The following is a 113269-nucleotide window of genomic DNA, read 5'->3' on the forward strand; positions in this document are numbered from 1 at the left end:
TGTTGAGTTCTCAAGGATCGGATGCTCCCACGACCCAGTCATCACAACCAGGCCCGAAGGGCAACTTCTCTATCTTAGCCACCCTGTCTCGCTTGTCAAATCGGCGCGCGATGCGAATCTTGGATCCGCTGCGCAGCCTGTGACAGCCGCAGATGGGGTGGATCTCCCATCCTAGACGCACGCGTCGTGTCTCACAAGTGAGAGGAGGGAGGTGGTTCTCCGCTTGAGGGGGGTGAAGCTCTCGGCCTCTCCGCTTCCCTGTGGGGCGAACAAGTAATAAGTTACGTGGGTTCCGGGGTTCTGGCAAATCGAGGCGCTCCCCCCGGGCGTGTCGGCGCGGCCGCCGCGGAAGCTTTTTCCTGTCCAGACGCGGGAAACGCCCGGGATGACCGCGCGGAGTACGATCGCACCGTGCTCGACCACTCGAATTCCGCGCCCTCGGGCGCCGTGCTCCGCCGGGTGTTCGCGGAGCTCGCACTGACGCCCGACGCCGCCGACCCCGATGCCGTCCCCACGCACGCCGTGCCGCTCCCCTCCCGGCTCGCGACCGCCGATCTGGCGTGGGCGAGCGTGCGGGCGGTCGGCGAGGCGGCGGGTATCCGCACACTCCCGGATCCCGACCGGGTCTCTCTCGCCTATCGCAGCGACACCGTCTTCGCCGTCGACGGGAGGCGGCCCGACGTGTGGTCTCCCTACTCGGGGTTCTGGCGCTCCCGTGACGGCTGGATCCGAACCCACGGCAACTATCCGCACCACGCCAGACGGCTTCTGGATGCTCTGGGTCTCCCCCACGATGCGGACCCCGATGCCGTGCGGGCCGCGGTCGGCGAGAGGAGCAGTGCGGAATCCGTCGACGCGATCGCACACGCCCGAGGGCTCGCCGTCACCGTCGCTCCCGAGAACCGGGAGTCCGACACGACGTTTCGAACTCGCCCCCTGCTGGAGATCGACGGTCCAGACCTCCTCGGCGCCGCGCTCTCCCCCGCGGTACCCGACCGTCGACCGCTCGCCGGCGTCCGCGTGCTCGATCTCACTCGTGTGATCGCCGGCCCTGTCTGCACGCGAACGCTCGCTCTGCTCGGCGCCGACGTGCTGCGCATAGATCCTCCCCTCCTGCGTGAGCCGGAGTGGCAGCACCTGGACACGGGACACGGCAAGCGCTCGGCCGTGCTCGATGCGAGAAGCGCCGTCTTCCGGGACCTGCTCGACGAGGCCGACGTCATCGTCCTCGGCTACCGACCCGCTTCACTCGCGCGCCTGGGTCTCTCGGCAGAGGCGCTTCGAGAGCGGTATCCGCGCCTGCTCATCGCCGAGCTCAGCGCGTGGGGTGCCGAACACCCCGATCGCGCGGGTTTCGACAGTCTCGTCCAGGCGGAATCCGGCATCGCGCTGATCGAGTCGCAGGACGGCACGACGCCCGGCGCCCTCCCCGCGCAGGCGCTCGACCACAGCACCGGATACCTGCTCGCCGCCGGGATCACCGCCTTGCTGAGACGCCGTGCTGCCGCGACCGGATCGTGGCACATCAGGACGTCGCTGCGGCGGATCGCCGCGGAGCTGCTCGGGATGCCCCGTGGGTCGGCGCCCGCTCAGCTTCCGGTCATCGACATCGCACCGCATACCCGTTCGTTCGCCGTCTCAGGGCACCGGGTCACCACCGTGGCCCCGGCGATCTCGGGAGTCGAGTTCAGCGCGCCCGGATCGTGGGGGACGGATCGCCCGGCCTGGTGAAGCGCCGGAACAGCGGCACCGCGAGACAGAGCACCAGCGTCAGCACTCCCCACAGCGCGCAGGCGGGCGGCAGCACTCGGTACGCCAGATGCTGGACGGTGAATTCGTCGGTGAGGGGTCCGTAGGCGATGACCCCGATGATCCACGCGCTGATCAGCACCGCCGGCAGTGAGAGCCACCAGGCGATGCGGACTCCGGCGGGAACGACCTGCACGACGTCACGCGCCTCCGCCCGACGAAGCCGGAGAAGCGCCCAGACGCCGAGGATGACGAGGCCGATCACGCTGGATCCGTGCTGGAGCCATTTGTATCCGGTGAGCGGTCCCCACATCTCGTCGAGCGCGGGCAGGACTTCGACCCCCCACCTCTTCTCGTGGGTGAAGAGATCCCACAGGATGTGCGACACGACGCCGACCATCAGCGAGACAGCGAGCAGCAGAGGGGCGAACGGCGTGCCGGAGCCGACACCGACCGCGGCGCCCGCCGCCACGCGCCCGGTCTGCGACCAGTCCCTCGGCAGCCTCCGCGCCAGTGCCGACGGCGCCAGTTCGCCGACCGCGGGACGCAGGACGACTCGCCACACGAGGAAGAGCACGAACGCGATGGTGCTCGTCCACACGACGTTCGCGAGCGTGTGCGTGAACGGGTAGTCGACGCCGGCTCCCCGCAGGAACAGCGGGAGGTCGGGGGTCATCGCGCCGATCGCGATCGCCGCGGGCACCAGAGGCGTGCGGATGAACGGTAGCGCGATCACCGCGTGGCTCGGAGTGAACGGCATCAGGAACTCCCGTCGCGGAGGGATCCGGGTGACGATCCGGGCTCGAGCCCGGATCGCCACCGATGGACGATCGGCCGGCGCGATCAGGCCAGGAAGAGTCCGGCGAGGGTCTTCTTGCCTCGGCGGAGCACGGACACACCACCGGGGAGAGAGCCGACGACCGTCGCCGCGTCATCTTCCACGCGTTCGCCGTCGAGCGAGACGCCGCCCTGGGCTATCGCGCGGCGCGCCTCGGACAGGCTCGAGACCAGTCCCGTGGCGACGAGCGCATCGACGACCGTCGATCCCGCAGAGACCGTGGCGTTCGGCAGCTCGTCCAGCGCCGTGCGCAGCGTCGACGCGTCGAGGGTGGTCAGGTCACCCTGACCGAACAGCGCTTCGGATGCCGCGATCACGGCGGCCGCGGCGTCGATGCCGTGCACCGTGGCGACGACCTCGAGCGCCAGTCGCTTCTGCGCGGCACGGCGGAAGGGTTCGGTCTCGACCAGCGCGGCGTACTCCTCGATCTCGGCCCGAGTGAGGAACGTGAACACCTTGAGCCGGTCGATCACATCGACATCTGCCGTGCTGAGCCAGAACTGGTACATCCGGTACGGGCTGCACATCTCGGCATCCAGCCAGATCGCGTTGCCCTCGCTCTTGCCGAACTTGGTGCCGTCGCTGTTCGTGATCAGCGGTGTGCCGATCGCGTGCGCGGCGACGCCTTCGGCTCGACGGATGAGATCGGTGCCGCTGGTGAGGTTGCCCCATTGATCCGAACCGCCGGTCTGCAGCACGCAGTCGTACTGGCGGTACAGCTCGAGGAAGTCCAGGCCCTGCAGGATCTGGTAGCTGAACTCCGTGTAGCTGATGCCCTCATCGGAGTTCAGGCGCGCAGCGACAGCATCCTTCTTCAGCATCGTGCCGACGCGGTAGTACTTGCCGACCTCGCGCAGGAAGTCGATCGCCGACAACGGCGCGGTCCAGTCGAGGTTGTTGACGATGCGCGCGGCGTTGTCGCCCTCGAAGCTCAGGTAGCGCTCGACCTGCGTCCGCAGCCGTTCGACCCACTCCTCGACGGTCTCTCGCGTGTTCAGCGTGCGCTCCGCCGTGGGCCGCGGATCGCCGATGAGTCCGGTCGACCCGCCGACGAGGCCGAGCGGCTTGTGTCCGGCGAGCTGGATGCGACGCAGCGTCAGCAGCTGCACCAGGTTTCCGAGGTGCAGGCTGGCAGCGGTCGGGTCGAAGCCGCAGTAATACGTGATCGGGTCTCCGGCGAGAAGGGCGCGCAGCGCCTCCTGGTCAGTGGACACGTGGACGAGGCCGCGCCACAGCAGTTCGTCCCACACGTTCTCGAACGTGGGGTCGATCGCCGGCGGGGCGGTCGTCAGAGCGGTATTCGACACGCGCTCCAGGCTATCAGCGGCGAGCGGTCGCTCCAGGCCGTTCGCGGGAGCGGGTCGCGGTCCCCTCAGCTGTGCGCGGCCCACCACACGAGGAAGGCGGCTCCCAACCCGATCACCCAGCTCACCAGGCTTCCGACCAGAAAGTACTCGGCGCGGGCGCCCGTCTCACCGTCGCGCGAGATCTCGGGGAATCTGACGATGCCCTTGGCGGCGAGCATCGCCGCCAGGATCGGGTAGGCGGCCGCGAGGGTGAGGATCATGACCAGGATGCGCTCCAGCGGACCGATTAGGCGACCGCCCTTGAAGCCGGCGCGCGGATCACGGGCGGGGACGGCATCGGCCTCGGGCGCGGCATCGGCATCGGCATCGGCGGACTCGACCGGCGCGGCGGGGATCGTCTCCGCCTCGACGGCGTCCGGCCTGGGGATGCGTGCGAGTTCGGCCGGCCGCCACGTGTGCTCGCCGTCGAGCGCGGCGCGCACGACGAGATTCGCCGACTCGAGCAGGAACACCCCTGCGCCCACCGTCAGCATCGCGAGATCGAAGGGGACCTCGCCGAACGGCGAGCGGATGCTCCACACCGCACCGATCAGACCGGCATCCGCGCGGGCGCCGAGAGCGACCACGGATCCGACGCTCAGGACTCCGAGCAGCACTGCGGGCCAGAATCCGAGAGGGGCCCGCCGCTCGGACGGCATGCACCACACCCAGAGCGCGCCGACGACGAGTCCCGCGAGCATCGGCAGCAGGGCGTCGCTCACGCTGCCCAGGAGCAGCAGGATCACGGCGACAGTGAGGTAGCCGACCCACCGACGTGGAGCGAACTGGCGGACGAGATCGGCGGCGCCGACTGCGAGGAGGATGAACCCGGCGACGATCATGCGAGGGATCCTCTCAGCGCGACGAGTCCTTCGAGGAGCGCGGCGCTTCCGGCGTTGCGCAGTGATTTCGAGACGCTCGGCTGCGAGATCCCCTCTTCTGCTGCGAGCTCATGCTGCGACCTGCCGACCAGACGTCCGTAGGTGAGCCGACGCTCGCGTTCGTTCATGACCCCGACGAGCTCGTCCCGGACGAGGAGGTAGGCGTTCGAGGCGGCGATCGTGCTCTCCATGACCTCATCCTGCCCGGGGGCTCCGACAATCCAGGTCCGCGTGCGGGGCACCGCACGACCCTCTCGCGCGTGCACGGTCTCGATCGCGGCGCGCGCCGCATACCAGCCCGGCCCGTCCGCCAGTTCGCCATGCACCGAGTCGACCGCACTCACGTCTCCGATGCCGATGCCGAATCGGAACGCGATGCCGTCGGGAAGGCCGAGCTGGATCATCAGCAGCGAGACCATCGCGTCCTCGAGCGAGCGGTAGACGCCCTGCTGCTCGTCTCCGACCGTGGGGGTCAGCGGATGCTGGGCGAGAGGAAGATCCTTCTCGACGCGGACGATGGTGTCGTCGAGGATCCGCTGCGCCGCCGTGCGATCGTCGAGCTTGCGAGAGCCCACGATGTCGGCGAGTACGGCGATGACCATGGCATAACCGTATCACGAATAACTTGGCTTTATGCCCTATTTGGCTATACGCTCGGAATATGCCTGAATCAGACATCATCTCCTGGGCCGACGGCTCCTGGACACACGCACCCGCCGATCTCGTCACCGATGCCGAGCACCTCGACGTCACCGCCGTCGAAGGCAGCGACGCCTGGCGTCACACCGCCTACGGCTTCGTGCACGACACCGAGCACGCACTGCTCGCTCCCCTGCGAGTCGGGGAGGCGATGGACGTCTCCTTCCGCGCCCCGTGGGACGGGCAGTTCGACCAGGCCGGACTCTTCGTGCGCATCGACGACGAACACTGGATCAAGGCGGGCGTCGAGTTCGCCGACGGCCACCTCGGGCTCGGTGCGGTCGTCACCGACATCCGCTCGGACTGGTCCGTCGGATACGTCGACAACTGGCACGGCAGCGAGATCACGGTGCGGGTGAGCCGCTGGTCGGATGCCGTGATCGTGCGCGCACGCGCGGCAGGCGGCGAATGGCGTCTGGTGAGGGTCGCGCCGTTCGACGGCGATGCCGACGCATCCGCCGGACCGTTCCTCGCCGCCCCCACCCGCTCCGGCCTCGTCGTGCGATTCACCCGCTGGACGCGGTCGGCCGCCGACGTCGCCCTGCACTGAGCCGAGCCACGGACGACCGACCGCGAGCAGAACGGCCCGGGGAGATTCTCACAAGAGAGTCTCCCCGGGCCGTTCTGCGTCGGGGGTGCGGCCGTGTCAGAGTCCCAGGGCGTGAGCGGCCGCCTGCGCACGAGCCACGAGCTCGGCGCGCTGCTCGGCCACCCGCACCGGGGCGGTGCCGCCCGCGCCGGTGCGCGATGCCACAGACCCTTCGATCGTGAGGACCTCGCGCACCTCGGGAACCAGATGCGGGGATACCGACAGCAGCAGCGCGTCGGAGGCGTCCTCGAGACCGATCCCCTGCTCTTCGCAGGCGCGGACGAGCGCACCCGAGATCTCGTGAGCATCGCGGAAGGGCACCCTCCGCTTCACGAGCCACTCCGCGACATCCGTCGCCAGCGAGAATCCCTCCGGCGCGAGCGAGGCCATGCGCTCGGTGTCGAAGCGCAGCGTCGCGATCATCCCGGCGAACGCGGGAAGGACGACCTCGAGGGTCTGCACGGAGTCGAAGACCGGCTCCTTGTCCTCCTGCAGATCGCGGTTGTAGGCGAGCGGGAGCCCCTTGAGCGTCGCCATGAGCCCCGACAGGTTCCCGATGAGACGCCCGGACTTGCCGCGGGCGAGCTCCGCGATGTCGGGGTTCTTCTTCTGCGGCATGATGCTCGAACCGGTCGAGTAGCTGTCGTGCAGCGTGACGAAGCCGAACTCGCGCGTGTTCCAGAGGATGATCTCCTCGCTCAGACGAGACAGGTCGACTCCGGTCATCGCAGCGATGAAGGCGAACTCCGCCACCACATCGCGAGCGGCCGTGCCGTCGAGCGAGTTCTCGGCCGGACGGTCGAGACCGAGCTCGGAGGCGACGAGCGCAGGATCGAGACCCAGCGTCGATCCCGCGAGCGCTCCCCCGCCGTACGGCGATGCGCCCGCGCGTCGCCGCCAGTCGACGAGGCGCTCGAGCTCGCGCACGAGCGGCCATCCGTGCGCCTGCAGGTGGTGCGCAAGCAGCACCGGCTGCGCATGCTGCAGGTGCGTGCGCCCCGGCAGGATCGCATCGGGGTGGGCTTCGGCCTGCGCGACGAGCGCGTCGATCACCCGAAGCAGGTCTCGGGCGATCACACGGGCGTGATCGATCAGGTACATGCGCACGAGGGTGGCGATCTGATCGTTGCGGCTGCGACCGGCACGAAGACGCCCGCCCAGCTCCGGGCCGAGCTCGGCGATCAGCGCCTGCTCGAGGGCCCCGTGCACGTCCTCATCGGACGGGACGGGACGCAGTGTGCCGTCTGCGACCTTGCGGGCCACAGCGTCCAGCCCCTCGTGCATCCGCTCGGCCTCATCCGGCTCGAGGTATCCCGCGGCGGCCAGCGCCGTCGCGTGAGCATGCGAGCCGGCGATGTCGTAGGGGGCGAGCACCCAGTCGAAGTGCGTCGACCGACTGAGCTCGACGAGCTCGGGCGAGGGCCCGCTCGCGAACCGAGCCCCCCACAGTGCGCCCTCGTTGGTGCCGTCGTTCTTCGAGTCGCTCATCACGCGTCCTTCTTGCCGAGCAGCCAGACGAGCAGCGCCTTCTGCGCGTGCAGGCGGTTCTCCGCCTCGTCCCACACGACGCTCTGCGGTCCGTCGATCACCTCGGAGTCCACCTCGTACCCGCGGTCGGCGGGCAGGCAGTGGATGAAGATCGCCTCGGGGTCGGCGATCTGCATCGTCTCGGGGGTCACCTTGTAGCCGCCGAGATCGCGGATGCGCGCGAGCTTCTCCTCCTCCTTGCCCATCGACACCCAGGTGTCGGTGACCACGACGTCGGCGCCGGCTGCGGCCTCGACCGCGTCGGTGTAGAGCGTGATGGACCCACCGGTCTCGGCCGCGCGACGGTCGGCCGCCTCGACGACGTCCGCCCGCGGCGCGTAGTCGGCGGGCGAGGCGATGCGCACATGCATGCCCGCGGTGACGCCTGCCAGCGCATAGGAGTGCGCCATGTTGCTCTGACCGTCACCGAAGAACGTCAGGGTCAGTCCCGCGAGGTCGCCCTTGTGCTCGCGGATCGTGAGCAGGTCGGCGAGCAGCTGGCACGGGTGGAAGTCGTCGGAGAGCGCGTTGACGACCGGCACCGTGGTGCCGGCGGCCATCTCTTCGAGGCCCGCCTGCGCGTAGGTGCGCCACACGATGGCCGAGACCTGGCGCTCGAGCACTCGAGCCGTGTCGGACGGGGTCTCCTTACCGCCGAGCTGGCTGCTCGCGGTCGTGATGATCAGCGGAGAGCCACCGAGGTCGGCGATGCCGACGGCGAACGAGACGCGCGTGCGCGTCGACGACTTGTCGAAGATCACCGCGACCGTCTGCGGCCCCGCGAGCGCCTTGTTCGCCCACCGGTCCTTCTTCAGCTCGATGGCGAGATCGAGGATCTCCGCCTGCTCTGCGGGGGTCAGATCGTCGTCACGCAGCAGGTGGCGGGTCATGCGAGGGCCTTTCCGGATTCGGTGAGGGATGTCTGGACATCGGCGAGCGAGGCCGCGAAGAGTTCGCGGAACTCGGCGAGCTCGGCGTCTCCGATGGTGAGCGCCGGCGCGATGCGCACGGTCTCGGGGTTCGCGGCGTTCACGATGAGACCGCGCTCCTGCGCGGCGGCGACGACCTCGTTCGCGACCGGAGCACTGAGCCCCACGCCGATCAGGAGTCCGCGGCCACGCACTCCGGTGACGAGCGGCGACTCGAGCCCGGTGATGATCTCGCGCAGCTCCTCGCCGCGGCGGGCCGCGTTCTCGACGAGTCCGGCGTTCTCGATCTCGGTGAGAACCGCATCCGCGACGGCGGTGGCCAGCGGGTTGCCTCCGAACGTGGAGCCGTGCGAGCCGGGGGTGAACAGCGAGCTCGCCGCACCGTAGGTCACGAGGGCGCCGATCGGGAAGCCTCCTCCGATGCCCTTCGCGAGCGTGATGGCATCGGGGGTGATGCCCTCGTGACTGAATCCGAACCACGCTCCCGTGCGCCCGGCCCCGGTCTGGATCTCATCGACGATGAGCAGCGCTCCGTGTGCCAGGGTCAGCGACCGTGCCGCCTGCAGGTATCCGTCGGGAAGCTCGACCACGCCGGCCTCGCCCTGGATGGGCTCGACGATGACGGCCGCGACCCGATCGTCGATCGCGGCCTCCAGCGCCTCGATGGTCGCGGGGATGTGCTCGACTCCCCCGGGCATCGGCTCGAACGGCGCACGCATCGCCGCTTTGGCGGTCAGCGCGAGCGAGCCCATGGTGCGTCCGTGGAAGCCGTTCTCGAGGGCGATGATGCGCGGCTTCTCGGTGCCGCCGTGCAGACGGGCGAGCTTGAAGGCCGCCTCGTTCGCCTCGGCACCGGAGTTCGAGAAGAACACCCGGCCGTCGATCCCGGCGCCCGCGAGACGCTTCAGCCGTGCTGCGAGCGCGAGCTGCGAAGGGGTCGCGAAGTAGTTGGACACGTGCGCGAGGGTCGCGGCCTGGCGCGACACGGCCTCGACGAACACCGGGTGCGCGTGCCCGAGCGAGGTCACCGCGATGCCGGCGAGGAAGTCGAGGTGGCGCCTCCCCTCGGAGTCCCAGAGATAGGAGCCCTCACCGCGGGTGAGCATCGCCAGGCGGGGCCCGGCGTTGAGGACCAGATCGCTCGCTGCGTCATCCTGCCAGTTGCTCATGCGTTCGTCCCTGCGCTTCCCAAGACCACTTCTGTTCCGATTCCCTTGCTGGTGAAGAGTTCGACGAGCACCGAGTGCGGCACCCGTCCGTCGATGATGGCGGCGGCGTCGACGCCGCCCTCGATCGCATCCAGACACGCCTTCATCTTCGGGATCATCCCGGATTCGAGGGTCGGGAGCATCTCGATGAGAGCCTCCGAGGTGAGGTGCGAGACGAGCGAGTCACGGTTGGGCCAGTCAGCGTAGAGACCCGGCACATCCGTGAGGATGACGAGCTTGCGCGCCTTCAACGACACTGCGAGCGCTGCTGCCGCGGCATCCGCGTTCACGTTCAGCGACTGGCCGGGGTGATCGAGGTCGGGGGCGATGCTCGAGACCACGGGGACGCGACCGGCCGCGAGGTGGTCGAGTACGGGTGTCGGGTCGACCTCGACGACGTCGCCGACGCGTCCGAGATCGATCTCCTCGCCGTCGATCACGACGCCGCGTCGGCGACCGCCGAAGAGCCCCGCGTCCTCGCCGCTGAGTCCGGTCGCGATCGGCCCGTGCGAGTTGATCTTCGAGACCAGCTGCGGATTGACCTGACCCGTGAGCACCATGCGCACGACGCTGATCGCCTCGGTGTTGGTGACGCGGTAGCCGCCCTTGAACTCGCTCGGGATCTCGAGCCGCTGCAGCATGTCGGAGATCTGGGGCCCGCCGCCGTGCACGACGACCGGCTGCACCCCCACATAGCGCAGATACGCGATGTCCTGGGCGAAGGCCTCCTGCAGCTCGTCCGAGACCATCGCGTTGCCGCCGTACTTGACGACGACGATCTGATCGCGGAACTTCTTCAGCCACGGGAGCGACTCGATGAGCGTCGCGGCCTTGACGGCGGCGACGTCGGGCGTGGTGTCCTGGATGTCGGTCGTCATGAGGCGTAGGCGCTGTTCTCGTGCACGTAGTCGTGGGTGAGGTCGTTGGTGAGGATCGTCGCCGTCGCGTCTCCGACCTTGAGATCGATCACCAGATGCGTCGCCCGAGGAGTCAGGTCGACGTCGTCACGCGGGCGGTCGGGACCCCCCTCGCTGCAGACTCGCACGCCGTTCATCCAGACGTCGACGTCATAGGGGTCGAACTGCGCGGTGGTGGTGCCGATGGCGGCGAGCACCCGGCCCCAGTTGGGATCGTTGCCGAAGATCGCGGCCTTGAAGAGGTTGTTCCTCGCGACCGAGCGGCCGACCTCCACCGCCTCCCCCTCGGAGGCGGCGTGCCGGACCTCGATCGTGATGTCGTGGCTCGCCCCCTCGGCGTCGCCCTGCAGCTTGATCGCGAGCTCCTGACAGAGCTCGCGGAGAGCAGCCGAGAAGTCGTCGAGGGCGGGCGCGACGCCTGATGCGCCGTTGGCCAGCAGCGTGACCTGGTCGTTGGTCGACATGCAGCCGTCGGAGTCGAGACGATCGAACGTGGTTCCGGTCGCGGCGCGCAGCGCGGCATCGGCTTCGAGCGGCTCGAGAACGGCATCCGTCGTGATCACGACCAGCATGGTGGCCAGGCCCGGCGCGAGCATGCCCGCTCCCTTCGCCATGCCGCCGATGGTCCAGCCGTCACGGCTGACGACCGCGGTCTTCGACACGCTATCGGTGGTCATGATGGCCTCGGCCGCCACGTCACCGCCGTCGCTCGAGAGCGCGGCGATCGCCTGCTCGGTGCCCGAGATCACCTTGCCGCGGAAGACCTCGTCGCCGACGCCGATGAGCCCGGTCGAGCAGACGAGGACGTCGCCGGCGCTGATGCCGAGCAGCTCTGCCGCCTTCTCGGCGGTCTGGTGCGTGGTCTGGAACCCGAAGCTCCCCGTGAAGCAGTTCGCGCCACCCGAGTTGAGCACGACGGCTTCGACCACGCGGTCGGCGACGGCCTGCTGCGACCAGATGATCGGATTGGCCTTGGCCCGGTTGCTCGTGAAGACGGCAGCGCCGACCTTCCGGGGGCCCCGGTTGACGACCACGGCGACATCGGGCTTGCCGGTCGACTTGAGGCCGGCGGCGACTCCGGCCGCCTCGAATCCTGCGGGGGCGGTGACGCTCACGGCGCGACTCCGTTCACTGAGAGGGCGCGGGACTCGGGCAGTCCCAGCGCGAGGTTCATGGACTGGATGGCAGCGCCTGCGGTGCCCTTGACGAGGTTGTCGACCGCGGTGACCACGGTCACCCGGTTCGCGGCACGATCGATAGCGAGGCCGATCAGCGCGGTGTTCGCCCCGAGGACGTCGGCCGTCCGCGGGAAGTGGCCGGCCGGCAGCAGCTGCACGAACGTCTCGTCGCCGTACGCGTCCTCCCACGCGGCCCGGATCTCGGCGTCACTCGCATCGCCGACGATCGGCGCGGTCGAGGTGGCGAGGATGCCGCGCGACATCGGGACGATGACCGGGGTGAACGAGATGCGGATGCCGTCCGGCGCCGCCCCGGATGCCGCGGCGAGCGCCTGGCGGATCTCGGGGATGTGCCGGTGGGTGCCGCCGACCGCATAGGGGTTGGCGGTGCCGAGGATCTCGCTGCCGAGCAGATTCGTCTTGAGGCTCTTACCTGCCCCCGAGGGGCCGACGGCGAGCACCGACACGATGTCGCCGGGATCGATCACCCCGGCCGCGACACCGGGCGCCAGGCTGAGGCTGACGGTCGAGGCGTTGCATCCGGGAGCCGCGATCCGCGTGGCACCGCGCAGCGTCTCCCGCTGTTTGGCGCCGCCCACGAGCAGCTCGGGCACGCCGTACGCCCACGGCTCGTGGAAGTCGCCTCCGTAGAAAGCATCCCAGGACTCCCGCGAGGTGAGCCGGTGGTCGGCGCCCGCGTCGATCACGAGAGGGGTGTCGCCGAGAGCATCCGTGTACTGCCCCGACTGTCCGTGCGGCAGCGCGAGGAAGACGACGTCGTGCCCGGCGAGGATCTCGGGCGTCGTGTCCTGCAGCGTCAGATGGGCGAGCGACCGCAGGTGCGGCTGGTGCTGCACGAGCGGCTGGCCGGCATTCGAGTGCGCTGTGACGGTGCGGATCTCGATGTCGGGATGGGACGCGAGGAGGCGCAGGATCTCGCCGCCCGCGTAGCCGGATGCGCCGGAGACGGCGACGGAGTACGTCATGCTTCTACCTTAACGGTCGGACCCCTCGTCGAACTCGGGGTGCAGTGTCGGGAACCGGGGCGGCGACACCGGCACTCGACCGCCGTGCGTGAGCAGGCAGAAGCGCAGGGTCGCCTAGAGTCGGCGGCCGCCGCGGCGTCGGCGCACAGCGATGACGCTCGGAACGAGCGTCAGAGAGGCGGTGGCGGCCGAAGGCATGCCGCGACGATAGCGCGCTCGTCGCGGCATGCGCAAATCCGCTCCGTCACGCACGGCCCGCCGAGACGAGGGGGGCAGCGAAGAACGCGCGCTCATGCGCGCTCGACGCCTCGAACGCCCGGAGCATGCGCGCCCTGCAGTCGGGCGACGAGGCGGCCGCCGTCGTGGTGACGTACGCGATCGCCTGCTCGGTCGCCTCGGCGAACGCCGTGTCGGCGTAGGTGGCCAGCCAGGTGGCATAGGGATGCCGTGGATCGCGCGCGAAGTCGCCGAACTCACCCGCGTGCAGACGCTGCCCCAGATCCGTGTAGAGCCAGAAGCACGGCAGGACGGCGGCGATGAGCTCGGCGTAGTCGCCGCCGAATGCGACGGAGCGCAGGTGATCGAGGTACGCGACCGTCGCCGGTGCGGGTTCGGCAGCGAAAGTCGAGGCGTCCATGCCCTCGCCCGGGGTCAGCCACGACGCATGGAGCTCGAGCTCGCCGATGATCGCGCCGTCAGCCGAATGCGCCCAGAACGCCTGCTCGTGCGGAGTCGGAGCGAGACGCGAGGCCTCGGCGAGCACGCGGGCGTAGTCCCGCAGGTACAGCGCGTCCTGAGCGAGGTAGAACAGGAACGGCTCCCTCGCGAGGGTGCCGTCGGCCATGCCGCGGACGAACGGGAGCCCGTCGATCTCCGCCCGCACGGTGGCGATGCGCTCCCACCAGTCGGCGCGGACCTCGGTCGGCGGCGGGGTCGGATCGAATCCGGCGCGCTCCCACAGACCCGCGAAGTGACTGATCGGTCCGTGACCACGCCCCACGCGGAGACCCTCGCTCTCGCGCAGGGACTCGCGCAGCCAGGAGCGAGCTGAGGCGACCGCATCCGTGGGCCCCTCGCCGCGGGCGAGACGCGTGGCGAGCGCAGACGACAGCGAGCACCCGGTGCCGTGCGTGTTGGCGGTGCGGATGCGGGTGCCCGGGAACTCCGCGCGCGTTCCGCGTGCGACGTCGACGAGCGCATCCGGGACGTCGTCGCCGTCGAGGTGACCTCCCTTGACGAGCACCGCCGCGCTGATCTCCGTCGACAGATCCTCCGCTGCGGCGAGCGCGTCGTCCCACCCCGAGATCGGCCGCCCGGCCAACACGGCGAGCTCTGCGAGGTTGGGCGTCACGACGTGTGCACGCCCCAGGAGCTCGCGCAGCGCTGCCTCGGCATCCTGATCGAGCAGGCGGTCACCGCTCGTGGCCACCATGACGGGGTCGAGCACGACGATCGGCGGTCGCACCGCGTCGAGCCAGTGTGCGACGGCGCGGATCACGTCGGCGTTCGCGAGCATGCCGATCTTCACGGCATCGATGACGATGTCGTCGGAGAGCGCGTCGAGCTGGTCGCGCAGGAACACCGCCGACGGCACGTGCACTCCCCGCACCCCTGTGGTGTTCTGGGCGGTGAGCGCCGTGATGGCCGCCATCCCGTAGCCTCCGTTCGCGGCGATCGACTTGAGGTCGGCCTGGATCCCGGCGCCGCCGGACGGATCGCTCCCGGCGATGCTGAGCACCCGCGGAGCTCCTGCGGCACGCCAGCGGCTCACGAACGCCTCCGCCGTCCGGGTCGGATCGGGCGCCGCGCACAGGGCGGAGACGACGGCGAGTCCCGCTGCACCGGCGGAGCGAAGCCTCTCGGTGTCGTCGATGCCGACTCCGCCGATGGCCACGCACGGCAGCTCGGTCATCGCCGCGAGCCGGCGGAACCCGTCGACGCCGAGAGCAGGCGGGTGGTCGGGCTTCGTGCGGGTGGGGCGGATGACGCCGACGCCGAGGTAGTCGACGGTTCCGGCGGGGAGTGCTCGCACGGCCTCGATGTGCGCCGCGGTGTTCGCCGTGAGTCCGATGAGCGCCTCCGGTCCGAGTGCCTCGCGCGCCCGCAGCACCGACGCGTCGCCCTGGCCGAGGTGCACGCCGTCGACTCTCGCCCCCTGCTCCCGCGCGGCGAGAGCGGCGTCGAGGCGGTCGTTGACCACGAGCAGAGCGCGCCCGTCGATCACCCGCGAGAGCTCGATCAGCTGTGCGGCGGTCTCTGCATCCGTCGCCGTCTTGTCGCGCAGCTGGACGATGCGGACGCCGCCGTCGACCGCCCGACGCACCGTCTCGACGACGCCGCGATCACCGCAGAGCGCCGGATCCGTGACGAGATACAGGGACAGGTCGGCGATCACAGTGCACGCTCCTCGACGCGGGCGGAGGCGGCGAGCTCGTGCGGCTGCACGGCGGCGAGCGCGTCGAGCAGCGCGACCGCGAAGCTGCCGGGTCCGGATGCGCGCGCGGCGGCGTGCTCGGCGGCGATCGTGTACACCAGGCTCGCCGAGGCGACCGCGCTGAGCGCATCGATGTCGGATGATCGCGCCGCGCCCAGGAAGGCCGCCATGACCGCGCCCAGTGCGCAGCCTCCCCCGGTGACGCGGGTCAGCAGCTCGTCGCCGTTCGCGATGCGCACGATGCGGTGGCCGTCGGTGAGGAGGTCGACGGCTCCCGACACCGCCACGACCGAACCGTGACGAGAGGCGAGCGCCACGGCGGCGTCGGCGGCGGCATCCGGGGTGTCTGTCGCGTCGACTCCCCGGCCGCCGCCGCTGAGGCCCGCGAGCGCGAGGATCTCAGAGGCGTTGCCGCGGATCGCGGTCGGACGATGCTCGACGAGCCGGTGCGCGAGCTCGGTGCGCACAGGCAGTGCGCCGATGGCCACGGGGTCGAGAACCCACGGCGTACCCGCGGCTCGGGCACCCTCCACCGCTTCGAGGCTCGCCGCACGCTGCTCGGGCGTCGGAGTGCCGAGGTTGATCAGCACTCCCCCGGCCACTCCCGCGAACGGGCCCGACTCCGTGACGATGTCGACCATCGCCGGGGCGGCACCCACCGCGAGCAGCACGTTGGCCGTGAACCCCGTCACCACCGTGTTGGTGATGCAGTGGGTCAGCGGTGGCGCCTCGCGCAGCGCGGACAGGAGCTCCGCGGCCGTGGCCACGATGGTCGATTCGGATTCCGGACGCAGACGATCGCTCATTGCGACATCCCTTCGCTAGTACGAACTAGATCAGGTTCGACGGGTCTGTTCTCAGCCGCGGATGCGGCACCCCGTGTCACTCGATCGAAGTCTAGCGATCCGTCCGGCTCAGCCGAGGCGCTGCAGCAGCTCCAGCTCGTCGTCGCGACGCAGACCCGCACGGCGTTCACGGTCGACCCCCCGCTCGCGCTCGTCGGCGACGACCGTCGCGATCGTCTCGTCGAGCGGTCGCAGCGATCCCCCCGCGGCGCGATATCGCGCGTGGGACCGGGTCATGAATCCGGTCATCTCGGCGGGCAGCCACAGGGGCAGGGATCTCTCGCCCGCCCAGTGCTGCACGCCGTTCGCGACCAGCCAGTCGTCGTCGGCGACCACCGTCTCACCCCCGTGCCCCGTGCTGTGTTGCATGGACGAGAGGACCTCCGCGAGGGGATGCCGGTCACCGACCGCGTTGATCACCCCGGTGGCCGACGCGGTGGCGATGAACTCCGACAGGTCGTCGACGTCGATGACCTGCACGCTGCGCCCTTCGGCCCTCGGGACCAGCACCGGCCCGTCCACCGCCCTGAGAAACGCCGCGGCCCAATAGCCGAAGCGGTCGCTGGGATCGCCACTGCCGACGATCAGCCCCGGGCGCACGATCAGGGCACGGTCGCCGAGGGTGCGGACGACGTTCTCGGCGGCCACCTTCTCGGCACCGTAGTCGTACTCGTCGCCCGGCTCCGCGGGCGGATGCACCGCCGCTGTCTCGTCAGCGTCCGTCGCCTCGTCGTCGGAGTACACCGACACCGACGACACGTACGTCCAGCGCCCCGCCCTGTCGCCCAGAGCCGCGACCGCGGCCGCGACATGTCCGGCGTGCGACGAAACGTCGATCACGTGATCCCAGTCCCGCCCGGCCACCGCGCTGTACGCCTCAGGATCGTCCCGATCGGCGAGCACCAGGCTCGCTCCGTCTGGCGAGGGCCGCCCGCCTCGCGCGAGGCACATCACCGTGGCGCCGTCCAGCAGCATCCTGCGGGCGATGCGCCCCGACAGCCAGCCCGTTCCGCCGAGGATCAGCACATCAGTCATGCGCCCATGCCATCAGCATCCGCCGAGAAGCGGAAGGGTCTTCCGCTCAGGGCGGAGAGATCCTCACCCGGCGCGCAGGTCGTCCAGTCCCGCCAGCGACGGGCGCGTCCACGACGGATCCGGGCGCCACCGCACCCACTCCGGGTCGAAGGGCCACTCGCCCGCGCGGAACGACTCGATCGCCGCTCCCGCGTGCCTCTCGATCTGCGCGGCCTGCGAGCCCGTGAGTCGTCCCTGCTCGATGGCCGCGATCACCTCGTCCTCGTCCTTGAGCGACACCGAGCCGTCGGGCTCGATCTCGACGTCGAGGATGTGGTCCGACGAGTACGTGTCGCGGTCCGTGCGCAGATGCGCGTTCTCGAGGTTCACGTACCATCCGGCGAACGTCCATTCGGGGCCGGTGGCATCGCTCCAGAACAGCCACACCGACCAGGGCGCACCGGCGGGCGCGATGCGCAGGATGCCGTTGCCCCACCACTCCTCGACGATGCGGATGCGGGGTTCGAGCCAGCGCCGTTCGAGTGGCACCGTGCGAACCCTCCGGCCGTCGGGAGCACCCTGCGATTCCTGCAGCGTGCCGGGTGCGAGCCAGGCGACGAGCCCGCGCTCATCGTCACGCACCACGCGCATCGGGGTGATCGTGGATGCATCCCCGGGCTGCCACCCCGGCTTGCGGTAGTGCCAGTCGATCTGCTCGCCGGACGGGAGGAACGGCCCCTCGCCCAACGGCCGAGCGCCGTCGGGCACCGCAGCGGGGGTGCTGTGCGGAAGGATGCTCATCCCGACACCGTACCCCGGGTGCGGACGGTCCATGACGCATGCGTGAACCGCATCCCGGATCGGGATGCGGTTCGTGCATGCACGCGTCAGTCGCGGATCGTCGCGCCGAAGCGCTCGGCCGCGACAGCGACACCGGCGAGCTTGGCCTCGGTGGCCTCGGCCGCCGTGAGCGTGCGGTCGTCGGCGCGGAAGCGCAGCGCGAAGGTCAGGCTCTTCGAGCCCTCAGGCACGCCGTCACCGCGGTAGTCGTCGACGAGGCGCACCGACTCGAGCAGGGCCCCCGCACCGTCGGTCAGAGCGGCGCGAACCGCTCCGGCAGGCACGTCTGCGCCCACGACGAGCGAGACGTCCTGCGTGGCCGCCGGGAAGGTCGACAGCGACGCCGCGACGGCCCGCTGGCCCGCGAGGGCGAGGATGCCGTCGAGGTCGAGTTCGAGAACCGTCGCACGGCCGGGAAGGTCCGCCTCTGCGGAGACGTCGGGGTGGAGTTCGCCGAGGTAGCCGACCTCGACGTCGCCCACGGTCAGCACACCGGTGCGCCCCGGGTGCAGCGCAGCGCGCGTCGACTGGGAGATCACGATGTCGACTCCGGCCGCCTCGCCGATCACCCGCACGGCGTCGAGAGCCTCCGACAGCCCGGCGGGCTCCGCGGCGCGACCGGGCTGCCGGGCGATGACGTTGCCCGTCAGCAGCACCGCGACGTGGCGGTGCTGCGGCGGGATCGACGCGTTCAGCTCCGCGAGGGTCTCGTCGCTCGGACGCACCCCGAGCGGCGGAACCTCCGCCGTGCCGTACTCGACACCGGGCTCGGGCAGGAACACCACACCCGTCTCGAACAGCGCCAGATCCGTGAGGCCGCGCGAGATGTTGCGGTGCGCGATCTGCAGGAGACCCGGGATGAGCGAGCGGCGCAGGAACGGCGCCGATCCGTCGAGAGGGTTGGCGAGGCGGATGCTCGGCAGGTGCTCTCCCGACGCCGAGCCGTGGCGGTCGTTCTCGGCCTCCGTCGTGAACGGGAACGAGGGGGTCTCGACGAGACCCGCCGCCGCGAGTGCGTTCGCGACACGCCGGCGTCCCTGCTGATGCGCCGTCAGGCCGCGGCCGGACGGAGGGGTCGGCAGCACCGAGGGGATGCGGTCGAGCCCGTGGATGCGGGCGACCTCCTCGGCGAGAGACCACTTGTCGGTGAGGTCGGGGCGCCAGGTCGGCGGGATGACCGTCCAGCCCTCCGGAGCCTCCGACCCTGTCGACGCCGTGACCTCGGCCCCGATCATCGTCAGGGCGCTCTCGATCTCGGCGTCCGTGTAGTCGACGCCGATGAGCCCCTGCACGAAGCCCGTCGGCAGCTCGATGTCCGCGACGAACACCTCGGCGAACAGGGCGCCGCCCTCGTCGGTGAGCGTCCCTCCGGCGAGCTCGACCATCAGGTCGGCCGCGCGACGAGCCGCGACGAACGGGATGAGCGGATCGACACCGCGCTCGAAGCGCTTGGACGCCTCGCTCGGCAGCTTGTGACGGCGGGCGGTGCGGGCGATCGTGACGGGATCGAAGGTCGCCGCCTCGATGAGCACGTTCTGCGTGGTCTCGCTCATCTCGGTGGTGCCGCCGCCCATGACGCCGGCGAGGCCGATGGGTCCCGAGTCGTCGGTGATGAGCAGGTCCTCGACGTGGAGCGTGCGCTCCTGTCCGTCGAGCGTCGTCATCTTCTCGCCCGGAGTCGCACGACGCACGGTGATGCCGCCGCTGAGCCGGTCGAGGTCGTACCCGTGCAGAGGCTGCCCGAGTTCGAGCATGACGTAGTTGGTGATGTCGATCAGGATGCCGAGCGACCGCATCCCCGCGAGCGACAGACGCGCGATCATCCACGGCGGCGTCGGGCGCGCCGGGTCGACCCCGCGCACGACGCGGGTCACGAACTCGCTCGCACCCACGCGACCGCGCACGGGTGCCGTGTCGTCGACGATCGCCGTGTGACCGGATCCGGGCTGCAGGTCGGCGAAGTCGCGCTCGGCGGGGTCGCGGAAGACCGCACCCGTGGCATGCGAGTACTCGCGTGCCACACCCCGCAACGAGAACGCGTAGCCGCGGTCGGGCGTGACGTTGATCTCGACGGCCACATCGTCGAGCCCGAGCAGCGCGATCGCGTCGGTGCCGACGGGTGCGTCGAGACCCAGGTCCGACAGCACGAGGATGCCGTTGTGCTCGTCGCCCAGACCGAGCTCGCGCGCCGAGGCGATCATGCCGTCGGAGACGTGACCGTAGGTCTTGCGCGCGGCGATCGGGAAGGGACCGGGCAGCACGGCACCGGGCAGGGTGACGATGACCTTGTCTCCGACGACGAAGTTGTGCGCGCCGCAGACGATGCCGCGGATGCCGCCGTGCTCCTCCCCGACATCGACCTGGCACCAGTTGATGGTCTTGCCGTTCGACTGGGGCTCCGGCTCGAGCGAGACGACCTGGCCGACGACCACAGGGCCGGAGACCTCGAAGCCGTGGACGTCCTCCTCTTCGAAGCCGACGGACACCATCGCCGCGAAGACGTCCTCGGGCGACGCATCGGCTGCCAGATCGACGTACTCACGCAGCCACGACAGAGGGACGCGCATCACACCACCATCCCGTACTGCTCGCTGAAACGGACATCGCCCTCGGCCATGTCCCTCATGTCCTGCACGTCGCTGCGGAACATGAGCGCCCGCTCGACGCCCATCCCGAACGCGAAGCCGCTGTAGACGTCGGGGTCGATCCCTGCCGCCCGCAGGACGTTCGGGTTGACCATCCCGCATCCGCCCCACTCGATCCATCGCGCGCCGCCCTTGAAGGTCGGGTGCCACAGGTCGAGCTCGGCCGACGGCTCGGTGAAGGGGAAGTAGTTCGTGCGGAAGCGCGTCTTGGCCTCCGGACCGAAGAGCTGGCGCGCGACGTGGTCGAGCGTGCCCTTGAGGTGGGCCATCGAGATGCCCTTGTCGATGACGAGACCCTCGAACTGCGTGAACACCGGCAGGTGCGTCGCGTCGAACTCGTCGGTGCGGTACACGCGGCCGGGGCACAGCACGTAGATCGGCACGTCGCGGTCGAGCATCGAGCGCACCTGCACGGGGCTCGTGTGCGTGCGCATCACGAGGTGACGCGAGGCGGGGTCGACGTAGAAGGTGTCCTGCTCCTGACGAGCGGGGTGATCGACGTCGAAGTTCAGGGCATCGAAGTTGAACCATTCGTGCTCGAGCTCGGGACCTTCGGCGATCTCCCACCCCATGCCGACGAAGATGTCGGAGATCTGCTCGCTGAGCAGGGTGAGCGGATGCCGGGCGCCGACGCGCGTGCGCGAGGGCACCGCGGTGATGTCGACGCGCTCGGACTCGAGGCGCGCGGCGACCTCGGCCGCGGCGAGTTCGGCCTCCTTGGCCGCCAGAGCCTTGGTCACCTGACCGCGCCCCTGACCGACGAGCTTGCCGAACGCCGCCTTGTTCTCGGGGGCCACCTGACGCATCGACGCGTTGAGGACCGCCAACGGCGATCCCTCGGCGACGTGAGCTGCGCGGGCCGTCTTCAGCTCGGCGGTGTCGCCTGCCGCGGCGATGGCGTCGAGCGCCGCCGCGACAGCGGCTTCGACCGCTTCCGGGGTGATTTCGAGTGACTCAGACACGAGATAGGAGTCTACCGGCGCGCGGCCATCGCCCCGCGCCGGTCAGACCTCAGTTCGTGCCGGATCCGTTCCCGCCGGCGCCGTCGCCGCCCGGTGCGCCCGAGCCGTCGACTCCGCTCGCACTACCCATGCCGCCGCCGAATCCGCTGCCCCCGCGCTGCAGGGTGATGAGCTCGGTGTCGGTGCCGTCCTCGTGCTGGCGAGGGTCCTCGCCACCGCGGATCGCCTGGACCTTCGGCGAGCGCCGCGTGCGGATCTCGACGTAGCGGGCGATGCCCGAGAGGATCAGGCACATGATGATGTAGATGCCGCCGATCACGAACGCCGACTGCAGCACGGGGCGTCCCTGCTGCGAGGTGAGCTGCTTCGCGAAGTACAACAGCTCCGGGTACGTGATGATGAAGCCGAGAGCGGTGTCCTTGAGCGTCACGACGAGCTGGGCCACGATCACGGGGAGCATCGCCCTGATCGCCTGCGGCAGGAGGATGAGGCTCATCACTCCGCTCTTGCGGAGTCCGATCGCGTAGCCCGCTTCCTTCTGGCCACGGGGCAGCGATTCCACGCCGGCGCGCAGGACCTCGGCGAGGACCGATCCGTTGTACGCCATGAGCGCGAGGACCACGGCCCAGTACGGGTCCATCTTGACCCCGACCACCGGCAGACCGTAGTAGAGCAGCATCATCAGCACGAGCACCGGGACGGCACGGAAGACCTCGGTGATGACGGTCACCGGGACGCGCGCCCACGCATGGTCCGACAGGCGACCGATCGCGAGCACGAAGCCGACGATCAGGCTGAGCAGACCCGCGACCGCGAAGGCCGCGAGCGTGCGCCCGAGCGCCTCGAAGATCTGCGTCCACACCGCGCTGAAGGTGAAGACGTACCAGCGGGAGGCGTCGAACTGGCCGCTCTCGTAGAACCGGTAGCCGATGAATCCGAGCAGGAGGAGCACCACGACGACCGTCGCGACACCGAGGAGACGGTTGCGCAGGATCGCCTTGGGGCCGGGGACGTCGTACAGGACGGAAGTCATCGCGCGATCCTCCACTTGTTCTCGAGATAGCGCTGGAGCCAGCTGAGCAGCAGCACGAGGGCGACGAAGATGGCGGCCACCCACAGGAGGACCACGAGGGCGTTCTCGCCTCGCTCGCTGAGGTACGAGCGGATCGCCCCGAGCTCGAGCACCGAGAAGCCCGCCGCGACCGTCGTGTTCTTGAGCAGGGCGATGAAGACGCTCATCATCGGCGGGACGACCGAGCGGAAGGCCTGCGGCAGCACGACGAGGGTCATCACCTGCCCGAAGGGAAGGCCGATCGCCCGAGCCGCCTCGGCCTGGCCGACGGGCACCGTGTTGATTCCGGCCCGGAGCACCTCGGCGACGTACGTGGCGGTGTAGATGCCGATCGCGAGGATGCCGAGCACCGTGGTGCTCAGCTTCGGCAGCCCCAGCTGGGGGTAGCCGAAGATGAAGAAGAAGAAGACGAGGGTCAGAGGGGTGTTGCGGATCAGGTTGACGTAGACCGTGCCGACGCCGCGGGCGATCGGGATGGGCGAGACGCGCATGGCCCCGACGATGATCCCGATGACGAGCGCGAGCACCGCGCCGCCGGCGAAGATCATCAGGGTGTTGCCGAGCGCTCGTCCCCAGAGATCGGTGTTGCCGAAGATGACGTCCACGCCGCCCTCCCCTTCATGAGTGTGAGGAGGGGGCGGCTCGGATGGGCCGCCCCCTCGGGTAGATCAGTCGACTGCGGGCTGGCTGACTTCGATGCCGGACGAGCCGAGGTTCTTGTCGAAGATCGCCTGCCAGATGTCGCCGCCGTCGGTGAACAGCGTGTTGATGTGCTCCTGCAGAGCAGTGTCATCCTTCGCGAGGCCGACACCGTAGCGCTCCTCGGTGAAGGGCTCGCCGACGACCTTGAGGTTGTCGGGGTCCTGCGCCGCGTAGCCGATCAGGATCGCCTGGTCGGTGGTGACCGCCTGGACCTCACCCGAGAGCAGCGCCTCGACACAGGCCGAATAGAGGTCGAACTCCTTGGTGGGGACCTCCGGGTAGTTGGTCCGGATGTTCTGGATCGGGGTCGATCCCGTGGCCGAGCACACCGTGGTGTCGGGGCCGAGGTCGGCCTCGCTCTCGATGTCGCTGTCGGTGCCGACGAGCAGGCCCTGACCGGTGATGAAGTACGGACCGGCGAAGGCGATCTGCTCCTTGCGCTTGTCGGTGATCGAGTAGGTGCCGACGTAGTAGTCGATGTCGCCGTTCACGATCGCCTGCTCGCGGTTCGCCGAGGCGATCGCCTTGAACTCGATCTTGTCCTCGTCGTAGCCGAGCGAGGCCGCGATCCAGCGCGCGATGTCGACGTCGAAGCCGGTGCGCTCGTCCGTGGTGACGTCGAGGTAGCCGAGTCCGGGCTGGTCCTCCTTGACGCCGATGACGACCTTGTCACGGTCCTGGATGGTGTCGAACGTCGGGCTGCCCTCGAGCTGCACGTCGCTGGCGACCTCGAACCACGTCGAGTCCTCGCCGCCTTCGTCGCCGCCGGTGCCTCCGCCGGGGTTGGACGGGCTGCCGCTGTTGCAGGCGGTCAGGGCGAGCAGCGCTGCCGCCGCGATCCCGATTCCTGCCAGTGTCCGTGTGCGTCGCATGTGCGTCTCCTTCGTGTGCTGTGTGTGCAGGGTCTGTGTGGGTCCTGGTGCGCGGACCGGAGCCTCGGTCAGTGCGTGAGGAGCTTGGAGAGGAAGTCCTTGGCGCGGTCGCTCTTCGGGTTCGTGAAGAACTCCTCCGGCGTCGCTTCCTCGACGATGCGCCCGTCCGCCATGAAGACGACTCGGTTCGCCGCCTTGCGGGCGAAGCCCATCTCGTGCGTCACGACGATCATCGTCATGCCGTCGTGGGCGAGTTCGACCATGACGTCGAGGACCTCGTTGATCATCTCGGGGTCGAGCGCGCTGGTGGGCTCATCGAAGAGCATGACCTTCGGATGCATGGCGAGCGCGCGGGCGATCGCCACGCGCTGCTGCTGTCCACCGGAGAGCTGGGCGGGCAGCTTCGAGGCCTGCTGGGCGACGCCGACGCGCTCGAGGAGGGTCATCGCCTCCTTCTCGGCATCCGCCTTCTTCATGCCGCGCACCTTGATCGGGCCGAGCGTGATGTTCTCGAGGATGGTCAGGTGGGCGAAGAGGTTGAACGACTGGAAGACCATTCCGACGTCGGCGCGAAGGTGCGCGAGGCCCTTGCCCTCTGCGGGGAGCGCCTTGCCGTCGATGCTGATCGTGCCGCTCGTGATCGTCTCGAGCCTGTTGATCGTGCGACAGAGAGTCGACTTGCCCGAACCGGACGGGCCGATCACGACCACCACCTCGCCGGCGTTGACCGTCAGGTCGATATCCGTCAGCGCCTGGAAGTCGCCATAGTGCTTCTGCACGTTGTCCACCACGACGAGGGGTTCACCAGAGGTCATCATTGCTCCAAACTACCCAGGCGATCGGATCGCCTCCAGGCAGACTCTTCGAGATTTACACGTTCGTAATGGCGGGTACAAGAGGGTGGCGTCCGAGCGAGGGAGTGCCCCACGGTCCGCCCCCGCGAACCGTGGGGGCGTTGCTGTCGTCCCGCTCCTCCCCCGAGGGATACGAGGCGACAGGCCTCCGATCGGATGCGATCGCCGTGGGAGCCGAGCGGAGAGCCGAACGCGCGCCTGCATGAAGGGCACGAGCTCTGTGGCATCTGAATTCTCCGTCGAATCTTCTGCGATCGATCCCCACATTGTCAGAGCTCACCACCGGGGCGAGAGCTTCTTGAGGATTTCTTGAGGGCTCAGTCGCGCTGGGTCCGGTAGTACTCGACGGCTCCCGGATGCAGCGGCACGGGTCCGGTGAAGATCGCCTGTGTCCGGTCGAGCAGTGCGGCGGTCGGCACGTGCTGAGCGATGCGCGTCCGCGCGTCGAACAGGCCGGCCACCACATCGCGCACCACGCCAGGCGGGGTGCTCGCGGAGGTCACGAGGTAGTTCGGCACCGCCAGCGTGGTCGCGGACTCCTCCAGTCCGTACAGGCCGATCGGCAGGTCGGACGATCGATACGCGTCGGAATGGCGGCGGTTCACCTCGTCGACCCAGCTCTGCTCGATGGGCAGCAGCCGCACAGGCACCTCCTCCGAGAGCGCGGCGATGCCGGGAGTCGGGATTCCTCCGACCCAGAAGAACGCGTCGATCTCCGATCGCTCCAGGGCGTCGATCGACTCCGCGAGATCCAGCCGACGGTCGTGCAGCGAGGCGGCGTCGACGCCGGCGGCGTCGAGCACTCGACCGGCGATCACATTGACGCCCGAGTTCTCCGCACCGAGGGACACGCTGCGACCCGCGAGATCGGCGAGCTCGTGGATGTCGGATCCGCCGCGTACGACCACGTGCAGGTACTCGTCGTACAGGCGCGCGACGGCCTGGATCGGAAGCGGCTCGGCGAAGGCGCCCGCACCGGCGACGGCATCCGCCGCCGCATCTCCCTGGGCGAAGCCGACGAGCGCCTCACCCGAATCCACCCTCAGCAGGTTGTCGACCGATCCCGCCGTCTCCTCGGCGACGACCGAGACGCCGAGCGATGCGGACAGCTCTGCGGCGAGGCTCGTCCCGTACGCGAAGTAGACGCCGTCTGCGCCTCCGCCGGCGACCGCATGGTCGCCGTCCGTCCACTCCGCCGCGCGACTCGCGCAGGCGCTCATCGAGACGGCGAGCCCCACGGTGACGATCACCGCCAGCAGTCTTCCGACACGCGTCGCCCCTCGGCCTCGGATCCTGCCGCCGCTCGGTCTCGTGCCACCGCCCGGGCTCATGCCACCGCCCCGTCTCGTGCCGCCGCCCCGTCGGGCAGGATCAGCGAGACGCGCAGTCCCCCGCGTGCACGCGACTCGACGCGCAGCCCTCCGCCGATCACGTCGAGCAGATCCGTCGCGATCGCGAGGCCCAGCCCCGACCCCGGCTTGTCGGCGACCTCGTCACTGCGCCAGAACCTGCCCGTCGCCGCGGCCACCTCGTCGTCGGCGAGTCCGGGGCCCTGATCTCTCACGGTCACGAGGCACAGCGCATCGTCACGTGCCGCCTCGACCTCGATCGTCGAATCGGCGGGAGAGTACTTCACCGCGTTGTCGATCACCGCGTCCAGAGCGCTCTCCACGATCGTCCGGTCGGTCACGCTCATCACCGCGGCACTCCCCCTCATCGTAATCGTGATCCCCTGCTGCGCCGCCACCTCGCGCCAGGCCTCCACCCGCCGCGCGGCGAGCGTGGTGAGGTCGACGGCCGAGATGGTCGTGTCGGCGCGACCTCCGCGGGCGAGACCGAGCAGCGTCTCGAGGATGCGCGTCATGCGCCGCCCCTCTTCGCGGGTCTCCTCGACGTCGTGCTGCCACTCGCGGCCGAGTCCCGTCGCGAGATGCTCGACGCGCAGCAGCAGCGCGTTCAGCGGGTTGCGCAGCTCATGCGAGGCGTTGACCGCGAACTCCTGCTGGCGGGTCATGACGCGTTCGATCTCGTCGGCCATCCCGTTGAACACGCGCGTCATGCGGCGTAGCTCGGGCGGACCCGTGTCCTCCGCCACGCGCGTGTCCATCGCGCCGCGCTCGATCGCCACCATCGCCTCATCGAGACGCCGCACGGGTGCGAGCACCCACCGCGCGAGCCGGAAGACCAGCATGACGCCGACGACGACGGAGAACACGGCCACCGCCGAGAGGAGGACGATCTGCTGGATGATCTCCGTTCGCGGCGCGCCGACGTCGGCCGAGACCATGACGGCTCCGATCACGTCGCCGTCGTCGAAGACCGGTTCGACGACGGTCGACTGCGTCGCGCTCCAGGGCAGCACCGGTGCGGGCGGCTCGGCACGTCGCCCCGAGAGCGCAAGCCCGACGCGCGCGGCCTGATCGTCGGGCAGCACTCCCGCCTCGTCCCCGCCCGCGGCCCACACCGTGCCGGAGGGGTCGAACACGACCACGTCGATGTCGTACACCTCTCGGAAGCGCCGCACCTCGGCGTCGATGACGGTGGCGCTCCCCGACCGCAGTGCCTGACGCGCACTGGTGACGAAATAGCCGAGATCGCCCAGCTGCTGGGTGTAGAACGCCTGCTGGGTGCTGCGTGTGGCGCTCCACGCCGCAGCCCCGCCGAGCGACACCAGGATCGCCACGAGAGGCACGAGGAACACGACGATCAGGCGCCTGCGCACGACCGCATCACCCCGCCAGGCGATAGCCGACGCCGCGCACGGTCTCGATGACCCTGCGCTCGCCGGTCTTCTTGCGGATCGCGCCGACATGCACTTCGAGCGAGTGTCCGAATCCGCGCCAATCGGTGTTCCACACCTCGCGGATGAGGCGCTCCTTCGGCACGGCGACGCCCGGATACCGTGCGAGCACCGCCACGATGTCGAACTCCTTGCGAGTCAGCTCGATCGGCGAGCGATCGACCAGCACCTGACGGCCCACCAGGTCGATCTCGACGGCTCCCTCCTGCAGGAGCACGTTCGCCTCGGACTCCGGCCGCACCGGACGCGACCGCCGCGTGACCGCCTCGATGCGGGCGAGGAGCTCGTGCACGTCGTACGGCTTGACGACGAAGTCGTCCGCCCCGGCGCGAAGCCCCTTGATCCGCTCGGTCACCTGGTTGCGCGCGGTCACGATCACGATCGGCACATCGCTGCGGCCACGGATGCGACGACAGAGATCGATGCCGTCGACATCGGGAAGACCCAGATCGAGAAGAACCACCTCGGTGTCCGCGCCGATCATCTGCAGCGCGGCCGCCCCGTCGGAGGCACGCCCGGTGGCGTATCCGGAGCGGACGAGGAAAGCGTCGAGTGCGGCGGCGACACGCTCGTCGTCCTCCACGATCAGAATCCGCATCGACTCCGGTCCCCTTCTCCTGCTGGTGCAGGGGACAAACCTACCAGCGCAGGAGCACGGGTCCCGACGCCTCAGGCGGCGCGACTCACTGAGACGCGGCCGCGCGCTGGGCGAACGCGCTCTCGTACAGGCACACGCTCGCGGCCGTGGCGAGGTTCAGCGACTCCGCACGACCGAAGATCGGAAGCCGCAGCACCCGGTCAGCGAGCACGAGAGCCTCATCCTCGAGACCGCGGGCCTCGTTGCCGAACAGCCACCCGGTCGGTTCCGCGAGCACGCCTTCGGCGCGCGCCTGCAGCAGGTCATCGCCCTTCACATCGGCAGCGAGGATCCGGAGCCCGGCGGCGTGCGCCTTCTCGATCACGTCCGGCAGCTCGGCCCCGACGGACACGGGCAGGTGGAAGAGCGATCCTGTCGTCGCCCGCACGACCTTGGGGTTGTACGGGTCGACGGTGCGTCCGGTGAGGATCACCGCATCCGCTCCCGCCGCGTCCGCGGCACGGATGATCGTGCCGAGGTTGCCGGGGTCCCTGATCTCCTCGCAGATCGCCACCAGGCGCGGCGAGGCGGCGAAGATGTCGCGCACCGACGTCGGCGTCTGTCGGACCACGGCGACCAGCCCCTGTGGCGTCACCGTGTCGGCCATCGCGTTGAGCACGTATTCCGTGACGTACTCGACGTCGACATCGGCATCCGTCGCCTTCGCTCGGATGTCAGGATGCTTCTCCCAGCCGGTCGGCGTCGCGAAGAGCTCGACGATCGCCTCAGGACTGTAGGTCAGCGCCTCGCGCACGGCCTGCGGACCTTCGAGAAGATACAGGCCTGTCTCTGTTCGCGCGCTGCGCTTCGTCAGCTTGGCGACAGCACGGACTCGGGGGGAGCGGGGGTTCTCCAGCACGTTCACAGTCTAGGCACCCGAGCGGCCCCTCCCGCGCACACACCGGGAGAACGACAGAGGACGCTCTCCCGAAGGAGAGCGTCCTCTGTGTGAACAGCTGCTTACGCGGCCGACTTCGATGCGTTGACGTCAGAGGGCAGAGCCTTCTTGGCCGTCTCGACCAGAGTCGTGAACGTGGCTGCGTCGTTGACCGCGAGGTCAGCGAGCATACGACGGTCGACGGTCACGCCCGCGAGGCCGAGGCCCTGGATGAAGCGGTTGTACGTGATGCCGTTCTGGCGTGCAGCGGCGTTGATGCGCTGGATCCAGAGACGACGGAAGTCGCCCTTGCGCTTGCGACGGTCCCGGTACGAGTAGACCAGGGAGTGGATGACCTGCTCCTTGGCCTTGCGGTAGAGGCGCGAACGCTGACCGCGGTAGCCGGAGGCGCGCTCGAGGATGACGCGACGCTTCTTGTGGGCGTTTACCGCCCGCTTGACTCTTGCCATTTTCCTGTATTCCTATTCTGCGTTCGGGCGCTCAGCGACCGAGAAGCTTCTTCGCGACCTTGAAGTCGGCCTTCGACAGCACCTGGTCCTGGTTCAGACGACGGGTGCGACGGCTCGACTTGTGCTCGAGGTTGTGGCGCATGCCGGCCTGCTGCTTCTTCAGCTTGCCGCTGCCGGTGATCTTGAAGCGCTTCTTAGCACCCGAGTGGGTCTTCTGCTTCGGCATCTTCTCTTCCTTCGTATGGCGCCTTCTCAGGCGACGGTGTCAACCCGCGGTGCGGGAGTCTGTGGGGCGGGTGTTACTCCGCCGTGGCCTCTGCGGGAGCATCCGCGTCCGTCTTCGCGCTGCGAGCCGCCTGCTTGTTGGCCGCACGCACCGCGTTCTGCTCCTGCTTCGCCTCGGACTTGCTCTTCAGCGGAGCCACGATCATGACCATGTTGCGACCGTCGATCGTCGGGTTCGACTCGACCGTTCCGAGCTCCGCGACGTCCTCCGCGAACTTGCGGAGCAGACGGACACCCTGCTCGGGGCGCGACTGCTCGCGACCGCGGAACAGGATCATGGCCTTCACCTTGTCGCCGGCCTTGAGGAAGCCCTCGGCGCGCTTGAGCTTCGTCGTGTAGTCGTGCGCCTCGATCTTCAGACGGAAGCGGACCTCTTTGAGGATGGTGTTCGCCTGGTTGCGGCGAGCTTCCTTCTCCTTCTGGGCGGCTTCGTACTTGAACTTGCCGTAGTCCATGATCTTGACCACGGGCGGCTTCGAGTTGGGTGCGACCTCGACGAGGTCGAGGTCGGCTTCCTGCGCAAGGCGCAGCGCCGCCTCGATGCGGACGACGCCGATCTGCTCACCCGCGGGGCCGACGAGGCGGACCTCGGGGACGCGGATGCGCTCATTGGTGCGGGGATCGCTGATGCGGAACTCCTTAGACGATGGGATTCGGCCACCAGGATGCTGTCAGCACCCCGGGCGAAATCAGAATCGTCCCCACCCACCGGCATTCAGACGCCGGCTCTGCACCCTGCCTGCCGGATGCATCTGACGACGCGATCCGGTGGAGTGCAAGACCCGGTAGCCTGGAACGGCAAGCGCGGGTGGGAAGTGAATCCTCTTTCGTGCCGGAGCATGACGCTCCGGAGCCCGACACAGTCTAACAGAAGGCAAGGCGAAGTGACGAACCAGGCATCGGACGAGGCAGCACGCGAGCGCGAAGAGCGCTGGGCGCGGCAGGAGGAGGCGGCGTCCTCCGCCACTCGGGACATCGCGGACGTCCCCGCCGTCGAGGTGATCACGACAGCCGCCGTGCACCTGATGAGCGCTGCAGCCGTGAAGCTCGGCCTCGCGGACGACCCGAAGGCCGCCGAGCAGCTCGATCTCGACGAGGCGCGCAAGCTCATCAACGCGCTGGCGGGACTCATCACCGCCGGGGCACCCGAGATCAGCGACATGCACGCCCGCTCGCTGCGCGACGGTCTCCGTTCGCTGCAGCTCGCCTTCCGCGAGGCGTCCACGATCCCCGACCCGATCGGCAAGGGACCGGGCGAGAAGTGGACGGGGCCGGTCAACTAGCCTCTCGTCCGGACCCTCACGGGTCCGGACGCTGCGGTCCACGGGGACGGTCAGGCGGAGCGACGGAGCTTGACCGTGAGGGAGTCGGCGAGCACCGCGATGCGGTCGTCCGCCGCCCAGCGCTGAGCCAGACGAGCGAGAACGGCATCGAGAACCTCGCGCTCCAGACCGTCGACGAGCTCGAGGATCACGATCAGCTCTGGTCCACGCAGCCGCGCATCCGGGTCTCCCGCGGCCACGGAGACATCGATCACCGCGAGCTCGTGGGCCACGCTCTCCTGCAGAGCGGCGAAGACCTCGGGCGACAGGAAGCTCGGCTCCCAGGCGTGCCCCTGCGCGACCGCCCACACCGCGGGGCGACGGAACACGAACTCCGTGTCCGACGTCGGATCGAGCACGATCAGGTCGGTGTCCTCCGCCGACGCTGCGAGCGCGGCACGGAGCGCCTCCACCGGGATCGGGCGCGCGGTCGGATCCCAGCGCCGCATGGCCTCGACGGACGAGAACACCGGCTGCACACGACGTCCGTCGGGAGCGGCCACCGTCACGATGGAGAGCTCCTGGGTCTTGTCGACGGCGAGTCCGCTGGGCGCGACGCCCTCCTCGCCCTTCTCGGCGATGAGCGGAATCAGCACCCGTGCGGTGCGGAACGCGTCGACGACCTCGGCCTGGGCACCGTCTCCTGCACGGAAACGGAGGAGAGCATCGAGGAGCGCGGGATCCGCGGAGCCGTCGTCGGCCGCATGCGGGTTCGACTCGAAGCTGCGCCCCTCCCAGGGCACCCCCGCGGAATCGCCGTGGTTGCCCGAGGCGTGACCGTGCGCCCCCGATTGCCCCGGGCTCGCGGGCTCAGAGCTCATCGGCTCCGCGCCGTGGCCGCAGGCGTCGTCAGTCCCCTGCGACATCCAGGGCCTCAGCCAGCGTGAAGGCGCCGGCGTAGAGCGCCTTGCCGACGATCGCTCCCTCGACGCCGAGGGGGACGAGGTCGCGCAGGGCGGCGATGTCATCGAGGCTCGAGATGCCGCCGGAGGCGACCACGGGCTTCGGGGTGCGCGACGTCATCTCGCGCAGGAGTTCGAGGTTCGGACCCTTGAGGGTGCCGTCCTTCGTGACGTCGGTCACGACGTAGCGGCTGCACCCGGCATCCTCCAGACGATCGAGCACCTCCCAGAGGTCGCCGCCGTCCTTCGTCCACCCGCGAGCCGCGAGCGTCGTGCCGCGGACGTCGAGGCCGACAGCGATCGCCTCGCCGTAACGACCGATGACGTCGGCCGCCCACTCGGGGTTCTCCAGTGCGGCGGTGCCGAGGTTGATGCGCGTCGCGCCGCTCTCGAGTGCGGCCTCGAGCGTCGCGTCGTCGCGGATGCCGCCGGACAGCTCGATGTTCACGTTCTTGAACTGCTTGATGACCTTGCGGAGGATGGGCGCATTACTGCCACGGCCGAACGCCGCGTCGAGATCGACGAGGTGGATCCACTTCGCGCCCTGCGCGACCCACTCCCCTGCCGCGTCCAGCGGGTCGCCGTAGCTGGTCTCGGTACCCGCCTCCCCCTGGGTGAGCCGGACCGCCTTGCCACCGGCGACATCGACGGCGGGGAGCAGAGTGAGCGAGGGGGACTGCGCGAAGTCGTTCATGACGTCCTCAGGTGAGATGGGAGGGCCGATTCGTCGGCACGAGAGTCGACATTAGCCCGCGTATCCGTCCGCTCCAAAATGATGACCGCAGAGAACACCGGGTGCCACGCGGTAGCCTCGAAGACACACCTGTCCCGTCGGTGAGGAGATGTTCCATGGTGCGCGATGCGGATCCCCGAGGCGGTGGCCCCCTTCGACGGGGCAATCCTCTGCCTCCCGAGGCTCCGGAGACCGTCGTGCCCACGCCGCCGATTCCGGATGAGACAGCCCGCCCGTCGGTGATCGCGCCGCCTCCCGGCAACGCCACGGCGTCGCCCGCCCCCGCGACCCGGGCTGCCGCCTCGGCGGCCCGTGCCGTTCCCGCAGCCCCCGTCATCCCGCCGGTGCCGCCGCGGCCCCACCCGCAGCCGGTTCCCGACGAGGCAGCACGTCCCGCACCTGCGGCGCCGACCCCGCCGGCATCCTCGAACCCGCCGGTGCCGCAGACGATGCCCACACCGCCGAACCCGTCGGTTCCGCAGACGATGCCCACCGCCATCGCTCGGGTTCCGAGCCCCACCGCCGCACCGAACCCCGCCGCACCGAGCCCCACCACTGCACCGAACCCCACCAGTGCACAGGGTGCGTCGACTGCGGCGCAGCCGGCGGTCCACCCCGCCTCCGCCTCGGCGCCGTTCGCCGGTGCGCCCGCGAACCCGACTCCGGCACCGCCTGCATCGTCCCCCTCGTCGCGCCGACTGCAGCGCGAACAGGGCGTGGAGCGGCCGTCGTTCCTCCAGCAGGAGCGGCGCGAGGAACCCGCGCGTCGCGGCGGGCGTGGATTCCTGAACCGCGTGGGCTTCTCCCTCGGCCCGAACGCCCGAGAACGAGCCATCCGCGAAGACGAGCACGCGGTGAGCATGCACTGGCCGGGACCGCGCACGGTCGCCGTCGTCAACGGCAAGGGCGGTGCGGGGAAGACGCCCGCCACCGTGCTGCTCTCGGCGGTCTTCGCACAGTACGGCGGCGCGGGCGTTCTCGCGTGGGACAACAACCAGACCCGAGGCACGCTCGGCTGGCGCACCGAGACCGGCGCGCACGATCGGACTCTGCTCGAGCTGCTGCCGCAGACCCAGCGCCTGCTCGGCGCACAGGGGCAGTCCGCCGACCTCGCCCACTTCGTGCACCACCAGCCGCAGGAGAAGTACGACGTCCTCCGCTCGAAGCCCATCAGACTGGCTCACGAGAATCGTCTCAGCCCTGCCGACGTGGATTCGATCCACGCGGTCGCCGCCAAGTTCTACCGCCTGATCATCATCGACTCGGGCAACGACGAGTCCGACCCCATGTGGCTGCGCATGATCGACCTCGCCGACCAGATCGTCGTCGCCACCACGACGCGCGACGACCACGCCGAGGCCGGCGCACTGCTGCTGGAGGCGCTCGAAGACCGCGACGAGCGCTCAGCCAGGCTTGCGCAGGAGTCGGTGGTGGTCGTCAGCCAGGCGGACCCGAAGGCGTCGCCCGGCGACGTGGCCGACGTCATCGACGGGTACAGGTCGCTGGCGCGTGAAGTCGTGCCCATCCCGTTCGACCGCGAGATGGTCGACGGACACCTGCGTCTCCGCGCGCTCGCAGAGCCCACGCAGCAGGCATGGCTCTCGGCCGCGGCGGCAGTCGCCCGCGGCTTCTGACCCGCAGCGCGTGAGCGGGGTCGACGCCGCGGCGTCGACCCTCAGATCACGCGCGCAGGCTGTCGACCCAGTTGCGCAGCAGCTGGATGCCTGCGTCGCCGGACTTCTCGGGGTGGAACTGCGTCGCCGACAGCGGTCCGTTCTCGACGGCCGCGAGGAACGGGTCCCCGTACGTCGCCCAGGTCAGCACCGGCTGCGGGAACGGCGGGATGACGTCGAGCTCCCACGACTGCGCGGCGTAGGAGTGCACGAAGTAGAAGCGCTCGTTCTCGATGCCCTTGAACAGCACTGAGTCGGCGCCGGGCTCGACCGTGTTCCAGCCCATGTGGGGCAGGACCGGCGCGTTGAGCTCCGTCACGGCACCGGGCCATTCGCCGAGCCCCTCGGTGTCGTGCCCGCGCTCCACGCCGTGAGTGAAGAGAACCTGCATGCCGACGCAGATGCCGAGCACCGGCCGGCCGCCCGCGAGGCGTCGGTCGATGATCTCGTCTCCGCCGTGCGCGCGGAGGGCATCGCGAACGGCCTGGAACGCACCGACGCCCGGAACCACGAGCCCGTCGGCGTCGAGCGCCTCGGCACGGTCGCGAGTGAGAACGGCATCCGCTCCCGCGGCGATGAGCGCCTTCACTGCGGAGTGGACATTGCCCGACTCATAGTCGAAGACGGCGACCCGGGGAGCGCGGCTCACAGCGCCCCCTTCGTCGACGGGATGCCGTCGACGAGCGGATCGAGCGCCTTGGCCTGACGGAAGGCGCGGGCGAAGGCCTTGTACTCCGCCTCGGCGATGTGGTGCGGGTCGCGCCCACCCAGCACCCGCACGTGCACGGTGAGTCCGGCGTTGAATGTGATCGCCTCGAACGAGTGACGCACGAGCGAACCGGTGAAGTGACCACCGATGAGGTGGTGCTCGAAACCCGCGGGCTCACCCGTGTGCACGAGGTAGGGACGACCCGAGATGTCGACCACCGCCTGCGCGAGCGCCTCGTCGAGAGGAACCAGCGCGTCGCCGTAGCGCGAGATGCCGGACTTGTCGCCCAGGGCCTCGCGGATCGCCTGACCGAGCACGATCGAGATGTCCTCCACCGTGTGGTGCGCGTCGATCTGGGTGTCGCCGGAAGCACGGACGGTGAGGTCGGTCAGCGAGTGCTTCGCGAACGCCGTCAGCATGTGATCGAAGAACGGCACCGATGTGTCGATGTGGCTCGCGCCGGTGCCGTCGAGGTTCACCTCGAGCTCGACGGTGGACTCCGACGTGCTGCGCACGCGGGAGGCGGTGCGCGGGGTCTGGGTGGTGCTGCTCATGAAGCTGATCCTATCGAGGCGAGGGCGTCGAGGAACGCGGTGGTCTCGGCCTCGGTTCCCGCCGTCACGCGCAGGTGGCCGGGGATTCCGACGTCACGGACCAGCACGCCGCGGTCGTACAGCTGCTGCCACACGGCCTTCGGGTCGGAGACCCCGCCGAAGAGCACGAAGTTCGACCACGACTCGTGCGGCGTGTAGCCGAGCGCCTCGAGCGTCGCCGTGATGCGATCACGCTGCTCGACGATCTCCTCGACCATTCCGAGCATGACTTCGGAGTTGCGCAGCGCGGCGACGGCTGCCGCCTGCGTGAGCGCACTGAGGTGATAGGGCAGGCGCACGAGTCGCAGCGCGTCGATGAATGCGGGGTCTGCGGCCAGGTAGCCGACCCGCGCGCCCGCGAATGCGAAGGCCTTGCTCATGGTGCGCGACACCGCGAGACGGGGACGTCCCTCGAGCAGCGAGAGCGCCGATGCGGCGTCACGCGGGGCGAACTCCTGATACGCCTCGTCGACGATCACGATTCCCCGGGAGGCCTCGTAGACCGCGTCGATGACATCGAGACCGAGGGGGGTGCCGGTGGGGTTGTTCGGCGAGCAGAGCAGGATGACGTCCGGATCGGCGGCGGCGACCTGCGCCGCAGCCTCGTCAGGCGTGATCGTGTAGTCGGGCTGACGTGTTCCCGCGACCCAGCGCGCCCCGGTCCCCTGCGCGATGAGCGGGTACATCGAGTACGTGGGCGCGAACCCGAACGCGGTACGTCCGGGACCCCCGAAAGCCTGCATGATGTGCTGCAGCACCTCGTTCGAGCCGTTGCCCGCCCAGATCTGCTCGGGCGCGAGCCCGTGGCCGAGATACCGGGCGAATCCCTCCCGCAGGGTCGTGAACTCCCGGTCGGGATAGCGATTCACGTCGCGCAGCGCCACCGCGATGTCATCGAGGATGTCACTCGCCACGGCGTCAGGCACGGGATGCGTGTTCTCGTTGACGTTCAGCGCGATGGGGAGCGGAGCCTGCGGTGCGCCGTACGGAGTGAGTCCACGGAGGTCGTCACGAAGGGGGAGGTCAGCGAGTGAGACAGTCACCCTTCCCATGGTAGGCCGCGTACGGACGACCATCACCCCGCATGACGGAGAGCGACCCGACCGCGCGTGTCTCGGAGGCTCACTCCGAGAACTGAGCCGGGATCCCGAGCTGCTCGCCGATCTGCAGCGCTCCGCCCTCGAGGGCGTTGAGCCGGGTGATCTCGCCGATCACCTCTCGCGGGTCGGCCTGCGGGGCGATCCCCTCAGCGATCGACCACAGGGTGTCGCCCGGCATCACGGTGACCGTCTCGAAGGATGCCGTCGCGACCTGGTCGTTCGACGCCATCGCGCTGCCGCCGCTGAGCGCTCCGAACGCGATGCCCGCCGCGAGCGGAACCGCCGCGAGGGCGAGCACGACCCGGCGACCCCGCGCCGTCAGCCGAAGGCGGGTCGCCGGGACTGCCGGGACGATCGCTGCGGTGCTGAAGGTGATGGTGCTCATGTCGTGCTCCTCTGCTACTTCCGCTGTGGGCGGTGAAGTTGGCGTAGCGTTCGCATTCGCGACTCGGCCGGGAGCCGAGAATGCGAAGCTACGTTCCGAAGGTATCTTCGAATTCGAACATCTGTCAAGATGTCTTCGAAACCTGCTCCGCGGATCAACCGACACGCTCGAACAGATATTCCCCATCGGCGCTTTTCTCGGATACGGTTTCGATAGGAACACCCCACCACGGGCCACCGACATTCGAACCGAGACGCCGGGTCCACACCTGAGGAGCATCATGAGCGACAACGCCGCCACCGAGTCCGAGGTCCCGCGCACCCGTCGACGGAAGAGCCTGAGCCCCAAGCAGATGGCGATCCTCGAGGTCATCCAGACGTCGATCAGCCGATACGGATATCCGCCGAGCATGCGCGAGATCGGCGACGCCGTCGGACTCAAGTCCCTCTCGAGCGTCACCCATCAGCTGGGCCAGCTCGAGTTGAGCGGCTATCTGCGCCGCGACCCGGGCAAGACGCGCGCGATGGAGGTGCTGATCGACCTGCCCGGTTCCAGCGGCGAGAACCCCGCAGACATCGCCACGCCGGTCGGCGATGCCGCGCTCGTCCCTCTCGTCGGCAGGATCGCCGCCGGAGTGCCGATCACCGCCGACCAGCAGGTCGAGGAGATCTTCCCGCTCCCCCGACAGCTCGTGGGCAAGGGCGACCTCTTCATGCTTAAGGTCTCGGGCGAGTCGATGATCGACGCCGCGATCTGCGACGGCGACTGGGTCGTCGTGCGCTCACAGGGCAGCGCGGAGAACGGTGAGATCGTGGCCGCCATGCTCGACGGCGAGGCGACGGTCAAAGTCCTTCGGCGACGCGACGGTCACACCTGGCTGCTGCCCCGGAACTCGGCCTTCGAGCCGATCCTGGGCGACGAGGCCGTGATCCTCGGCAAGATCGTCGCGGTGCTGCGCGCCGTCTGAACTGCGCTCCGGAGGCCTGCCCGCACGGCCTCGCCCGTGACGGTCTCGCTCTCCCGGCCCGGGCTCTCCCCGGTGCAGCGGCGCCCTCACCGTAGGCTCGAAGCATGTCGTCGCCCTTCGGTTCCTGGTCCTCGCCGTTCTCTCCGGCATCCGTCGCCGCCGCATCACCGCGGATCGACGGCGCGGCCTTCGTCGGCGATGAGATCTGGTGGGGCGAATCCGTTCCCGCCGAGGGCGGCCGCGTCACCGTCCGCAGTTCGACGGGATCCGAGGTGCTCCCCCACCCGTGGAGCGCGCGATCGCGCGTGCACGAGTACGGGGGTGGCGCCTGGACCGCAGACACCGAGGGCACGCTGTACTTCGTCGACGCGGGAGACCAGCGGGTCAGGCGGATGCCCCGCGGGGGCCTCCCCCTGCCGCTGACTCCGGCAGGCCCTGCCTACGGCGGACTCCGCCTCGCCGACGGGCGGCTGTTCGCGGTGCGGGAGGATCTCCGGTCCGCTCCGCACACGCGGGCGATCGTCGAGATCCCGCTCGACGGATCGGGCGCGGATGATCCCGAGCGTCTTCACACGGTCGTGGAGGGCCCGGACTTCTACGCCCACCCCGCGCTGTCCCCGGACGGCAGCCGCCTGGCATGGGTGCAGTGGACGCGCGATCGGATGCCGTGGCAGCACGCGTCCCTGGCGATCTCCGACGGCGCCGGCACGACCGTCCTGCCCACGCGCGCCGCGTTGCAGCCCGAATGGGCGAGTGACGCCGAGCTGCTCTACGCCGACGACCCCACAGGACGCTGGACGCTGTACCGCCAGACGCTGCGGGGCACCTCGGCCGTCGGGTCCCCCGAGCCGCTCATCGCCGATGATGCCGCCGACACCGGGTACGGGCTCTGGGTGCTCGGCAATCGCTGGTATCGCCCGCTCCCCGACGGCAGGATCGTCGCGGTCCGCACCGAGGGGCGCGACGAGGTCGTGGTGATCGACGCCGACGGCCGCTCGCGCAGGATCCCTCTCGCGGCTGACGGACACGTGAGCGTCGACGATGTGTCGGGCACCCGCGTGCTGCTGTCGGGCAGCAGCTCGACCGGCGCTCCGGGCGTGTGGTGCGTCGATGCGGACACGCACGACGTGACGGTCGTGGCCGGGGGCGACGCCGCCGACCCCGCGTGGATGCCGCCGGCGTCGACGCTCGTGGTCGACGGCGCACACGGGCCTGTGCACGCGTTCGTCTACCCGCCGACGAACCCCGACGCGACGCCTCCGGACGACGAGCTGCCCCCGTACATCGTCTTCGTGCACGGAGGCCCGACGGCCCACGTGACCGGAGCCACCTCGTCGGCCATCGCGTTCTACACGAGCCGGGGAATCGGCGTCCTCGACGTGAACTACGGAGGGTCGACCGGCTATGGACGCGCGTACCGCGAACGCCTCGACGGCGGGTGGGGTCTGGTCGACGTCGACGACGTGATCGCCGCGGCCCGCGGGCTCGGCGACGTCGGACTCGCCGACCCCGCGCGCATCGCGATCCGGGGCGGCTCCGCCGGCGGGTGGACTGTGCTGTCCGCACTCGTCCGGGGCGGAACGTTCGCCGCGGGGATCAGCCGCTACGGGGTCGCCGATCTTCGGATGCTCGCCGCGCACTCACACGACTTCGAGGCCTCGTACATCGACGGCCTCGTCGGCCCACTCCCCGAGGCCGAGGCCCTGTACATCGAGCGCTCGCCACTCACGCACGTCGATCGCATCGGCGTGCCCGTGCTGCTGATGCAGGGCGGGGCCGACCGGGTGGTGCCCGCATCCCAGTCGGAGGCGATCCGCGATGCTCTCGCCGCTCGCGGGGTGGACCACGAATACGTGCTCTACCCGGACGAGGGGCATGGCTTCCGCTCGGCGGAGACGATCGTCGATGCCCTCGAGCGCGAGCTGGCCTTCCTCGGCCGCGCCTTCGGGTTCACGCCCGCGAGCTGATCACTCTCCGACGCGGTTGCGCAGTCGCATGGCGCGCTCGGCCTCACGCGTGTCCTGACGCTCACGCAGGGTCTGCCGCTTGTCGAACTCGCGCTTTCCCTTCGCGAGAGCGATCTCGACCTTGGCGCGCCCGTCGGAGAAGTACAGCTTGAGAGGGATCAGCGTGTAGCCGCCCGCCGACACGGCATGCTGCAGCTTCGCGATCTCCTCGCGGTGCAGCAGCAGTTTGCGGATCCTCTTCGCCGAGTGGTTCGTCCAGTGCCCCTGCGAGTACTCCGGGATGTGCACGGAATCGAGGAACACCTCGTTCCCCTTGACGAACGCGTACCCGTCGCTGAGGTTCGCGCGCCCCTGGCGCAGCGACTTCACCTCGGTGCCGGTGAGCACCATCCCCGCCTCGTACGACTTCTCGATGTTGTAGTCGTGACGTGCGCGACGATTGGTCGCGATGACCTTCTCCCCGCGTTCCCTGGGCATGATTCTCTCCTGATCCGTGTCGCGCAGTGGTTCCGGCGCCGGATGGCGCGCGCACGACAGCCTGTCAGTCTATACCGACGGCGCGTCGCGAGTGGCGGAGTGTCAGGTGCGAAGCCAGCGGCGGATGGCGAAACCGGCCGAGAGCGCCGCCAGCACGACGCCGATGCCGATCAGCACAGGCACCACCAGAGCGGCGTCGTTCATCGAGATCCACGTGGTGATGAACGGAACCCGACCGCGCAGGTAGCCGTCGACGCCGAAGTGCACTCCCGCGACGACCGCCGCGCTGGCGAGCACCGATCCGAGGAACGCGGCGAAGACGCCCTCGAGCACGAACGGCGTCTGGATGAAGCGGTTGGACGCACCCACCAGCCGCATGATCCCGATCTCCTTGCGGCGCGCGTAGGCGGACAGGCGGATGGTCGTGCCGATCAGCAGGATCGCGGCGATCAGCATCAGGACGGCGATGCCGACGGCGATGTATGTCGCGACCGTCAACGCCGAGAACAGCGGCTCGAGGTACTGCAGCTGATCCTGCACCTGCTCCACACCGGCGACGCCGTTGAACGCCTCGGAGATCACCTGGGACTGACCGGGATCCTTCATCGTGACGAAGAACACCTCGAATGCCTGGTCCGCGCTGATCAGGTTCGCCTGGTCCTCTCCGAGCTGATCGACGAGCTTGGCGTAGGTGTCCTCCTTGGAGTCGAAGGTCACCTCGCTGATGAGCGGCGCGAGCGCCTCACCCTCCAACTGGCCGCGGACGGCATTCACCTGATCTTCCGATGCACCCCCGTCGATGCATGTCGGCGACTCGGAGATGTCGGAGCACATGTAGACGGCGACCTGCGCGCGCTCGGTCCAATAGCCGCGCATCGTGCCGATCTGGGCCTGCATCAGGATCGCGGCGCCGACGAACGTCAGCGACACGAACGTCACCAGCACGACCGAGATGACCATGGAGATGTTGCGCCGAAGCCCGACCAGGGCTTCGGTGAGGATCAGACCGATTCTCATGACGTCGGCCCCACTTCCTCTGTGCCGTCGTCTGAGAGTCCGAGACGATCGGCGACTCCCAGCTCTGCGACATCGACCTGCGGGAGCGCGATCGGATGCGTTCGCGGAGCGACCGGTGCCTCCTCGACCTGCGGCTCGATGGGAGCCGCCTGGGCCTCGGGCGTCTCCGAGGCGGTCGGCACCGCGTCGGCCGCGGTCGACTCGGCCTTGCGCTGGGCCGAGAGCTCTTCGGCGAGAGCGGCACGCACCACCGAGAGGTCGGCGGTCTGTCGCTGCACCTCCTGCACGGCGGTGAGCGCGGCGGCCGCTGCCGCACCACGCACCTCCTCCGGTGCCAGGCGCGGGATGTTCGAGGTGTCGCCGTAGCCTCCGTGCACCTCGTCGCGCACCATCTCACCGTCGCGCAGTTCGATCACGCGACGCTGCATCTGGTCGACGAAACCCGCCTCGTGGGTGGCCATGAGCACCGTCGTGCCGCCGGCGTTGATACGGGCGAGCAGCTGCATGATGTCGACCGACGTCGCGGGGTCGAGGTTTCCCGTCGGCTCATCGGCGAGGAGGACCTGCGGTCGGTTCACGAGCGCGCGAGCGATCGCGACGCGCTGCTGCTCACCGCCCGAGAGCTCGTGCGGCATGCGCTTCTGCTTGCCGTCGAGTCCGACGAGCGCGAGGGCCTCGGGAACGGCCTGCTGGATGAAGCCGCGCGACGAGCCGGTCACCTGCAGCGTGAATGCGACGTTCTGGTACACGGTCTTCGACGGCAGAAGGCGGAAGTCCTGGAACACGGATCCGATGTGGCGCCGGAAGTACGGCACCTTGCGGTTCGCCAGAGACCTGAGGTCACGGCCGAGCACGGCGACGCGCCCGGTCGTCGGCACGTCCTCACGGAGGATGAGTCGCAGACATGATGACTTCCCCGACCCCGATGCTCCGACGAGGAAGACGAACTCCCCGCGCTGGACCTCGAAGTCGACGCCGGACAGTGCGGGCCTGGAGGTCCCGCGATAGCGTTTCGTGACGTTCTCGAACCGAATCATGGCCTTACGAGCCTAAGCGCGTCGAATCCCCTGGTTGCGAGCGACACCCCCGCCGTCCGCTTCCGCGTCGTACCCCACTGCTATACATGGAGGTGCGGATCCACGCCCCAGCGTGGACCACGACTCCGAGGGGGATGCGATGACCACGCCTGCAGGTTGGTACGACGATGGATCCGGCCGGCAGCGCTGGTGGGACGGCGCGCAGTGGACGGAGCACTTCGCCCCCGTCGTCGAGTCCGGCGACGCGCCGGGATCCACGGATGCGGGAACGGCCGATGCGGGAGCGGCCGATGTCGCCGATGACGTGTCGGTCGCCGCGGAAGCCTCCTCTGCCGACGCAGGAGCATCATCTCCTGCCGGATCCGCCGCCGCGGTCGAGACCGACGACGCGATCCAGTCCGTCGCCGCCGCGGAAGCCGGAGCGACGTGGAAAGCCCCGGCAGATGAATCGGCTTCGGCGACGCCCACGGCCTCGCCGGAGGATCCTCGCAGTGCGGACGCGCCCACGGACGCCGACCAGCCTGCCCCGGCCGGCGACCTCCCGCCATACGCGAACCCCGCCCCCGAGGCACCCGGCTACTCGGCCCCCGAAGCACCCGGCTACTCGGCCCCCGAGGCACCCGGCTACGCAGCGCCCACGTACGCCGCCCCCGGATACCCGGGCGCGGCACCGACCTACCCCGGTGACGCGCCGAGCTACCCCGGCGCGGCACCGAGCTACCCGGGCGGTCAGGACTCTCCCTATCCGGGCTCCCCGTACCCCGGTGCGGCGCCTGCCTACGGAGCACCCGGCGGGTACCCCGTCGCCGCGCCCTCCGCTCCGTCGGGCCCCGCTCGCCTGTCGGTCCTCGGTCTCGTCGGGCTCGGCCTGGCGGCCCTCGGCACGGTTCTCGCCTGCATCCCCCTCAGCTGGATCGCCCTGATCGGATGGTTCATGCTGGTGGCCGGGTTCATCACTTCGGTGATCTCGCTCTTCCTCAAGGGCCGGAAGTGGCCGGGCATCACAGGCCTCATCGTCTCGATCGTCGGCGGCATCCTCGCGCTCATCCTCGGCTTCTTCTTCGCGATCGCGGCGGTCTCAGAGGCGATCCGCGACCTTCCGACTCCTCCTCCGACGAGCGAGACCGACACGACTCCTCCTCCGTCGACCGAACCCGGCGATGACACCTCGACCGGGCAGGTCGAGGAGGGCACGATCGGCGACACGGTGACACTGCGCTGGCTCGGGGGAAGCGGCGAGGTGACCGTCACCGACGCGACCTGGTCGACGTCCGACGGATCCAGCGTCCCCTCCACGAACGGCGGGTACGTGACTCTCGAGACGACCTGGACCGGGATCGACGGCGTGACCCCCGCGAACCCGCTCTTCACGGCCCTCGAGACGACGGACGGCGCCGCGGGCGAGCTCGACTTCTTCGTCACCGGCGCACCCAACGAGCTGCTCGAACCAGGGCAGACCGCCAGCGGTCCCATCACCTTCGACATCGCGCAGAGCGAGTCGTACGTGTTCGTGATCACCGACGAGGCGGCCCGAGAGATCGCACGGATCTCGGTGACGGTGGCCGCCGGCTGAGCCGGGCGGGTCGCACGATAAGCACGGAACGGAGTCGATGATGACGACGCCCGCAGGCTGGTACGACGACGGCTCCGGCCGACTGAGGTGGTGGGACGGGGGCGCCTGGACCGAGCACACGATGGACGCGGCAGCGCCTCCGCCGCCGACGACGCCCGAGCCGGTCCCGAATCCCAGTCCCGGCCCTGGCCCTGGCCCCGGCCCCGAGAACCCGACCTTCGCTCCGCCGTACGTCGCAGCGGATTCGACCTCGTGGGCGACGCCCGCCCCCGCCGCCGGTCAGGCTGCCGGCCCGACGGCTGCGGCGTATCCTGCGACTGCCGCCTACCCCGGCGCTCCGAGTGGCGCGCCTGCGCCCGTCCCGAGCGGTCCGTCTGCGCTCCCACCCGCCCCCGCGTCGCAGCGCATCTCGATCCTCGGCCTCATCGGGCTGTCGGTGACGGTGGTCGGCGTCGTCCTGTCGTGCATCCCGGCGATCGCCGTCATCGGCTGGGTCCTGCTCGGACTCGGCTTCGTCATCTCTCTCGTGTCGGTCTTCCTGCCCGGCGCGAAATGGCCCGGAATCACCGGTCTGGCGGTCGGTGCGCTCGGCGCCGTCCTGGCCCTCGCGGTATCGCTCCTGGCGCTGGGAGCGACAGAGTCGGGACCCGTCGGTGATCCGGCACCCGCGGCGACCGAGAAGCCGGCGCCATCCGACGAGCCGACGCGTGAACCCTCGCCGTCAGCCTCGCCGACGCCGCCTCCCGGCGCCGAGACCGTCACCTTCGATGAGCTCACGGTCGGTCGGTGCATCCCGTTCATGGAATGGGGCGAGGAGGTCTACGAGCTCCCGATCGTGCCGTGCGACCAGCCGCACACCGACGAGGTGTACTACATCTTCGACGCCGAGGACGGCGACTTCCCCGGCGATGATGCGCTGCAGACGATCGCTACCGAACGGTGCGACACGGCGTTCGCCGACTACGTGGGAGTCCCCTACGCGCAGTCGGAGCTCGACAACTACTGGTTCGTGCCGACCGAAGCGTCGTGGAACCGCCTCGACGATCGCACCATCCAGTGCATCGTCTACAGCAACGACGAGGTCACGGAATCGTTCCGGGGTTCCGCTCGCTGAGAGCGGTGAGGCTCAGTCCTCTTCTTTGCGCTTGCGCCAGCGGATGCCGGCGGAGATGAATCCGTCGAGATCGCCGTCGAAGACCGCTGCGGGGTTGCCGGACTCATGTCCGGTGCGCAGGTCCTTGACGAGCTGCTGGCCGTAGAGGAAGTACGAGCGCATCTGGTCGCCCCAGCTCGCGGTGATGTTGCCGGCGAGTTCCTTCTTCTTCGCCGCCTCCTCCTCTTTCTGGAGCAGGAGGAGTCGGGTCTGGAGCACCCGCATCGCCGCGGCACGGTTCTGGATCTGCGACTTCTCGTTCTGCATCGACACGACGATGCCGGTCGGGAGGTGCGTGAGGCGCACGGCGGAGTCGGTCGTGTTGACAGACTGACCGCCGGGCCCCGACGAGCGGAAGACATCGACGCGGATGTCGCTCTCGGGGATGTCGACCTCGGTCGCCTCCTCCATGAGCGGGATGACCTCGACGGCCGCGAACGACGTCTGACGCTTGTCGGCCGACCCGAACGGGCTGATGCGTGCGAGGCGGTGCGTGCCGGCCTCGACCGAGACCGTGCCGAACGCGTACGGCGCGTCGATCTCGAACGTCGCGGACTTGATTCCCGCACCCTCGGCGTACGAGGTGTCCATGACCTTGACCGGGTACTTGTGGCGCTCGGCCCAGCGCAGGTACATGCGCATGAGCATCTCGGCGAAGTCGGTGGCGTCGTCGCCGCCGGCACCCGAGCGGATCGTGATGATGGCCGAGCGCTCGTCGTACTCGCCGTCCATCAGCGTCTGCACTTCGAGCTGGTTGATGATCTCGGTCAGGGCGGAGAGCTCGTTCCGCGCCTCGACGGCGGACTCCTCATCCCCCATCTCATTCGCCAGTCCGACGAGCACCTCGAGGTCGTCGAGTCGCTGGCCGATGCCTTCGACCCGGGCGAGCGCCGACTGCCGGTGGCTCAGCGCGCTGGTCACCTTCTGCGCATGATCGGTGTCATCCCAGAGGTCGGGCGCACCGGCCTCTTCGCTGAGTCGGGCGATGTCGGAACGGAGCGCATCGACGTCGAGGACCTCGCGGATGTCACCGTAGGTGACTCGGAGGGCCTGGATGTCGGCGGAGAGATCGAGTTCGAGCATGTCGCGTCCAGCCTAACGTGCCGCCTGTGCCGGCGGGGACCCTTCGCGGGGTCGAAGCACCCGCATGACGGAGTACCGTGAAACGAGTGAGCAACGCATCCACGGTCCTGAGGCGATTCGGGCCGATGGTGTACCTCCCCACGGTGCTGTTCTCGCTCGGTGAGGGAGCGGTCATCCCGCTGATCCCCGTGATCGCCGCCGAGATGGGTGCCGACGTCGCCTTCGCGGCCCTCGTCGCCTCGGCCCTCGTGGTCGGCCAGCTGTGCGGCAACGTCCCTGCGGGCTGGGCGGTGTCGCGAATCGGCGAACGCTTCACCATGGTGATCGCCGGCACCGTCGCGATCGCGGCCGGAGTCGGCATGGTCTTCGCCCCCTCGCTCGCCGTGCTCGCAGCATCCGTCTTCCTTCTCGGATTCTGCGCGGCCGCCTTCGGCCTCGCCCGTCACGCGTTCATGACGACCCGGGTCCCCCTCGCCTTCCGCGCCCGGGCTCTGTCGCTGCTGGGCGGCAGCTTCCGCCTCGGTGTCTTCATCGGCCCCTTCGTCGCGGCGGGGCTGCTGCAGCTGTTCGGCTCGGAGACGGCCGCGATCTGGTTCTTCCTCGGCTGCCTGATCGTCATGGTGCTGCTGGTGCTGTTCGGCCCCGACCCCGAGAAGACCATCCCTCCCGCGACGGCGATCCGCACGGCTCCGCTGTCCGACGATTCCGGCGAGGTCGTCACGGGATCGATCCCGATCGTGGAGCGCGTCGGGGTCTTCCGCACCATGTGGTTGCAGCGCAGCGTGCTCGGTCGGCTGGGACTCGCCGCCGCGTCGCTCTCGGCGGTTCGGTCGGCCCGACAGGTCGTGCTGCCGCTGTGGGGACTCTCGCTCGGCCTCGACTCCTCGACGATCGCGCTCGTGGTCGGCGTCTCGGGGGCGATCGACTTCGCCCTGTTCTATGCGAGCGGCCAGGTGATGGACCGGTTCGGTCGCCTGTGGGCGGCGATGCCCGCGATGCTGCTCATGGGCGCCGGCTTCCTCGCGCTGTCCCTCACGCACGATCTCGATGCCGCGGTGCTCTGGTTCGGTATGTTCGCTGCGGTGCTCGGGGTCGGCAACGGCCTGTCGAGCGGCATCCTCCTGACCCTCGGCGCCGACGTGGCGCCGAAGAAGGATCCGGCGGCGTTCCTCGGGTCCTGGCGCACGCTCACGGATGCCGGTGGCGCCATCGCTCCGCTGCTCGTCTCCGGCATCATCGCCATCGCCTCCCTCCCGATCGCGGCTGCCGCGATGGGCGTGATCGGGCTCGTCGGTGCGGGCGGCTTCCTGCGATGGATCCCTCGATTCGTCCCTCGCACGAAGGAGGAGGAATGACGGCGCTGGGCGCGGACATGCGCGAGCTGGTGGCGGGGTACTCGCCACGCTCCCCGCGCGATCGACTGACGCGGGCGGACTTCGCACTGTTCTTCACCGACGACGAGGGTCCTGTGGCGCGCGGAGACGGTCCGAGTCATGCCACGGCGTCGGCGTTCGTGTTCGATCCCTCGCTCACGCAGATCGCGCTGGTGTTCCACGGCAAGGGCCGCTTCTGGGTGCAGCCGGGAGGCCATCTCGAAGACGACGCCTCGATCGTCGCCGCGGCGCTGCGCGAGCTCGAGGAGGAGACCGGGATCGCGGCGGGGCTTCCGAGCGCCCCGCTCGTCTACGACCTCGACCACCACGCACTGTCGGCGGCGTTCGGGCGCTGTGCGTCGCACCTCGATGTCGGAGTGGCTCTGGTCGTTCCGGCGAACTCGCCGCTCACCCTCAGCGACGAGTCGGGCGATGTGCGGTGGTGGCCCGTCGACGCGCTTCCCCACGATGTCCCCGAGGGCTTCGAGATGCGTGTGCGCGCGATCCTCGAACGCCTGAACGCCTGAACGCCTGAGCGCCTGAGCGCCTGACCGCCTGACCGCCTGGATCGGAGTCACGGTGCCGGCGCGCGGCGTCGACCGGGTGAAGGGTGGAAGTCACCGCACGGCCGTGCGGCTGGTGGCGGTCGCCCGCAGCTCGACCCCGTCAGGCACGAAGAGCGACAGCAGAGGCGGATGCCACGGTGCGGTGATCGTGACCCGAGCCGTGAGGTTCTCCGACGCAGTGGCGGACACCAGCGTCACCGTCTCCGAAGCCACCTCGATCACCGCTGCGGCCTGCTCCTGCACTTGCGGATCCGAGAGTTCGGCGAGGGCGTGGGACCCGTCGACGACGAGGGTGAATCCGTCGGCCCCGGCGAGCGCCGCGGCGTCTGCGAGCGAATCGAGCCGCTTCTGCGCGAGGTAGAGATCGGTCGCGCACACACAGACGAAGGTGAGCGCGAGCAGCGCGTACCCGAGCGTGAGCAGCAGCACGCTCCCGTCATCGTCGTACCGCCCCCGACCGCTCATCCCATACCCCAGGTGCGCGACACCTTCTGCACGGCCGACCCCTGAACCGTGATCGATGTCGCGTCTTGCAGACCGAAGACGGCAGGGACCAGCGGAAGCGAGACGCGCGCGGTGATCGTCAGCACGATCGTCGATCCCGCCCGCGGGCACTCGCCGCCCTCCCGTGGGCACTCCATCGACACCTCGAGCGTGCCCTCGTCGATCCCGTACTCCTCGACCACGCTCGCGAGCACACGGTCACTGCGCGCTGCGGCTGTCTCCGCGTCCGGAGCGAGCGCGACCACTCGTGCCGTATGCCGAGCCGCCGCCTCGACCCCGAGGGTCTGCTCCTGGATGCTGCCCAGCACGATGATCAGGTACACAAGGGGAACGAGCAGGATGACCCCCACGGCGATGAACTCGAGCGCAGCGGACCCCTCGTCATCCATCTCCGAACGACTCCTCCGGCGCGTCCGCTTCGACCGTCAGAGAACGGGGCACTCCCAGCAGGCCGATCACAGGCAGAGGCGCGATGACCGTGACCCGCACCGTCGCCTCTCCCCCCGTCGAGTCACCGGTCACGCGGATGTCCTCGGCGTAGGCGGCCCCGACCGCGCCGGTGATCACCTCTCTCGCCCGGTCGGCGCCGTCGGCCAGGGTCGTGTCCGCGAGTGCGGCGACGTACGCCCCTTCGACAGCGGCATCGTGCACGACGTTGCGGACGTAGACCGCGAGGGCGAGCTGCATCACCGCGAGGGTCAGCACGGTGAGCAGCGTGCCGACCAGGACGAACTCGACGGGGCTCGACCCGCGATCATCGGCGATCCGCCACGGGGCGTCACGGCCGGCCATCACCTCTCCGCTCGCGCCCGTCATCGGTCAGATCCCCGACACGCGGGCGATCGCCTGCTGGAACAGATCACTGAGCGCGGGCCCCGCCACCGCCCAGATCAGCACGACGAGTCCTGCCGTCATCAGTGTGACGAGCACCCACCCGGGAACATCGCCGGCATCGTCATCCGCGAGATCGCGCAGCCATTCGGCAACAGCGGCCCGCTGGTGTCGCAGCATGTTCATAGGGGTCGTCCTTTCGTTGAGCGCTCAGCCGATTCCGAGGCGCAGGATGAACAGTCCGGGATAGATCGCGAAGAGCACGGAGAGCGGGAGGATGAGGAAGACGAGGGGCAGGAGCATCAGGATCTCCTTGCGCCCCGCCTGCTCGATCAGCACCCGTTTCGCATCTTCCCTGGCGTCCCCGGCCTGCGCATGCAGAACGGCGGCGAGCGGTGCGCCGTGTTCGAGTGCCGCGATCACCTGGTCGACCGCTCGGGTCAGTCCCGGGAGCTGAAGGCGAGCCGAGAGTTCGGAGAGGGCGTCGGCGAGTGATGACCCGGTGCCCACCGCGACGACCACCGCGCGGAGTTCGATCGTGAGCGCACCGGACCCCACAGCCGCGACGCGACGGAGCGAGTCGAGGAATCCCTCGCCCGCCGCGAGGCAGAGAGCGAGAAACTCGAGCGTCGTCGGCAGCTCATCGGTCAGACGACCCCGCCGCACCCCGACTCGCGCGCTCAGCTGCATCTCGTAGACGACGGCCGCACCCGCGCCCGCCAGAAGAGGCAGCACCGAGACGGGCGCGGTCATCCGTCCCGTGAGTACGAGGACGATCACCGCGATCGCGCCTGCCCCGATGCCGACCACGATCCAGCCGAGCTGGCGCCCGCGAAACGTCACGGCGTCCATGTCGCTGCCCGCCTGCGCCAGCCGTCGCTGCAGCGCCTCGCGTCCCCCGACAGCCCGCTCGAACATCGTCCGCGCGCGGATTCTGAGTGATGTGCCGTCCGACGGGAGGACTCGTGCCGCAGGCAGCACGCTCGCCGGCAGATCGGCGTCGGAGACGACATCGCGCACATAAGGAGCGATCCGCCGCGTGAGAGTAACCGCCGCCCACCGCGGAAGCGCGGCGATGATGCACAGCACTCCGCCTCCCAGGACTCCACCGATGAGCACCGAGAAGGAGAAGGCGGAGAACGCGTTCACCCGAACCACCGCCCCGGTTCAGGCAGGCGCCCGATCCGGATCATGATGCGATAGGCGACGAGCGAGACGAGCGCTCCGCCGCCGATGACGACCATGCCCTCCGGAGTTCCATAGGCTTCGGCGCCCTCGGGCCTCATCACCAACAACCCGAGGATCGCCCAGGGAGCGACCGCCCCGAGCACCGCGGCGCCGCGGATCCATGACTGGCGCGCTTCGACCTCGCCGCGCAGTGCCGCGTCCGCGCGCACCGATGCGGACAGCGCGCGCAGCACTCCGCTGAGTTCGGTGCCGCCGACCTGTCGTGCCATCCGCAGGGTCTCGATGATCCGGTCCGCGATCGGGTCGGCCAATGCGACCTTCAGACGGTCGAGGCTCGACTCGAAGCGCCCCGTGGCGCGGAGATCGCGAGCGAACGCCGAGAAGGCCGGCCGCATCATAGCCGGAGCCGACTCGGCGAGGCTGGCGACGGCGTCGGGCAGCGAGAGTCCCACTCGGATGGACGCGATGAGCAGGTCGCACACATCCGGCCAGACCTGACGGCGTGTCTTGCGCAGTCGCAGTCGACGCGCGCGAAGGGCGACGATCGGCGCAGCGCCGCCTGCTGCGCCCGCGATCACTGCGAGCACTGGGATCACGGTCAGCAGCCATGCCGCGGATGCGGCGCCGAGAGCCACGGCGAACATCACGAGGACGAGCGATCGGGGCCGCGCCGATCCGAGACCCGCCTCCTCGAGCATCCGAGCGAGCAGACCGCGACGAGCGGCCGGGGCCGACTCGAGGCCTGCCGGCCACATCCACGGCGACGCCGAGAGCAGGAGGCCCGCGGCGAGCATCGCTCCCAGCAGCACGGTCATGCGTCCGCACCGCCTCGTCGCCACTCGGCCGCCGTCCCCGGCGCAGGATCGCCGTGCACGTAGACCGGCCGAGTGACGATGCGTCCGTCGACGACATCCCCCGTCGGGGCGAGCACTTCGCCGACCCGCCGCACGCCGTCGGGATCGCGCACGCAGTGGACAACCAGGTCGACCGACCGGGCGAGCGCCGGTGCGACGAACGAGCGGTCGATGTTTCGGCCCGCGAGCAGCGGGAGGAGCGCGAGCTTCTCGAGGGCCTCTGACGCCGAGTTCGCGTGAACTGTCGCCGCCCCGGGGACGCCCGTGTTGAGCGCCAGCACCAGGTCGAGCGCCTCCGCCTCGCGCACCTCCCCCACGACGAGGCGATCGGGACGCATTCGCAGCGCCTCCTTCACGAGTCTGCGGAGCGTGATCTCTCCCGACCCCTCGAGACTCGCCTGCCGTCCCTGCAGCGCGACCACGTCAGGGCCGTCCACCGCGAGCTCGAACGTCTCCTCGACCGTGACGATGCGCTGGGCGTCCGAGCACGAGTCGAGCAGCGCACCGAGAAATGTGGTCTTGCCCGTGTGCGTGGCACCCGAGACGATGACGCTCCGCCCCTCTCGCATGGCGGTGCGCAGCATCTGTGCGACGTGATGCGGCACCGTCTCCGTGGCGACGAGAGCGTCGAGAGACCGAAAGCGAGGGAGGAACTTGCGGATGTTCACGGCCCAGGACCCCCACACGACGTCGGCGATGGCCACATGCAGACGCGACCCGTCCGGCAGAGAGGCATCGACGAAGGGCTGGCTGATGTCGACGCGACGCCCGGTCGACTGCAGCATGCGTTCGACGAGGTCGCGGAGCATCGTCTCGGTGAGGCGCAGATCGACCCGGCGCGCGACCCCGTTCTGTGCGATGTGGATGCTCTCGGGGCCGTTGAGCCAGATCTCCTCGATCTCCGGGTCGTCCAGCAGGGGCTGCAGCACGCCGAACCCGCTGACGGCTGCGAGCACATCGCGCACGCAGGCAGCCTCGTCGTCGATCATCGCCTCTCCCCGCGCGAGGGCGACGTCGTTGAATCGGCGGACCTCGGCGAGCGCGAGTGCCCGCGTCGCGCCGGATTCGAGTGTCGGATCCGTGCCGTCGCTGCGCAGACGCTGCCGCACGCGTTCGGAGACGAGGACGACGGGGAGGATCACCCGAGCATCCTCGCAACAATCCGTTCCGCGCCGCCCGAGTTATCCACAGGCCGCGATCACGCTGCGGGCGGATCCTCAGCAACGCGTGATCCCCCGGTCAGTAGACTTATCCCACCGCGCGGGAGTGGTGAAATTGGCAGACACGCAGGATTTAGGTTCCTGTGCCCCAGGGCGTGTGGGTTCAAGTCCCACCTTCCGCACCGATCAGTCGCATCCCTCGCGACCGACGTCTGTACCGCCGCACAGCTCACTACGACGGGAAGTCCATGCATCACGCCGCCCTCATCCCCTGGCTCGACCCCGCCACCATCATCGGCTCGGCCGGCCCGTGGGCACTGCTCGTGGTCTGCTTCATCGTCTTCGCCGAGACCGGCCTGCTGGTCGGCTTCCTGCTGCCTGGCGACACGCTGCTGGTGATCTCCGGCCTGCTGTCACATCCGATCGCCGGCTCCGAGCACGGCGTCTTCGGCATCAACGTCTGGATCGTCGCTCTGCTCATCGGGCTCGCGGCGTTCGTCGGCGGTGAGGTGGGCTACCTGATCGGACACAAGGGCGGACCTGCGGTCTTCGAACGCAAGGAATCGGGTCTCTTCAGCAAGAAGAACGTCGAGCGCACGAACGCGTTCTTCGAGCGCTTCGGCGGCATCACCGTCATCCTCGCCCGCTTCGTTCCGATCGTGCGCACGTTCGCGCCGGTCGCCGCGGGTGTCGGTCACATGCCGTGGCGCCGCTACACGCTGTACAACCTGATCGGCGCGATCCTCTGGGGCTTCGGTCTCACGATGTTCGGCTACGCGATCGGGTTCATCCCGCCGGTCGCGCACTTCGTCGAGAGCTACATCGATCTGATCCTGCTCGCCGCGGTGGGCGGCACCGCCCTCATCACCCTGTGGCACTACCTCTCCGAGCGCCACAAGGCGAAGAAGGAGGCCGCGGCCGGCGAGGGCGAGACCGATGCCGCCGAGGCTCAGGAACTCGCGCTCGACCCCGAGGTCTTCGACCGCGCTCCCGACTTCGACGGCGACGGCAAGCACTGACGCCTGCTCTGAAGAAGGCGGGCTGAGCCTCAGCCCGCCTTCTTCTTGCCTGCGGACTTCTTGGCACCCGTCGTGGTGCTCTTCGTGGTCGCGGACGATTCCGAGCGAGCCGCCTTCGTGCGAGCGACGCTGGCGCGCAGCGCCTCCATCAGGTCGATGACCTCGCCGCTCTTCGCATCCGACTCGTCGTCGCCGAACGTCTCCGAGACGTCGAAGGTGTCCCCCGCCTCGATCTTCGCGTCGATCAGGGTGCGCAGCTCCTTCTGGTACTCGTCGACGAACGACTCTGGGTCGAAGTCGGCCGAGTAGCTGTCGACGAGAGAGGACGACAGCTCGAGCTCCTTCTTCGAGATCCGCACGTCCTCGTCGAGCACCGGGAACTCCGCCTCGCGCACCTCGTCCGCCCACAGCAGCGTCTGCAGTACCAGGACCTTGCCGCGCACGCGCAGGGCGGCGAGGCGGGTCTTCTGACGCAGGGTGAAGCGCACGATCGCCGTGCGGTCCGTCTGCTCGAGTGTCTTGCGCAGCAGCACGTACGCCTTGGGCGACTTCGAGTCGGGCTCGAGGTAGTACGGCTTGTCGAGCGTCAGCAGATCGACCTGATCCGACGGCACGAACTCGACGACGTCGATCTCACGACTCTTCTCGGCGGGCAGCGCCGCCAGGTCGTCCTTCGTGAGCACGACGGTCTGGCCCTCCTCGACATACGCGCGGTCGATGTCGGCGTAGGCCACGGTCTCACCGCACACCTCGCAGGTGCGCTGATAGCGGATGCGTCCGCCGTCCTTCTCGTGCACCTGATGCAGGGGCACGTCGTGATCCTCCGTGGCGGAGTACACCTTGACCGGCACGTTCACGAGGCCGAAGGTCAGCGCGCCCTTCCAGATCGTTCTCATGCCCCCAGTGAACACCAGCCGCCGGGGTCGCGGCCAGTACCTTGACTACGCTGGCGTCATGGCTCCCGAGGCGCAGACCGTGCAGATCGACGGTCGCCGACTGCGCATCACCAACCTCGACAAGGTCGTCTACCCCGAGACGGGGACGACGAAGGGCGAGATCGTCGCCTACTACACGGCTATCGCCCCTCACCTGCTCCCCCTGCTCGAGGGCCGACCGGTCACCCGCAAGCGCTGGGTCGACGGGGTCGGCACCGCGGAGCATCCTGCCGACGCGTTCTTCACGAAGCAGCTCGAGCCCGGCGCGCCCGGCTGGATCCCCCGGCACGAGATCCGCCACTCCGACGGACCGAAGGAGTATCCGCTCGTCGACGACGTGCCGACGCTCGTCTGGCTCGCACAGGTCGCGGCGATCGAGTTGCACGTGCCGCAGTGGCGCTTCGCCGCGGACGGGCTGCCGGGCGCACCCGACCGTCTGGTGCTCGATCTGGACCCCGGCCCCGGCGTCGGTCTCGCCCAGTGCGCCGAGGTCGCGCGCATCGCCCGTGGCCTGCTCGCCGATATCGGTCTCGAGCCGGTGCCGGTGACGAGTGGCAGCAAGGGCATCCACCTGTACGCGGGTCTTCCCGGCCAGCAGACCAGCGACGAGATCTCCGCCGTCGTGAAGGAGATCGCGCGGCTGATCGAGACCGAGCACCCCGACCTCGCCACCAGCACCATGGCGAAGGCGGCTCGGGGCGGCAAAGTCTTCCTCGACTGGAGCCAGAACAACGGCAAGAAGACCACCATCTCGCCCTATTCGATGCGCGGCCGGGCCCAGCCGTGGGTGGCGGCGCCCCGCACCTGGGACGAACTGGACGATCCCGATCTGACGCAGCTCGACTTCGCGAGCGTGCTGGAGCGCGCCGCGTCCGGACTCGACCCCCTGGCGCCGATGGTCGCCGAGTCCCCCTCACGGAATCAGGCGACTCGACCGGCGTCGGCGACGGCGATGCCCACGGAGCGCGCGGAAGCCTCCAGGCACCGTCCCCGCATCTCGGCGGCGCCGGCAGCACCGGCGCTCGCCTCCCCTGCATCCGTCGCCCCCATGCTGGCCGAGAACGGTACGCCTGCCATCGCACGCGGTCTCAGCACTCCCTCGTGGGTCGAGGTGAAGTGGGACGGCATCCGGGCGATCGGCACCTGGGCCGACGGACGGATGCTGCTGCATGCGCGCAGCGGCACCGATATCACCGGGCGGTATCCCGAGCTCACCGCAGACGGGTCGCCCTTCCTGCCCGTCGGCGACGCGATCGTCGACGGGGAGATCGTCGCCTTCGACAGACAGGGCCGGCCGAGCTTCTCACTCCTGCAGAACCGGATGCACTTGACGCGACCGCGCGAGATCGAGCGGGAGGTCGTGCGGACCCCGATCGTCTACATGGTCTTCGACCTGCTGCGCCTCGATGGACACGACCTCCGCTCGATGCCCCTCTCGCAGCGGCGCACGCTGCTCGAGGAGGTCGTCTCGGATCTCGACGCCCCGATGCAGGTGCCGCCCGTGTTCGACGACGTCGACGCCGCCCTGGCCGCGAGCGACGAGTTCGGGCTGGAGGGCGTGGTCGTCAAGGATCCGTCGTCGCGCTACCGTGACGGCCAGCGCTCCCCCGCCTGGCTCAAGCTCAAGCACACGCGGATGCAGGAGGTCGTGATCGTCGGCATCCGTCCCGGCAAGGGCGACCGCGAGGGCACGTTCGGCTCGCTGCTGCTCGCGGTGCCTGACGATGACGGTCTGCGGTATGTCGGACGGGTGGGCACCGGTTTCACCGATCGGATGCTGCGCGACCTGCTCGCTCGCCTCGCGCCGCTGCGTGTCGACGGTGCACCCCTCGACGGCGTACCGGCGCTCGACGCCTCGGACGCTCTCTGGGTGGCGCCCGAGCTGGTCGGCGAGGTCGAGTTCGCGAACTGGACCCCCGACGGTGTGCTCCGGCATTCGCGGTGGCGGGGCCTGCGGCCCGACAAAACCCCCGACGAGGTGGTCGTCGAGGGCTGAGGCGTCAGGCGTGATGCGGTTCGCAGTCCGACTGCTCGGCGGGTTCGATCTGGAAGGTCGAGTGCTCCACGTCGAAGTGATGGGCCAGACACGACTGCAGATCGCTCAGCAGCTTCGCCGAGCGCCCGCCGGCGAGCAGATCGGGCTCCACGGTGACGTGCGCGCTGAAGACGGGGGCCCCGCGGGTCAGCTGCCACACGTGCACGTCGTGCACTCCGACGACCCCGTCGTAGTCGAGAAGATGCTGGCGGATGTCGCTCACGGCGGTGCCCTTCGGCGCCGACTCCGACAGCACGGAGAAAACCTCGCGCAGCAGTGAGATCGCACGCGGGATGATCAGCACCGCGATCATGATCGACGCGATCGCGTCGGCGGGCATCCATCCGGTCGTCACGATCACGATCGCGGCGATGATCACCATCGCGGAGCCGATCAGGTCGCCCATGACCTCGAGGTACGCACCTCGCACATTGATGCTCGTGCGCTGCGCACGACTGAGCAGCCACATCGAGATCGCGTTCGCCACGAGGCCCACGATCGCGACGACGAGCATCAGCCCTCCGACGACCTCGGTCTCCCCGGGGTCGAGCAGACGTCCGATCGCCTCGATCCCGACCCATCCGGCGAGGAGGATGAGGATGATGGCGTTGATCAGCGCACCGAACACCTCGGCCCGCTGGTATCCGAAGGTCCGGCGATCATCGGCCGGGCGTGCGGCGACGGCGGCCGCGATGAGCGCGATGACCAGGGCCGACGCATCGGTGAACATGTGGGCGGCGTCAGCCAGCAGCGCGAGCGAGCCGGTGAGGAGAGCGCCCACGACCTGCACGACCATGATCGTCGCGGTCAGGCTCAGCGAGATCGCCAGGAGACGACGATGGCCGGCCGAGCGGATGCCGCCGGGGGCAGGCGCGTGATGGTGCATGCCCCCAGGCTAGACCGACCTCGGGCACCACCAGGCCTGTTCGGCCCAGTCGGGAATGGTGATGATTCTCAGTTTGACCAACGGGCTCTAGGGCTACCTCGCCACGATGGACACGCGTGTCCAAAGTTGCGCAGCTCCGAAGGTGTTTCAACCGTCCTCCTCGGTCGTATCACTCATAGGAGGACACATCATGGAGAAGGCCAAGCAGCTACCCAGTGGACAGTGGCGTCAGCGGTTCACGGGACCTGATGGCAAACGACACAGCACGACCGACACGAGCGCGCGCAAGGTACAGAAGAAGGCCGCGCTGGCGCTGTCCGACATGATCAAGAGCTACGAGGCGTCGAAGGCCGAGGAGCAGCATCCGACGCGCTTCGACACGTTCGCCGAGGACTGGCTACAGACGCGGCGTCCGGGGTCTCCGGGAGGCTACGCGGTGTCGAGCTACCGGAAGCGGCTCCACCACCTCGCTGAGCTGAACAAGACGTTCGGGCACCGCATGATCGAGGACATCACGCCCGCCGAGATCCGGCAGTGGTGGAACCGCAGGTCCACCACTCCGACGCAGCGCTCCACCCTGTACTGGTTCATCCACGCCATCTTCGAGGTGGCCTTGGATGACGAGCTGATCCATCGGAATCCGTGCCGGGTGAAAGACGCATCCAAGAAGGCGAGCAAGAAGCGCCCGACGTTCACCGACGACGACATGCAGAAAATCCACGATGCTGCCGAGGGCGACATGAAGACAATGATCCTCGTTCTGATGGGCACGGCTCTGCGCATCGGGGAGCTGCTGGCGCTGGACTGGGCCGACATCGAGCTGCTGGATGCCCGGCTGCATGTCACCAAGCACTCCACGCCCTACGGCATCCAGCCGGGCACCAAGACAGGCGAAGACCACACCCGGACCATCGACCTGCCCGCATGGGTGCTGGAGGCCCTGGAGGGCTTGTACGCGGGCTCCGAGGGCGACGGCCCGGTCTTCCGTAACGCCCATGGAGGGCGACTCAGCATCGACAGCGCAGAACGTCGATTCCGAGTCATCCGATCCAGGGCGGGGCTGGAGGAAATGCACCTCCACGACCTGAGACACGTCGCGTTGACGGCGTACGCCAATCAGCATGGTGTGACGCTGAAAGACGTCATGGAGTTCGGAGGACACGTCTCCGAGAGGGTGGCCATGGGCTACCAGCATGGAAGCAGGGAGCGAGCACAGCAGTTCGCCAGGGAGTCCGTGCCCCCTCGCTGGGTGAGGTCGTGACCATGCCAATGGATCTCGATGAGCTGCTGGCGCTAGAGGACAAGCGAGACGCGGAGCGCTTGTTGTGGGCGGAGGCGGATGCCGCGTTCCGGGCGGACGTCGGGCTGGTGATCGAGATCGCGAAGGCGTCAGCCAGGGCCTACGAGAAGCACCAACGAAAGCTGGCTGAGCGCCAAGCCGAGAGGGTGCAGGACGTGGTTGAAGCCGCCCCTCCCGTTTCCAAGATCCGAGCGGCGGAGACCGTGGAATCTGCGGACGAGAAGCGGCGACGGCTGGCGCGCGAGTAAATGCGACGTGCTTGTGCACAGGAGCGCGCTGCGCGGGCCGCTGAGGCTGCGGGACAGCGAGAGGCGGCGCGGGCACGTGCGGAGGCATTCGCGGCCTCCCGGGGCATTTGAGGCATCGTCAGGGGCGGGGCACCTGAAGCTCCGGCAGGCGGGGGTCGTCTAGCTCGAAGCTGAGATGGCCCTGCTCTGCGGCGTCGATACAGACGACGGCGTCGATGCGCCGGATGCATGCGATGTCTAGAAGGTTGATGGCCTCGGCCCTCGTGTAGGACGTGAAAGACCCTGCGGTTGGGTGCGCCTGTAGTCCGACGATCCAGTCTTCGGCGTTTTCGCACTCATCGAGGGTGGCAAGGATTGCGGACTCACTCTCGCCGGTCTCGTGCTCGGCGGCGACCATGGCGTCGTCGCATGCCGGGCTCACGCTGACGCTCGTGCTGCACGCAGTCAGCCCTGCGAGAAGCCCGAACAGCACAGCCATGTGTCCAACTCGTTTTATGAATTCAGTATGGCGGGATGCAATCGCTGCCTGCGGGGCGAGCACGCCGGGACGCTCGGCCACTAGTAGCCTCGTGATACTCACAAGGGGGATATACATGTCGCATGACTACGACGTCGCGGTCACCTTCGCTGGGGAGGACCGAGCCTTTGTAGAGGCCGTGGTCGCAGAGGTGAAGGCTGCCGGATTCACGGTGTTCTATGACGAGGACGCGAAGTCGGAGATGTGGGGCGTTGACCTGCCCGAGTTCTTCGCGGACATCTACGAGCGCCGCGCTCGATACGCGATGATGTTCGTCTCGGTGCACTATGCGGCGAAGCCGTGGACCCGCCTCGAACGCCGAAGCGTGCTGGCGCGAGCGATGCAGGCATCCTCGCCTTATCTCCTCCCCGTTCGCCTGGACTCCACGGAGCTGCCCGGAGTGCGATCCACCATCGGCTACCTAGACGGGCTCAGGGAAACGCCCACGGGCGTGGCGAACGCGCTCAAAGCCAAGCTGGGGGTTCCCGCGACCTCCGGCGAGCGGAAGTTCAACGGTCGAGTTCCGCGCACGGATACAGAGTTCGCGACGATGTTGGGCGAGCGGCCCCCGGCGTGGGAGTACATCGCTCTTGCCTACTGGCTACGTGAAGGAGTCGATGCGCGCCAAGACGAATTCAACGACCATCGCCTCCGGTTTGCTCTGCCCACAGACACCATCGCTGAGGAGTCTCTCATCACCTTTGCCCAGTCGCAGCAAGCTCAACTGCTCGCCTTGACGCAAAGCTTCGAGGACCTCCTCCTCGGTCCAGCCCAAATAACAGCCTTTGGCGAACCAGGCGTGCAGGGCGACCCCGTTCTCATCAAGCACTTGGCGTCACGGATGATTGCTGTATATCAGGCGTTCCTTGACTGGTCTCATCGAATTCGGAGCACGGCGGCTCGAACCGAGGCGGGTCGGGAACTGCTCTATGCGCTAGCCGAGTATGCGGCACAACCCATCGAAGCCATCCACGCTTTCGTTGCCGAGTACAACCAGAACATGGATGAAATCTCGGCTCGGCTGTTGGCCGGAGAGAACATTAACCTGACGATGCCGATCAAGTTCGACATCTCCAAAGCGGTGAGCAAGCGGTACCACGCTGCTCTAAAGGCCCACGCCCGACGAAACCGCTGAGGAGGGAACAGACATGGATGAGCAGTGGGTGAAAGAGCGGCTGGAGTGGTGGATCGAGACCGCTCGCGCGGCAAGAGTCTCCGGGTATTACAACGGGAAGAACACGACTTACGGATTCACCCGCGCGGACAACAGACACTATGGCGAGCTGAGAGACGCGTCGGCGCAGGTGCACGCGATTATCAAACGTGTCTTGGGTCGCACTGACGTCCCGAGCATGATGAATCGGTCGGATAAGTCCTACTTCCTCGAAGAGGGCATCGAGTTTGCAGAGCATGCTCTCGCGGTAGTGAAGACGCGAGCAGAGACTCGGGCGAAGCTCGGCACTAACGCACCCACGATGAAAGCGGACGCGCTACATCCGACCATATGGAAAGCAGCGTCAGGGCGCTGGGAGTCAGGGCACTACTCAGATGCCGTGCAGCGAGCCGCTACAGCTCTCAGCGGCCACGTGAAGGACCTCACGGGGCGCTACGAGCTGGGAGACGGGGACCTTGTCTCACAGGCGTTTTCGCCCTCTCCTGCCCAGGAGGGAAAGCCGCGCCTCCGGTGGCCAGGGAACGATGACGACCTGACCGTGAAGTCGATGCGCGTCGGAATCCTCAACATGGCTCAGGGGGTCTTCTCCGCGATCCGGAACGTCACCACTCATACGACGGATGACCTCCCCAAGCAAGAGGCTCTGGAGCAACTCGCGACGCTGAGCATCCTCGCGCGCTGGATCGACAAGTGCGAGCTGGTCACGAGCTAGAGGCTGAACCGCGATTTCAGGACGCGGTAGTCCACCGCTGACGCTGCGGATGCCAATCCAACGCTTGCCAGCCCGGCAGTTTTCGGAACTCGGCTTGCACGGCGGGAGAGATATTTCGACGACCGACCTTCTGGATCAGCGCAAGGTCATCCCCTACTTCGTGGGCGAGGCGATCACGGATCATGCGATAGCGCGCATACCCCGCTTGATTGATCTCGTCTTGAATCAGTCGCAACAGTACTTCCGCGGCTCCGTGTGCATCCATGGTTCGACTGTATCGGCGCAGGACGGGCCTAATTCTGGTGGTCTATGTGTTGAGCGCCCGATACACGCTGGCGCGGCTGATCTCTTCCTTGTTCACGATGCGGTCAATCGTCCAGCCCTGAGCGCGGAGCGCCCGCACCGCCTCTACCTTCTCGGGACGCAGGGCCGTCTTGGGGCGCGGCTTGCGCTCCCCCTTCGCCGCGAGCGCTGCGCGACCCTCTGCGGCGCGTTCCTTGATGTTCTCGCGCTCCCACTCCGCGATGCTGAGCATGATGTTGCGGAGGAGCTTGCCAGTGATGCCATCGAACTGCTCTCCCGCCTTCAGGCTGCGGACGTGGATGCCCGCTTCCTCCAGCTCTTCGAAGGTCTGGAGGGTGCCCAGCACGGTACGGCCCAGGCGGTCGAGCGAGGACACGACGACCGTGTCGCCGGGACGGGCCACGCTCAGCAGAGCTTTCAGTCCAGGGCGGTCCATCGTCTTGCCGCTCAGCTTGTCCTCGTAGATGCGATCCTCGGGGATGCCCTCATCGTGCAGCGCCTTCGTCTGGCGCTCGTAGGACTGCTGGACTGACGACACGCGGCGGTAGCCCCACAGGTATCCGGTCGCTGCGCTCTCGCTATTACTCATGTGACGAGTGTATCAAGCGCTGTGATTGTGACGCAATAGATGAGATGTATCTCAGGTGCCGGGTTTGCACGCGCCGCTGAGATGGTTTCGAGGCGTCTCGCCGTGGTCTCAGCTAATAAGCCCAATGAGACACAACTACGAGGTGTGGCCCGATGGCGTGGTTACGAACTCGACGGGCGCATACGTTCTGCCAAACCTGCATCGGAATGATGCGAGTACGTCGAGCTGGGCAACGTCGGCCACCCACAGGCGCGGCTCGTCGTGGCGTCCGCTGCCCTCGCGCCAGGCGTCGAGCTTCGAGCCCGACCACCATGGACCGGCTGAGGAGTCGGCGTAGCGGTACAACTGCGGCGGCACAGTCTCCAAGGGCTCATAGTCCTCCACTGCAAAGTCGAGCACGGGATGACCACCTACCCACTCTCGACCGACGACGACGAGATCGACGGCAACGGGGCCGACCGCGCGCAGGGCATTGAGGAGATCCGGCGTCGGCGTCTCTCGCGAGTGCTTCACGGCGAGCACGGCATCGACCACGTCGTCGCGGCCCAGAGGTCGTGCGTCCGTGGAGACTAGCTGCATGGTGAACGGAATCAGCGTCACGTCTCCTCCGTCCGGATGATCTGGGCGACCCTGTGGCGCGAGATCTCGAAACGCGCGCCAATAGACGTCAGTGTCCATCCCTCTGCGCGCAAGGTGCGCATCTCGTCATGGTCTCTGAGCGAGAGCTTTCGGCGAGGGGCTGCAAGGCCATCGCGTTCGAGAATCCGGCCAAGGGTGCGGGGGGACACGTTAAAGACCTCCGCGATGGGGCGGAGGGGAAAGCCTGCGCGGCGCAATGCAGCCGCCATCGCCTCGCGCTCGGCAGAGAGTGCCCGCGGCTTGCCAGGACCGCGACCGGCCCTCACGTCTCGACTCCGAACAGTGAACGCGCATGGTTGGTCTCGGCGTTGTTCATCGGGGCTTCGAGTACTCGCCCCTCACGCTCGACCAGCCTGACAACGTGCCCGGTGCGTTCATGCACGAGCGTGAAGTCCGGCATCACGAGGACATCAGCATCCAGGGGCACGCCCGTGGTCATGGTGCCCCCGACGCTAACGACCCTCACCCCGTTGATAGACGGCTCGCTGAGAGCATTCATCGTGCACCCCGCGGGAACCGCCAGCTCATGATGTCCTCGATGAGCGCGTCGGTGAGGCCCGACAGCTCACGCAGGCGTCCCTGAGGATCGAGCGTGAGGACGTGCAGCACGCCGTTAGGCTCCACGGCATACATGGTGTCCTTGCCTTTAGCGGAGCTGAAGGCGATGTGCCAATCTGCCGGGATCGACACCTTCGACCCGTCGAGGTAGATCGAGACCCTGGGGGCCGATGCGGGCACGCGCGGCCGGTCAGTGAGGTGGGCGTCCTTCACGGAGTCAAGGTGCGCCTGAGCCCGCGGTGAGGGCCGTCCAGGCCCGATGGTCACCGTTATCGGCTTCGCGCGGCTCGGGGGCGGCTCTGGGGTCTTCTGCGGCTGCTGTGGGGCGCTGTACGCCTCGGGGTGGGCTACCCACGGCGCTCGCGGGTGGATCTTCCGTGCGGCGTGCTTCGGCTTCATGATGCTGCTTCCAGGTGGTTGGTCCGACCCTCCGCGTGGCTATCCATGGCCCCGGGTAGGTTGTGGCGAAGGGTCGGAGCTGCGGGGCTTATGGGGTTGAAGCTGCCGCTCGGGCCAGCTTGGCGAGGCCGCTCAGCGTGAGAACCGCGAACGCCTCATCGATGCCGCGTCCGCCTCTCGTCTGCACGAGGGCCGTCACGGGATAACCCGCCATCGCTGCGGTAGCGCGTGCCGAATCGAGATCTGTACTGAGTCGATGGTTACCGCGGGCGGAGACATCGACCCAGACGCCAGGGATACCTGTCACGTCGGGCACGAGCCCCGCGTCCAGGGCTGTGCTGATCTTCGAGTGGATCGGGCTCGGCTCGGCGTCGAAGCCTTCGGAGCTGAGGTAGTACGCAGTGAGGCTGCGCAGGCTCTCGTTGAGGCGGCGGCTCTGGTTGCCGGTCGGAGTGGTCATCGTCGGTCACCGCCCTGCCCCGGCTCCCGGGCCCCGTACGCCCACGCCAACCGGGTCCCGCCCTCATCCAGGGCCTTCCGCTGCTCTTCTGCTGCGGCGATGGACGGATCGGGCGAGGTGCTGATGATCGTGGACGTCGGAGCTGCGGGGCCGAACTTCTTCTCGACCGCGGCGAGCGCTTCCGCGCGGGCCTCCGCGGTCGGCTGCGACCATGCCTCGCGGCGTGCCTGCTCTCTGAGTTCGACCCACTGCGAATCGCCCCATTCGTTCCACCGCTGGATGTCCGCGGGTGCCCGACCCGGGCGGAACCGGATCTCGCCCCATCGGTCGAGCTGCGCGGCGTCCTCTCCGATGAGAGACATCCAGGACCTGCCGGATGCCGAGAAGGACGCCGCGATCATCTCAGCGGTCGCGATAATGGTCTCGCCCGCGGTCGTCTGGTGAGCCGCAGAGAGGAGCCCGCGTCCGGTGGCGATGCTGATGCCGGTTCGCAGGACGTGGAACTCGTCGCCAGGTCGAATCGGCAGGGCCGCATCTTTGTGCGCGGCCACCTCTGCGCGAAGACGCTCCAGTCGATCCCGGGGGCTCTCAATAGTGTTCGTCACGCTCTAACCTCTATTTCTCGATTCGAGTTATCGGCCATCTGCCGGATGTGGTCGGCCCAATCACGCCGGTTGCGGCGCTCCAAGACGTCGATGATCGCGGCAGCCACCTCGGGGTGCTCGCGCACGGTCGTGCCCAGAACTTTGAGCGCGTCGTTGGCGTCCTGGATGTTCTCTGCGATGTCTGCGCCCAGAGTGTCCAGAGGTGCGAGCGCCGTAAGCACTCGGGCCTCTGCCTGTCCGGCGCTCAGGGCGAGCTTGTGGTCCCCTTTGGCCTCGGCGGCTGCTCGGGTGTCTCGTGCATGATCTGCGACCTCCAAGAGGCGCGATGCCATCGTGAGGCCAGGTGCTCCCTCTACTTCCGCCAGTGCGGCCTGTGCGGCTGCGGAGAGGTGGTCTCGGACATGGCGTCGTACTGACTCGGGTGCCAATCCGCGCTGCCCCGCTACGCCCCGGATCGATGAGGTGCCGGAGGTGAGATCAAACTCGATCTGTGCACGGTCTGGATGCGAGCACAGCACACAGCGACGGCCCGGTCGGGCTGGCATGTGTGCGATGGCTTCCATATCAGAACATATCGACCGCTTCGAGATTTACGTGCGAGATGCGGCCCGATCAGTCGAGCGCCCCGCTGCGGAGGAGGTCATCGAAGTCCAGGGGCTGCTGACAGACGCCGGTTGCTTCCCAGGCGCGACGGCGGAACGCTCCCGCCTCCAGGTCGTGGATGAGCGACAGGGCGTCTGCATCCCCGGCGTGCACGGACGCCCACAGGCGGGAAGCGGTGTTCGTGCCGTTCGCACTAACGCGTTCCTTCGTGATGTAGTCCACGGCGACGCTGAGGTCCGTCACCACGCGAACGTGCTGCCCCTGAGGCCCGGCGTCGATGCCCAGCCGCTCGGCCTGCTGGAGGAAGCGCTCACGAAGCGATAGCGCGAACGCGAGAGAATCCTCCCGGCTCTTCGTTTCTGAAAATACGATCAGGCTGTGAGCATGCACGTGCCATGCTGCGTCACCCCACTTCGGCTCGATGGCTCGTGCGCTTCCGGCTACGCCCCTGCGCTTCAGCCAGCCGCCCTTCAGGGTCGCTGCGAGCACACGAGAGAGGTCACCCCACTGCGGCCTGAGCGCCCTACCGGGCGTGCTGGCGATGGTGGCCGTCCATAGGAGCATGGTGCCGTGGTGCTGGCTTCCCAGCGCGCTCATGAGGTCGCGTCGGTGCTGGCTGGCCCGGCCTGTCGAGCAGACGGCGCAGAGCGCCAAGCCGCACCTGTGGCCGACCTGCCCGCACTTGCGGAGCTTGCTACGGAGCGAGTAGACCCTCTGAGTCGCGTTTAGCGCGTAACGCGCATCATGTGCGGTGCCTACAGTTACCGTGTCTTGATGGAATGAACACCCCCGCGCTCGCTGGAGGAGCCGCGCGCAGCGTGCGTCGGCGCGCTCGTGCCGGGCTCCGGATTCGACCGTGATGGGCACTCTCCGCACTGGTCTCAGGCGGGGTGCGTCGAGTAGCATCGACATGAGATCAACCTCTTCAGCCGCCTCAGTCCACTGCAAGGACGGGGCGGCTTTCTCGTGCGCGCCCACGTGCGGGTTCGAGGCCGAGGGTACCCCCTCCAGCGCCGTCCGTCTACATCGTGCGATATACGCGCTAACCTGGGGTTTTCGGCGCGTCGCGCGCTAACTGTTTGTCTACAGGGTTCTCTACAGACCGCGGGCGACTCATCTCCGATGATCGAAGCCTCGAACAGCCCTTCCGTGTCCATCTCGTGTCCAAAGCGATTGCCACGAGGTACCCTGAAAGCCGCAGGAGGGCGATCTCGTTTCAAGAATTAGACCCGAACGACACCCACAACTGGGTACGGTGATGATTCTCAGTTGTGAGACGCGACCGCGATCCGCCGTCAGAGGACGGCGAGGAGCGGCACCAGCTCGGCGAACGCGCGGGCGCGGTGGGACTGCGACTGCTTCTCGTCGGCGGTGAAGTCGCCGACCGTTCGCTCCTCCCCCGCAGGCTGCCCGTCGGGGATGAAGATCGGGTCGTAGCCGAAGCCCCCGCCTCCCGACGGCTCGGACGCGAGCCTGCCGGGCCAGGTGCCGACGACAACGTGCTCCTGACCGTCGGGCGTCACCAGAGCGATGGTCGAGGTGAAGTGGGCGGTGCGGTGCGGATCCGCGATGTCGCGCAGCTGATCGAGCAGCAGCTCGAGGTTCGCGGTGGCATCCTTCTTCTGGCCCGCCCAGTACGCCGAGAACACCCCCGGCGACCCCCCGAGCACATCCACGCAGATGCCCGAATCGTCGGCGAGCGCCGCGAGCCCGGTATGGTCCGAGGCCGCTCGCGCCTTGATCAGTGCGTTCTCGGCGAAGGTGATGCCGTCTTCGACGGGCTCGGGACCGTCGTAGCCGACGACCTCGAGGTCAGGACGCGTCGCCTGCACGATCTGCTGGAACTCCGCCACCTTGTGCGGATTGTGGGTGGCGAGGACGACCTTCATCAGCCCGCGAGCGCCTTCAGCTGCTCGTCCTTCAGGTCGGCACACCCGGCGACGCCGAGGTCGAGCAGTGCGTCGAGTTCGCGCTTGTCGAACGGCGCACCCTCGGCGGTGCCCTGCACCTCGACGAACAGCCCACGACCGGTCACGACGACGTTCATGTCGGTCTCGGCGCGGACGTCCTCGACGTATGCGAGATCCAGCATGGGTTCGCCGTCGATGATACCGACCGACACCGCGGCGACGGAATCGAGCAGCGGCGTCGCGTTCTTGCCGATGAACTTCTTCTCGCGGCCCCACTCGATCGCGTCGGCGAGTGCGACGTAGGCACCGGTGATCGCCGCGGTGCGGGTGCCGCCATCCGCCTGCAGCACGTCGCAGTCGATCACGATCGTGTTCTCACCGAGCGCCTTGGTGTCGACCACCGCGCGCAGTGCGCGCCCGATCAGTCGCGAGATCTCGTGTGTGCGACCGCCGATGCGTCCCTTGACGCTCTCTCGGTCGTTGCGGCTGTTGGTCGCGCGCGGCAGCATCGAATACTCCGCCGTCACCCATCCCTTGCCCTTGCCGGTGAGCCAGCGCGGGACGCCGTTGGTGAACGAGGCGGTGCAGAGCACCTTGGTGCCTCCGAAGCTGATCAGCGCGGATCCTTCGGCGTGGCTGCTCCAGCCGCGCTCGATCGTGATCTCGCGGAGCTGGTCGGTGCTGCGGCCGTCGGCGCGGACGATGCTGGTCATGGAGTTCCTTCGTGTGAGGGGTGGAGCGCGGATGCCGCAGGGCGCACGACGTCGACGGGTGGTTGTGGAAGCGTGATGACACCGGTCTGCACGAGCTGCACGTCGCGCACCTCGCGGCCCATGAGCCTGTTGGCGAGCGCGGTGAACTCGGTCGCCGATGCGCCGGTCGCCTCGTAGACGTACGAGGCCGTCGCATCGGGTGGAGCGAGCAGGTCGCCCCTCACGAGCTGGCGATAGACGTCGCCGGCGGTCTCGTCATCACTGGAGACGAGGGTGACGCCCTCGCCCATCACGTAGCTGATGGCGCCGCGGAGGAACGGGTAGTGCGTGCAGCCGAGGACCAGGGTGTCGACGTCCGCCTCGCGCAACGGGGCGAGGTACTCCTCGGCGGTCGCGAGGACCTCGGGGGTTCCGGTGATCCCCCCCTCGACGAACTCGACGAAGCGAGGGCACGCCGCGGTGAAGACCTCGAGACGCTCGTTCACCTCGAGCATGTCCTGATAGGCGCGGGAGCCGATGGTCCCGACGGTGCCGATCACCCCGACCCGACCGTTGCGGGTCGTGGAGACGGCGCGGCGCACGGCGGGTCCGATCACCTCGACGACCGGCACGTCGTAGCGCTCGCGGGCATCGCGCAGCATCGCCGCGGACGCCGTGTTGCACGCGATCACGAGCATCTTGACGCCCTGGTCGACCAGCGTGTCGAGGACTTCGAGGCTGTAGCGGCGCACGTCGGCGATCGGTTTCGGGCCGTACGGCGAGTGGGCCGTGTCGCCGATGTAGACGAACGATTCCCGGGGCAGCTGGGCTCTGATGGCGCGAGCCACCGTGAGTCCGCCGACACCGGAGTCGAAGATTCCGATCGGGGCGTCGTTCATGACTCCCCAGCCTACCCGCGCGCACCCCGCCCCGCGCCCAGCAACCCGAGGGGGTGTCGTCACTAAGCTGAGCGCATGACGACGTCCACGGCGCTGCTCACCGACCGCTATGAACTCACCATGCTCGCCGCCGCGCTGCGCGACGGCACGGCGTCGCGACCGAGCGTGTTCGAGCTCTTCTCCCGGCGCCTGTCCGGAGGTCGGCGCTTCGGCGTCGTCGCCGGCACCGGCCGTCTGCTGTCGCTGCTGCGCGAGTTCCGGTTCGGAGACGACGAGCTGCGGTTCCTCCGCGACAACGACGTCGTGGATGCGGAGTCGCTGACCTACCTCGAGAACTACCGCTTCACGGGTTCGATCCGCGGCTACCGGGAGGGCGAGCTGTACTTCCCCGGTTCGCCCATCCTGACCGTGGAGGGCAGCTTCGCCGACGCCGTCGTGCTCGAGACCCTCGCCCTCAGCGTCCTCAATCACGACTCCGCCGTGGCGACCGCCGCCTCGCGCATGAGCATCGCCGCCGGTGAACGCCCCCTCGCCGAGATGGGCTCCCGGCGCGCCGCAGAGCAGTCCGCCGTCGCCGCGGCACGAGCGGCGTACATCGCCGGCTTCGGAGCGACCAGCAACCTCGAGGCCGGACGCCGCTGGGGCATCCCCACGATGGGCACCGCCGCGCACTCCTGGACGTTGCTCCACGAGACCGAGGAAGAGGCGTTCCGTTCGCAGATCGCCAGCCTGGGCACAGACACGACCCTGCTCGTCGACACCTACGACATCCGCGCGGGTGTCGAGACCGCCGTCCGGGTCGCGGGCACCGGGCTCGGGGGTGTGCGCATCGACTCCGGCGACCTGCCGATCGTCGCCGCCGAGGTCCGGGCACAGCTCGACGAGCTCGGTGCGACGTCGACGCGCATCACGGTGACGAGTGACCTCGACGAATACGCGATCGCCGCACTCGCGGCGTCTCCCGTCGACGCCTATGGTGTCGGGACGTCGGTCGTGACCGGATCCGGCTACCCCACCGCGAGCATGGTCTACAAGCTCGTCGCACGGCAGGATCCGCGCGGCGCGTGGGTCGGCGTCGCCAAGGCCTCGGCCGACAAGGCCTCGCACGGTGGCCGCAAAGCGGCGTTCCGCACCCTGGTGGACGGTGTCGCCGACGCCGAGACAGTGGTCGTGTCCGACGGCTTCGAAGAGCTCGACAGTCCGGCGGAGCATCCCGACGGACGGCCGCTGCAGACGACCTTCGTCGAGGCCGGCGAGATCGACACGGCTTACGAGGGCCCCGACGGCACCGCATCAGCTCGGAAGCATCACCTCAAGGTCCGCGAGGAGCTTCCCGTGCGGGCACTCGCTCTCAGCAAGTCGGACCCCGCGATCCCCACGGTCTACGTCGACGCGCGCTGACCGGGAGATTCGCCACCGCTCCGGTCCCCGGAGAGGCGACTCCGAGGTCGGTCGCCGAGTCCTCGGGATGGCGGTCAGCCCACCATCGACTCGTAGATCTCCTTGCACGTGGGGCAGATCGGGAACTTCTCGGGGTCGCGCCCCGGCGTCCACTTCTTGCCGCACAGTGCACGCACCGGCTTGCCGGTGATCGCCGACTCGAGGATCTTGTCCTTCTTCACATAGTGAGAGAAACGCTCATGGTCGCCCGGCTCGAGGTTCTCCTCGCGGAGAAGCTCTTCCAGTTCGCGATCAAGCGTTGCCACGCCGCCCTGATCGGGGCTGTCCAGCGGAGTACTCATCCCGTGAGTCTAGCCGTGCGACGGCCCCGTGGGGCGGTGCTCACGCAGTCTCGACGAACTCCATCAGCCGCTCGCCCCCGCGCTCGAAGATCCGGCCTCCGACGGCGACACCGGTCGCCGCGACGCCCAGGCCGGTCGCAAGCCCTGCCCAGAACGTGGCCGGCGCATACGCGGACCCGTCGATCATCGTGAGCGCCAGGAGCCAGCCGGTGGGGATGCTGACGACCAGAGCCCCGAGGAACGCTGCGGCAGGACCGTAGACACCCCGCGATGTCGGGCGCTGCGGTTGCTGGAACGGGCTGTCACCGGGTCGCGACACGGCGTAGGGCGCGAGAGCCGAGACCACACTGGAGAAGCCGAGCGCCGACAGAAGCAGGCTCGCGGCCAGCCCCGTGAGCGGAAGCAGGAGGCGCCAGTCGTCGATCCACAGCAGGGTGAGAGGCACGGCGATGGCGAGCACCGGCACCGAGACGAGGAGCACCGGCACGAGACGCCCGAGTCGGTCGGGAACGCCTCGGACGCCGCTCGCCACGTGCGTCCAGAGCGCCGTCGAGTCATAGGCGACGTCGTTGTGCGGAAGCCAGCCGAAGAACAGCGCCATCACCGGGACGGGAACGAGCGCCGCGATCTCGAGCGGCACGCCTGCCACGAGCAGCGGGAGAACGGTCAGCACACCCGCGACGGGCACGACGATGAGATTCATGATGTATCGGCGATCGCGCAGCCAATAGACGAGGCTGCGCGCGGCGATGGCGCCGAAGGCGTTGGACGGCAGCAGGCCGAACCAGCCGAGACCCGTGCGCTCGCGCGAGGCGAGAGGACGTTCGGTGGTCGTGAGCAGCCGACGGACGAGCCAGCTCCAGATCACCCACAGGAGCACAGCGGTCGCGACGGCGATGACACCGCTGATCCAGGCCCCGGACTCGTCTGTCGCCACGGCGAACATGAACCACGACGGAGCAGCGAGCGGTGTGAGCCCGACGGTCGCGGTCAACGCGGCGACCGCCGCCGGGACCTCGCCGTCCCACTTCAAGGAAGCGAGGAAGACCGCGACGGGGAATGCGATGACGATCACCGCGAGCGCGAAGATCGCCGTGAGCTCTCGCGACCTGCGCTCCGGCAGCAGCACCGCGTTCACCGCCATGCCGATGCGCGCCGCGAGCAACGTCGACACGACCGCCAGCACTGTCATGAGCACGGCGAGGGGCCACGGCGCACCGAGGTGGATGGCGACGACGCAGACGCTGACGTGCACCGAGAGCACGGCCGCGCTCGGCACGCTGACGAAGGAGGCGAGGGCGAGGATCCACGGCATCTGCCGCTCATCGACACCGAACACCGCGAAGCGTCGCGGATCGAGCTGGTCGGTGGCTCCCACGAGCACGGGGCCGACGAGGAAGCCGAGCAGCAGAGCACCGCTGCCCAGAACGATCACCGATCGCGCGACGGCGACCGGCGCATCATCGAGGCTGAGGATCGCAGTGCATACGACGACGGTGATCGCGACGACGACGGCGAGCATGACCAGGGTACGCACCCGACGTTCGCCGCGGAGCGCACCGATCAGGAGCGCCGCCCTCAGTCGGAGAACGTGTGCAGCCACTCGAGCCCCTCCACCTCTCCGATGCCGCCGGAGAGCTCGACGAACCGCGCCTCGAGCGTCTGCCCCGCTCGCACCTCGTCGATCGTCCCCTCGGCGAGGACGTCGCCGCCCACGATGATCGCGACCCGCGAGCACACGCGCTCGACGAGGTCCATGCCATGACTCGACAGGATCACCGTGCCACCGTGTGCGACGTAGGCGCGCAGAATGTCGAGGATCACGGCCGACGACACCGGGTCGACCGCCTCGAAGGGCTCGTCCAGCACCAGCACACGCGGTGAGTGGATCATCGCGCCGGCGAGCATGATCTTCTTCGTCATACCCGCGGAGTAATCGGACACGACGCGGTTCAGCGCATCGCCGAGGTCGAAGGCGCGCGCGAGGTCCCCCACACGCTTCTCGATGACGTCGGATGCGAGACCGCGGAGAAGACCGTAGTAATGGAGCAGCTGGCGACCCGTGAGCCGATCGAAGGTGCGCAGGCGATCGGGGAGGACTCCCATCATGCGCTTCGCTGCGAGCGGCTTCACCCGCTGATCGACGCCGCAGATCACCACGTCGCCGCTGTCCGCCCGAAGAAGACCTGCCACGATCGACAGGGTCGTCGTCTTTCCGGCGCCGTTGGGACCGACGATCCCGTAGAACGAGCCGGCGGGCACCGTGAGGTCGATCCCGTTGACGGCCGTGTGGTCACCGAAGCTCTTCACGAGCCCCCGGATGCGGATGGCTTCCGTGCCGGACGCGACATCTCCGGTCGGAGCGGCTTCCTCACCTGCTGAGGAGTCGGCGTCCACCTGCTCGTGCTCGTGGATGCCCGCGTCGATCGCCTCGCTCGGCGCGTCGCTCTCGGCATCCGCGTCGACGGCGTCCTGAGCCGTCTCGGATCCCGCGACCACGGTCTGCTCGACAGACGTCTCCTCGACGGGCTGGGCCTCGACGCCTTCCGCCTCCACAGCCTGCTCAGCGATGGGCCGCTCCTCGACGGGAGCCTCCGCCACGGGGTCTTCGACGGGAGCATCCGCGACGGGCTCCTCGGTCACGGGCTCCTCGACGAGAGCTTCGACCGTGGGCTCCTCGACGGGAGCCTCGGTCACGGGCTCCTCGACGAGAGCTTCGACCGTGGGCTCCTCGACGGGAGCCTCGGTCGCGGGCTCCTCGACAGGAGCTTCGATGACGGCCGCCTCTTCGACCGGGGTGTCGGCGCGAGCCGTGAAGTCGTCGGGTCCGATGCCTGTCGGGTCGACTGCCGTGGTGTCGACCGCCGCGGGATCGGTCTCCGCAGACGCTGCCTCCGCCTTCGCGAGTTTCGCCGCCTCCGCCTTCGCCGCTCTGGTCGCCGCAGCCTTGGCCGCGGCCGCCTTCGCGGCAGCGCTGCGCGCCGATGCGGTCCGCGCCGTGTTCTTGGCCGCGGTCGACTTGGTCGCGGCGTTCCGCTCCGCGGCCGCCTTCGCCGCGGCGGTCGACTTCACCGCCGTCGTCTTGGAAGCGGTCGTCTTCGCAGCCGTCGTCTTCGCAGCGGTCGTCTTCGCCGCCGTCGTCTTCGGCGCAGCCGCCTTGGCGCCGGTCGCCGTGCGTGCAGCCGCGGCCTTCGCGGTCGGAGAGGTCGCCCTCGCCCCGCGCGCGGGTGTCGTCCGTGCGGAGTTCTTCGCAGCCGCCGCACGCGCCGCGCTGGCGGTGGGCTTCGTGGCAGCAGTCTCTTCCGTCTGCCTGACGACCGGTTCGATGACCACCTCGCCGGTGGCGGCAGCCTTGTCGGCGGCAGCGCGGGGCGGCGTACGAGAGGACACCGCCTTCTTCGCGGGCGCCTTCCGGGCCGTCGTCTTCTTGGTGGGCGTCGACGCAGGGTCGGCCACCTCGTCGGGGCGGTCTTCGGGGGAGGCAGTCACCGTCCTACGGTATCAACGGGGGCCGACTTTCTTCGGCTCTCCGAAACAATTGGCCGTAGGTCGAAAGCCATCTCGGCATATCAGTCAAACCCTCTCGACGAATCTGAGCGTTCGGTGTGTACTGGATCACGAAACGGCAACGGGGCCCTCCGCGCCCGGATCTTCCCAGGCTGTGTCGCTAGCATAACTCTCGGCACGACGAAGTGTCTGATCGGTGAACCGATCGTGAACACAACTTCCTTTAGGAGCACTCGTGACTCTTCAGACCGTCATCCTCGCCGCAGGTATGGGCTCACGCCTGGGCCGCGCGCTGCCGAAGCCGCTGACCGAGCTGAACGACGGGCGCACCATCATGCGCCAGCAGCATGACAACATCCGGGCCGCCTTCGGCTCCGACGCGCGCATCACCGCCGTAGTCGGCTACCGCGCCGAGACGATCATCGAGGCGTTCCCCTCGGTCAACTACGTGCACAACGAGCGCTACGACGAGACCAACACCTCCAAGAGCCTGCTCCGCGCCCTGGGCGCGACGGGCCGTGGCGGTGTGCTCTGGATGAACGGCGACGTGGTCTTCGACCCGATGATCCTCGGCCGCGCCGCGGCGTACATCGAGCGCGATCAGTCGTTCGTCACCGTCAACACCTCCAAGGTCAGCGACGAAGAGGTGAAGTACACGGTCACCGCCGAGGGCTTCATCAAGGAGCTGTCCAAGACCGTCAAGGGCGGCCTCGGCGAGGCCGTGGGCATCAACTACATCTCCTCCGCGAACAAGAAGGCGTTCATGCGCCAGCTGCAGCGCGTCGAGGACCAGGACTACTTCGAGCGCGGCCTCGAGCTCGCGATCGCCGAAGACGGCCTCCTGCTCGAGCCGATGGACGTCTCCGACCTGTATGCGGTCGAGGTCGACTTCGCCGAAGACCTCGAGCGCGCGAACCTCTTCGTCTGATCGTCGCTCTCGATAGCCCGGATCCCGTGAGGGACCCGGGCTATCGGCGTTTTCGCGGCATCCGTTTCTAGGATCGATCCATGGCACCGAAGATTCACAAGATCCACTCCCTCCCCGACGATGCTCCGTGGGACAGGGGCGTGCCACCCGTCGGCTCCACAGAGCATCCGCTCATGGTCCGCGGGCTCGATCGCGTGCTGTCCATCCAGCGCCCACTCGTGCTGGCCCACATCCGCAGCATCCGACTGCGCAACCCGCACGCCACACCCGCAGAGATCATCCGGATCCTCGAGCGGCGCTACCTCGCCGCCGTGACGACCGGTGGTGCCGCTGTCGGGGCCACGGCCGTCGTGCCCGGGATCGGAACCGGCATCACACTCGCGCTGTCCGGCGTCGAGACCGTCGGCTTCGTCGAGTCGACCGCGCTCTTCGCCCAGTCCGTGGCCGAGGTGCACGGCATCGCGGTGTCCAACCCCGACCGCGCCCGAGCCCTCGTCATGACCCTCATGCTCGGCAAGGAGGGAGTCGCCCTCGTCGGCCAGCTCGCCGGGCAGGCGACCGGACGCGGCGGATCCCGTTCCTCGTACTGGGGAGAGATGGTGACCAAGTCGCTTCCTCGAGCGGCCGTGGGCCCCCTCGTCGACCAGCTCAAGAGCATGTTCGTGAAGCAGTTCGCCGCCAAGGGCGGCGCATCGTTCATCGGGAAGGCTCTGCCGTTCGGAGTCGGGGCCGCCGTCGGCGGCGCCGGCAACCACATCCTCGGCAGGCGCGTGCTCACCACCTCTCACCGCGCCTTCGGGGCGCCTCCCCTCGATCTGCCCCTCGAGCTGGAGCCGGTCGACGGCTCCGAGAAGCTGGAACTGCGGATGCTGCACGGGGCGCAGTACGTCGGTGGCGCGGTCGCCGGCGCTGCGGGGACCGCCGCGCGCGGAGTGGGCTGGGCCGGACGCAGGATCGCATCCGTCGGGCGCGTCCGGCGGAAGGGCACCCCCGAGATCGAGTCGGCGGGAGGCCACGACTTCCCGACCGAGGCGGGATCCCCCCGACCTGACGTCGAGAGCGGTGACGCCACCGCGGCGAGGTGAACCGAGCACTCGACACCCGCCAAAGGATTCCGCGACCCGTTGTGGCGAGCATCCAACGGCAGGGGCCGAGCCGACGATAGGGTGGAATCCGTGACGGAACAGCCCGAACTCTCGACCACCGCCGGCAGAATCGCAGACCTCCGCGCTCGATACAACGAAGCCGTTGTCGACGCCGAGAAGGTCGCGAAGGACAAGCAGCACGCCAAGGGCAAGATGACCGCCCGCGAGCGCATCGAGCTGCTCGTCGATCCCGGGAGCTTCGTCGAGTTCGATGAATACGTGCGGCACCGCACCACCGCCTTCGGCATGGACCGGAACCGCCCGTACGGCGACTCCGTGGTGACCGGCGTCGGCACGATCAACGGACGCACGGTCGCGGTCTACTCGCAGGACTTCACCACGTTCGGCGGATCCCTCGGCGAGGTGTCGGGCGACAAGATCATCAAGATCATGGAGTTCGCTCTCACGAACGGGATGCCGATCATCGGCATCCTCGACTCGGGAGGAGCCCGCATCCAGGAGGGCGTGCTCGCGCTCAGCAAGTACGGCGAGATCTTCCGCCTGAACACCCGGTCGTCCGGTGTGATCCCGCAGATCTCGATCATCATGGGTCCGGCCGCCGGCGGCGCCGTGTACGGCCCCGCGCTCACCGACTTCGTCATCATGGTCGACAAGACGAGCCAGATGTTCGTGACCGGCCCCGACGTGATCAAGACCGTCACCGGCGAGGACGTCGGCATGGAGGAGCTCGGGGGCGCGCTGACGCACAACACCCGCTCCGGCGTCGCCCACTACCTCGCTCAGGACGAGGACGACGCGCTCGACTACGCGCGCACGCTCCTCAGCTTCCTGCCGGACAACAACATGGCCGAGATCCCGGGCTACGAGAGCGGCTTCGAGTGGGAGACCACCGACGCCGACCGCTCGCTGAACACGATCATCCCCGACTCCCCCAACCAGCCGTACGACATCCACACCGTGATCGAGCACGTCGTGGACGCGGGCGACTTCATCGAGGTCCAGCCGCTGTTCGCGCCGAACATCGTGATCGGGTTCGGACGAGTCGAGGGCCGTTCGGTCGGCATCATCGCGAACCAGCCCTCGCAGATGGCCGGCACGCTCAACATCGAAGCGGGCGAGAAGGCCAGCCGTTTCGTACGGTTCTGCGACGCGTTCTCGATCCCGATCGTGACCCTCGTCGACGTCCCCGGGTATCTCCCCGGCACCGATCAGGAGTGGACGGGTGTGATCCGCCGCGGCGCCAAGCTCATCTACGCCTACGCCGAGGCCACCGTCCCGATGGTCACCGTGATCCTTCGCAAGGCCTATGGCGGCGCCTACATCGTCATGGGCTCGAAGCAGCTGGGCGCCGACGTCAACCTCGCGTGGCCGACGGCCGAGATCGCGGTGATGGGCGGCCAGGGAGCGGTCAACATCCTGTACCGGAACGAGATCAAGAAGGCCGAAGAGGCAGGCGAGGACGTCGCTGCAGTGCGCACCCGCCTCGCCAACGAGTACACCTACAGCGTCACGTCTCCGTTCCTCGCCGCCGAGCGCGGCGAGATCGACGGCATCATCGAGCCGGCGAACACGCGTGTGTCGATCGCGAAGGCGCTGCGCGCTCTCCGCGGTAAGCGCGCCGAGCTGCCGCCCAAGAAGCACGGGAACATCCCGCTGTGACCGCGCAGCCGGACAGCGGCTCGTCGAGCCAGAAGCCCCCGACGATCGAGATCGTCCGCGGCAGCGCGACGGATGAGGAGCTCGCCGCCCTCATCGCCGTCGTCAGCGACGCCTACGCGCAGGAACGGGCGGATGCCGTGGCCGACGAACCGGTGGTGTCGGCCTGGACGCGTACGCAGCGATCGATCCGTTCGCCGCTGCGCCGAGACATCCCGTGGGGCCGGTTCTCGGGCTGACCCGCCGCGCCGCACGCCAGCGGAAAAGCCTGCGGGACCCGTGAGCCCCCCAGCTCTCAGGTCCCGCAGACAGTCTTCGCCATGGATGCGAGAGAGACGTACTCGCATCACCCCAGACGGCGCATCCTCGTCAATAGTACATCGATTGGAATTACTAGCCGATCCTGTGTCCGATATATCGGATGGTCATGGCGGGATGCCGTTCAGTCCTGCAGATAGAGATCGGATGCGCGCGGCGTGAGAGCGAGGTCGAGCACGACGCACGCGGCTCCGACCGCGCCCACGTCATCGCCGACGACGGTACCGGTGACCGGGATCTCGCGCACCGCACGAGTCGCGCTGCGACGATGCAGCGCCCCGGGGATCTCACGGAGATAGGTGTCGGACACACGGTCCCAGAACGGCCCGCCCAGCACGACCCGATCGATGTCGAGCACGTTCGCGAGCACCGAGATCAACACGGCGAGCGACGCCGCGGCGCGTTCGAGGACCACCACGGCCGACGCCTCACCTGCCGCGGCACGCTCGCAGAGCCGCGTGAAGCGCTCTTCGACCGCGCGCACGTCGCTCACCTGGCGATCGTCGTCGAAGACGCCCATCCTCTCGGCCTGCTCGACGATCGCCTGAGGCGTGCACACGACCTCGACGCAGCCTCGGGACCCGCACGCGCACGGGGGCCCGTCGGGGTCGACGATGATGTGTCCGACCTCCCCGAAGTTATGGGAGCTTCCGCGGATCGCGTCACCCTCGCGTACGAGCGATGCTCCGATCCCGGTGCCGAGGTAGACGAACAGGAACGAGCCGTCCGCGGCCCCGCCCCCGGTCCACGCCTCTCCCACCGCCGCCGCGGTCGTGTCCTTCTCCACGGCGACGGGAAGGCCCGTCGCCTCAGCCAGCACCGCGCGGAGCGGCACCCGGTGCCAGCCCTGCAGCTTCGGAGGGTCGATCACCGTTCCGCCCGCGGCGTCGAGCGGTCCGGGCGCGGCGACGCCGATCCCTGCGACCCGTGCGCGCTCGATTCCCGCCTCGGAGATGAGCTCGTCGATCGTGCCGGCCATCGTGTCGACCACCGCCCGAGGATCCCTGTCGGCCGCTCGGACGACACGGCGACGCACGACCGTGCCTGCGATGTCGAGGAGCACCACGGTGATGACGGCGGGGTCGAGGTGCACACCGATCGAGAAGCGGCTCCCTGCGACGAGCCGAAGGGTGACCCGCGGCTTGCCGGGACCGTTGATGGTGCGACCGGCCTCGGCGATCAACTCGTCGTCCAGAAGCCTGCGCGTGATGTTCGTCACGGTCTGCGCCGAGAGCCCCGTCGCCTCGACGAGCTCGATCCGGCTGAGTCCCTCGACGGACCGTCGGATCGCCTCGAGAATCACCGACTGATTGAAATCTCCCATTCGGGGAAGGTTGGTTCCGCGGCGCATGCCCATGCTTCATCATCTCGCATCGGGGGATCGTTCTTGTCCCCCAAAATACCTACAGACAAACCTGTTGACGATCGCCGAGACTGAGGGGGACGCTTCGCGTTCGGCTGGTCTCTCTGTCACAGGGTAGACAGACGCAGATCGGCCACAGGCGGACGGTTTTCGGGTAACTGTTCCGCATGGCGAGGGGCTGGCGTATTCGCCGCCCCTCGCCCATTCTGACTGACCTCGACTCCGGTCTCCTCCCCCGATCGGAGCCGAGGCCGTGCAACTCAGGCGGAGGCGTCAGACGGCCGGGGCATGCCGCGGAATCTCGTGCCAGACATCGACGGCATCGTCATCGCTCGTCCCGCCGGATCGCGCACGGCCCACGACCGTGACGGCGGTGAGCGGATCGCTCGCGGCGCGGATGATCCACCGCTCCGCCTCGGCACCGCGCAGCACGGCGGCGAGCTCGTCGCGGATCTCCTCGCGACGACCATCGTCGACGTCGGAGAGTCCGCCCTCATCGAACACCGTCACCACCGCACCGCGCCGCCGTGCGTCGGCGATCGCGTCGCGCACCGCGTCATTCAGCAGATCGGCGCCTCGGAGCTCATCGCGCAGTCGTCCCTCGGCGAGGCGCGCCTCGAGCCGCTCGTCGGCATCGAGGGCTCCGTGCGTGGCGACCGCCCGGCTGAGCACCGGCCCCGCCACTGCGAGCGCGAACTGCGTGCGCATCCGACGCTCCCGCTGACGCACCTGCTGCGTGGCATGCCAGGCCGAGACCGCCTGCTGGATGCCTGCCAGCCGTTCCGTGTCTCGCACGGCGCGGTCCCAGAACATCACCAGGAGGTGAGCGACGGCGGCCCACATGACCGAGCCGACGAGTCCCAGAGACAGCGCATCGGCGAACCCGAGGTACGCCGACGATTCGAGGATCAGGATGACGATGATCGCCCACCCGATCACGAACCTCCGCCGGACGATGCACACGACCGCGAGCACGCCGAGGGCGCCGATGTACCAGGTCGCGAACGGTGCACGCAGAGTCAGCGGGTCGAGTGAGATCGTGACGAGGGCGGGGATGATCGCGCCGGAGGCGAGAGCGACGACAGCCGCCCACATCGGCATCCGCACGACGATCGCCGAATCCCACAGGATCGCGATGTTCACGACGACGAGGTACAGCGCGATCGCCGCGACCATGAACAGCGGGCCCGTGGGCTGCTCGATCCACCAGATCCCCCGTGCAGCGAAGTACATCGCGAACCCGACGGCGAGCGAGGTGGCGACACTGCGCACCGTTCTGTTCATGACCGCACCCATCCCAGGGACACGACCGTCCCGGACGCGCCCGACTCGATCTCGGCGGTGCCTGCGACCCCCGCCATGCGGGCGAGGATCGAGGCTCGGATACCGAGGCGGTCGGGCCCGATGGCGGCGAGGTCGAAGCCGGGCCCTGCATCGGAGATGGTCACGCTGATTCCTTCGTCACCACGCCCCTCCGCGACGATGTGCAGCCCGCGACCGTGTGCATGCGTCACGGCGTTGCCGAGCGCCTGGCGTGCGGCGAGGACCAGCGCCCTGGCCACCCGGCCCGGGATCAGGCCGGCGCCACCGCGCTCCTCGACGATCGCGTCGGCGCCGAGCTCGGACAGCGCTCTGCGCAGCTCGACCACGACTTGGGACGCGGAGACGGGTTCATCGCTGCCCTCCTGCGCGACGGCGGCTTCGGTGTTCGCGAGTCGGGTGAGAGCCTCCCGCGCCATGCCGACGGCCAGGTCGCGCGCACGCTCGCCCTCCGCCCTCTCCGCGGCGATGAGCGCCGCCAGGACGCTGTCGTGCATCAGCGCCGACATGGCCACCCGCTCCTCCTCGGCCGCGGCAGCGGCGGCCGCGGCAGCATACGACGAGACCGCCTGCGCCCGCGCTTCGTCGACTCCCGCGGCGACCGAACGGAACATCCACCCCAGCGAGATGATGACGATGCCGAGGATCAGAGTGAAGGAGACGTCGAACGCTGTGGTCACCCAGAACTCCGGAGAGAAGTCGCCTTCGACGAGCCGCACGTAGCCGTAGACGAACGGCAGGCCCACCGCCCACGCGAACTGCAGCCAGAGCGGGAATGCGAGCATCGCCGCGACCACGCCGACATTGACGAGGAAGAAGATCCACGGCTGTTCTGACGCCGCCCTGTCTCCCACGCCCACCACAGTGGGCCACGCGCCGAGCGCCAGCACGTAGGCGATGGCGAAGATCCCGGATGTCGTCCGCACGCCGCGTCCGACCACGCACGCCACGAGCATGGCCGCCAGCGGCACGTAGACGGCCAGCAGCACCGCGATGCGCGGGGAGTCGTCCCACGACATCGCCGTCACCGCCGCGATGAAGGCCTGCACGCCGAGCACGGCGGACCCGACCGCGACGACGGTCGCGAGGATGCGCTCCATCCGCTTGCCGGTGAAGCGCTCGAACTCGGTCTCCACGCTGCCCGGAGAAGGGATCTTGCTCCAGGCGTCGCGGATGCTGAGCGCGTCAGCCGGCACTCGGCGCCCCGTCAGCGGCGACGATGCCGTCCTCCATCGCCCGGCGCAGCAGATCGACCTTGGTCGGCGCCGGTCGCCCCACGTCGACGTACTTGACCCGGATGCGGGTGATGTTCTCCTTGGCCGTCGAGTAGGCGACCCCCAGCCGCTCTGCCACGGCCTTCAGCGGGAGCCCCGTCGCATAGAGTCTCAGGACCTCGCGCTCCCGGGTCGAGAGCTGTGCATCCGCGAAATCGCGATCGCCGTCGACGGCGCTCGCCCATTCGACGTTGTTGAGGGCCTCGCCCTGCGCGACGGTGCGGATCGCATCGAGCACGTCGTCGAGAGCCGAGGACTTGCTCACGACCCCGGCGGCGCCCGCGGCGAGCGCCTCGCGCACGGCTGCCGGGCGGTCGGCGACGCTGTGGATGACCACGCTCGCCCCGTCTGCGACGAGTGATGCCACGTTCTCGGTGACGGTCGTGCCGTCGCCGAGGGTCAGGTCCAGTACGACCACATCGGCGGACGACGCAGCTGTCGCGGCCCGCCATTCGAGATACGACACGACCGTGCTGCCCGAGAAGATGACGGACTGCTCGCCGTCGCGTGCGCACGCCGCCTCGAGACCGAGGCGAACGGATTCGTGATCGTCGATCAGTGCGACCCTGCTCATCCGTCCAGCCTACTGATGCGAGGGCGACACGCGATCACCCGGTCTCAGCGTGTGAGCAGCGCGACGACCTCGAAGTGGTGGGAGTGGGGGAACAGGTCGAAGCCGCGCAGGGTCGTCACCGTCCACCCGTGCCCGCGGAACGTGCCGAGGTCGCGGGCGAGGGCGACGGGATCGCACGCCACGTAGGCGATCGCGTCGGGAGCGAGCGCATGCAGCGAGTCGACCACGGCGCGGCCGGCGCCGGCCCGCGGCGGATCGAGCACGACAGCGCCGGCGGAGGCGTTCGCGGGCAGCCCCGCGAGGTACCGGTCGACACGCGCGGTGACGGCGGAGACGGCGAGCGGCGCGAGGTTCTGCGCGGCGTGAGCGGTCGCCCGCCTGCTCGACTCGACGGTGACGATGTCGGTCGCGCCGAGATCGGCCAGCGAGGCGGCGAAGAGACCGACCCCGCCGTACAGGTCGAGATGCGTCTTCTCGGGGTCGACATGACCGTCGAGGATTCCGTAAACCGCGCCGTCGAGGACGGATGCCGCCCGTGCGTGCACCTGCCAGAATCCTCCGGCATCCACCTGGAATCGCCGATCTCCGACCTGCTCGTAGACGACCTCGGGCGCGGGGCGCCGCGCCTGGCCGCGGGCGGGACGCTCGTCGAGACGCTGACGACGGATCACGCGGACCTCGCCGTCGCCGGGCTCAATCAGGTCGACGCTGCCCGGCTCGCCGGATGCGAGTGCGAGCGCCGCCTTCTCGATCGCCGGACGGGCGAGAGGATGCGAGCGCACCGGGATCACCCGATGACTGCGGGCGGCATAGGGACCGACATTCCCGTCGTCGTCGACGTGGAGGGTGACCCTCGTGCGCCACCCGGTGCCGTCGCCCGATTCCACCGCTTCGATCTCAGGCGCCTCGAGCCCGGGACCTGCGAACCGGTCGAGCGCCTCCGTGAGCACCTGACGCTTGAGCACACGCTGGTGCTCGAGGTCGATATGCCCGAGATCTGCGCCGCCCGGACGACTCTCCGGCGCGCGCGAGACATCGGCCTCGGCCCAGATGTGCGGGCGCCGATGCGGCGAGGCCTCGAGGACTTCGACGGTCTCGGCGCGCCAGAAGCTCTTCGACTCCCCCGTCGAGTCCTCGCTGAGGCGCACGCGCACGCGCTCCCCGGGGATCGCGTCGGAGACGAAGACGACCCGTCCCTCATGGCGGGCGATGAAGGTACCGCCGTGCGCGATGCCGGTGATGTCCAGATCGAGCAGGGCTGGGGAGGAAGTCATCCTTCGAGGATACGGTGGTGAACATGCGCGTCTGCCTCGCCTCCACCTCTCCCGCCCGTCTGATGCTGCTCCGGCAGGCCGGGATCGAACCGCTCACGCAGTCTCCCGACGTGGATGAGGACGCCGTGGCTGCGGCCGCGGCGGCCGAGCGCGGGTCCGACCTGCCCCCGGCCGAGCTGGTGCTGCTGCTCGCGCGGGCGAAGGCCGCCGCGGTGGCTCACGACCTCGCCGCATCCAGCGATTTCGACGGCATCGTCATCGGCGGCGACTCGATGTTCGCACTCGGGGGGCGTGTCTACGGCAAGCCCTACACGCCGGAGGAGGCGACGCGCCGCTGGGTCGAGATGCGAGGCGCCACCGGCATCCTGCATTCCGGTCATTCCGTCTTCCGGGTGGCTCCGGGCGCCGCTCCGATCGAGGCGACGGCCACCGCCGAAGCATCCGTCACCTTCGCCGACGACATCACGGATGCCGAGATCGCGGCGTACGTGGCGTCGGGCGAACCCCTGCACGTCGCGGGCGCCTTCACCGTCGACAGCCTGGGCGGCGCGTTCATCACACGCGTCGAAGGCGATCCCTCGACGGTGGTGGGAATGTCGCTGTCGACCGTGCGCCGGCTGGCCGCCGAGCTCGGCGTCGACTGGACCGCCCTCTGGTCGTAGACTCCCCTCCACGTTTCCTCCACTTTCTTGTGGAGAGTCGTCAAATGGATCGCCGACCTTCTCGCTAGGCTGGCAACCATGCCTGATATCGCCAAGGTGCTCATCGCCAACCGCGGCGAGATCGCCGTACGCATCATCCGTGCCGCTCGTGACTCGGGGATCGCCTCGGTCGCCGTGTACGCCGACCAGGATCGCGACGCTCTGCACACCCGCCTCGCCGACGAGGCGTTCGCCCTCGATGGGGCCACGAGCGCCGAGACCTACCTGCAGATCGAGAAGATCCTCTCGATCGCCCGCCGTGCCGGCGCCGACGCCGTGCACCCGGGCTACGGCTTCCTCGCCGAGAACGCCGAGTTCGCCCGTGCCGTCATCGGTGCGGGCATGACCTGGATCGGCCCCTCCCCCGAGGCCATCGAGGCGCTCGGCGACAAGGTCACCGCCCGTCACGTCGCCGAGAAGGTCGGCGCCCCGCTGGCGCCGGGCACCCCCGGCCCCGTCGCCGGAGCCGACGAGGTCATCGCCTTCGCGAAGGAGTTCGGCCTGCCGATCGCGATCAAGGCCGCCTACGGCGGCGGTGGACGCGGCCTCAAGGTCGCCCGCGAACTCGACGAGGTCGCCGAGCTGTTCGAGTCCGCCACCCGCGAGGCCGTCGCCGCCTTCGGCCGCGGCGAGTGCTTCGTCGAGAAGTACCTCGACAAGCCGCGCCACGTCGAGACCCAGTGCCTCGCCGATGCCGAGGGCAACGTCGTCGTCATCTCGACGCGCGACTGCTCGCTGCAGCGCCGCCACCAGAAGCTCGTCGAGGAGGCGCCCGCGCCGTTCCTCACGGACGAGCAGAACGGGCAGCTCTACTCCGCGTCGAAGGCGATCCTCAAGGAGGTCGGCTACGTCGGTGCCGGAACCTGCGAGTTCCTCATCGGCGCCGACGGCACCGTCTCGTTCCTCGAGGTCAACACGCGTCTGCAGGTCGAGCACCCGGTGTCCGAAGAGGTCACCGGCATCGACCTCGTGCGCGAGCAGTTCCGCATCGCCGCCGGCGGCACCATCGACTACGACGACCCGAAGCCGACCGGCCACTCGTTCGAGTTCCGCATCAACGGCGAGGACCCGGGCCGCGGGTTCCTGCCGCAGCCCGGACCGATCCACGTCTTCAAGACGTTCGGTGGTCCCGGAATCCGTCTCGACTCCGGCGTCACCGCGGGAGACTCGGTCTCCGGTGCGTTCGACTCGCTGCTCGCGAAGATCATCGTCACGGGCAAGGACCGCGCCGAGGCGCTCGAGCGCTCGCGCCGTGCCCTCGACGAGTTCGAGGTCGCCGGCCTCCCGACGGTGCTGCCGTTCCACCGCAAGGTCGTCAACGACCCCGCGTTCACCGCCGAGAACGGCGAGTTCGGCGTCTTCACGCGCTGGATCGAGACCGAGTTCGTGAACGACATCCCCGCGTGGGACGGCGAGCTCGAGTCCCCCGCCGCCGCGGAGAACCGCCACACCGTGGTCGTCGAGGTCGCCGGCAAGCGCCTCGAGGTCAGCCTGCCCGACCGTGTCGCGGTCTCGGCCAGCGCCGTGGGCCGTCCGGCCGCCGTGCCGCCGTCTCGTCGCAGCCACGCGACCTCGGTCAGCGCCGGAGCATCCGGAGACGCCGTGAAGTCCCCCATGCAGGCCACCGTGGTCAAGGTCGCCGTCGAAGAGGGGCAGCAGGTCGTCAAGGGAGACCTCGTCGTGGTCCTCGAGGCGATGAAGATGGAACAGCCCCTGCAGGCGCACAAGGACGGCGTCATCAGCAACATCAACGCGAGCGCCGGCGCCACCGTGTCGGCGGGCCACCAGCTGCTCACGATCAGCTGAGAGCGAGTGTCGCGCGAAGGCCCCCACCTCGAGGTGGGGGCCTTCGCGCGTGTCAGGCGATGCGAGCCGACGCGCACCACTCGTCGAGCTCCTGCTGCGATGGCGGTGCACTCGTCCCCGTCACTGCTGCGCTCCTGTGACGACCGACGGCGGGACGCTACGAGATCTTCGCGTTGACGAGGTGCATCGCGCGACTCGCGTCGGTGATGCTGCTCGACAGCGACGGGTACGCCGCGAAGACGCGCGAGACCTGGTCGACCGTGAGACGACGCTCGACCGCGACGGCGATCGGGTAGATCAGCTCGGATGCCTTCGGCCCGACGATCACACCGCCGATGACCGTGCCAGATCCCTTGCGTGCGATCAGCTTCACGAAGCCGTCCTTGATGCCCATCATCTTCGCCCGCGGATTCGCCGCGAGCGGGAGCTTGTAGACGAGGCCGTCGGCCACGCCGTCCTCGACATCCTTCTCGGAGTATCCGACGGTCGCGATCTCAGGCGCCGTGAAGATGTTCGAGGTGATCTTGATCAGCTCGAGCGGGATCACGATGTCGCCGAGGGCGTGGAACACGGCCGTGCGGCCCTGCATCGACGCGACCGAGGCCAGCGGGAAGAAGTTCGTGCAGTCGCCCACCGCGTAGACGTTCGGCACCGAGGTGCGAGCCACGCGGTTGACCCGGACGTGTCCGGTCTCGTCGAGTTCGACACCCGCGTCCTCGAGGCCGATGCCGGCGGTGTTGGGGATCGACCCGACGGCCATGAGGCAGTGGCTGCCGTCGACCGTGCGCCCGTCGGACAGCGTCGCCGTCACGCCGTCCTTCGTGACCTCGACCTTCTCGGCGCGGGCCTTGGAGAGCACCGTCATACCGCCGCGCTTGAAGACCTTCTCGAGCACGCGCGCAGCATCCTGGTCCTCGCCCGGAAGCACCTGGTCGCGGCTGGAGACCAGGGTCACCTTGGCGCCGAGGTTCATGTAGGCGGACGCGAACTCGGCACCGGTCACCCCGGAGCCGACGACGATGAGGTGCTCGGGCAGCGCCTTCATGTCGTAGAGCTGAGTCCACGTGAGGATGCGCTTGCCGTCGGGCTTCGCCGAATCCAGCTCGCGCGGCGAGGCGCCGACCGCGACGATGATCGTGTCGGCCTCGATGCGGTCGAAGTCCGTGCCGTCCTGACCGGTCGAGACGATGATCGCGTTCGGCCCTTCGAGGCGCCCGTGTCCGGACAGGATGCGCACACCGGCCTCCAGCAGCGCCGACCGCATGTCCTCGGACTGCTGGCCCGCGAGGGCGATGAGTCGCTTGTTCACGGCCGCGAGGTTGATCGCGATCTCGGGCTTGAGGGGCTTGCCGTGGTCGCCCTTGGCGAAGAACTGCACACCGAGATCCGAGGCCTCGGAGATCGCCACCGCGGCGTCGGCCGTGGCGATCAGGCTCTTCGAGGGGACGACGTCGGTGAGGACGGCCGCGCCTCCGACCCCCACCCGCTCGACCAGGGTCACCTCGGCTCCGAGCTGGGCGGCGGCGAGTGCCGCCTCGTAGCCGCCGGGACCGCCGCCGAGCACGGCGACGCGCTGAGTGCGCTCAAAAGGGGTGGAAGACATGGTTCCCATTCTCTCGCAATCCTGGCACCCGAGCCTGCACCTTCCTAGAGTGGATCCATGTCCGAAACACACACCAACCCCCTCGACGACCCCACCGCGAACCCGTTCGAGGTCGCCGCCGCAGCCGCCGCAGACATCGCGCGCCTGACCGGAGTCGAGCAGCACGACATCGCCCTGACCCTCGGCAGCGGATGGGGCAAGGCCGCCGACATCATCGGCGAGACCACCGCGACGATCCCCGCCACCGAGGTCACCGGCTTCTCCAAGCCAGCACTCGAGGGCCACGTCGGCACCCTGCGCAGCATCCGCACCCCCGACGGCAAGAACGTGCTCGTCATCGGCGCCCGCACCCACTACTACGAGGGCCACGGCGTGCGGCGGGTCGTGCACTCCGTGCGCACGGCGGCAGCTACCGGGGCGAAGATCATGGTGCTCACGAACGGCGCCGGCGGTGTGCGGGAGACCTGGACGCCGGGGCAGCCCGTACTCATCAGCGACCACATCAACCTCACCGCCGACTCGCCGCTCGAGGGTGCGACCTTCATCGACCTGACCGACCTGTACTCGACGCGACTTCGCGACATCGCCCGCACCGTCGATCCGACGCTCGACGAGGGCGTGTACACGCAGTTCCGCGGACCGCACTACGAGACGCCGGCCGAGGTGCAGATGGCCAAGCACATCGGCGGTCACATCGTCGGCATGTCGACGGCCCTCGAGGCGATCGCCGCCCGTGAGGCCGGCATGGAGATCCTGGGCTTCTCGCTCATCACGAATCTCGCCGCCGGCATCCAGAAGACCCCGCTGAGCCACGCCGAGGTGATCGAGGCGGGCCGCGAGGCGGAGCCCGTGATCTCGGCGCTGCTGGCCCGAGTGGTCGCGGCGCTGTGAGCGAGGAGCGCCTCGCACAGGCTCGCGCCTGGATGAGGCAGGACCCCGACCACGAGACCCGCGACGAGCTCGCGGGCGTCGTCACGCGGGCCTCGGCCGGTGACGACACAGCGGTCGCCGAGCTCGACGACCGCTTCGGCAGCCGGCTCGCGTTCGGCACGGCCGGTCTGCGGGGTGCTCTCGGCGCCGGCAGCAACCGCATGAACCGCGTGCTCGTCGCCCAGGCCGCCGCCGGATTCGCGGCATATCTGCGCGAGCGCTCGGCGGGTGGCACGCCGACCGTGGTGATCGGCTACGACGGCCGCCGCAACTCGCGCGTGTTCGCGACCGACTCGGCCGAGCTGTTCGCCGGTGCGGGACTCCGCGCGATCCTGCTGCCCCGGCTGCTGCCGACCCCGGTGCTCGCGTTCGCGGTCCGTCACCTCGGTGCGGACGCGGGAGTCATGGTCACGGCCTCTCACAACCCGCCGAACGACAACGGGTACAAGGTGTATCTCGGCGGCGCGAACCAGGGAGCGCAGATCGTCGCTCCGGCGGATGCCGAGATCGCGGCGCACATCCAGCAGGTGGCCGACGCGGGCGACATCTCCGCACTCCCCCGGTCGACGGCCTACGAGACCGCGGGCGAAGACGTCGTCGACGCGTACGTCGCCGCGACAGCCGCCGTCGCCCCGGCCCCGTCCTCGGCCTCCGGGCTCCGGTGGGTCTACACGGCGATGCACGGCGTCGGCTGGGAGACGCTGTCGAAGATCGTGACCGCGGCCGGCTACCCCCAGCCGATGGTCGTCGGAGAGCAGCTGAAGCCCGACGCGACCTTCCGCACGGTGTCGTTCCCCAACCCGGAGGAGCCGGGGGCGATGGACCTCGCGTTCGCGCGTGGACGCCGCGTGCAGGCGGACTTCATCCTCGCCAACGATCCGGATGCCGACCGCCTCGCCGTGGCCGTTCCCGACGCCGCGTCGGAGAGCGGGTGGCGACGACTCACCGGCAACGAGGTGGGACTCCTGCTCGGCGCGCGCGCGGCGAAGGCCGCGGAGGGCACCGACGGCGCCTCGCTCGCGTGCTCGCTCGTGTCGTCTCCCGGTCTCGGTGCGATCGCCGCGCATCACGGACTCGACTTCCACGAGACGCTCACGGGCTTCAAGTGGATCTCGCGTGCCCCCGGCATCGTCTACGGTTTCGAGGAGGCGCTCGGCTACCTCGTGAACCCCGACACCGTGCGCGACAAGGATGGGATCTCCGCGGCCGTCGCTGTTCTCGGCCTCGCCGCGGAAGCCCACGAGCGCGGGTCGTCGCTGAGTGACCTGATCGCGGAGCTGGGCGAGACCTACGGTCATTTCGCGAGCGGACAGGTGTCGATCCGCGTCGATGATCTGTCGGTGATCGGGCGCGTGATGCTGTCGCTGCGCACCCTGCCCCCCGTGCGCTTCGACGCCCACTCGGTCGCCTCAGCCGAGGACCTGCTGCACGCCGTCGAGGGTGCGCCGTCCGGCGACGTGCTGCGCTACCGGCTGACGGACGGCTCCCGCATCATCGTGCGCCCCAGCGGCACCGAGCCGAAGCTGAAGGTCTACATCGATGCGAAGGCTGATTCGGCCGACCGCGCCGCCGAGATCGTGCGCGAGCTCGAGGCCGCCGTGCGCACGCTGCTGGAAGAGCGCTCGTAGGACATGCCCAGACGACAGGTGGTCATCACCGCTCACAACGGGGTGCACGCGCGCCCCGTCGCGGAGATCGTGCGGGTGGTGCAGGCGCACCCGCACGCGGTGACCCTGCGGACGTCGACGGGGGCGGTCGTGGACCTGAGCAGCGTTCTCGCTCTCATGGACCTCGGCCTCACCTCCGGCGACGTCGTCGTGCTCGAGACCGCGGACTCCGCGGGTGCCGACAGGATGCTCGACACGCTCTCGGGCGTGCTGGACCCGCGGCGCTGAGGCTCGCCCCGCGACAGGCTCCCGCCGCGACGACGTCAGCCGTCGATGACCGCCACGAGCTCATCGAGGAAGGCCTCGAACGTGGTGCCGCGACGCACGATGCGCTGCACGCTCTCACGTTCGCTGAACACCTCGACGAGCTGCTCGAACACCGTCTGGAAGGCGGCCCGGTCACTCTCGCTGAAGGCGGCGAGCGCGACGACCTGCACACGGCCCTCACCCCAGGCCGCCGAGCCGTCGGCCACGCCGATCGCGATCGCCGTTCTGGTCGCCGTCATCTGCAGGGCGTGCGGCACCGCGAGGGCGTCCGTGAACGCGGTCGACGACATCCGCTCGCGGAGGATCGTGTTCTCGACGTAGTCGTCGCCGATCAGGCCGGCGTCGACGAGGAGTCCCCCCAGACGGCGGATGATCGCCTCCTCGCCCTCGTCGGGCAGGGGGTGCACGAACGCGTCGGCATCGAAGTAGCGGGCGAGCTCGGCGCGCAGTCGGGTGAGCCGTCGCCCGCGACGCACACGCGCTGCGGCCTGCTGGATGCGGTCGACATCGGCATCCGTGAGGAACGGCTGGATGCGCACGAAGCGGTCACCCGCAGCCCCCGGCTCGATCGTGCTGAGCACGAGGTCGGTGTCGAATGACTCCCAGTCCGGATCGACCTCCGTGACCACGCTCGTGACCTCGATCGCCGTGCCGAGTGAGCGGTCGACGCTCGATCGCAGCAGCTCGTGCAGCTCGTAGTACCCGGGGCAGACGATCGTCGCGGTCAGGATCGACTCGGCCTTGCGACTGCGCTCGAGTCGCCCGCCGACGTGCATGGCGATGTACGCGATCTCGTCGTCGTGGATCGGCGTGCCGAGCCGATCGTGCAGACCGCTCGCGACCGAGACCGCCACCTCGAAGATCATCGGATACGACGTCTTGAGCGACCGGGTCAGCGGATTGCGGGTGAGCGCGCTCTCCTCGGCGCGGCGCAGCAGGTTCTGCACGTGCAGCGCGAGACGCAGCACGAAGGTCTCGTCGACGAGGTCGACCTCGAAGTCGTGCGCCGCACGGGCGAGTTCGGCGCGCACCGCCTCCTCGACACCCGGCGCCACCCCGCTGCGCGCGACTTCGCGCGTCGCGTCCTGCCCCGGGGCGACGATGCGGGTCAGGACGAGCGAGGCGAGGTGCCCGCTGTCGCCTTCGCCGAGCGTGACCGAGAAGTGCTCGCTCGCGAGCCGCGCGATCACCGCCCCCACCTGCGGGATCTCCTCCCGGGCGCTGGGCGGAGCGGAGTCGAGGGCATGACCTGCAGCCACCCGCTCTGCGGCGATCGCGATGTGGAGCAGCACGTCGGAGATCGCGAGCTCGTTGACGTAGTAGCCCAGGACCCCGAGCTCGCGGACCAGCTCCGACTTGAAGGGCGCGACGGCGTCGGCGCCGACCGCGGTGGCCGCGAGCGCACGGCGGAAGGTCTCGGGGTGGAACGACGCGGCATCCATCTCATCGTGCGCGAGCCGCGAGAGCAGTCTCCGCTGCGCCGCCTCGGTGCCGCGCAGCCGCACGACCTCGCGGTCTCGCTCGAGGGTCAGCTCGGTTCCGTCGAGCAGGCCCCGCACACGCGAGAGGTCCGCCTCGACGGTGGCCTCGCTGACATGCAGCCGATCGGCCATCTCGAAGACGTCGATGCCCGTCGGCACGTCGAGGAGCGTGCGCACGAGAGCGTGCAGCCGGTCCCGCGGCGCCGAGTCCCCGCTCTGCCGTGTCCGCAGCGCATCCCGTGCTCCGGCGGCGGCCCGATAGCCCGCAGGGCCCGACTCCACGGCATCCGCATCACCCGTGCGCGCATTCAGCGCGGCGACGTAGGAGCGGATGCTGCGCGGGGTGACCCCCAGCTGATCGGCGAGACTCGCGGCCGTGGCCCAGGAGCCCTGGCGCAGCAGGGTGGCGAGGAGCTGGTCTTGGCGCTGACGCGACATGATCCTCCCCTGCTTCGTGCCGACGGCACTGTCCCGGCGTGACTTCCATGATGTCAGCTACCGAGGCGGCGCGTCTCGAAACCGACATTCCGCAGGGGCGGAAAGGAACGTGTTGGCACGCTCTCGCCGGATTTCCCAGACTGTTCTCAGGAAAGGTGGCATCAATGAGGATCCTCGTGGTGTGCGGCGCGGGCGCGTCGAGCACATTCGTCGCGCAGCGACTCCGCCGGGCGGCGACAGACGCCGGTCTCGACTGGGACGCCTCCGCCGGCATGGAGCACTCCGTCTCCCCGGGCGCTCACGACCTCGTCCTCCTCGGCCCCCATCTCGCCGACCGCCTCGACGCCGTCCGCGACGCTGCGCGGGTACCGGTGGCCGTCCTCCCCGAGGACGTCTTCACGGACCGCGACGGCTCGCGCACCCTCGCACTCGCGCGCTCGATCCTCGTCGACGTCGCGACCACCCCGGAAGGAACATCATGACCGTCTCCCGCACCGTCCGCATCGGCTCCTCGCATGGCCTGCATGCTCGCCCCGCGAAGCTGTTCGCGCAGGCCGCGAAGGACTCCGGAATCCCCGTCACGATCGCCAAGGACTCCGGCAAGGCGGTCAACGCGGCCAGCATCCTCGGCGTGATCGCCCTCGCCATCGAGTACGGCGACTACGTGACGCTGACCGCCGACGGCGACAGCGCCGAGAGCGTGCTCGACACGCTCACCGAACTGCTCACGACGGATCACGACCAGGAGAGCGCATGAGCGACGTGCGGGGTGTCGGCATCGGTCTGGGCGTCGCGCAGGGGGTCGTCGTCCGGATGGCCGAGGCTCTGCCCGCTCCCGAGAACACGCCCAGCACTCAGGGCGTCGACGCCGAGCGAGCCCGGGTGCGCGAGGCCGTCGCCGCCGTCGCGCAGGAGCTGACCGCCCGCGGCGAGACCGCCGGCGGATCGGCACAGGAGGTGCTCGAGGCTCAGGCGATGATCGCCGAGGACCCGACCCTCCAGGACGAGGTCGACGCGCGCATCGACGACGGAGCCACCGCCGAGTGGGCCGTGCACGACGCGTTCGCGGGCTTCCGTGCCACGCTCGAGGCCGTCGGCGGCTACCTCGGCGAGCGCGCCGCAGACCTCGACGACATCGCCCAGCGCGTGCTCGCTCGTCTGCGCGGCGTGGAGGCTCCCGGCGTGCCCGACCCGGGGCATCCCTTCGTGCTGGTCGCTCGCGACCTCGCCCCCGCCGACACGGCGCTGCTGAACCTCGACCAGGTGCTCGCGCTCGTCACGTTCGACGGCGGCCCCACCTCGCACACGGCGATCCTCGCCCGTGAGAAGGGCATCGTCGCCATCGTGGGCGCGGCCTCGGCATCCGAACTGGCCACCGGCCGGTCCGTGATCGTCGACGCCGCGGCGGGCATCGTGACCGTGGATCCGTCGGACGACGAGAAGCAGCGCGCCGAGCAGCGCGCCGCCGCTCGACGCTCGGCGGATTCCGCTCCGTTGACTCCCGGCGCCCTCGCCGACGGCACGCTGATCCCGCTGCTGGCGAATCTGGGGAAGCCCGCAGACGCGTCCGATGCCGTCGAGCGCGGGGCCGAGGGCGTCGGGCTGTTCCGCACCGAGTTCCTGTTCCTCTCGTCGGCCCAGGCGCCGACGGTCGAGCAGCAGCGCGAGTCGTACCGGGAGCTGCTGGCGGCCTTCCCCGGTAAGAAGGTCGTCGTGCGGATGCTCGACGCCGGCGCCGACAAGCCGCTCGCGTTCCTCAACGACGCGCACGAGGAGAACCCGGCACTGGGGCTCCGCGGCCTCCGCGCCCTCCGCGCCAGCGAGGACATCCTGCGCGAGCAGCTGACCGCCCTCGCCGAGGCGGATGCCGCCACCGAGGCCGACCTGTGGGTCATGGCGCCGATGGTCGCGACCGTCGAGGAGACCCAGTACTTCACCGCGCTCGCTCGGGAGTACGGTCTGAAGACGGCGGGTGTGATGGTGGAGATTCCGGCGAGCGCCCTGCTCGCCGACCGGGTGCTCGCGCACGCGGACTTCGCCTCGATCGGCACCAACGACCTCACGCAGTACACGATGGCCGCAGACCGCATGCTCGGTTCGGTCGCCGGGTTCCAGGACCCGTGGCACCCTGCCGTCCTGCGCCTCGTGCGCGAGGTCGGTGCGGCCGGCGCTCGGCTCGGCAAACCGGTCGGCATCTGCGGCGAGGCCGCCGCCGACCCGATGCTCGCCGTCGTGCTCGTCGGTCTCGGCGCGACGAGCCTGTCGATGGCGCCGTCGGCCCTCGCCGACGTGCGGCACATGCTCTCCACCAGAACCCTCGACGAGGCCCGACACCTCGCCGAACTCGCGCTCGCGGCAGACGACGCCGCCGGCGCCCGCCTCGCCGTGGCCGATGCCACAGCAACCCTCCCCCCTCACCAGAAAGAGACGACATCATGACGACGACGTCACCCGCCGCCACGAAGGCAGGCGGCCTCCGAACAGGAGTGCAGCGCTTCGGCACCTTCCTGTCGGGCATGATCATGCCCAACATCGCCGCGTTCATCGCGTGGGGATTCATCACCATGCTGTTCATCCCGGCCGGCTTCTTCGGCGAGGACACGCCGTTCAAGGGATGGCACTGGTACCCGGTCGCTGAGCTGATCGGCGGCGGCGGCGACTCCGCCGTCGTCGGGTGGCAGGGCGCCATGACGGCTGTCGCCGAGGGTGACGGCGGCAACATCTTCGCCTACGTGGGACTCGTCGGTCCGATGGTCACCTACCTGCTCCCACTTCTCATCGCCAACACCGCCGGCCGCATGGTCTACGGCGAGCGCGGCGGCGTCGTCGCTACCATCGCGACGATGGGTGTCATCGTCGGCACGAACATCCCGATGTTCCTCGGTGCGATGATCATGGGCCCACTTGCGGCCTGGATCACCAAGCAGATGGACAAGCTGTGGGACGGCAAGATCCGCCCCGGCTTCGAGATGCTCGTGAACAACTTCTCCGCCGGCATCCTCGGCATGCTCCTCGCCATCTTCGGCTTCTTCGCCTTCGGTCCGGTCATGCTGGGCATCAGCGCGGTCCTCGGCGGTGCCGTCGACTGGCTGGTTGCGCTGAACCTGCTGCCGATCGTGTCGATCATCGTGGAGCCGGCGAAGGTGCTCTTCCTCAACAACGCCATCAACCACGGCGTGTTCACCCCGCTCGGCATCGAGCAGGCCACGGAGACCGGCAAGTCGATCCTGTTCCTCATCGAGGCCAACCCCGGCCCGGGTCTCGGTCTCCTCCTCGCATTCACATTCTTCGGTGTCGGAGCGGCGAAGGCTTCCGCCCCGGGCGCGGCCATCATCCAGTTCTTCGGCGGCATCCACGAGATCTACTTCCCGTACGCCCTGAGCAAGCCGACCACCATCCTCGCGCTGATCGCGGGTGGCGCGGCCGGCGTCACGACGAACATGGTCCTCGGGGGCGGGCTCGCCTTCCCGGCAGCACCCGGCAGCATCATCGCCGTCACGGCCGCAGCCATCGGCCCGGGCGTCGGCAACCTCCTGGTCGTGTACCTCTCGGTGGTCATCGCCGCCGTCGTGACCTTCCTCATCACCGGCGTCATCCTGCGCGCATCGCGCAAGCGCGACCTCGAGGCCGAGGGCGACAGCTTCGGCGACGCGATCGCGCAGACCGAGGCCAACAAGGGCAAGTCGTCCGCGGCGATGGATGCGCTCCGCGCCTCCTCGGGTGCGGGTGCTGCCGGTGCGGCCGCCGGTGCCGGCGCTGGCGTGGCCACCGATCGTCGCATCGCGAACATCGTGTTCGCCTGTGACGCCGGCATGGGCTCGTCGGCGATGGGCGCGAGCGTGCTGCGCAACAAGTTCAAGAAGGCCGAGATCGACGGGGTCACGGTCACCAACCAGGCGATCGCGAACCTCGACGGCAGCGCCGACCTCGTGATCACGCAGCAGCAGCTCACCGATCGCGCGAAGGCGCAGTCGCCGAACTCGATCCACGTGTCGGTCGACAACTTCATGAACTCTCCGAGGTATGAAGAGGTCGTCGAGATGGTGCGCGAGCAGCGCGACTCCGACGCGTGACGGCGTGACCGCCGCGTGACAGACCGGAGGGGCGGGTGCCTCGGCATCCGCCCCTCCCTCCACAGACTCAGACAGAAGGAATCACCATGAGCGTTCTCACCCTCGACCAGGTCCGCATCCACGCAGGCTCCAGCACGCAGGAGGCGGCGCTGCAGGAGGCGACAGACATCCTCGTGGCGGCAGGGGCTGTCACGCCCGCCTACGTCGACGCGATGCGTCAGCGCGAGGCCACCGTCTCGACCTACATGGGCAACGGTCTGGCGATTCCGCACGGCACCAACGACACGAAGGATGCGATCCTCGGATCCGCCCTCTCGGTCGTCCGCTACGACGGCGGCGTGGACTGGGCAGGTGAGCCCGCGACGTTCGTGGTGGGCATCGCCGGCCGCGGCGACGAGCACCTCGAGATCCTCTCCCAGATCGCGATCCTCTTCTCCGATGAGGACGACGTCGCGAAGCTCAACGCCGCGCAGACCCCCGACGAGCTGTACGCGCTGCTCTCGGCGGTGAACGACTGATGAAGGCCGTCCATTTCGGCGCGGGCAACATCGGCCGCGGCTTCGTCGGACTGCTGCTGCACGAGGGCGGATACGAGGTCGTCTTCTCCGACGTGGCCACCGCGCTGGTCGATGCGATCAACGCGGTCGACTCGTACACGGTGCACGAGGCCGGCCCCGGCGGCAGCGACCATGTCGTGACCGGGTTCCGTGCCGTGAACAGCGGGACGGATCCGGATGCCGTGGCCGACGAGGTCGCGACAGCCGATGTCGCGACGACGGCCGTCGGCCCGACGGTGCTGCGTTTCGTGGCGCCGACGATCGTCGAGGGTCTCCGGCGCCGCTCTCCCGATGCCGCGCCGCTGCAGGTCATGGCCTGCGAGAACGCGATCGGGGCGACCGACACCCTCCGCGCCGAGATCGAGAAGGCAGCCGGCGTCGATGCTCCGGCGCTGCTCTCGCGTGCGGTGTTCGCCAACACGGCGGTGGACCGCATCGTCCCCGGCCAGCCCGCGGACGGTGGCGTCGACGTCACGGTGGAGCCGTACTTCGAGTGGGCCATCGAATCCGGCGCGTTCGGAGGGGCTCTGCCGAGCATCCCGGGCGCGCACTTCGTCGAGAACCTCGCTCCCTACATCGAGCGCAAGCTCTTCACCGTGAACACCGGTCACGCGGCCACCGCGTACTTCGGCGCGCGCGCGGGCATCGAGCGCATCTCCGACGCGCTGGCCGATCCCGACATCGCCGCACGCGTGTCGGCGGCGCTGGAGGAGACCTCGGCGGTGCTCGCCGCCGAGCACGGTCTCGACCCCGTCGAGCTCGCCGACTACCGGGCGACGATCCTCGAGCGGTTCCGCAACCCCGCGCTCGTCGACACCGTGCAGCGCGTCGGACGCCAGCCCCTGCGCAAGATCTCCCGGCACGAGAGGTTCATCGGCCCGGCGGCGATGGCCGCCGAGCGAGGCCTGCCGACGACGGCCCTCGTGGGCGCCGTCGCCGCGGCGCTCGAGTTCGACGAGCCCGATGACGAGCAGTCCGTCGAGCTGCAGCAGCGGCTGCGCACGGAGGACGCGCTGACGTTCGCGACGCTCGCGACGGGGCTCGATCCCGAGCATCCGCTGTTCCCGGCCATCCGCGACGCGGTCAGGTCCCGGCAGACCGCCCTCGCGGCGTTCTGACCCGGGCCCGGGGGCCGGAACCCTCCGACGCAACGCCCCCTGCCGATACGATCGGCAGGGGGCGTCCTCGTGGGTCCGACGATGTGCAGGAGCGGCATGGACAGGTATGCGGTCATCGGTGCCGGGCCCTCGGGCCTCGCTGCGGCACGCGCGCTCACGAGGCGCGGCATCGCGGTCGACGGCTACGAGGCGTCGCACGGAGTGGGCGGGCTGTGGGACATCACGAACCCGCGCAGCACCATGTACGAGTCGGCGCACCTGATCTCGTCGCGCACCACGACCGAGTTCGCCGAGTTCCCGATGCGCTCGTCGGTCGACTACCCGGGCCACCGGGTGCTGCTCGACTACTTCCGCGACTACGCCGACACGTTCGGGCTGACCGACCTCTTCCGCTTCGACACGCGGGTGACACGCCTCGAGCCCTGCGACGGCGGCTGGGACCTCGCCAGCACCGGCCCGGAGGGTCGGCAGACCCGCCGATACGCGGGCGTCGTGCTCGCCAACGGCACCCTGGCCGAGCCTCGGATGCCGTCATTCGTCGGCAAGTTCTCGGGCGAGCTTCTCCACACGAGCGCGTACACCTCCCCCGCCCAGCTCGACGGGCGCCGGGTGCTGATCATCGGTGCGGGCAACTCCGGATGCGACATCGCGGTCGATGCGGTGCATCGTGCCGCCTCCGTCGACATGAGCGTGCGCCGCGGCTATCACTTCGTGCCGAGGTATCTGTTCGGCCGACCGAGCGACACTCTCAATCAGGGACGCCCGCTGCCTGCGCGCATCAAGCAGGCGGTCGACAGCCGGGTGCTCCGCGCCTTCACCGGGGATCCTGTGCGTTTCGGGTTCCCCCCGCCCGACCACCGCCTCTACGAGTCGCACCCGATCGTGAACACGCTGATCCTGCATCACCTCGGTCAGGGCGACCTGCGCATCCGCCCCGATGTCGATCGGTTCGACGGGCAGACCGTGCGATTCCGCGACGGCACGGCCGACGACTACGACACGGTGCTGCTCGCCACCGGATACACACTCGACTACCCGTTCGTCGACCGCGAGCATCTGCACTGGCAGGGTGCGGCTCCCCGGCTGTTCCTCCACATCTTCCCCGCGTCGTTCAACGGCCTGTTCGTGATGGGCATGATCGAGGCATCCGGGATCGGATGGCAGGGACGCTACGAGCAGGCGGAGTTGCTCGCGGCCTATCTCGAGGCCGTGGCGATCGATCCCGCGCGGGCAGAGAGGTTCCGCTCCCGCGTGACGGGAGCGCCGTGGCCGGACCTGACCGGCGGCTACCGCTACCTGGCGCTCGACCGCATGGCTCACTACGTCAACAAGGACGCCTACCGCCGTGCCCTCCGGGACGAGCAGCGCGACCTCGCCGCGCCCGCGCATGCGGACGCGCCCAGACACACGATCGGCTGAGAGCCGCTCACACCCTCGCGTCGTACCCTGGACCCGTGCAGAAGAAGCGTGGCCGCAGAGTCCTCAAGTTCATCGTCTGGGGCCTCGTGGCCGTCCTGGTGCTCGGAATCGGCGGCATCGTCGCCTGGAGCCAGATCGGCGTCATGCAGGCCGAGCCGGGGCCCCTGGCCGACGTGAAGTCGAACAGCGCGATCCAGGTCGAGGACGCCGATCAGGGCATCGTCCTGTCCCCCGCCGACGGCGAATCCGACCAGGGTCTCGTCTTCGTGCCCGGAGCCAAGGTCGACCCCTGGGCCTACGCCCCCATCCTCCAGAGTCTCGCCGAGGAGGGCGTGACCGTGGTGATCACACGCCCCTGGCTCAATCTCGCGTTCTTCGATCTGCGCGGTCTCGACGCGTTCACGTCCGCCGCCCCGGAGATCGACGACTGGGGCGTCGGCGGGCATTCGCTCGGCGGGGTGCGCGCCTGCCAGCTCGCCGCAGACGCCGACGCCCTCGTGCTGTTCGGTTCCTACTGCTCGAACGACGTGTCGGACTCCGGTCTCTCGGTGCTGAGCATCTCGGGCAGCGAGGACGGACTCTCGACGCCCGCCAAGATCGAGGCCGCGCGCGACATGCTGCCGGCCGACGCCGAGATGGTCGAGATCGACGGCGCCTCGCACGCGTCCTTCGGCGATTACGGTCCGCAGGCGGGCGACGGCAGCCCGACGATCTCCGACGAGCAGATGCACGCCGAGGTTGCTGAGCTGCTCGCCTCGTTCTTCGCGGAGCTGCCGAGCAGCTGATCCGACCGTCAGCCCGCCGCGGGGTCGAGCACCGGGTCGAGCACCGGATGCAGGTGCCGGGTGCCGAGGACGGATGAGGCCGCGCGGGCACCCGCCCGGAGCGCGGTGTCGAGGTCGGCCCCGGTGAGCCGGGCGTCCAGCACGCCCGCGAAGAACGCGTCCCCCGCCCCGTTCGTGTCCACGACCTCCACGGGCGCTGCCGCCACCCGATGCTCGACATGGTCACTGTCCACGGCCACGGCCCCGTCGGCACCCAGGGTGCACACCGCGAGCGCTGCCCCCGACGCGATGCGCGAGTGCAGGAAGTCGACGGGATCCGGCAGCCGATCGGCATTGCAGAACACCGCATCCGCCGCGTCGAGGAACGGGCGATGGAAGTCGGCCGTGCCGTCGTAGTCGTGCACGTCGACCCAGATCGGCCGGCCCGTGGCCTGCGCGTGAGGGAGCAGCCGCAGCGGTTCGGGGGCGAGATCGAGCACGAGGGCGTCGGCGCGGGTCATCGCCGCGATCAGCGCGGCATCGTCCTGGCCTTCGGTGGCCTCCGGCGAGGACAGGTAGAGCGAGACCCGAGCGCCTGCGCGCGTCATCAGGTTGAGGTGGCGCTCGGTGACGGCGCTCTCTCCCCAGAGCACGTCGACGCCCGCCAGGGCGAGTGCATCCCGAATCTTCATCCCCGGCTCATCGCTCGCGCTCAGCGCATGCAGCAGTGTCGAGCGCCCGAGTGCGGTGAGGGTCAGGGCCTTGCCCGCGCTCGTTCCGCCGACCGTCTCCCAGCTGCCCTCGGCGAACTGCATGTGCGGCACGGGCTCGGGCAGTCGGTCGAGCACGACGATCGTGTTCCACGACGCGGGACCTGCGAGAAAGACGGATGCGGTCATGGGCACCATCTTTCCCCCTGTCCGCGCTGCGGGGGCATTCAGCCGATGCGCTTGACCAGCGCGTCCAGCCCCATGCCGTAGTCGATGCGGACGACCGGCAGCGCGAGCTTGTCGGCGCCGATCGAGACCGTGCCCGGCTCGATCGTGCGCGCCATCTCGAATCCGGCCTGCGCGACGCCCTGCTTCGCGGTCTCGTTGTAGTCACCGTACGGGTAGGCGATGACCTCGCGCACTCCGAGGATGTCTGCCGACGTGTTCAGATCGGCGGCGATCTCGTCGGCGGTCCAGTTCACCATCCGCCCCTTGCCGTTCTCCCCCGCCTGATGCATGTCGTGCGTGTGCGAACGGCGCAGCACGTACTCCGACGGGGCGGGATCCTGACGAGCCGAGGTGATCATGAACGATGTCGACAGCAGCCCCAGGCGATCGATGACGGGCACGGCGAGGTCGAACCACGTCTGATCGGCATCGTCGTCGGTGATGATCACGGAGTGCGCGGGCAGGAACAGGCGGCCGTCGATGAACGCGCTCAGCTCGTCCCACGTGGGCAGGTAGAAGCCGGTGGTCGCGATGTGCTCCATCTGCGCCTCGAAGTCGCCGATGTACGCGTAGTTGCCCCGCAGCCAGCCCGACTCCCCCTCGGGGTTCGACGTGAACTGGTGGTACATGAGGATCGGGATCTCGGCGTTCTCCGCGACGTTCTCCTCGGGCGTCTTCCACGCCGCGAACAGCTCGATCTGCTGATCGACGCAGACCACCGGATCGGCGCCGTTGACACGATTCTCGACCGTGAACGCGGCGGCGTCGGCCTCCGATGAGTACCAGCCCGCGAACACCCGCCCGTCCTGCGCCGGGATGGGAAGCCCCGCGTACAGGGCGTCCTGGCGCTGCAGCATCGGCTCCTCGGGTGCGCCCTCGCCGACGAACGTCACCGCACACGCGAGCGGATCGTCGGCATCCGCGATCAGCTGCTGCACCGGCGTCAGCGGCCGCTCGACGACGCCCGATTGCGCCTTCGGCGTCGGAGCCGGCGTCGGACGGTTCAGCCACACCACGGCGGCTGCCGCTCCCCCGGCGACCACGACGGCCGTGATGATCGCGATCGCGAGGCCGGTACGACGTCGCTTCCCCCCGGATGCCATCGTCAGATGTCGAAGCCCTCGGCGATCATCTCGACGAGTTCTTCCCGCTCCTCGACGGGGAGGAAGGCGGCGGCAGCGGCGTTGAATTGGAAGGTCTCGAGGTCGTCGAGGTCGTACTCGAAGGTCTCGACGAGCAGCGACAGCTCGCGCGTGAGCGAGGTCGCGCTCATGGTGCGGTTGTCGACGTTGACGGTCACCGCGAAGCCCAGCTGGTACAGCAGGTCGAACGGGTGGTCCGCGAGGGTGTTCCCCCAGGCGGCGATGGCTCCCGTCTGCAGATTCGACGACGGCGACAGCTCGAGCGGGATCTCCCGGTCGCGCACCCAGCGCGCCAGGTCGCCGAACTGCACCTGCACCTCGTCGCCCTCCTGGGTGATGACCTGCAGGTCCTCGGCGATGCGCACGCCGTGCCCGAGGCGCAGCGCGCGCCCGTCGAGCAGCGCCGAGCGGATCGATGCGACGCCTGCCGCCTCGCCCGCGTGCACGGTCACGGGGAAGAAGTTCTCCGCGAGGTGGTCGAACGCCGCGCGGTGGTCCGACGCAGGGAATCCGTCCTCCGGGCCCGCGATGTCGAAGCCGACGACGCCACGGCCGCGGAAGTCGACCGCGAGCTCCGCGATGTCGCGCGAGCGGTCGGTGTGGCGCAGAGCCGAGAGCAGCTGGCCCACGCGGATGCTGTGGCCGGCGCGATCCGCGGCGTCCTCGCCCTCCTCGATGCCCTGCTGCACGGCCTCGACCGTCTGCTCGAGCGTGAGTCCTCCGGTCAGGTGCTGCTCCGGAGCCCAGCGCACCTCGCCGTAGATCACGCCGTCCTTCGCCAGATCCTGCACGAACTCACGGGCGATGCGGGTGAGGCCCTCCTGCGTCTGCATGACGGCCGTGGTGAGGTCGAACGTCTTCAGGTACTCCACGAGAGAGCCCGAGTCGCTCTTGGTCGCGAACCACTTGCCGAGCGCACCCGGCTTCGACTCCGGCAGCTCGAGGCCGATCGCGTCCGCCAACTCGATGATCGTCGCCGGGCGCACCGCGCCGTCCAGGTGGTCGTGCAGCGACACCTTGGGCAGGCTGCGCAGGGACACGCCCTGGATGGTGACGTCGCCGTTCGCGTCGATCGACATGAAGGTTCCTCTCGGTCGCGGATTCGCTCAGTTCAGGCTAGCGGTCAGCACGTCAGGCCGTGATGCGCTCCCGCACGATCGGGCCGGCGGCCGGGGCGTCGTCCCCGATCGCCCACGACCCCTCGAGAGCATCCAGCGCCCGCGGGAATCGGGCCTCATCTGCGGCCGAGAGCGTGAACAGCGGCTGCCCCGCCACCACGCGGTCGCCCGGCTTGGCGTGCAGATCGATCCCCGCTTCGAAGACCACGGGATCCTCCGCCCGCGCGCGTCCCGCGCCGAGCCGCCAGGCGGCGATGCCGAACGGAAGAGCGTCCATCTGCGACACGACACCGTCGGTCGGCGCCGTGACCACGTGGGTCTCCCGCGCCGTCGGCAGAGGCGCATCCGGGTCGCCGTCCTGGGCGCGGATCATCGCCTTCCAGCTGTCCATGGCGCGGCCGTCGTCGAGCGCGGCCTCGACATCGGCATCCGGCTGCCCGGCCAGCGCGAGCATCTCGCGCGCCAAGGCGATCGTCAGCTCCCGCACATCCGCGGGTCCGCCACCCGCGAGGACCTCGACGGACTCGCGGACCTCGTTGGCGTTGCCGATGGCGAGGCCGAGCGGCACGTTCATGTCGGTGAGCAGTGCGGTCGTGGCGACGCCCGAGTCGGTGCCGAGCGCCACCATCGTGCGGGCGAGCTCACGCGCGCGGTCGATGTCCTGCATGAACGCTCCCGAGCCGAACTTCACGTCGAGGACCAGCGCGTCGGTGCCCTCGGCGATCTTCTTCGACATGATGCTCGACGCGATCAGCGGGATCGCCTCGACGGTTCCCGTGACGTCGCGCAGGGCGTAGAGCTTCTTGTCGGCGGGAGCCAGGCCCGATCCTGCGGCGCAGATCACCGCGCCGACATCGCTCTGCATCTGCGCGAACATCTCCTCGTTGCTGAGCGCCGCGCGCCAGCCGGGAATCGACTCGAGCTTGTCGAGCGTGCCGCCCGTGTGGCCGAGCCCGCGGCCGGAGAGCTGCGGAACGGCGACGCCGAACACCGCCACCAGCGGTGCCAACGGCAGCGTGATCTTGTCGCCCACGCCTCCCGTGGAGTGCTTGTCGACGGTCTTCTTGCCGAGCGTGGCGAAGCTCATCCGCTCGCCCGAGGCGATCATCGCGTCGGTGAGCACGCGGATCTCGTCGCGCTCCATGCCGCGCTGGAACACGGCCATGGCGAACGACGCCATCTGCGCATCCGAGACGTAGCCGCGGGTGTAGGCGTCGACCATCCAGCGCAGCGCCTTCTCGGGCACCGCCCCTCCGTCGCGCTTGGCGCGGATCACATCGATCGCGTCGTAGGGCTCGACAGAGCCGCTCTGCGGGGTGCTCATCGGGCGTCCTCCAGGTCTCGGGGGCCGAACGCATCCGGCAGTACTTCGTCGATCGTGCGGATGCCCGAGACGGTCTCCAGGAGCATCCCCGGCACCGCGTGCTCGAAGAGCAGCTGCCGACAGCGCCCGCACGGCATGATCGTCTGGCCGTCGTTGTTCACACACACGAAGGCGACGAGCTGGCCGCCGCCCGACATGTGCAGGTCTCCCACGAGGGCGCACTCGGCGCACAGGGTCACGCCGTACGAGGCGTTCTCCACGTTGCAGCCGGCCACGATGCGGCCGTCGGCGACGAGGGCCGCGGCCCCCACCCGATACCGCGAGTACGGGGCGTAGGCCTTGGTCATCGCGTCGGTCGCGACCTGACGCAGCTCGTCCCAGTCGATGTCTGTCATGTCTCTCCTAGGACTTGATGTACGGCTTGCCGCTCGCGGCCGGCCCGCGGATCTGCCCGGCGAACCCGGCGACGGCGATCAGGGTGACGACGTACGGGAGCATCAGCATGAACTCGCTGGGAACAGGCGTCTTGAGGATCGACAGCAGGTTCTGCAGGTTCGTCGCGAAGCCGAAGAGCAGCGCGGCGAGGGTCGCGCGGATCGGGTCCCAGCGGCCGAAGATCACCGCGGCGAGGGCGATGAAGCCGAGCCCCGCGGTCATGTCCTTGCCGAACTGCGGCACCGACACGAGCGTGAAGTAGGCGCCGCCGATGCCGGCGATCGCTCCCGCGAGCAGCACGTTCCAGAAGCGCGTCGCGTTCACCTTGATGCCCACGGTGTCGGCCGCCTGCGGGTGCTCGCCGACCGCGCGGAGACGAAGGCCCCAGCGGGTGCGGTAGAGGCCCCAGGCGACCACGGCGACCGTGATGAACATGAGGTAGACGATGAAGGTCTGGTTGAACAGCACCGGCCCGATGATCGGGATGTCGCTGAGCAGCGGGATCTCGATGCGGCCGAACCGCACCGGGGTGTTCAGCGCCTTCTCGTTCGGCGCGAGCAGTGCTCCGTAGAGGAAGCCCGTGAGGCCCGTGACGAGCACGTTGAGCACGACACCCACGATGACCTGCTCGACGAGGTACTTGATGGCGAAGGCGGCGAGCACGCTCGCGACGAGCACACCGCCGATCATCGCTCCGATGAGACCCACGAACGGGTTGCCGGTGATGCTCGAGAGCAGCGCGGCCGAGAACGCGCCGAGGAGCAGCTGGCCCTCGATCGCGACGTTCACGACACCCGCACGCTCGCCGATCACACCGCCGAGGGCTCCGAAGACGAGCGGCACCGAGAGCGACACCGCGCCGAAGAGGAGGCTCGTGACGGGCACGAGGCCGCCCGCTCCCGCCCAGACGAGGAAGGCGAAGATCGCGAGGATCCCGAAACCCAGGACGAGCCAGAGCGATGCGGTGCGGTAGGTCCACGCCCGCAGGAACGCGGCGACGACGAGCACCACGAGGATGCCGATGACCACCCAGATCGTCGAGGCGGTGGGCAGTGCGACGTCCGGGAGCTCGAACGACTGCGAGGAGTCGCCGAGGCGGAACGTGCTCGTGCCGGTGCGCGGCACCAGCAGCACGAGGAGCGACAGCAGCACCGTGACCGCCGCGAGGACGATCGGCGCCTTGAGGTGGCGCTCGCGCACCGTGGAGAGTTGCACGGTGCCGTCGGCGGCCTGCTTCTGCACGAGGGACATCATGCCGTCACCGCCTTCTTCGCGGCCTTGGCTCTCGCCTTGGCGGCCTTCTCCGCATCGGACTTGGGCAGGAAGAAGACAGCGCGCAGCAGCGGCGGCGCGGCGATGAACAGCACGACGAGCGACTGCACCACCAGCACGATGTCCACCGGGATGTCCTGCGCCTGCATCGAGAACGATCCGGCCTTCAGCGCACCGAACAGGATGCCGGCGGCGAACGTCCCCCAGGCGCGACTGCGCCCGAGCAGAGCCACGGTGATGGCGTCGAAGCCGATGCCGGCGTCGATCGTCTCGGTGATGCCGGTCGTGACGGCGCCCTGCACCTGGTTCATTCCCGCGAGCCCCGCGAGGCCACCCGCGAAGAGCATCGCGTACACATAGACGCGCTGCACGCTGATGCCCGCGGCCCGGGCCGCGTGGGGGTTCTCGCCGACGGCGCGCATGCGGAGTCCGAGCGACGACCGCTCGATCAGCCACCAGACGAACAGCGTCGCGACGATCACGATCACGAAGCCGAGGTCGAGCAGCGGGAACTTGGGCCCGAACAGCTCGGGGAACTGCGCGCTCTCGGGCGTCGCGTAGCCGAGCGCCTGGTTCGTGCCGGGCTTCTGCAGCAGGCCGGGGGTCCGGATCATCCAGAGCAGCAGGTAGTACGCGACGTAGTTGAGCATGATCGTGAGGATCACCTCGTGTGCGCCCGTGCGCGCCTTGAGCAGCCCGGCGATCGCGCCCCAGAGCGCACCACCGGCGATACCGGCGATGAGCGTGACGGGGATGTGCAGCCAGATCGGCAGGTCGAGATTGAAGGTCAGCAGACCGGCCACGCCGACAGCGATGAGCATCTGCCCGCGGGCGCCGATGTTGAACAGGCCGACACGGAACGCGAGGGCGACGCCGAGTCCCGCCGCGATCAGCGGAGCCGCGAAGCCGAGAGTGTTCGTCAGAGGACGGATCTGGGCGGCGAAGTCGGCCCCGCGCGCATTGAAGATCGCTCCCCGGAACAGCGCCTCGTAGCCGTTGTAGACGGCGTTCCAGATGGCGGCGAGGGTATCGCTCGGACGCTGGAAGAAGTAGCCGGATGCCGTCAGCACGTCTTCGTTGGTGAAGGCGATGAGGATGCCGCCGACGACGAGCGCGAGGAAGATCGCGAGGATCGTGGTGACGGCGCTTCCCCGCAGCATCTCCTTGAGGATCGTGTTGCCGCGGGGAGGCGGCGGCACGTCCACGGGATCGCGCAGAGTCGTCGTCGTGTTCACCGACAGCTGGTCGGAGGAGTTCTCGTTCGCCGGCCCGTCGGCCTGTGGCGTCGTCCCGCTCATGCCGCAACCTCTCCCTCGGCGGCGCCCGCCATCATCAGACCCAGCGTCTCGCGCGGGGTGTCGCCGGGAACGACCCCGACGATTGTTCCTCGATACATGACCGCGATGCGGTCGGCGAGAGCCGCGACCTCATCGAGCTCCGTGGACACCACGATCACCGGGATGCCCGAGTCGCGCGTCTCGATGATGCGCTTGTGGATGAACTCGATCGATCCGACGTCGACGCCGCGCGTCGGCTGGGCGGCGACGAGCAGCCGCAGTTCGCGGCTCATCTCGCGCGCGATCACGACCTTCTGCTGGTTGCCGCCCGAGAGCGTGCCGGCCGGCGTGTGCGGTCCCTGCGTACGGATGTCGTACTCGGTGATGCGCGCCCGCGCGAAGTCCTCGAGCTCGGAGCGACGGATCGTGCCGACGCGGCTGAAGGCGGGGTCGGTCGATCGGTCGAGGATCAGGTTCTCCGCCACGGAGAACGCGCCGACCAGGCCGTCCTCGTTGCGGTCCTCGGGAACGAACCCGACGCCGGCGTCAAGGATCGCGCGCACGCTCTTGCCGACGAGCTCTGCGCCGTCGAGGACGATCGAGCCCTCGACGCGGGAGGCGAGGCCGACGATCGCCTCGACGAGCTCCGTCTGGCCGTTGCCCTGCACACCGGCGATCGCGAGCACCTCGCCCGGACGCACCGTGAAGTCCACGCCGTCGACGACGATCGCGCCGCCGGCGGTCAGGACGCGGAGTCCCTCGACCTGCAGGCCGCCCTCTCCGAGGCGCGGGGCATCCTTGTGCACGGTGAGCTCGACCGCGCGTCCGACCATGAGCGAGGCGAGCTCGGCGTTGCTCGCGGTGGGCGATGCCTCGCCGACGATCTTGCCGAGGCGGACGATCGTGATCGTGTCTGCGACCTCGCGCACCTCACGCAGCTTGTGGGTGATGAAGACGATCGCGGTGCCCTCGTCACGGAGCTGCCGCATGATGCCCATGAGCTCATCCGTCTCCTGCGGCGTGAGCACGGCGGTCGGCTCGTCGAACACGAGCACCTGGGCATCGCGCGAGAGGGCCTTGATGATCTCGACGCGCTGCTGCACGCCGACCGGCAGATCGCCGACGATCGCGTCCGGGTCGATGTCGAACCCGAAGCGCGCGGCGACCGAGCGCACGTGCTCGCGCGCCTTGGTGATGTCGAGCGTGCCGAGTCCCTTGGTCTGCTCGTGTCCGAGCATGACGTTCTCGGCCACGGTGAACACGGGCACGAGCATGAAGTGCTGGTGCACCATCCCGATGCCCGCCGCCATCGCGTCGCCGGGACCGCGGAAGCGCTGGACGACGTCGTCCAGCAGGATCTCGCCCTCGTCCGCCTGATACAGGCCGTAGAGCACGTTCATGAGAGTGGACTTCCCTGCGCCGTTCTCACCGAGCAGCGCGTGGATCTGTCCCGGCTCGACGACCAGGTCGATGTGATCGTTGGCGACGAGGCTGCCGAAGCGCTTGGTGATGCCGCGGAGTTCGAGCTTCATATCTGCACCCTATCCAGAAGAGTCCGAGGGAGAGCGGGCGTCAGGCATCGCCGATGATGCCGCGTCCGCGGGAAAACGTGGGAGTGTCGTTCCACGGCACGGGGCGAGTGGCCGCTTGCACCACTCGCCCCGCCATGGATGGGAACTGCTTACGGGGAGTTCTCGGAATCCACCGTGATGTCGCCCGAGATGATCTGCTCCTGCAGAGCGGCGATCTCGTCGAGCAGTCCGTCGGGCAGCTCGCCCTCGAAGGCACCGAAGCCCGAGAGCTTGACGCCCTCGTTCTCGAGCGTGCCGACATAGGGAGCCGGGTCGAAGTCACCCTCGGATGCGGCGATCGTCGCGTCCTCGACGGCGACGTCGATGGCCTTCATGATCGAGAAGAGGGTGACGTCCGCCACGCTCTCGTCGGCCACGGCCAGGTCGCTGTCGACACCGATCAGCAGGGTGTCCTTGCCGCTGTCGGCGATGGCCGCCGCAGCGCTCTGGTAGACCGGTCCACCGACCGGCAGGATCACGTCGACACCCTGGTCGAGCACGCCCTGTGCGGTCTGCTTGGCGGTGTCGTTCGCGTCGAAGCCACCCGTGAAGGAGCCCTTCTGCGTGGCTGCATCCCAGCCGAAGACCTCGACCGCGCCGGACTTGTCCTCGTTGTACTTCTCGACGCCGAGCTGGAAGCCGTCCATGAACACGGCGACCGACGGGATCTGCATTCCGCCGAAGGTTCCGACCTTGTTGACGCCCGAGGCGGACGACCAGCCGGCCGCGGCGTAGCCGCCGAGGTAGGCAGCCTGAGCCGTGTCGAAGACGAGCGGCTTGATGTTCGGAGCATCGGTCGTGCCGTCGAAGTCGTTGTCGGCGTAGTCGTCGATGATCGCGTAGTCGATGTCGGGGTTCGCGAGAGCCGACTCGACCGTCGCGGCCGAGAGCTTGAAGCCGACGGAGACGATGAGCGAGCAGCCCTCCGAGACCGCGGTCTCGAGGTTCGGCGCGTAGTCGTTGTCGTTCGCGGACTCGAACTCGATCGGCTTGACGCCGAGCGTGTCCGCTGCGCGGTCCATGCCCTCCTTGGCCGACTGGTTGAACGACTTGTCGTTCCAGCCGCCCGCGTCGGAGACGAGGCAGGGCACGAAGTCGGAGGCGGCGTCGCCGCCTCCGGTGCCGCCGGACTCGGTCGGGGCCTGGCCGCAGCCGGCGAGCGCGAAGACGACGCCGGCGGCGATGGTCGCGCCGAGCAGCTTCTTGGTGGTGGAGATGGTCAACTCATGCCTCCTCAACGAACCCGCGGCCCTCGCGGATCGATCAAAGTTACCCAGTGTTTCGGGATTTTTGCATGCCGCGACGCCACACGCCACGCAATGGTTACAAAGCTGAAATCCAACCAGCCGATGAGCACGACCCGCTGCTCATCAGAGCACGTCGCCGCGCCCCGTGAGCTTGAGCGACTCCACCACGCCCTTCACACGCTGCGCGTGCTCGACGGTCGTGACCAGCAGAGCGTCGGGGGTGTCCACCACGACGATGTCCTTGACGCCGACCAGGCTGATCACTCGCGACGTCTGACTCACGAGGATGCCGCTCGCGGCGTCGCTGAGCACTCGCGCCTTCGGCCCGAGCACCGCGAGGTCGTTCTTGCGGCCGTTGTTGATGAGCTTGGTGAGGGAGGCGAAGTCCCCCACGTCGTCCCAGTCGAAGTGCCCCGGGACCACAGCGAGCCGCCCGCGCCGAGCGGCGGGCTCTGCCACCGCGTAGTCGATCGCGATCTTCTTCAGCCCCGGCCAGATGCGGTCGACCGCAGGGCCGCGCCGCTCGCGGTCGTCCCACGCCTCCGCCAGCTCGATGAGTCCCGCGTGCAGTGCGGGCTCGTTCGCGGCCAGCTCGTCGAGCAGCACGCTCGCCTTCGCGATGAACATGCCCGCGTTCCAGAGGTAGTCCCGGCTCGCGAGGTACGCGGTGGCGGTCTCGAGGTCGGGCTTCTCGACGAAGGTCTCGACGAGAGCGGCCTCGCGGGCGCCGTCGACCACGAGCTCGGGGCCCTTCTTGATGTAGCCGAAGCCGACCGCGGGCTCGGTCGGCGAGATGCCGATCGTGCAGATGTACCCCTCACGTGCGACCTCGACGGCGTCGCGGACCGCGAACTCGAACACGCGAGTGCTGCGGATGACGTGATCGGCGCTGAACGATCCGATGATGACGTCGGGGTCGCGACGGTGCAGGATCGCCGCCGCCAGACCGATGGCCGCGGCCGACTCGCGCGGCTCGGACTCGAGGAAGACATTGAGATCCGGTATTCCCGGGAGCTCCGCCTCCACGGCCGCGCGATGGGCGCGTCCTGTCACCACCGCGATGCGGTCAGGGCCGGCGAGCGGCTCGAGCCGATCCCAGGTGTCGCGCAGCAGGGAGTGACCCGATCCCGTGAGATCGTGCAGGAACTTGGGCGCGTCTGCCCGCGAGAGCGGCCACAGACGACTTCCGATTCCGCCGGCGGGGATCACTGCGTAGAAGTCCTGGATCGGTTGGTTCACCCTGCCAGGGTATC

113 protein-coding genes, 1 tRNA gene and 1 riboswitch are annotated in these 113269 nt (G+C 69.0%); of the genes, 35 read left to right on the forward strand and 79 right to left on the reverse strand.

The genetic code is table 11. The features are described from left to right. Positions 1 to 411 precede the first annotated feature (411 nt). Positions 412 to 1731: a CoA transferase gene (locus HWD99_RS11870; RefSeq protein ID WP_241796437.1), complete on the forward strand. Its 1320-nt coding sequence runs from the start codon at positions 412 to 414 to the stop codon at positions 1729 to 1731. On the opposite strand, the gene HWD99_RS11875 is transcribed toward HWD99_RS11870, so the two are convergent. From HWD99_RS11875 to HWD99_RS11890, 4 genes are all read right to left on the reverse strand, one after another. Beyond that, positions 1688 to 2509 (reverse strand): DUF4184 family protein, encoded by an 822-nt coding sequence (locus tag HWD99_RS11875; protein ID WP_241796438.1) that lies wholly within the window; start codon positions 2507 to 2509, stop codon positions 1688 to 1690. The two genes, HWD99_RS11870 and HWD99_RS11875, sit on opposite strands and share 44 nt — an antisense overlap. Before the next feature lie 83 nt (positions 2510 to 2592). Then, positions 2593 to 3894 (reverse strand): tyrosine--tRNA ligase, encoded by a 1302-nt coding sequence (tyrS, locus tag HWD99_RS11880; protein ID WP_241796439.1) that lies wholly within the window; start codon positions 3892 to 3894, stop codon positions 2593 to 2595. A 65-nt stretch (positions 3895 to 3959) separates the two neighbouring features. Then, positions 3960 to 4775 (reverse strand): hypothetical protein, encoded by an 816-nt coding sequence (locus tag HWD99_RS11885; RefSeq protein WP_241796440.1) that lies wholly within the window; start codon positions 4773 to 4775, stop codon positions 3960 to 3962. After that, on the reverse strand, positions 4772 to 5416 hold the full coding sequence (locus HWD99_RS11890; RefSeq protein ID WP_241796441.1) for a SatD family protein: 645 nt from the start codon (positions 5414 to 5416) through the stop codon (positions 4772 to 4774). The genes HWD99_RS11885 and HWD99_RS11890 overlap by 4 nt, the downstream gene beginning before the upstream one ends. A gap of 59 nt (positions 5417 to 5475) precedes the next feature. Between HWD99_RS11890 and HWD99_RS11895 the strand changes: the two genes are divergently transcribed. Then, positions 5476 to 6063 carry a DUF1349 domain-containing protein gene (locus tag HWD99_RS11895; protein ID WP_241796442.1) on the forward strand — a complete coding sequence of 196 codons (588 nt, stop codon included), beginning with the start codon at positions 5476 to 5478 and terminating at the stop codon, positions 6061 to 6063. A gap of 96 nt (positions 6064 to 6159) precedes the next feature. Here the strand turns inward: HWD99_RS11895 and argH are convergent, their stop codons facing one another. The 23 genes from argH to infC all read right to left on the reverse strand — a co-directional run bounded on the left by argH (position 6160) and on the right by infC (position 30809). Beyond that, positions 6160 to 7590, reverse strand: coding sequence for an argininosuccinate lyase (gene argH, locus HWD99_RS11900; RefSeq protein ID WP_241796443.1), 1431 nt, complete (start codon positions 7588 to 7590; stop codon positions 6160 to 6162). Beyond that, a complete protein-coding gene (argF, locus tag HWD99_RS11905; protein ID WP_241796444.1) occupies positions 7590 to 8519 on the reverse strand; it encodes an ornithine carbamoyltransferase in 930 nt (309 codons plus the stop codon). The genes argH and argF overlap by 1 nt, the downstream gene beginning before the upstream one ends. Next, positions 8516 to 9727 (reverse strand): acetylornithine transaminase, encoded by a 1212-nt coding sequence (locus HWD99_RS11910; protein ID WP_241796445.1) that lies wholly within the window; start codon positions 9725 to 9727, stop codon positions 8516 to 8518. The genes argF and HWD99_RS11910 overlap by 4 nt, the downstream gene beginning before the upstream one ends. Beyond that, positions 9724 to 10644, reverse strand: a complete 921-nt coding sequence (gene argB / locus HWD99_RS11915; protein WP_241796446.1) for an acetylglutamate kinase — start codon at positions 10642 to 10644, stop codon at positions 9724 to 9726. The genes HWD99_RS11910 and argB overlap by 4 nt, the downstream gene beginning before the upstream one ends. After that, complete coding sequence (gene argJ, locus HWD99_RS11920) at positions 10641 to 11798, reverse strand: bifunctional glutamate N-acetyltransferase/amino-acid acetyltransferase ArgJ (protein WP_241796447.1); 1158 nt, start codon at positions 11796 to 11798, stop codon at positions 10641 to 10643. The genes argB and argJ overlap by 4 nt, the downstream gene beginning before the upstream one ends. After that, positions 11795 to 12847: an N-acetyl-gamma-glutamyl-phosphate reductase gene (gene argC / locus HWD99_RS11925; protein ID WP_241796448.1), complete on the reverse strand. Its 1053-nt coding sequence runs from the start codon at positions 12845 to 12847 to the stop codon at positions 11795 to 11797. Before argC ends, argJ begins: the two co-directional genes overlap by 4 nt. 244 nt (positions 12848 to 13091) lie before the next feature. Next, positions 13092 to 15242 carry a bifunctional hydroxymethylpyrimidine kinase/phosphomethylpyrimidine kinase gene (locus tag HWD99_RS11930; protein ID WP_241796449.1) on the reverse strand — a complete coding sequence of 717 codons (2151 nt, stop codon included), beginning with the start codon at positions 15240 to 15242 and terminating at the stop codon, positions 13092 to 13094. Further along, entirely contained in the window at positions 15239 to 16087 is an 849-nt protein-coding gene (thiM, locus tag HWD99_RS11935; RefSeq protein WP_241796450.1) for a hydroxyethylthiazole kinase, read from the reverse strand. The genes HWD99_RS11930 and thiM overlap by 4 nt, the downstream gene beginning before the upstream one ends. Further along, positions 16078 to 16171: riboswitch (TPP riboswitch) on the reverse strand. (Overlaps the previous gene by 10 nt.) 24 nt (positions 16172 to 16195) lie before the next feature. Next, positions 16196 to 17161: an NAD-dependent epimerase/dehydratase family protein gene (locus tag HWD99_RS11940; protein WP_241796451.1), complete on the reverse strand. Its 966-nt coding sequence runs from the start codon at positions 17159 to 17161 to the stop codon at positions 16196 to 16198. 63 nt (positions 17162 to 17224) lie between these two features. Then, positions 17225 to 17941, reverse strand: coding sequence for a DUF402 domain-containing protein (locus HWD99_RS11945; RefSeq protein ID WP_241796452.1), 717 nt, complete (start codon positions 17939 to 17941; stop codon positions 17225 to 17227). A gap of 86 nt (positions 17942 to 18027) precedes the next feature. Continuing rightward, the gene (gene pheT / locus HWD99_RS11950) at positions 18028 to 20547 is read right to left on the reverse strand and encodes a phenylalanine--tRNA ligase subunit beta (protein WP_241796453.1); all 2520 of its coding nucleotides are present in this window, start codon (positions 20545 to 20547) and stop codon (positions 18028 to 18030) included. After that, positions 20547 to 21587 (reverse strand): phenylalanine--tRNA ligase subunit alpha, encoded by a 1041-nt coding sequence (pheS, locus tag HWD99_RS11955; RefSeq protein WP_241796454.1) that lies wholly within the window; start codon positions 21585 to 21587, stop codon positions 20547 to 20549. The genes pheT and pheS overlap by 1 nt, the downstream gene beginning before the upstream one ends. A 49-nt stretch (positions 21588 to 21636) precedes the next feature. Further along, positions 21637 to 22620 (reverse strand): amino acid ABC transporter permease, encoded by a 984-nt coding sequence (locus HWD99_RS11960; RefSeq protein WP_241796455.1) that lies wholly within the window; start codon positions 22618 to 22620, stop codon positions 21637 to 21639. Further along, positions 22617 to 23264, reverse strand: a complete 648-nt coding sequence (locus HWD99_RS11965) for an amino acid ABC transporter permease (RefSeq protein WP_194765414.1) — start codon at positions 23262 to 23264, stop codon at positions 22617 to 22619. Before HWD99_RS11965 ends, HWD99_RS11960 begins: the two co-directional genes overlap by 4 nt. Before the next feature lie 63 nt (positions 23265 to 23327). Further along, entirely contained in the window at positions 23328 to 24233 is a 906-nt protein-coding gene (locus HWD99_RS11970) for a glutamate ABC transporter substrate-binding protein (protein ID WP_241796456.1), read from the reverse strand. Between the two features lie 68 nt (positions 24234 to 24301). Then, a complete protein-coding gene (locus HWD99_RS11975) occupies positions 24302 to 25048 on the reverse strand; it encodes an amino acid ABC transporter ATP-binding protein (RefSeq protein ID WP_241796457.1) in 747 nt (248 codons plus the stop codon). A 356-nt stretch (positions 25049 to 25404) separates the two neighbouring features. After that, the gene (locus tag HWD99_RS11980) at positions 25405 to 26337 is read right to left on the reverse strand and encodes a TAXI family TRAP transporter solute-binding subunit (RefSeq protein ID WP_241796458.1); all 933 of its coding nucleotides are present in this window, start codon (positions 26335 to 26337) and stop codon (positions 25405 to 25407) included. A gap of 77 nt (positions 26338 to 26414) precedes the next feature. Beyond that, a complete protein-coding gene (locus HWD99_RS11985; RefSeq protein WP_241796459.1) occupies positions 26415 to 27809 on the reverse strand; it encodes a HAMP domain-containing sensor histidine kinase in 1395 nt (464 codons plus the stop codon). A 7-nt stretch (positions 27810 to 27816) separates the two neighbouring features. Then, positions 27817 to 28485: a response regulator transcription factor gene (locus HWD99_RS11990; RefSeq protein ID WP_241796460.1), complete on the reverse strand. Its 669-nt coding sequence runs from the start codon at positions 28483 to 28485 to the stop codon at positions 27817 to 27819. Between the two features lie 85 nt (positions 28486 to 28570). Continuing rightward, the gene (locus tag HWD99_RS11995) at positions 28571 to 29383 is read right to left on the reverse strand and encodes an RNA methyltransferase (RefSeq protein ID WP_241796461.1); all 813 of its coding nucleotides are present in this window, start codon (positions 29381 to 29383) and stop codon (positions 28571 to 28573) included. A gap of 101 nt (positions 29384 to 29484) precedes the next feature. Next, a complete protein-coding gene (gene rplT, locus HWD99_RS12000; RefSeq protein ID WP_241796462.1) occupies positions 29485 to 29871 on the reverse strand; it encodes a 50S ribosomal protein L20 in 387 nt (128 codons plus the stop codon). 31 nt (positions 29872 to 29902) lie between these two features. Further along, complete coding sequence (gene rpmI, locus HWD99_RS12005; RefSeq protein WP_060927878.1) at positions 29903 to 30097, reverse strand: 50S ribosomal protein L35; 195 nt, start codon at positions 30095 to 30097, stop codon at positions 29903 to 29905. Positions 30098 to 30170: 73 nt separating this feature from the next. Beyond that, positions 30171 to 30809, reverse strand: coding sequence for a translation initiation factor IF-3 (gene infC / locus HWD99_RS12010; RefSeq protein WP_308220731.1), 639 nt, complete (start codon positions 30807 to 30809; stop codon positions 30171 to 30173). A gap of 231 nt (positions 30810 to 31040) precedes the next feature. Between infC and HWD99_RS12015 the strand changes: the two genes are divergently transcribed. Then, complete coding sequence (locus tag HWD99_RS12015) at positions 31041 to 31439, forward strand: DUF1844 domain-containing protein (RefSeq protein WP_241796463.1); 399 nt, start codon at positions 31041 to 31043, stop codon at positions 31437 to 31439. Positions 31440 to 31489: 50 nt separating this feature from the next. Here the strand turns inward: HWD99_RS12015 and HWD99_RS12020 are convergent, their stop codons facing one another. Then, positions 31490 to 32299, reverse strand: coding sequence for an SseB family protein (locus HWD99_RS12020; protein WP_241796464.1), 810 nt, complete (start codon positions 32297 to 32299; stop codon positions 31490 to 31492). Positions 32300 to 32327: 28 nt separating this feature from the next. Then, complete coding sequence (gene priA / locus HWD99_RS12025) at positions 32328 to 33074, reverse strand: bifunctional 1-(5-phosphoribosyl)-5-((5-phosphoribosylamino)methylideneamino)imidazole-4-carboxamide isomerase/phosphoribosylanthranilate isomerase PriA (protein ID WP_241796465.1); 747 nt, start codon at positions 33072 to 33074, stop codon at positions 32328 to 32330. Between the two features lie 155 nt (positions 33075 to 33229). On the opposite strand from priA, the gene HWD99_RS12030 reads away from it, so the two are divergent. After that, positions 33230 to 34747 (forward strand): AAA family ATPase, encoded by a 1518-nt coding sequence (locus HWD99_RS12030; protein WP_241796466.1) that lies wholly within the window; start codon positions 33230 to 33232, stop codon positions 34745 to 34747. 46 nt (positions 34748 to 34793) lie between these two features. On the opposite strand, the gene hisH is transcribed toward HWD99_RS12030, so the two are convergent. From hisH to HWD99_RS12050, 4 genes are all read right to left on the reverse strand, one after another. Then, on the reverse strand, positions 34794 to 35435 hold the full coding sequence (gene hisH / locus HWD99_RS12035) for an imidazole glycerol phosphate synthase subunit HisH (protein ID WP_241796467.1): 642 nt from the start codon (positions 35433 to 35435) through the stop codon (positions 34794 to 34796). Beyond that, positions 35432 to 36049, reverse strand: coding sequence for an imidazoleglycerol-phosphate dehydratase HisB (hisB, locus tag HWD99_RS12040; protein ID WP_241796468.1), 618 nt, complete (start codon positions 36047 to 36049; stop codon positions 35432 to 35434). Before hisB ends, hisH begins: the two co-directional genes overlap by 4 nt. Then, on the reverse strand, positions 36046 to 37140 hold the full coding sequence (locus tag HWD99_RS12045) for a histidinol-phosphate transaminase (protein WP_241796469.1): 1095 nt from the start codon (positions 37138 to 37140) through the stop codon (positions 36046 to 36048). The genes hisB and HWD99_RS12045 overlap by 4 nt, the downstream gene beginning before the upstream one ends. A gap of 70 nt (positions 37141 to 37210) precedes the next feature. Next, entirely contained in the window at positions 37211 to 37573 is a 363-nt protein-coding gene (locus HWD99_RS12050) for a LysM peptidoglycan-binding domain-containing protein (protein WP_241796470.1), read from the reverse strand. 280 nt (positions 37574 to 37853) lie between these two features. On the opposite strand from HWD99_RS12050, the gene lexA reads away from it, so the two are divergent. Together lexA and HWD99_RS12060 are read left to right on the forward strand one after the other, a co-directional pair. Next, entirely contained in the window at positions 37854 to 38540 is a 687-nt protein-coding gene (gene lexA, locus HWD99_RS12055) for a transcriptional repressor LexA (RefSeq protein WP_241796471.1), read from the forward strand. Between the two features lie 104 nt (positions 38541 to 38644). Next, complete coding sequence (locus HWD99_RS12060) at positions 38645 to 40507, forward strand: prolyl oligopeptidase family serine peptidase (RefSeq protein WP_241796472.1); 1863 nt, start codon at positions 38645 to 38647, stop codon at positions 40505 to 40507. Here the strand turns inward: HWD99_RS12060 and smpB are convergent, their stop codons facing one another. From smpB to ftsE, 3 genes are all read right to left on the reverse strand, one after another. Continuing rightward, on the reverse strand, positions 40508 to 40984 hold the full coding sequence (gene smpB / locus HWD99_RS12065) for an SsrA-binding protein SmpB (protein ID WP_201470220.1): 477 nt from the start codon (positions 40982 to 40984) through the stop codon (positions 40508 to 40510). Between the two features lie 102 nt (positions 40985 to 41086). Then, positions 41087 to 42001, reverse strand: a complete 915-nt coding sequence (gene ftsX / locus HWD99_RS12070; RefSeq protein WP_194765502.1) for a permease-like cell division protein FtsX — start codon at positions 41999 to 42001, stop codon at positions 41087 to 41089. Continuing rightward, positions 41998 to 43038 (reverse strand): cell division ATP-binding protein FtsE, encoded by a 1041-nt coding sequence (gene ftsE, locus HWD99_RS12075; RefSeq protein ID WP_241796473.1) that lies wholly within the window; start codon positions 43036 to 43038, stop codon positions 41998 to 42000. The genes ftsX and ftsE overlap by 4 nt, the downstream gene beginning before the upstream one ends. Positions 43039 to 43177: 139 nt before the next feature. Here ftsE and HWD99_RS12080 point away from each other — a divergent pair, with 139 nt between their 5' ends. Beyond that, the gene (locus HWD99_RS12080; RefSeq protein WP_241796474.1) at positions 43178 to 44611 is read left to right on the forward strand and encodes a DUF2510 domain-containing protein; all 1434 of its coding nucleotides are present in this window, start codon (positions 43178 to 43180) and stop codon (positions 44609 to 44611) included. 40 nt (positions 44612 to 44651) lie between these two features. Then, positions 44652 to 45725, forward strand: a complete 1074-nt coding sequence (locus tag HWD99_RS12085) for a DUF2510 domain-containing protein (protein WP_241796475.1) — start codon at positions 44652 to 44654, stop codon at positions 45723 to 45725. A gap of 12 nt (positions 45726 to 45737) precedes the next feature. On the opposite strand, the gene prfB is transcribed toward HWD99_RS12085, so the two are convergent. Then, positions 45738 to 46847, reverse strand: a complete 1110-nt coding sequence (gene prfB / locus HWD99_RS12090; protein ID WP_241796476.1) for a peptide chain release factor 2 — start codon at positions 46845 to 46847, stop codon at positions 45738 to 45740. Between the two features lie 125 nt (positions 46848 to 46972). Here prfB and HWD99_RS12095 point away from each other — a divergent pair, with 125 nt between their 5' ends. Both HWD99_RS12095 and HWD99_RS12100 read left to right on the forward strand, forming a co-directional pair. Continuing rightward, on the forward strand, positions 46973 to 48202 hold the full coding sequence (locus HWD99_RS12095; protein WP_241796766.1) for an MFS transporter: 1230 nt from the start codon (positions 46973 to 46975) through the stop codon (positions 48200 to 48202). Beyond that, the gene (locus tag HWD99_RS12100; protein WP_241796477.1) at positions 48199 to 48747 is read left to right on the forward strand and encodes an NUDIX hydrolase; all 549 of its coding nucleotides are present in this window, start codon (positions 48199 to 48201) and stop codon (positions 48745 to 48747) included. Before HWD99_RS12095 ends, HWD99_RS12100 begins: the two co-directional genes overlap by 4 nt. 90 nt (positions 48748 to 48837) lie before the next feature. On the opposite strand, the gene HWD99_RS12105 is transcribed toward HWD99_RS12100, so the two are convergent. The 7 genes from HWD99_RS12105 to HWD99_RS12135 are packed head-to-tail and all read right to left on the reverse strand — an operon-like array spanning position 48838 to position 53305. Beyond that, positions 48838 to 49251 (reverse strand): pilus assembly protein TadG-related protein, encoded by a 414-nt coding sequence (locus tag HWD99_RS12105; protein WP_241796478.1) that lies wholly within the window; start codon positions 49249 to 49251, stop codon positions 48838 to 48840. Further along, complete coding sequence (locus HWD99_RS12110; RefSeq protein ID WP_241796479.1) at positions 49248 to 49679, reverse strand: TadE family protein; 432 nt, start codon at positions 49677 to 49679, stop codon at positions 49248 to 49250. Before HWD99_RS12110 ends, HWD99_RS12105 begins: the two co-directional genes overlap by 4 nt. Next, a complete protein-coding gene (locus tag HWD99_RS12115) occupies positions 49672 to 50106 on the reverse strand; it encodes a TadE/TadG family type IV pilus assembly protein (protein WP_241796480.1) in 435 nt (144 codons plus the stop codon). Before HWD99_RS12115 ends, HWD99_RS12110 begins: the two co-directional genes overlap by 8 nt. Before the next feature lie 3 nt (positions 50107 to 50109). Next, the gene (locus HWD99_RS12120) at positions 50110 to 50301 is read right to left on the reverse strand and encodes a hypothetical protein (RefSeq protein WP_241796767.1); all 192 of its coding nucleotides are present in this window, start codon (positions 50299 to 50301) and stop codon (positions 50110 to 50112) included. A 30-nt stretch (positions 50302 to 50331) separates the two neighbouring features. After that, positions 50332 to 51270 carry a type II secretion system F family protein gene (locus tag HWD99_RS12125; protein WP_241796481.1) on the reverse strand — a complete coding sequence of 313 codons (939 nt, stop codon included), beginning with the start codon at positions 51268 to 51270 and terminating at the stop codon, positions 50332 to 50334. Further along, on the reverse strand, positions 51267 to 52124 hold the full coding sequence (locus tag HWD99_RS12130) for a type II secretion system F family protein (RefSeq protein WP_241796482.1): 858 nt from the start codon (positions 52122 to 52124) through the stop codon (positions 51267 to 51269). Before HWD99_RS12130 ends, HWD99_RS12125 begins: the two co-directional genes overlap by 4 nt. Continuing rightward, a complete protein-coding gene (locus tag HWD99_RS12135) occupies positions 52121 to 53305 on the reverse strand; it encodes a CpaF family protein (protein ID WP_241796483.1) in 1185 nt (394 codons plus the stop codon). The genes HWD99_RS12130 and HWD99_RS12135 overlap by 4 nt, the downstream gene beginning before the upstream one ends. A gap of 118 nt (positions 53306 to 53423) precedes the next feature. On the opposite strand from HWD99_RS12135, the gene HWD99_RS12140 reads away from it, so the two are divergent. Next, positions 53424 to 53505 (forward strand) — tRNA-Leu (locus tag HWD99_RS12140). Between the two features lie 66 nt (positions 53506 to 53571). Next, complete coding sequence (locus HWD99_RS12145) at positions 53572 to 54342, forward strand: DedA family protein (protein ID WP_241796484.1); 771 nt, start codon at positions 53572 to 53574, stop codon at positions 54340 to 54342. A gap of 29 nt (positions 54343 to 54371) precedes the next feature. On the opposite strand, the gene HWD99_RS12150 is transcribed toward HWD99_RS12145, so the two are convergent. Beyond that, positions 54372 to 55238, reverse strand: a complete 867-nt coding sequence (locus HWD99_RS12150; RefSeq protein WP_241796485.1) for a Ku protein — start codon at positions 55236 to 55238, stop codon at positions 54372 to 54374. Positions 55239 to 55296: 58 nt separating this feature from the next. Here HWD99_RS12150 and ligD point away from each other — a divergent pair, with 58 nt between their 5' ends. Next, complete coding sequence (ligD, locus tag HWD99_RS12155) at positions 55297 to 57273, forward strand: non-homologous end-joining DNA ligase (protein ID WP_241796486.1); 1977 nt, start codon at positions 55297 to 55299, stop codon at positions 57271 to 57273. Between the two features lie 4 nt (positions 57274 to 57277). On the opposite strand, the gene HWD99_RS12160 is transcribed toward ligD, so the two are convergent. Further along, positions 57278 to 58198: a cation diffusion facilitator family transporter gene (locus HWD99_RS12160; protein ID WP_241796487.1), complete on the reverse strand. Its 921-nt coding sequence runs from the start codon at positions 58196 to 58198 to the stop codon at positions 57278 to 57280. A 190-nt stretch (positions 58199 to 58388) separates the two neighbouring features. On the opposite strand from HWD99_RS12160, the gene HWD99_RS12165 reads away from it, so the two are divergent. Next, entirely contained in the window at positions 58389 to 59459 is a 1071-nt protein-coding gene (locus tag HWD99_RS12165) for a site-specific integrase (RefSeq protein WP_241796488.1), read from the forward strand. Positions 59460 to 59461: 2 nt separating this feature from the next. Further along, positions 59462 to 59746 (forward strand): hypothetical protein, encoded by a 285-nt coding sequence (locus tag HWD99_RS12170; RefSeq protein ID WP_241796489.1) that lies wholly within the window; start codon positions 59462 to 59464, stop codon positions 59744 to 59746. Positions 59747 to 59864: 118 nt separating this feature from the next. Here HWD99_RS12170 and HWD99_RS12175 read toward each other — a convergent pair whose 3' ends face one another. Beyond that, complete coding sequence (locus HWD99_RS12175) at positions 59865 to 60224, reverse strand: hypothetical protein (RefSeq protein ID WP_241796490.1); 360 nt, start codon at positions 60222 to 60224, stop codon at positions 59865 to 59867. 115 nt (positions 60225 to 60339) lie between these two features. On the opposite strand from HWD99_RS12175, the gene HWD99_RS12180 reads away from it, so the two are divergent. Together HWD99_RS12180 and HWD99_RS12185 are read left to right on the forward strand one after the other, a co-directional pair. Beyond that, positions 60340 to 61398, forward strand: coding sequence for a toll/interleukin-1 receptor domain-containing protein (locus tag HWD99_RS12180; protein WP_241796491.1), 1059 nt, complete (start codon positions 60340 to 60342; stop codon positions 61396 to 61398). A gap of 13 nt (positions 61399 to 61411) precedes the next feature. Beyond that, a complete protein-coding gene (locus tag HWD99_RS12185) occupies positions 61412 to 62149 on the forward strand; it encodes a TIGR02391 family protein (RefSeq protein WP_241796492.1) in 738 nt (245 codons plus the stop codon). 16 nt (positions 62150 to 62165) lie between these two features. Here HWD99_RS12185 and HWD99_RS12190 read toward each other — a convergent pair whose 3' ends face one another. The 12 genes from HWD99_RS12190 to murI all read right to left on the reverse strand — a co-directional run bounded on the left by HWD99_RS12190 (position 62166) and on the right by murI (position 69806). After that, positions 62166 to 62414: a hypothetical protein gene (locus tag HWD99_RS12190; protein WP_241796493.1), complete on the reverse strand. Its 249-nt coding sequence runs from the start codon at positions 62412 to 62414 to the stop codon at positions 62166 to 62168. A gap of 42 nt (positions 62415 to 62456) precedes the next feature. Further along, positions 62457 to 63041, reverse strand: a complete 585-nt coding sequence (locus tag HWD99_RS12195; protein WP_241796494.1) for a recombinase family protein — start codon at positions 63039 to 63041, stop codon at positions 62457 to 62459. A gap of 135 nt (positions 63042 to 63176) precedes the next feature. Next, entirely contained in the window at positions 63177 to 63641 is a 465-nt protein-coding gene (locus HWD99_RS12200) for a hypothetical protein (protein ID WP_241796495.1), read from the reverse strand. Between the two features lie 301 nt (positions 63642 to 63942). Further along, a complete protein-coding gene (locus HWD99_RS12205) occupies positions 63943 to 64119 on the reverse strand; it encodes a hypothetical protein (RefSeq protein ID WP_241796496.1) in 177 nt (58 codons plus the stop codon). A gap of 56 nt (positions 64120 to 64175) precedes the next feature. After that, complete coding sequence (locus HWD99_RS12210; protein WP_241796497.1) at positions 64176 to 64451, reverse strand: hypothetical protein; 276 nt, start codon at positions 64449 to 64451, stop codon at positions 64176 to 64178. Positions 64452 to 64725: 274 nt separating this feature from the next. Continuing rightward, the gene (locus HWD99_RS12215; protein WP_241796498.1) at positions 64726 to 65097 is read right to left on the reverse strand and encodes a hypothetical protein; all 372 of its coding nucleotides are present in this window, start codon (positions 65095 to 65097) and stop codon (positions 64726 to 64728) included. After that, positions 65094 to 65702: a hypothetical protein gene (locus HWD99_RS12220; protein ID WP_241796499.1), complete on the reverse strand. Its 609-nt coding sequence runs from the start codon at positions 65700 to 65702 to the stop codon at positions 65094 to 65096. The genes HWD99_RS12215 and HWD99_RS12220 overlap by 4 nt, the downstream gene beginning before the upstream one ends. Continuing rightward, complete coding sequence (locus HWD99_RS12225) at positions 65699 to 66034, reverse strand: hypothetical protein (RefSeq protein ID WP_241796500.1); 336 nt, start codon at positions 66032 to 66034, stop codon at positions 65699 to 65701. The genes HWD99_RS12220 and HWD99_RS12225 overlap by 4 nt, the downstream gene beginning before the upstream one ends. Positions 66035 to 66314: 280 nt before the next feature. Then, positions 66315 to 66794 carry a hypothetical protein gene (locus tag HWD99_RS12230; RefSeq protein WP_241796501.1) on the reverse strand — a complete coding sequence of 160 codons (480 nt, stop codon included), beginning with the start codon at positions 66792 to 66794 and terminating at the stop codon, positions 66315 to 66317. A gap of 806 nt (positions 66795 to 67600) precedes the next feature. Then, the gene (rdgB, locus tag HWD99_RS12235; RefSeq protein WP_241796502.1) at positions 67601 to 68194 is read right to left on the reverse strand and encodes an RdgB/HAM1 family non-canonical purine NTP pyrophosphatase; all 594 of its coding nucleotides are present in this window, start codon (positions 68192 to 68194) and stop codon (positions 67601 to 67603) included. Next, on the reverse strand, positions 68194 to 68928 hold the full coding sequence (gene rph, locus HWD99_RS12240) for a ribonuclease PH (RefSeq protein WP_241796503.1): 735 nt from the start codon (positions 68926 to 68928) through the stop codon (positions 68194 to 68196). The genes rdgB and rph overlap by 1 nt, the downstream gene beginning before the upstream one ends. Continuing rightward, complete coding sequence (murI, locus tag HWD99_RS12245) at positions 68925 to 69806, reverse strand: glutamate racemase (protein ID WP_241796504.1); 882 nt, start codon at positions 69804 to 69806, stop codon at positions 68925 to 68927. The genes rph and murI overlap by 4 nt, the downstream gene beginning before the upstream one ends. 75 nt (positions 69807 to 69881) lie before the next feature. On the opposite strand from murI, the gene HWD99_RS12250 reads away from it, so the two are divergent. Continuing rightward, positions 69882 to 71207, forward strand: coding sequence for a nicotinate phosphoribosyltransferase (locus HWD99_RS12250; RefSeq protein WP_241796505.1), 1326 nt, complete (start codon positions 69882 to 69884; stop codon positions 71205 to 71207). Between the two features lie 74 nt (positions 71208 to 71281). On the opposite strand, the gene HWD99_RS12255 is transcribed toward HWD99_RS12250, so the two are convergent. Genes HWD99_RS12255 through HWD99_RS18690 form a run of 3 tightly spaced genes read right to left on the reverse strand, consistent with a single transcriptional unit; the run spans position 71282 to position 75037 of the window. Continuing rightward, complete coding sequence (locus HWD99_RS12255) at positions 71282 to 71548, reverse strand: DUF3039 domain-containing protein (protein ID WP_028503536.1); 267 nt, start codon at positions 71546 to 71548, stop codon at positions 71282 to 71284. A gap of 40 nt (positions 71549 to 71588) precedes the next feature. Further along, positions 71589 to 73151, reverse strand: coding sequence for a hypothetical protein (locus HWD99_RS12260; RefSeq protein ID WP_241796509.1), 1563 nt, complete (start codon positions 73149 to 73151; stop codon positions 71589 to 71591). Then, a complete protein-coding gene (locus HWD99_RS18690) occupies positions 73127 to 75037 on the reverse strand; it encodes an ABC transporter ATP-binding protein (protein WP_241796511.1) in 1911 nt (636 codons plus the stop codon). The genes HWD99_RS12260 and HWD99_RS18690 overlap by 25 nt, the downstream gene beginning before the upstream one ends. Positions 75038 to 75290: 253 nt before the next feature. Here HWD99_RS18690 and HWD99_RS12270 point away from each other — a divergent pair, with 253 nt between their 5' ends. The 4 genes from HWD99_RS12270 (at position 75291) to HWD99_RS12285 (ending at position 78984) form a co-directional block, all read left to right on the forward strand. Further along, a complete protein-coding gene (locus tag HWD99_RS12270; protein ID WP_241796512.1) occupies positions 75291 to 75983 on the forward strand; it encodes an NTP transferase domain-containing protein in 693 nt (230 codons plus the stop codon). A gap of 80 nt (positions 75984 to 76063) precedes the next feature. Then, positions 76064 to 77068, forward strand: a complete 1005-nt coding sequence (locus HWD99_RS12275) for a hypothetical protein (RefSeq protein WP_241796513.1) — start codon at positions 76064 to 76066, stop codon at positions 77066 to 77068. Between the two features lie 90 nt (positions 77069 to 77158). Further along, positions 77159 to 78748 (forward strand): acyl-CoA carboxylase subunit beta, encoded by a 1590-nt coding sequence (locus HWD99_RS12280; RefSeq protein WP_374205469.1) that lies wholly within the window; start codon positions 77159 to 77161, stop codon positions 78746 to 78748. Then, complete coding sequence (locus tag HWD99_RS12285) at positions 78745 to 78984, forward strand: acyl-CoA carboxylase subunit epsilon (RefSeq protein WP_241796516.1); 240 nt, start codon at positions 78745 to 78747, stop codon at positions 78982 to 78984. The genes HWD99_RS12280 and HWD99_RS12285 overlap by 4 nt, the downstream gene beginning before the upstream one ends. 203 nt (positions 78985 to 79187) lie before the next feature. On the opposite strand, the gene HWD99_RS12290 is transcribed toward HWD99_RS12285, so the two are convergent. The 5 genes from HWD99_RS12290 to HWD99_RS12310 all read right to left on the reverse strand — a co-directional run bounded on the left by HWD99_RS12290 (position 79188) and on the right by HWD99_RS12310 (position 84868). Then, the gene (locus tag HWD99_RS12290) at positions 79188 to 80387 is read right to left on the reverse strand and encodes an ROK family transcriptional regulator (protein WP_241796518.1); all 1200 of its coding nucleotides are present in this window, start codon (positions 80385 to 80387) and stop codon (positions 79188 to 79190) included. A gap of 312 nt (positions 80388 to 80699) precedes the next feature. After that, positions 80700 to 81710: a hypothetical protein gene (locus tag HWD99_RS12295; protein ID WP_241796519.1), complete on the reverse strand. Its 1011-nt coding sequence runs from the start codon at positions 81708 to 81710 to the stop codon at positions 80700 to 80702. Then, on the reverse strand, positions 81707 to 82942 hold the full coding sequence (locus HWD99_RS12300) for a sensor histidine kinase (RefSeq protein WP_241796520.1): 1236 nt from the start codon (positions 82940 to 82942) through the stop codon (positions 81707 to 81709). The genes HWD99_RS12295 and HWD99_RS12300 overlap by 4 nt, the downstream gene beginning before the upstream one ends. Then, positions 82932 to 83594 (reverse strand): response regulator transcription factor, encoded by a 663-nt coding sequence (locus tag HWD99_RS12305; RefSeq protein WP_241796522.1) that lies wholly within the window; start codon positions 83592 to 83594, stop codon positions 82932 to 82934. The genes HWD99_RS12300 and HWD99_RS12305 overlap by 11 nt, the downstream gene beginning before the upstream one ends. Before the next feature lie 44 nt (positions 83595 to 83638). After that, positions 83639 to 84868 carry a class I SAM-dependent RNA methyltransferase gene (locus HWD99_RS12310; protein WP_241796523.1) on the reverse strand — a complete coding sequence of 410 codons (1230 nt, stop codon included), beginning with the start codon at positions 84866 to 84868 and terminating at the stop codon, positions 83639 to 83641. A gap of 23 nt (positions 84869 to 84891) precedes the next feature. Here HWD99_RS12310 and HWD99_RS12315 point away from each other — a divergent pair, with 23 nt between their 5' ends. Next, a complete protein-coding gene (locus tag HWD99_RS12315) occupies positions 84892 to 85530 on the forward strand; it encodes a nucleoside triphosphate pyrophosphatase (RefSeq protein ID WP_241796768.1) in 639 nt (212 codons plus the stop codon). Positions 85531 to 85608: 78 nt separating this feature from the next. Continuing rightward, complete coding sequence (locus HWD99_RS12320) at positions 85609 to 87375, forward strand: biotin carboxylase N-terminal domain-containing protein (protein WP_241796524.1); 1767 nt, start codon at positions 85609 to 85611, stop codon at positions 87373 to 87375. Between the two features lie 157 nt (positions 87376 to 87532). Here the strand turns inward: HWD99_RS12320 and HWD99_RS12325 are convergent, their stop codons facing one another. Continuing rightward, entirely contained in the window at positions 87533 to 88987 is a 1455-nt protein-coding gene (locus tag HWD99_RS12325) for an NAD(P)H-quinone dehydrogenase (protein ID WP_241796526.1), read from the reverse strand. 48 nt (positions 88988 to 89035) lie between these two features. Between HWD99_RS12325 and HWD99_RS12330 the strand changes: the two genes are divergently transcribed. The 3 genes from HWD99_RS12330 to HWD99_RS12340 are packed head-to-tail and all read left to right on the forward strand — an operon-like array spanning position 89036 to position 91803. Further along, on the forward strand, positions 89036 to 89869 hold the full coding sequence (locus tag HWD99_RS12330) for a purine-nucleoside phosphorylase (protein WP_241796528.1): 834 nt from the start codon (positions 89036 to 89038) through the stop codon (positions 89867 to 89869). 32 nt (positions 89870 to 89901) lie between these two features. Next, on the forward strand, positions 89902 to 91536 hold the full coding sequence (locus HWD99_RS12335) for a phospho-sugar mutase (RefSeq protein ID WP_241796529.1): 1635 nt from the start codon (positions 89902 to 89904) through the stop codon (positions 91534 to 91536). A 3-nt stretch (positions 91537 to 91539) separates the two neighbouring features. Next, on the forward strand, positions 91540 to 91803 hold the full coding sequence (locus tag HWD99_RS12340; RefSeq protein ID WP_241796530.1) for an HPr family phosphocarrier protein: 264 nt from the start codon (positions 91540 to 91542) through the stop codon (positions 91801 to 91803). A gap of 35 nt (positions 91804 to 91838) precedes the next feature. On the opposite strand, the gene HWD99_RS12345 is transcribed toward HWD99_RS12340, so the two are convergent. Continuing rightward, positions 91839 to 93761: a PRD domain-containing protein gene (locus tag HWD99_RS12345; protein ID WP_241796532.1), complete on the reverse strand. Its 1923-nt coding sequence runs from the start codon at positions 93759 to 93761 to the stop codon at positions 91839 to 91841. 164 nt (positions 93762 to 93925) lie between these two features. Between HWD99_RS12345 and HWD99_RS12350 the strand changes: the two genes are divergently transcribed. The 8 genes from HWD99_RS12350 to HWD99_RS12385 all read left to right on the forward strand — a co-directional run bounded on the left by HWD99_RS12350 (position 93926) and on the right by HWD99_RS12385 (position 101713). Continuing rightward, positions 93926 to 94243, forward strand: coding sequence for a PTS sugar transporter subunit IIB (locus HWD99_RS12350; protein ID WP_241796538.1), 318 nt, complete (start codon positions 93926 to 93928; stop codon positions 94241 to 94243). Next, positions 94240 to 94518 (forward strand): HPr family phosphocarrier protein, encoded by a 279-nt coding sequence (locus tag HWD99_RS12355; protein WP_241796539.1) that lies wholly within the window; start codon positions 94240 to 94242, stop codon positions 94516 to 94518. The genes HWD99_RS12350 and HWD99_RS12355 overlap by 4 nt, the downstream gene beginning before the upstream one ends. Further along, positions 94515 to 96200, forward strand: a complete 1686-nt coding sequence (gene ptsP / locus HWD99_RS12360; RefSeq protein ID WP_241796542.1) for a phosphoenolpyruvate--protein phosphotransferase — start codon at positions 94515 to 94517, stop codon at positions 96198 to 96200. The genes HWD99_RS12355 and ptsP overlap by 4 nt, the downstream gene beginning before the upstream one ends. Then, positions 96197 to 97834 (forward strand): PTS mannitol transporter subunit IICB, encoded by a 1638-nt coding sequence (locus tag HWD99_RS12365; RefSeq protein WP_241796543.1) that lies wholly within the window; start codon positions 96197 to 96199, stop codon positions 97832 to 97834. Before ptsP ends, HWD99_RS12365 begins: the two co-directional genes overlap by 4 nt. A gap of 86 nt (positions 97835 to 97920) precedes the next feature. Next, positions 97921 to 98352, forward strand: a complete 432-nt coding sequence (locus HWD99_RS12370) for a PTS sugar transporter subunit IIA (protein WP_241796544.1) — start codon at positions 97921 to 97923, stop codon at positions 98350 to 98352. Further along, positions 98352 to 99509, forward strand: a complete 1158-nt coding sequence (locus HWD99_RS12375; RefSeq protein WP_241796545.1) for a mannitol-1-phosphate 5-dehydrogenase — start codon at positions 98352 to 98354, stop codon at positions 99507 to 99509. Before HWD99_RS12370 ends, HWD99_RS12375 begins: the two co-directional genes overlap by 1 nt. A 96-nt stretch (positions 99510 to 99605) precedes the next feature. Further along, the gene (locus tag HWD99_RS12380; protein ID WP_241796546.1) at positions 99606 to 100928 is read left to right on the forward strand and encodes an NAD(P)/FAD-dependent oxidoreductase; all 1323 of its coding nucleotides are present in this window, start codon (positions 99606 to 99608) and stop codon (positions 100926 to 100928) included. Between the two features lie 35 nt (positions 100929 to 100963). Beyond that, complete coding sequence (locus HWD99_RS12385) at positions 100964 to 101713, forward strand: alpha/beta hydrolase (protein ID WP_241796547.1); 750 nt, start codon at positions 100964 to 100966, stop codon at positions 101711 to 101713. A gap of 8 nt (positions 101714 to 101721) precedes the next feature. On the opposite strand, the gene HWD99_RS12390 is transcribed toward HWD99_RS12385, so the two are convergent. The 10 genes from HWD99_RS12390 to HWD99_RS12435 form a co-directional block, all read right to left on the reverse strand. Then, positions 101722 to 102591: a carbohydrate kinase family protein gene (locus HWD99_RS12390; protein WP_241796548.1), complete on the reverse strand. Its 870-nt coding sequence runs from the start codon at positions 102589 to 102591 to the stop codon at positions 101722 to 101724. A gap of 38 nt (positions 102592 to 102629) precedes the next feature. After that, positions 102630 to 103733 carry a polysaccharide deacetylase family protein gene (locus tag HWD99_RS12395; protein ID WP_241796550.1) on the reverse strand — a complete coding sequence of 368 codons (1104 nt, stop codon included), beginning with the start codon at positions 103731 to 103733 and terminating at the stop codon, positions 102630 to 102632. Between the two features lie 2 nt (positions 103734 to 103735). Further along, positions 103736 to 104851, reverse strand: coding sequence for an adenosine deaminase (locus HWD99_RS12400; RefSeq protein WP_241796551.1), 1116 nt, complete (start codon positions 104849 to 104851; stop codon positions 103736 to 103738). Between the two features lie 52 nt (positions 104852 to 104903). Beyond that, positions 104904 to 106214 carry a thymidine phosphorylase gene (locus HWD99_RS12405; RefSeq protein ID WP_241796552.1) on the reverse strand — a complete coding sequence of 437 codons (1311 nt, stop codon included), beginning with the start codon at positions 106212 to 106214 and terminating at the stop codon, positions 104904 to 104906. After that, the gene (locus tag HWD99_RS12410) at positions 106211 to 106609 is read right to left on the reverse strand and encodes a cytidine deaminase (RefSeq protein ID WP_241796553.1); all 399 of its coding nucleotides are present in this window, start codon (positions 106607 to 106609) and stop codon (positions 106211 to 106213) included. The genes HWD99_RS12405 and HWD99_RS12410 overlap by 4 nt, the downstream gene beginning before the upstream one ends. Positions 106610 to 106616: 7 nt before the next feature. Further along, positions 106617 to 107900 carry an ABC transporter permease gene (locus tag HWD99_RS12415; RefSeq protein ID WP_374205472.1) on the reverse strand — a complete coding sequence of 428 codons (1284 nt, stop codon included), beginning with the start codon at positions 107898 to 107900 and terminating at the stop codon, positions 106617 to 106619. Then, positions 107900 to 109219, reverse strand: coding sequence for an ABC transporter permease (locus HWD99_RS12420; protein ID WP_241796556.1), 1320 nt, complete (start codon positions 109217 to 109219; stop codon positions 107900 to 107902). Before HWD99_RS12420 ends, HWD99_RS12415 begins: the two co-directional genes overlap by 1 nt. Beyond that, a complete protein-coding gene (locus HWD99_RS12425; RefSeq protein ID WP_241796557.1) occupies positions 109216 to 110730 on the reverse strand; it encodes an ABC transporter ATP-binding protein in 1515 nt (504 codons plus the stop codon). Before HWD99_RS12425 ends, HWD99_RS12420 begins: the two co-directional genes overlap by 4 nt. 149 nt (positions 110731 to 110879) lie before the next feature. Next, on the reverse strand, positions 110880 to 111992 hold the full coding sequence (locus tag HWD99_RS12430; RefSeq protein WP_241796558.1) for a BMP family protein: 1113 nt from the start codon (positions 111990 to 111992) through the stop codon (positions 110880 to 110882). 147 nt (positions 111993 to 112139) lie between these two features. Beyond that, complete coding sequence (locus HWD99_RS12435; protein ID WP_241796560.1) at positions 112140 to 113255, reverse strand: mannose-1-phosphate guanylyltransferase; 1116 nt, start codon at positions 113253 to 113255, stop codon at positions 112140 to 112142. Positions 113256 to 113269: the final 14 nt, after the last annotated feature.

The organism is Microbacterium sp. C5A9, assembly GCF_022627955.1.
Classification (GTDB): domain Bacteria; phylum Actinomycetota; class Actinomycetes; order Actinomycetales; family Microbacteriaceae; genus Microbacterium.

Coding starts and splice junctions, on each gene's coding strand:
- HWD99_RS12390 (WP_241796548.1), bottom strand. CDS start 102,591: ATGACCGCATCCGTCTTTCTCGCAGGTCCCGCGTCGTGGAACACGATC.
- HWD99_RS11895 (WP_241796442.1), top strand. CDS start 5,476: ATGCCTGAATCAGACATCATCTCCTGGGCCGACGGCTCCTGGACACAC.
- thiM (WP_241796450.1), bottom strand. CDS start 16,087: ATGAGCGATCGTCTGCGTCCGGAATCCGAATCGACCATCGTGGCCACG.
- HWD99_RS12420 (WP_241796556.1), bottom strand. CDS start 109,219: ATGAGCGGGACGACGCCACAGGCCGACGGGCCGGCGAACGAGAACTCC.
- HWD99_RS12195 (WP_241796494.1), bottom strand. CDS start 63,041: ATGAGTAATAGCGAGAGCGCAGCGACCGGATACCTGTGGGGCTACCGC.
- HWD99_RS12335 (WP_241796529.1), top strand. CDS start 89,902: ATGAGGCAGGACCCCGACCACGAGACCCGCGACGAGCTCGCGGGCGTC.
- priA (WP_241796465.1), bottom strand. CDS start 33,074: ATGAACGACTTCGCGCAGTCCCCCTCGCTCACTCTGCTCCCCGCCGTC.
- HWD99_RS12400 (WP_241796551.1), bottom strand. CDS start 104,851: ATGTCGATCGACGCGAACGGCGACGTCACCATCCAGGGCGTGTCCCTG.
- HWD99_RS12165 (WP_241796488.1), top strand. CDS start 58,389: ATGGAGAAGGCCAAGCAGCTACCCAGTGGACAGTGGCGTCAGCGGTTC.
- HWD99_RS12315 (WP_241796768.1), top strand. CDS start 84,892: ATGCGCGTCTGCCTCGCCTCCACCTCTCCCGCCCGTCTGATGCTGCTC.
- HWD99_RS12175 (WP_241796490.1), bottom strand. CDS start 60,224: ATGGCTGTGCTGTTCGGGCTTCTCGCAGGGCTGACTGCGTGCAGCACG.
- HWD99_RS12120 (WP_241796767.1), bottom strand. CDS start 50,301: ATGCTGCGACACCAGCGGGCCGCTGTTGCCGAATGGCTGCGCGATCTC.
- HWD99_RS12100 (WP_241796477.1), top strand. CDS start 48,199: ATGACGGCGCTGGGCGCGGACATGCGCGAGCTGGTGGCGGGGTACTCG.
- ptsP (WP_241796542.1), top strand. CDS start 94,515: ATGAGCGACGTGCGGGGTGTCGGCATCGGTCTGGGCGTCGCGCAGGGG.
- HWD99_RS12215 (WP_241796498.1), bottom strand. CDS start 65,097: ATGACCACTCCGACCGGCAACCAGAGCCGCCGCCTCAACGAGAGCCTG.
- HWD99_RS11890 (WP_241796441.1), bottom strand. CDS start 5,416: ATGGTCATCGCCGTACTCGCCGACATCGTGGGCTCTCGCAAGCTCGAC.
- HWD99_RS12380 (WP_241796546.1), top strand. CDS start 99,606: ATGGACAGGTATGCGGTCATCGGTGCCGGGCCCTCGGGCCTCGCTGCG.
- HWD99_RS11910 (WP_241796445.1), bottom strand. CDS start 9,727: ATGAGCAACTGGCAGGATGACGCAGCGAGCGATCTGGTCCTCAACGCC.
- HWD99_RS12290 (WP_241796518.1), bottom strand. CDS start 80,387: ATGGGAGATTTCAATCAGTCGGTGATTCTCGAGGCGATCCGACGGTCC.
- HWD99_RS12255 (WP_028503536.1), bottom strand. CDS start 71,548: ATGAGTACTCCGCTGGACAGCCCCGATCAGGGCGGCGTGGCAACGCTT.
- HWD99_RS12045 (WP_241796469.1), bottom strand. CDS start 37,140: ATGGGAAGGGTGACTGTCTCACTCGCTGACCTCCCCCTTCGTGACGAC.
- HWD99_RS12375 (WP_241796545.1), top strand. CDS start 98,352: ATGAAGGCCGTCCATTTCGGCGCGGGCAACATCGGCCGCGGCTTCGTC.
- HWD99_RS12060 (WP_241796472.1), top strand. CDS start 38,645: ATGTCGTCGCCCTTCGGTTCCTGGTCCTCGCCGTTCTCTCCGGCATCC.
- rpmI (WP_060927878.1), bottom strand. CDS start 30,097: ATGCCGAAGCAGAAGACCCACTCGGGTGCTAAGAAGCGCTTCAAGATC.
- HWD99_RS12020 (WP_241796464.1), bottom strand. CDS start 32,299: ATGAGCTCTGAGCCCGCGAGCCCGGGGCAATCGGGGGCGCACGGTCAC.
- HWD99_RS11945 (WP_241796452.1), bottom strand. CDS start 17,941: ATGAGCATCCTTCCGCACAGCACCCCCGCTGCGGTGCCCGACGGCGCT.
- argF (WP_241796444.1), bottom strand. CDS start 8,519: ATGACCCGCCACCTGCTGCGTGACGACGATCTGACCCCCGCAGAGCAG.
- rph (WP_241796503.1), bottom strand. CDS start 68,928: ATGACCAGCATCGTCCGCGCCGACGGCCGCAGCACCGACCAGCTCCGC.
- HWD99_RS12170 (WP_241796489.1), top strand. CDS start 59,462: ATGCCAATGGATCTCGATGAGCTGCTGGCGCTAGAGGACAAGCGAGAC.
- HWD99_RS12225 (WP_241796500.1), bottom strand. CDS start 66,034: ATGGCATCGCGCCTCTTGGAGGTCGCAGATCATGCACGAGACACCCGA.
- HWD99_RS12330 (WP_241796528.1), top strand. CDS start 89,036: ATGTCCGAAACACACACCAACCCCCTCGACGACCCCACCGCGAACCCG.
- HWD99_RS11975 (WP_241796457.1), bottom strand. CDS start 25,048: ATGACCTCTGGTGAACCCCTCGTCGTGGTGGACAACGTGCAGAAGCAC.
- HWD99_RS12345 (WP_241796532.1), bottom strand. CDS start 93,761: ATGTCGCGTCAGCGCCAAGACCAGCTCCTCGCCACCCTGCTGCGCCAG.
- HWD99_RS12365 (WP_241796543.1), top strand. CDS start 96,197: ATGACGACGACGTCACCCGCCGCCACGAAGGCAGGCGGCCTCCGAACA.
- HWD99_RS12310 (WP_241796523.1), bottom strand. CDS start 84,868: ATGACTTCCTCCCCAGCCCTGCTCGATCTGGACATCACCGGCATCGCG.
- argC (WP_241796448.1), bottom strand. CDS start 12,847: ATGACGTACTCCGTCGCCGTCTCCGGCGCATCCGGCTACGCGGGCGGC.
- HWD99_RS12305 (WP_241796522.1), bottom strand. CDS start 83,594: ATGAGCAGGGTCGCACTGATCGACGATCACGAATCCGTTCGCCTCGGT.
- HWD99_RS11885 (WP_241796440.1), bottom strand. CDS start 4,775: ATGATCGTCGCCGGGTTCATCCTCCTCGCAGTCGGCGCCGCCGATCTC.
- HWD99_RS12370 (WP_241796544.1), top strand. CDS start 97,921: ATGAGCGTTCTCACCCTCGACCAGGTCCGCATCCACGCAGGCTCCAGC.
- murI (WP_241796504.1), bottom strand. CDS start 69,806: ATGAACGACGCCCCGATCGGAATCTTCGACTCCGGTGTCGGCGGACTC.
- rdgB (WP_241796502.1), bottom strand. CDS start 68,194: ATGAAGGTCGTCCTCGCCACCCACAATCCGCACAAGGTGGCGGAGTTC.
- HWD99_RS11875 (WP_241796438.1), bottom strand. CDS start 2,509: ATGCCGTTCACTCCGAGCCACGCGGTGATCGCGCTACCGTTCATCCGC.
- hisB (WP_241796468.1), bottom strand. CDS start 36,049: ATGAGCAGCACCACCCAGACCCCGCGCACCGCCTCCCGCGTGCGCAGC.
- HWD99_RS12325 (WP_241796526.1), bottom strand. CDS start 88,987: ATGGGAACCATGTCTTCCACCCCTTTTGAGCGCACTCAGCGCGTCGCC.
- lexA (WP_241796471.1), top strand. CDS start 37,854: ATGAGCGACAACGCCGCCACCGAGTCCGAGGTCCCGCGCACCCGTCGA.
- HWD99_RS12295 (WP_241796519.1), bottom strand. CDS start 81,710: ATGAACAGAACGGTGCGCAGTGTCGCCACCTCGCTCGCCGTCGGGTTC.
- HWD99_RS12205 (WP_241796496.1), bottom strand. CDS start 64,119: ATGACCACGGGCGTGCCCCTGGATGCTGATGTCCTCGTGATGCCGGAC.
- HWD99_RS12080 (WP_241796474.1), top strand. CDS start 43,178: ATGACCACGCCTGCAGGTTGGTACGACGATGGATCCGGCCGGCAGCGC.
- HWD99_RS12185 (WP_241796492.1), top strand. CDS start 61,412: ATGGATGAGCAGTGGGTGAAAGAGCGGCTGGAGTGGTGGATCGAGACC.
- HWD99_RS12340 (WP_241796530.1), top strand. CDS start 91,540: ATGCCCAGACGACAGGTGGTCATCACCGCTCACAACGGGGTGCACGCG.
- HWD99_RS12320 (WP_241796524.1), top strand. CDS start 85,609: ATGCCTGATATCGCCAAGGTGCTCATCGCCAACCGCGGCGAGATCGCC.
- HWD99_RS12415 (WP_374205472.1), bottom strand. CDS start 107,900: ATGTCCCTCGTGCAGAAGCAGGCCGCCGACGGCACCGTGCAACTCTCC.
- HWD99_RS11940 (WP_241796451.1), bottom strand. CDS start 17,161: ATGACTGATGTGCTGATCCTCGGCGGAACGGGCTGGCTGTCGGGGCGC.
- HWD99_RS12275 (WP_241796513.1), top strand. CDS start 76,064: ATGGCACCGAAGATTCACAAGATCCACTCCCTCCCCGACGATGCTCCG.
- HWD99_RS12160 (WP_241796487.1), bottom strand. CDS start 58,198: ATGCACCATCACGCGCCTGCCCCCGGCGGCATCCGCTCGGCCGGCCAT.
- rplT (WP_241796462.1), bottom strand. CDS start 29,871: ATGGCAAGAGTCAAGCGGGCGGTAAACGCCCACAAGAAGCGTCGCGTC.
- HWD99_RS11960 (WP_241796455.1), bottom strand. CDS start 22,620: ATGACTTCCGTCCTGTACGACGTCCCCGGCCCCAAGGCGATCCTGCGC.
- HWD99_RS12410 (WP_241796553.1), bottom strand. CDS start 106,609: ATGACAGACATCGACTGGGACGAGCTGCGTCAGGTCGCGACCGACGCG.
- HWD99_RS12150 (WP_241796485.1), bottom strand. CDS start 55,238: ATGAGAACGATCTGGAAGGGCGCGCTGACCTTCGGCCTCGTGAACGTG.
- HWD99_RS12250 (WP_241796505.1), top strand. CDS start 69,882: ATGACGACGTCCACGGCGCTGCTCACCGACCGCTATGAACTCACCATG.
- HWD99_RS12050 (WP_241796470.1), bottom strand. CDS start 37,573: ATGAGCACCATCACCTTCAGCACCGCAGCGATCGTCCCGGCAGTCCCG.
- HWD99_RS12115 (WP_241796480.1), bottom strand. CDS start 50,106: ATGACGGGCGCGAGCGGAGAGGTGATGGCCGGCCGTGACGCCCCGTGG.
- prfB (WP_241796476.1), bottom strand. CDS start 46,847: ATGCTCGAACTCGATCTCTCCGCCGACATCCAGGCCCTCCGAGTCACC.
- HWD99_RS12105 (WP_241796478.1), bottom strand. CDS start 49,251: ATGAGCGGTCGGGGGCGGTACGACGATGACGGGAGCGTGCTGCTGCTC.
- HWD99_RS12095 (WP_241796766.1), top strand. CDS start 46,973: ATGGTGTACCTCCCCACGGTGCTGTTCTCGCTCGGTGAGGGAGCGGTC.
- pheT (WP_241796453.1), bottom strand. CDS start 20,547: ATGCGCGTCCCTCTGTCGTGGCTGCGTGAGTACGTCGATCTGGCAGCC.
- HWD99_RS12145 (WP_241796484.1), top strand. CDS start 53,572: ATGCATCACGCCGCCCTCATCCCCTGGCTCGACCCCGCCACCATCATC.
- HWD99_RS11990 (WP_241796460.1), bottom strand. CDS start 28,485: ATGCGGATTCTGATCGTGGAGGACGACGAGCGTGTCGCCGCCGCACTC.
- argB (WP_241796446.1), bottom strand. CDS start 10,644: ATGACGACCGACATCCAGGACACCACGCCCGACGTCGCCGCCGTCAAG.
- HWD99_RS12085 (WP_241796475.1), top strand. CDS start 44,652: ATGACGACGCCCGCAGGCTGGTACGACGACGGCTCCGGCCGACTGAGG.
- ligD (WP_241796486.1), top strand. CDS start 55,297: ATGGCTCCCGAGGCGCAGACCGTGCAGATCGACGGTCGCCGACTGCGC.
- ftsX (WP_194765502.1), bottom strand. CDS start 42,001: ATGAGAATCGGTCTGATCCTCACCGAAGCCCTGGTCGGGCTTCGGCGC.
- HWD99_RS12130 (WP_241796482.1), bottom strand. CDS start 52,124: ATGACCGTGCTGCTGGGAGCGATGCTCGCCGCGGGCCTCCTGCTCTCG.
- smpB (WP_201470220.1), bottom strand. CDS start 40,984: ATGCCCAGGGAACGCGGGGAGAAGGTCATCGCGACCAATCGTCGCGCA.
- HWD99_RS12110 (WP_241796479.1), bottom strand. CDS start 49,679: ATGGATGACGAGGGGTCCGCTGCGCTCGAGTTCATCGCCGTGGGGGTC.
- HWD99_RS12425 (WP_241796557.1), bottom strand. CDS start 110,730: ATGAAGCTCGAACTCCGCGGCATCACCAAGCGCTTCGGCAGCCTCGTC.
- HWD99_RS12030 (WP_241796466.1), top strand. CDS start 33,230: ATGGTGCGCGATGCGGATCCCCGAGGCGGTGGCCCCCTTCGACGGGGC.
- HWD99_RS11970 (WP_241796456.1), bottom strand. CDS start 24,233: ATGCGACGCACACGGACACTGGCAGGAATCGGGATCGCGGCGGCAGCG.
- HWD99_RS12180 (WP_241796491.1), top strand. CDS start 60,340: ATGTCGCATGACTACGACGTCGCGGTCACCTTCGCTGGGGAGGACCGA.
- HWD99_RS12405 (WP_241796552.1), bottom strand. CDS start 106,214: ATGAGCACCCCGCAGAGCGGCTCTGTCGAGCCCTACGACGCGATCGAT.
- argH (WP_241796443.1), bottom strand. CDS start 7,590: ATGAGCGACTCGAAGAACGACGGCACCAACGAGGGCGCACTGTGGGGG.
- ftsE (WP_241796473.1), bottom strand. CDS start 43,038: ATGATTCGGTTCGAGAACGTCACGAAACGCTATCGCGGGACCTCCAGG.
- HWD99_RS12350 (WP_241796538.1), top strand. CDS start 93,926: ATGAGGATCCTCGTGGTGTGCGGCGCGGGCGCGTCGAGCACATTCGTC.
- HWD99_RS12395 (WP_241796550.1), bottom strand. CDS start 103,733: ATGGCATCCGGGGGGAAGCGACGTCGTACCGGCCTCGCGATCGCGATC.
- HWD99_RS12355 (WP_241796539.1), top strand. CDS start 94,240: ATGACCGTCTCCCGCACCGTCCGCATCGGCTCCTCGCATGGCCTGCAT.
- HWD99_RS12190 (WP_241796493.1), bottom strand. CDS start 62,414: ATGGATGCACACGGAGCCGCGGAAGTACTGTTGCGACTGATTCAAGAC.